This window comes from Pseudomonas sp. TWI923, from assembly GCF_039673365.1.
Lineage (GTDB): Bacteria > Pseudomonadota > Gammaproteobacteria > Pseudomonadales > Pseudomonadaceae > Aquipseudomonas > Aquipseudomonas sichuanensis.
The window spans coordinates 1-82,233 of sequence record NZ_JBDJLM010000015.1 but is presented as its reverse complement, the minus strand read 5'-3'; the positions used below and the strand labels follow the sequence as shown (position 1 = coordinate 82,233).

The window sequence follows — 82,233 nt, the reverse complement described above, 5'->3', positions numbered from 1 at the left end:
GGGGGGTCACGCCTGTTCCCCCGCCTTTTTTTTGTCCTGGTGGTTGGGGTATTGCCCCGCGATTGCCCTATTTGCATCCCCGCTGGAGCCCACATGTCTTCACTGTCCACCGCCTGGCACCACCGCCCCACCCACCGCAAGGTCTGGGGCCTGGCCGCGCCGATGATCCTGTCCAACATCTCGGTGCCGCTGGTGGCGCTGGTCGACAGCACGGTGATTGGCCACCTGCCCCATGCCCATCAGCTGGGCGCGGTGGCCGTCGGCGCCACGTTGTTCACCTTCATGGTCGGCCTGATGGGCTTCCTGCGCATGGGTTCCACCGGCTTCGCCGCCCAGGCCGCCGGCCGTGCCGACGGCGCCGCGCTGCGCCAGGTGCTGGTGCAAGGGCTGTTGCTGGCACTGGCGTTCGCCGGGCTGATCGGCCTGCTGGCCCTGCCCTTCAGCCAGTTGGCGCTCCAGGCGATACAGCCCAGCGCCGCCTTGCACGCGTCCACCGAAGCCTTCTTCCACACCCGCTTGTTCGGCCTGCCGGCAGCCCTGGCCAGCTACGCCCTGGTCGGCTGGTTCCTCGGCACCCAGAACGCCCGGGCACCGTTGGCGATCCTGCTGACCACCAACCTGCTCAACATCGCCCTGAACCTGTGGTTCGTGCTGGGCCTGGACTGGGGCGTGATCGGCTCGGCCCGGGCCTCGGTAATCGCCGAATGGAGCGGTGCGCTGCTGGGCCTGGCCCTCACCCGCCCGGCGCTGCGCGCCTACCCCGGGCACATTGCCTGGGCCGCGCTGCAACGCTGGCAGGCCTGGCGACCGCTGCTGGCGGTCAACCGCGATATCTTCCTGCGCAGCCTGGCACTGCAACTGGTGTTCCTGCTGCTGACCCTGCAGGGCGCGCGCCTGGGTGAGGCGACGGTGGCGGCCAATGCCCTGCTGCTCAACGGCCTTTTGCTCACCGCCTATGCGCTCGACGGCCTGGCCCATGCGGTGGAGGCCCTGTGCGGCCATGCCATTGGCGCGCGCGACCGCGACAGCCTGCGCCGCGCACTGGTGGTGGCCTGCGGCTGGTCGCTGATCGTCAGCCTGGGCTTTGCCGTGCTGTTCCTGCTGGGCGGGCATTTGTTCATCGACCTGCAAACCGATATCGCCAGCGTGCGTAAGGCGGGGTATCCGTACTTGCCGTATCTGGCGCTGCTGCCGTTGATCGCGGTGTGGAGTTACTTGCTCGATGGGTTGTTCATTGGCGCCACGCGGGCGCGGGAGATGCGCAATGCAATGCTGCTGTCGGTGCTGATCGCCCTGCCCTTTGCGCTGGGGTTGAGCGGGTTGGGCAACCATGGCTTGTGGCTGGCCTTTTTGCTGTTCATGGCGCTGCGGGCGGTGACACTGGGATGGGTGGGGTGGCGGATGCAGCAGAAGCGGCTTTGGATTCAGTGACGCCGGGGCCGCTTTGCGGCCCTTCGCGGGTGAACCCGCTCCCACAGGGCTGACTCGCAACCGTGGGAGCGGGTTTACCCGCGAAGGGCTGCAAAGCAGCCCCAATAGACCTCAAGAAGACAGGTACGAAGAGCGGGTCAGCCCCAGGCGCAAGGCATCCAGGAACTGGGTCCGCTCGCGCGCGCTGATCTTGGCGCTGGCGACCTTGTCGCGGTAGTGGGTCATCAACTCCTCCGGTGACAGGTGCACGTAGCGCAGCATGTCCTCGATGGTGTCGTGGGTCTCGATACCGGCGTGGTACACGCTGCCATCGGCATTCTGGTAGATGTTCACCGAGTCGGTGTCACCGAACAGGTTGTGCATGTCACCCAGGATTTCCTGATAGGCACCGACCAGGAACACGCCCAGCAGGTAGTCCTCGCCCTCCTTGACCGCATGCACCGGCATGCTGGTCTCGATGCTCTGCTCGTCGACGTACTGGTTGATCTTGCCGTCGGAGTCGCAGGTCAGATCCTGCAGCACCGCGCGGCGCAGCGGCTCTTCGTCCAGGCGGTGCAGCGGGATGATCGGCAGCACCTGGCCGATGGCCCAGGTGTCCGGCAGGCTCTGGAACACCGAGAAGTTGCAGATGTACTTGTCGGCCAGCTTGTCGTTCAGCTCGTCGAGCACCTGGCGGTGCGAGCGCTGGCGGGCCTTGAGCGAGTTGTGCAGGCGGCGGCACACGGCGAAGTAGCATTGCTCGGCCAGGGCTTTCTCGGCCAGGGTCAGCTTGCCGTCAGCGTACTGCGCAGCCACGTCACCCATGTAGTGGGTGGCGCGCCAGTAGGTCTCGGTGACCATCTCGATGTCGGTCGGGCCCAGCAGGTCGGCCAGCCACTGCACGGTCTCGGGCAGGCTTTCCTTGTTCTCGATCCGCGGCACTTCGTCGTTGTGGCTCTCGACGTCGGTCACCTGGATCACCAGCATGGCGTGGTGCGCGGTCAGCGAACGGCCACTCTCGGAGAAGATGTGCGGGTGCGGCAGGCCCTGCGCGTCGCAGAACTCCTTGAGCATCCCGACCACCACGCCGGCATAGTCGTCCATGTCGTAGTTGATCGAGCTTGCGTTGCGCGAGTGGGTGCCGTCGTAGTCGACGCCCAGGCCACCGCCGACGTCGATGTGATCCACCGGCAGGCCCAGGGCGCGCAGTTCGCCGTAGTAGCGGATCGCTTCCTTGAAACCGTGCTGGTAGTCGGCCAGGTTGGCAATCTGCGAGCCCATGTGGAAGTGCAGCAGGCGGATGCCCTGATCCAGCTTGGCGTCACGGAAGCGCTGCACCACCGAGATCAGCTGGGCGGCGGACAGGCCGAACTTGGACTTCTCGCCACCGGTGTCGGCCCACTTGCTCGACGCCAGCGACGACAGGCGCACGCGCAGGCCGACCTGCGGTTTCACCTTGAGCTCGGCGGCCTCTTCGATCACCAGGGCGACCTCGGATTCCTTCTCGATCACGATGAACACGTTGTGGCCGAGCTTCTGGCCCATCAGTGCCAGGCGAATGAACTCGCGGTCCTTGTAACCATTGCAGACGATGGTGCCGCCTTTCGGGGCCAGCGCCAGCACCGCCAGCAGCTCGGGCTTGGAGCCGGCTTCCAGGCCGATGGAGACGTTCTGCGTGGCGATGATGTTCTCGACCACCGCCTCCTGCTGGTTGACCTTGATCGGGTACAGCGCGGTGTACTGGCTCTGGTATTCCAGGCGCGCGATGTTGGCGTCGAATGCGCCGGTCAGCTGGCGCACGCGGTCCTGCAGGATGTCCGGGAAACGCACCAGCAGCGGCAGCGACAGCCCGCTCTGGCGCAGTTCATCGACTTGTTCGTACAGGTCGATCGGGGCGCTGCCCGGGCCGTTGGGGCGCACTTCGACGCGCCCGGCTTCATTGATGGCGAAATAACCCGCGCCCCAATGGCGGATGCCGTAAACACTGCGGCTGTCCGCCACGGTCCATTGGCTACCATCGTCTTTGCGTGTGCGTCGTACGGACATTCAAGTCCCCTATGGATAAGTCGAAGACACTGCCCCGCAAGGGGCGGGCGCAGTGTAGAAGCTGAAAATGACGATTCGTCCGTGCCCGCAGGTAGACCGCGCGCACAGAACCGAGTTTAGAAAGCCTTGGGCAAAAATCCCGTGACGGCCTCAGCCGCCGGACTTTTTCGCCTTGAAACCCTGCTTGATCAGCTCGCCGAGCAACAGCTCGACGTGGTCGCCCTGGATTTCGATGACCCCGTCCTTGAGCGCGCCGCCGGTGCCACAGCGGCGCTTGAGGGCGGTGGCGAGCTCCTTGAGCTGGTCCAGGGGCAGCGGCACACCGCTGATCGTGGTCACGGTCTTGCCACCGCGGCCTTTGCTTTCGCGGCGCACGCGGGCGATGCCGTCGCCTTCGGGGATGACCTGCTGGCTGCAGATGCAGGCGTCCACCGGTTTGCCACAGTCAGGGCAGTGCCGACCGGCATCGGTGGAGTAAACGAGACCGCCAAGGGCGGCGAAGGAAGAAGCTTTCTTGGTCACTTTTGTGCCTCTGTGCTGAGGACAAAAACTGGCCGACGGGAGCCGACCGCGAAGCCCCACTCTGGCAGGGGCGGCGCTACTGCCGCAAGGTTGTGCGGCAGCCCGAAAAGGGCGCGCAGTGTAACGATAAATCCGGCGCTTGCTAAGTACAGGATTGCGCCAATTTACGAATGTTTTGCGACCTCATCGCGGGGCAAGCCCGCTCCCACGCAATTGCACTTCATATCGTGGGAGCGGGCTTGCCCCGCGATCGGTCAGATCAGGCTAGCCTGGTACCGCTGCAACGCTGCCAGCGAGTCCGGGCAGTACGGTCGCTGCGCGCTTTCGGCCTGGGCCTGTTCGACAGGGATGAACCGCGCCTCGCTCACCTCTTCGGGCTGCAAGCGCAACGCCCCGTCCCACACCGCCGAAAACACCGCGCACCACAGCCGATTGCCCGGCTGGTCGAAGTAGAACTTCTCGTGGAAGCGCAACGTAACGCCGCTCACCCCCAGTTCTTCTTCCAGCTCCCGGGCCGCCGAGTCGGCATAGCTTTCCTCATGCCCGACCATACCGCCCGCCGCCACATCCCAATACCCGGGATACAGCGCCTTGCTCAGGGTACGCCGGTGCACGCACAAGTCGCCGGCACTGTTGAACAGCAGGATGAAGGTGCAGCGCCCGATCAGGCCGCGCTCACGCAGCTCGGCCCGCGGCAAGGCGCCGAGCGGCTGGTCGTGGTCATCCACCCAGGCCACCCGTTCGGCGTCGGAGGCCGCGCGGTGCGCGACCTCGGCAGGGCTGATGGGCATGTCAGCCCTGGGACAGCAGCTGGCGCAGGTCGATGACCGCGGCGTTGGCCCGGGAAATGTAGTTGGCCATTACCAGCGAGTGGTTGGCCCACATGCCGAAGCCGCTGCCGTTGAGCACCATCGGGCTCCACAGCGCTTCCTGGGACGCTTCCAGCTCACGGATGATCTGACGCACGCTGACCGTGGCGTTCTTCTTCGCCAGCACGTCGGCAAAGTCGACCTCGATGGCGCGCAGCAGGTGCGACAGCGCCCACGCCTGGCCACGGGCCTCGTAGAACACGTTGTCGATCTGCAGCCACGGGGTTTCGACCACTTCTTCATCGACCTGGGGCGCCTGGCCCGGGGCCACCGACTCGGTCTTCAGGGTGTTGTTGAGCTTGACCCGGCCAACGCTGGCCGACAGCCGTTGCGACAGCGAACCCAGGCGGGTCGCGACGTCACCCAGCCAGTTGTTGAGGTTGTCGGCGCGGGTATAGAAGATCGCGCCCTGGTCGCCCTTGGCCAGACGGTTCTGGTAGCGGCTGAGCGACTTGATGCCCTCTTCGAACTCCGACTCGCTCGACGGCAGGATCCAGCTCTTGTTGTCGAAGTTGAAGCGCGGCTCGGCCTTGGCCAGGTCGGCGTCTTCGGTTGACTGCGACTGCGAACGGGCGAAGTCCTTGCGCAAGGCGCGGGACAAGTCGCGGACCTGGACCAGCACGCCATATTCCCAGCTCGGCATGTTGTCCATCCACAGCCCGGGCGGGAAACGGTCGTTGGAGATGTAGCCACCCGGCTTGTCGAGCAGGGTGCCGGCAACGGTCTTGAGGGTTTCGACGGTGGTGTAGCCGATCACCATCTGCTGGCCGTTGCGCTCGGCGGCGGCCTGGGCGTTCTGCTGCACCGGGAACAGTGCCGGCTCCTCGCTCCAGTACCAACCCAGGCCCAGGCAGACCAGCAGGTACAGACCGATCAGGGTCCCCAAGGCGCGGCTCCAGAGGCCGCCAAGATAGCTACGGGTGGCCGAGCCACGGGCTTCAACCCGCTCGCGAGGCTCGGCTTTGGCCTCGCGGTTTTTCCAATCCAGCATGGCATTGTCCTTGATCAGTGGAGACGGTACAGGGCTTGGACCTCTGGTTGGCGCCAGGGTGCCACGGCAAGCCCGCGTGGCAGCACTATAAAGCAGACGCCGCCATTCGTATAAGCGACCAACGGGTCGACAACTGAATAATCGTCCCTGAACACTTTGTTGACCCTGGGCACTCGCTTGTCGGAAAAGCGGTGCTAGCATAGAGCCATCACTGAACCTGCACCTCCTCTACTAACAAGCAGTCAGGACATGACCCAGCCAGCCGACCCGAGCCACGAGCGCCTCAAGCAGCATTTTGCCCAGCGGGTCATCCACCAGGCCCGGCAGATCCTCGAAATCTGGCAGCGCCTGCAGCGTGGTGAATGGTCGAGCGCCGGCCTGGGCGAGCTGGGCGAAGCCAACCTGCGGCTGCAGCGCTACGCCGAGCGCTTCGAGCAACCCGAGCACGGCAGCCTGTCCACGGCTATCGGCCAGACGCTGCGCGCGATAGAAGCCAACAGCGCGCGGCTCAACTCCGAACTGATCGCCGAACTCAACCGTTTGATGCAACGCCTGTCGCGCACCGGCCTGCGCAAGGGCGACCAGCTCGACAACGTACCGCTGCCGCCCCTGCGCAAACCGGTGTACATCGTCCTGCAGGATCATGAGCGCGCCGAGCGCCTGGCCCAGCAACTGGAGTTCTTCGGCCTGACCGTGCAGGCGCTGTTCAGCGCCAACGCCTTCCAGGCGTCGATGAGCGAGCGCCTGCCGGCGGCCATCATCATGGACGTGGACTTCACCGGCCCCGGCGTCGGCCTGCAACTGGCGGCCCAGGCCCAGCAAGGGCTGGAGCAGCACATCCCGCTGCTGTTCTTCAGCCTGCACGAAACCGATACCCCCACCCGCCTGGCCGCCGTGCGCGCCGGCGGCCAGGAATTCCTCACCGGCACCCTGGAGGCTTCCAGCCTGCTGGAAAAAGTCGAACTGCTGACCAGCGCCACCCAGTACGACCCGTTCCGTGTGCTGGTGATCGACGATTCACGCGCCCAGGCCCTGCACACCGAGCGCCTGCTCAACAGCGCCGGGATCATCACCCGCACCCTCACCGAGCCGATCCGCACCATGAGCGAGCTGGCCGACTTCCAGCCCGACCTGATCATCCTCGACCTGTACATGCCCGCCTGCACCGGCCCGGAGCTGGCCAAGGTGATCCGCCACAACGACCGCTATGTCAGCGTGCCGATCATCTACCTGTCGGCCGAGGACGACCTGGACAAGCAGCTCGACGCCATGAGCGAGGGCGGCGACGACTTCCTCACCAAGCCGATCCGCTCGCGCCAGCTGATCACCACCGTGCGCAACCGCGCCGCCCGTGCCCGCCACCTCAAGGCGCGCATGGTCCGCGACAGCCTCACCGGGCTGTACAACCACACCCACATCCTGCAATTGCTCGAAGACTGCAGTTTCCGCGCCCGGCGCGAGGAGCAGCCGCTGTGCTTCGCCATGCTCGACATCGACCATTTCAAGAAGATCAACGACCGCCATGGCCACCCCATGGGCGACCGGGTGATCAAGAGCCTGGCGCTGTTCCTCAAGCAACGCCTGCGCAAGACCGACTTCATCGGCCGTTATGGCGGCGAGGAGTTCGCCATCGTCATGCCCAACACCGGGCTGGCTGCCGCGCACAAGGTGCTCGACGACATCCGCCGGCGCTTTGCCGAAATCCATTACCCGGCGCAGCCGCATGACCTGCAGTGCACCTTCAGCGGCGGCGTGGTGCAGCTGGATGACAGCCTCGATGCGCTGACCATGGCCAGCGCGGCGGATGAAGCGCTGTACCGGGCCAAGCATGCCGGGCGCAATTGCGTGGTGCGAGTCGATCCGTAACCTGCGCCACCGCTCTGTGTAGGAGCAACTGTCTTGTACTGCCTGCGTTTAACTCATCGCAGGCTGCGCCCCAACAGATACAACGCTTGGCGTCAAAGCGGCGCGTATCCTGTGGGAGCGGGTTTACCCGCGAACACCGGCAGAGCCGGTGCCATCCACCCCGATACCGGCACTGTGCCACTTATTTTTGACGCCAACCCCGCGTCGTCATCACCTCGTCATAAAACCGCAATAACTTCAGGCACCTACCTCCACTCCCCGCAGGAAGTCCGCGGCTATGCGCCTGAAGTGGCTGACCAATTTCAACACCCTGTTGCTGGTAACCGTGTGCATCGCCCTGGGCGCGACCCTGTGGTGGTCACAACGTGCGCTGGAGCGCCCCTATCAACTGATGGAACGCTACCTGGGCCTGTCGCAGCAGTTCCAGAACGACGCCGCGCGCAACACCCAGGCCTACCTGGCCAGCGGTGATGCCCTGCGCCACGCCGCCGCCGTGGAAGCCAACAAGCAACTGCAGGCCGCCCTGGCTGACTGGCCCGAGGACTTGTCGGGCGAACTGCGCCCGAGCCTCGACAGCCTGCAGGCCTTCACCGCCAACGAACTGCTGGCCGCCGGCAAGCTGGCCGGCGATCCCCAGGCCTTGCTGTTGCAGGCCGAGCGCGAGCTGGGGGCCAACCTTGAACAACTGGCAGGCTACGCCCGCGACAGCGGCAGCGCCGAGGCCAGTCGCTACCTTGCGCCGCTGATGGAGGCCACCCTGCACCTGGGCCGGCTGTCGCTGGCCCGCGACAAGCTGGTCAGCAGTGGCCGCGCGGAACTGGCCGATGAAGTGCAGCGCGAACTGCAACTGATCGCCGCCCAGGCCCAGACCCTCGACGGCCTGCCGCTGCTGGGGGTAACCCGCGCCGCCGAATCCAACGCCGACGACTTTGCCGCCATGATGGGCCTGGACGCGCAAACCAGCGCCCAGCAGGAAGACGTCGCGGTCGGCCTCAAGCGCGAGCTGCAAAGCCTGCTCAAGCGTTACCCCGCCGAGCTGCAACGCACCCGCGAGCAGATCGAGCGGCGCGCCGCCCTCGCCGCCAGCACTGGCGAGCGTCTTGACGCCGTGCAGCAGGCCATCGCCGGGCTCGAGCCACAGGTGCGCGCCCAACACGGCAAGATCGCCGGCGAAGTGCGGATCCTCCAGGGCCTGATGATCGGCCTGATCCTGCTCATCGCCCTGCTGATCGACACCCTGCAACGGCGCCTGGCAGGCACCCTGAGCAGCCTCGCGCCGGCCCTGTCGCGCTGGGCCGAGGGCGACTTCGCCCAAACCATCGAGCTGGGCAAGACCAACCGCGAGCTGCACGACATCCAGGAGTCGCTGAACCGCCTGCGCCAGTACCTGGTTGAGCTGGTGGGCACCATTCGCCACAACGCCGAGCAAGTGGCCGGCAGCAGCCACGCCCTGGCCGGCATGAGCAGCGCCTTGCACGACGGCGCCGAACGCCAGGCCGGCGACACCGCGCAGATCCGCGATGCCCTGGGCGAGCTGGAGGCGACCATCCAGCAGGTGGCCGGCGATGCCAGCGCCGCCGCCGAGGCCAGCCACCACGCCGGGCGTGCGGTGGAACAGGGCCAGACGGTGATCGGCCAGAGCCTGTCCGGGCTGCGTTCGCTGGTCGACGAGGTGCAGGGCAACGCCCGCATGATCGAACAACTGGCCGAGGAGTCGGCCACCATAGGCGGCGTGCTCACGGTGATTCGCGCGATTGCCGAACAGACCAACCTGCTGGCCCTCAACGCCGCCATCGAAGCCGCCCGGGCCGGTGAAATGGGCCGTGGGTTTGCCGTGGTCGCCGACGAAGTACGCTCGCTGGCCCAGCGCACCACCGGCGCCACCGGCGAGATCCAGGCGCTGATCGACCGCCTGCAGCAGGCCGCCCGCGACTCGGTGGACGGCATGCGCACCCAGCTGGAGCATGCCGAGGCCACCGCCAGCCAGGCGCAATCGGCCGATGGCGCGCTGGACCAGATCGTCAGCGCCATCCGCACCATTGCCGACACCGCGGTGCGGATTGCCGATGTGACCGCGCAACAGACCGGCGCGGTGAGCGAGATTCGCGGGCACAGTGAGCGGATTCACGAGCTGGGCGAGGACAACCTGCAGCGTATTGGTGAAGGGCGCGAGCAGGGCGAGCAGTTGCTCAAGCTGGGCGGGGAGTTGAATACGGCGGTGCGGGCGTTCCGGCTTTAAGATCGGCATGGCCTGGATGGCGAGGGCTCTGCCCTCGATCGCGACACAAGGCCGCTCCTACAGGAAACCGCGCCCCCCTGTAGGAGCGGCCTTGTGTCGCGATGGGTCGCGCAGCGGCCCCAATTCCCGCCAACTCCGCTATGATGCCCGCCAAGTTCCACCTTGCGAGTCCGCCATGCGCCGCCTGTTTTTCCTGCTGTTCCTGCTGCTGGCCAGCCCCGCCTTCGCCAGTGGCCTGCTCGACAACCGCCCCAGCGCCACCCTCGGCGCCGCCTCGCTGTCCAACAGCGCCGACTTCCTGCCGGTACACGAAGCCTTCAAGCTCAGCCTGGTGCAGGCCGACGCGCAAACCATCAAGCTGCGCTTCGTCGCCACCGACGGCTACTACCTGTACCGCCACCGCTTCCAGTTCCGCACCGAGCCTGCAGACATCGCGCTGGGCGCACCGAACATCCCCAAGGGCGAGGCCAAGCACGACGAGTTCTTCGGCGACGTCGAGGTGTATCACGGCGTACTGGACATCGAGCTGCCACGCACCGATCAACGCGCCTTCACCCTGCTGGTGGGCTACCAGGGCTGCGCCGACAAGGGCCTGTGCTACCCGCCGGAAACCGAACGGCTGAGCATTGAGGGCGAAGGCGGCGCGCTGCCGGCCACCGCTGAAACCGGCTGGAACTGGAAGTCCCTGGCGCTGTTCTTCCTCGCGGGCCTTGGCCTGACCTTCACTCCCTGCGTGCTGCCGATGCTGCCGATCCTGTCCGGGGTGGTGCTGCGCGGCCAGGTCGGCGGCCTGCGCGGCCTGTCGCTGTCGCTGGCGTATGTGCTGCCGATGGCGGCCAGTTTCGCCGTGCTGGGGGCGCTGATGGGCCTGTTCGGCGCCGGCCTCAACCTGCAGGCACGCCTGCAGTCGGCCTGGGTGCTGGTGCCGTTCGCAGGGTTCTTCGTGTTGTTCGCCCTGGCCATGTTCGGCCTGTTCGAGATCAAGCTGCCACAGGCGCTGGGTAACCGCCTGGAGAAGGTCGCCAACCACACCCGAGGCGGCTCGCTGCTGGGTGCGGCGGTGCTGGGCGTGCTGTCGAGCCTGCTGGTTTCACCCTGTGTTTCGGCGCCGTTGGCCGGTGCGCTGCTGTACATCAGCGCCAGCGGCGACGCCATGGGTGGCGCGCTGAAACTGTTCGCCCTGGGCCTGGGCATGGGCGCCCCGCTGCTGCTGGTGGCCACCGGCGGCGCGGCCTGGCTGCCGAAAAGCGGCCCGTGGATGAACACCGTCAAGAACGCCATTGGCGTACTGCTGCTGGGCCTGGCCATCGGCCTGCTCAGCCGCGTGTTGCCGGGTCCGCTGACCCTGCTGCTGGTCGGCCTGCTGGCCGCTGGCGTGGCGCTGTTCCTTGGCGCCCTGGAGTTCGTGGTCAAGTCACCGCGCCAACGCCTGGCGCAGTTGCTCGGCCTGGTACTGCTGGTGTACGCACTGGCCTGCTGGTACGGCGCCCTGAACGGCCAGGGCGACCCGCTGCGCCCGCTGCCAGCACCGCTCGCGGCCACTGTCCCAACGCAGGCCAAGGCCGATGCCTGGCAGACCCTCACCACCCCGGCCGCCCTCGACGCGGCCCTGGCCGAGGCCAAGGCCGCAGGCCAACCGGTGCTGCTCGACTGGTACGCCGACTGGTGCATCAGCTGCAAGGTGATCGAGCACGAAGTACTCAACGCCGAGCCTGTGCTCAAGCAATTGGGCGCGTTCCGCCTGCTGCGCTTCGACATCACCCAGAGCAACGCCGAACAGCGCGCCCTGCTCGATCGCTACCGCCTGTTCGGCCCGCCCGCGCTGATGTTCTTTGCGGCGAACGGCAGCGAAATGACCACTGATCGGGTGATTGGCGAGATAAACGCCGGCGATTTTGCGCAGGTTTTGGCGCGCGTGCGCGGCCAACTCGGTCTATAACTTCCCGCGACCGGTGAAAAAACCGGTAACAAGTGACCAGAGTTAATCATCTGGTCACATACTTTGCGCGAATCTCGGTCATCGTGCTGGCTATTGCCGGGAACTGGACACTCATCGCTGCTTGCGGCATAGTCGCCGCGCTATGTCGAATTGCCCTACAAAATCAAGGAATCGCAGATGGCAACCCTACTGGTGCTGCACGGCCCCAACCTGAACCTGCTCGGCACCCGCGAACCGGGCCACTATGGCGCAGCCACGCTGGCGCAGATCAATCAGGACCTGGAGCAGCGCGCCCGCGCCGCCGGCCACCATCTGCAATACCTGCAGAGCAATGCCGAATATGAATTGATCGACCGTATCCACGCCGCGCGTAACGAAGGCGTGGACTTCATCCTGATCAATCCGGCCGCTTTCACCCACACCAGCGTCGCATTACGTGACGCATTGCTCGCGGTGAGCATCCCATTCATCGAAGTGCACTTGTCCAACGTGCACAAACGCGAGCCGTTCCGTCATCACTCCTACTTCTCCGATGTTGCCGTAGGGGTGATCTGCGGCCTGGGCGCCACCGGTTACCGGCTGGCCCTGGAGTCTGCGCTGGAACACCTGGCTGCCAACGCACAGCCCTGATGACACAAGGCCTTGGCCCACCGGCCAAGGCTCAGATGAAACGTTTTCGACACGTTTTCAAATTAAGTCCCCGACCGAACCTTGGGAGTTGCTGATTAATGGATATCCGTAAAGTCAAAAAGCTGATCGAACTGCTGGAAGAGTCCGGCATCGACGAACTGGAGATCAAGGAAGGCGAAGAGTCCGTTCGCATCAGCCGTAACAGCAAGACTCCGGCCGCTCAACAGTACTACGCACCTGCTCCGGTAGCCGCGCCTGTCGCCGCCCCGGTTGCCGCTGCTGCTGCCCCGGCTGCCGAAGCCGCTGCTGGCGCCCCGGCCCTGAAAGGCACCGTGGTGCGCTCGCCGATGGTCGGCACCTTCTACCGCAAGCCTTCGCCGACCTCGCCGAACTACGCCGAAGTGGGCCAGACCGTGAAGAAGGGCGACACCCTGTGCATCGTCGAAGCCATGAAGATGATGAACCACATCGAATGCGAAATCGGCGGTGTGATCGACGCCATCCTGGTAGAAGACGGTCAGCCGGTTGAATACGACCAGCCGCTGTTCACCATCGTTTGAACCGCGGAGAGCCAACGATGTCTGGGAAGCTCGAAAAAGTCCTGATCGCCAACCGCGGGGAAATTGCCCTGCGGATCCTGCGTGCCTGTAAAGAGCTGGGTATCAAGACCGTCGCCGTCTACTCCAAGGCCGACAAGGAACTGATGCACCTGGGCCTGGCGGACGAGACGGTCTGCATCGGCCCGGCGCCGTCCAAGGAATCCTACCTGCACATCCCGGCGATCATCGCCGCTGCTGAAGTGACAGGCGCCACCGCTATCCACCCGGGTTACGGCTTCCTCGCGGAAAACGCCGACTTCGCCGAGCAGGTGGAAAACTCCGGCTACATCTTCATCGGCCCGAAAGCCGACACCATCCGCCTGATGGGCGACAAAGTGTCGGCCAAGGACGCCATGATCAAGTCGGGCGTGCCGACCGTTCCGGGCTCCGACGGCCCGCTGCCGGAAGACGAAGAAACCGCGCTGGCAATCGCCCGCGAGGTGGGTTACCCGGTGATCATCAAGGCCGCCGGTGGCGGTGGTGGTCGCGGCATGCGCGTGGTGCACAAGGAAGAAGACCTGATCGAATCGGCCAAGCTGACCCGCACCGAAGCCGGTGCTGCGTTCGGCAACCCGATGGTCTACCTGGAGAAGTTCCTGACCAACCCACGTCACGTGGAAGTGCAGGTACTGTCCGACGGCCAGGGTAACGCCGTGCACCTGGGCGACCGTGACTGCTCGCTGCAGCGCCGTCACCAGAAGGTTCTCGAAGAAGCGCCGGCCCCGGGCATCGACGAGCAGGCCCGCCAGGAAGTGTTCAAGCGTTGCGTCGACGCGTGCATCGAGATCGGCTACCGCGGTGCCGGTACCTTCGAGTTCCTGTACGAGAACGGCCGCTTCTACTTCATCGAGATGAACACCCGCGTCCAGGTCGAGCACCCGGTTTCGGAAATGGTCACCGGCATCGACATCGTCAAGGAGATGCTCAGCATCGCCGCTGGCAACAAGCTGTCGTTCCGCCAGGAAGACGTGGTGATCCGTGGTCACTCGCTGGAGTGCCGGATCAACGCCGAAGACCCGAAGAAGTTCATCCCGAGCCCAGGCACGGTCAAGCACTTCCATGCCCCGGGTGGCAACGGCGTTCGCGTCGATTCGCACCTGTACAGCGGTTATTCGGTTCCGCCGAACTACGACTCGCTGATCGGCAAGCTGATCACCTACGGCAAGGACCGCGACGAAGCCATGGCGCGCATGCGCAATGCCCTGGACGAGATCGTCGTCGACGGCATCAAGACCAACATCCCGCTGCACCGCGACCTGGTGCGTGATGAAGGTTTCTGCAAAGGCGGCGTCAACATCCACTACCTCGAGCACAAACTGGCCAACCAGGAGTGATCGCGTTAGCGAGATGAAAGAACCCCGGCCCCGTGCCGGGGTTTTTTATTGCCTGCCAGCGGTTCGCCGATCCCTGCAGGAGCGGCCTTGTGCCTTAGCCCTTCATCCTCGGCATCTCGATCCGGTGCTCATGCACGCGTCGATACAGGGTCGCCCGCGATATCCCCAGCGCCCGCGCCGCATCGGCCGGTTTCCAGCGATGACGGATCAGTGCATCCAGCAGCAACTGCCGTGCCGGGCAAGACGCGCCGCCTTCAGCCGAATCAACCGCGTCACCGCGCACCTCTTGCGGCAGGTCCTGCAATTGCAACTCCCCGCCCTCACTCACCGCACAGGCATAGCGCAACACCTGCCGCAGCTGGCGCAAATTGCCCGGCCAGCGATACACCAGCAATGCCTCCAGGGCCGCGTCCGCCAACAGCACCTCGACCCCGCAGGCCGCCGCCTCCTCGCCCAGCAACTGGTGGATCAACCCCAGCCGGTCATCGCGCTCGCGCAGCGGCGGCAATTCGAAACGGGCGTTGGCCAGGCGGAAGTACAGATCCTCACGGAAACGCCCCTCAGCGACCATCGCCGCCAGGTCACGGTGGGTGGCGCAGATCACCTGGATATCCACACGCTCGCGCCGCGCCGCGCCCAGCGGCGCCACCTCGCCTTCGGCCAGTACCCGCAGCAGGCGGGTCTGCAGGTGCAGCGGCATGTCGCCGATCTCGTCGAGGAACAGCGTGCCGCCATTGGCCTGCTGCAACAGGCCCTGCATGCCCTTGGCCGAGGCGCCGGTGAAGGCGCCGGCGACATAACCGAACAGTTCGCTCTCAATCAGGCTCTCGGGGATGGCCGCACAGTTGAGGGTGACGAAAGGCCCCTCGCGGCGCTGGCTCTGCTGGTGCAACTGGCGAGCGAACACCTCCTTGCCGGCGCCGGTTTCGCCCTGTACCAGCACCGCCAGGTTGCAGTCCTTGACCCGCGTGGCCAGGCGCAGGTGCTGTTCGATGCGCGCATCCTGCACCTGGCGCACGGGCTGAGCGCGCCCACGCCGTTGCGGCGCGCTGACCCGCCCATACAGCCCACCCCAGCCCGGCAGGCGCTGGGCCGAAGCGTCATGGGCGCGGCGCAACTGGTCCAGGTCGAACAACTCGCCGATATGCTCGGGCAACCGCCCGTCACGTTCCAGCAGACGCTGGCGGGCCAGGCTGTTGAGCGCCTGCAGGCGGCCATCGCTGTCCCAGGCCAGCAGGTAGTCCGGCTGGCTCTCGACGTAGCCCGGCGTGCCATGGGCGCGCATCACCCAATGGCCCTGCACGCTGTGCATGAAGAAGGCGTTCTCGATCTCCCGTGCGGTCTGCTCGACCAGTTGGCGGATCAGGTGCTGGCTGCGCCGGTCATCCGGCGATTGCAACGCCGACACGTCCACCACCCCAAGCAGCTCGCCGGCCGGGTCGAACACCGGCGCCGCGGTGCAGGTCAGGCCAATGAACGCGGCGCGAAAGTGATCGCGCTTGTGCACCGTGACCGGCGCCTTGCTGGTCAGCACCGCCGCCACCCCACAGGTGCCCTCCTCGCCTTCCGACCAACAGGTGCCCAGGTACAGCCCGGCCTTGCGGCAGTCGTTGCGGATCGTAGCCTCGACCCGGTAATCGATGGTGCGGCCCTGGGCATCGGTGAGCAGCACGCAGTAGTCGGCGCCACGCACCCGCTCATGCAGGCGTGCGACGGCATCACTGGCGATGCGCAGGAACAGTTCGGCGCGCTCGCGGCATTCGTTGAGCAGGCTTTGCGAAAGGATGCGCGGGCCCTGCTGGGAGGCAGGGTCGAGGCGGTACAGCTCCATGGAACGGCGCCACGAGTCGAGGATCAGCGGCGGTACCGGCGCCTGGGGCAGGCGTTCGGCGTTCTTCAGCACCCGACTGACGCAGTCGACATGGGCTTTGGAGTTCGCGGCAAGCATTGGGGCCCTCCGGTTCTCATTGTTCTTGTCGTTGTGCGGCCATTAAGCGCCAGCGCGGATACCCCGACAAGCGCTGTGTGATTGCCGGCCCACCTGAGACGCAGCGTCTCAGCGTCTCGCCCAGGCCCGCCCGGCCTGGCACCGGGCGTCTCGCCAAGGGCCTTCGCCAGCGCCCGTCAGCAGCGGCGCAAGCGCTCTGCTGCGGCACTCCCAGCGCCTTTGCAGAAACCTGGCACCGCGCTTGCTCCTGCCCTGGCAAACAACAATTCGAGGTGCGCCATGCCGCAACCCGCCGCTACCGTAGGGATCATCGCCAACCCTGCCTCCGGCCGTGACCTGCGCCGTCTGACCGCCAGCGCCGGGCTGTACTCCAGCACCGACAAGGCCTCGGCGATCCAGCGCCTGCTGGCTGCCTTCGGTGCCTGCGGTATCGCAGGGGTGCTGCTGCCCACCGACATGACCGGCATCGCCGCCGCCGTGCTCAAGGCCAGCCAGGGCCCCGGTGCCCGCGAGCAGCACTGGCCAGCCCTGCAACTGCTCGACCTGCCACTGACCCAGACCGTGGCCGACACCCGCCTGGCTGCCCGGCGCATGGTCGAGGCCGGCGTGGCGATGATCGCCGTGCTCGGCGGCGACGGTACCCACAAGGCGGTGGCCGCCGAGGCCGGCGACGTACCGCTGCTGACGCTGTCCACCGGCACCAACAACGCCTTCCCCGAACTGCGTGAAGCCACCAGCGCTGGGCTGGCCGGTGGCCTGCTGGCCAGCGGGCGCATCCCGCCGAGCCTCGGCCTGCGCCGCAACAAACGGCTGCTGGTGAAGGTGCCCGAGCAGGGCCTGTGCGAGTGGGCGCTGGTCGAGGTCGCCGTGTCGCCGCAGCCTTTCATCGGCGCCCGCGCCCTGAGCCGCAGCGATGACCTGGCCGAGGTCTTTGCCTGCTTCGCCGAACCCCACGCCATCGGCCTGTCCGCCCTGTGCGGGCTGTGGCAGCCGGTCTCGCGCCAGGACCCGCACGGCGCCTGGGTACGCCTTGACGCCAGTGCCGACCAGGCCCTGCTCGCACCACTGGCCCCAGGCCTGCTGCAAGGCTGCGGGATCAGCGCCAGCGGCACGCTCATGCCCGGCATCCCTCAGCGCCTGAGCCTGGCCAGCGGCACCCTGGCCCTGGACGGCGAGCGCGAGATCGAGTTCGCCGCCCACGACACCCCGACCATCACCCTCGACGCCCAGGGCCCGCTGACCGTGGACGTCGAAGCCGTGCTCGCGCATGCCGCCCGCCATCACCTGCTGGCGGTCCCGCGCGGCCACCGGCTGCACCCTGCAACCCCGTGTTGAGACAACCCTGGAGAACAACAAGATGTCCAATCAGCTCAGTTCGCAACAGCTGCTGCATGCCTATGAAGTGATGCGCACCATCCGCGCCTTCGAAGAACGCCTGCACGTGGAGTTCGCCACCGGCGAGATCCCTGGCTTCGTCCACCTGTATGCCGGCGAAGAAGCCTCCGCCGCCGGGGTCATGGCCCACCTGCGCGACAGCGACTGCATCGCCTCCACCCACCGTGGCCATGGCCACTGCATCGCCAAGGGCGTCGACGTGTACGGGATGATGGCCGAGATCTACGGCAAGAAGACCGGCGTGTGCGGCGGCAAGGGCGGCTCGATGCACATCGCCGACCTGGAGAAAGGCATGCTCGGTGCCAATGGCATTGTCGGTGCCGGCGCGCCCCTGGTGGCCGGCGCCGCCCTGGCGGCCAAGCTCAAGGGCCGCGACGATGTATCGATCGCCTTCTTCGGCGATGGCGCCTCCAACGAGGGTGCCGTGTTCGAGGCGATGAACCTGGCCTCGATCATGAACCTGCCGTGCATCTTCGTCGCCGAGAACAACGGCTACGCCGAGGCCACCGCCTCGACCTGGTCGGTGGCCTGCGACCATATCGCCGACCGCGCCGCCGGCTTCGGCATGCCGGGCGTGACCATCGACGGCTTCGACTTCTTCGCCGTGCACGAAGCCGCCGGCGCCGCCATCGAACGCGCCCGCGCAGGCCAGGGGCCGTCGCTGATCGAGGTCAAGCTCAGCCGCTACTACGGCCATTTCGAAGGCGACGCCCAGACCTACCGCGCCCCGGACGAGGTGAAGAACCTGCGCGAGCAGCGCGACTGCCTGCTGCAGTTTCGCAACAAGACCACCCGCGCCGGCCTGCTCAGCCCGGAACAGCTCGACGCCATCGACGCCCGTGTCGCCGACCTGATCGAGGACGCCGTGCAGCGCGCCAAGTCCGACCCCAAGCCACAGCCCGCCGACCTGCTCACCGACGTCTACGTCAGCTACCCCTGAGCCCGGATTACAAGAACAAGAAGGAGCACCACCATGGCAAGAAAGATCAGCTACCAGCAGGCCATCAACGAAGCGCTGGCCCAGGAAATGCGTCGTGACAGCACGGTGTTCATCATCGGCGAGGACGTCGCCGGCGGCGCCGGTGCACCCGGCGAGGACGATGCCTGGGGCGGCGTGCTCGGCGTCACCAAGGGCCTGTACCACCAGTTCCCCGGCCGCGTGCTCGATGCACCGCTGTCGGAGATCGGCTATGTCGGGGCGGCCGTGGGCGCCGCCACCCAGGGCCTGCGACCGGTGTGCGAACTGATGTTCGTCGACTTCGCCGGCTGCTGCCTGGACCAGATCCTCAACCAGGCCGCCAAGTTCCGCTACATGTTCGGCGGCAAGGCGGTCACCCCGCTGGTGATGCGCACCATGTACGGCGCCGGCCTGCGCGCCGCCGCCCAGCACTCGCAGATGCTCACCTCGCTATGGACCCATATCCCCGGCCTGAAGGTGGTGTGCCCGGCTACGCCGTACGACGCCAAGGGCCTGCTGATCCAGGCGATCCGCGACAACGATCCGGTGATCTTCTGCGAGCACAAGCTGCTGTACAGCATGCAGGGCGAGGTGCCGGAAGAGGTCTACACGGTGCCGTTCGGCGAGGCCAACTTCGTCCGCGACGGCGACGACATCACTCTGGTGACCTACGGGCGCATGGTCCATGTGGCGCTGGAGGCGGCCAACAACCTGGCGCGCCAGGGCATCGACTGCGAAGTGCTGGACCTGCGCACCACCAGCCCATTGGATGAAGACAGCATCCTGGAAAGCGTCGAGAAGACCGGGCGCCTGGTGGTGATCGACGAAGCCAACCCACGCTGCTCGATGGCCACCGATATCAGTGCACTGGTGGCACAGAAAGCGTTCGGCGCCCTCAAGGGCCCGATCGAGATGGTCACCGCGCCGCACACCCCGGTGCCGTTCTCCGACGCCCTGGAAGACCTGTACATCCCCGATGCGGCGAAGGTCGAGGCCGCCGTGCGCAAAGTGATCGAAGCTGCAAGGAGCGCCGCATGAGCCAGATCCACACACTGACCATGCCCAAGTGGGGCCTGTCGATGACCGAGGGCCGGGTGGACACCTGGCTCAAGCAGCAAGGCGATGAAATCCACAAGGGCGACGAAGTGCTGGACGTCGAGACCGACAAGATCAGCAGCAGCGTCGAAGCCCCGTTCAGCGGCGTATTGCGCCGGCTGGTGGCGCAGCCCGACGAAACCCTGCCGGTGGGCGCGCTGCTGGCGGTGGTGGTCGAAGGTGAAGCCGAAGAAGCCGAGATCGACGCCGTGGTGCAGCGCTTCCAGGCCGAGTTCGTCGCCGAGGGCGGCGCCGAGCAGGCCCAGGGGCCGACGCCGCAGAAGGCCGAAGTGAACGGGCGCCTGCTGCGCTGGTTCGAGCTGGGCGAAGGCGGCACGCCGCTGGTGCTGGTGCACGGGTTCGGCGGCGACCTCAACAACTGGCTGTTCAACCACCCGGCATTGGCCGCCGAGCGGCGAGTCATCGCCCTCGACCTACCCGGCCATGGCGAGTCGGCCAAGGCCCTGCAACAGGGCGATCTGGATGAACTGAGCGACGCGGTGCTGGCCCTGCTCGACCACCTGGATATCCCCCGTGCGCACCTGGCCGGCCACTCCATGGGCGGCGCGGTCAGCCTCAACCTCGCCCGCCGGGCGCCCCAGCGCGTGGCCAGCCTGAGCCTGATCGCCAGCGCCGGGCTCGGCGAGGCCATCAATGGCCAGTACCTGCAAGGCTTCGTCGCCGCCGCCAACCGCAATGCGCTGAAGGGGCCGATGAGCCTGCTGTTCGCCGACCCGGGGCTGGTCACCCGGCAACTGCTCGAAGACATGCTCAAGTTCAAGCGCCTGGAGGGCGTCGACAGCGCACTGCAGCAACTGTCGGCTGCCCTGGCCGACGGCGACCGGCAGCGCCACGACCTGCGCGCCGTGCTCGGCCAGCACCCGGCGCTGGTGCTGTGGGGCGCCGCCGACGCGATCATCCCGGCCAGCCATGCAGATGGCCTGGACGCCGAAGTGCAGGTGATCCCGGCAGTCGGCCACATGGTGCAGATGGAAGCCGCCGAGCAGGTCAACCAGCAGTTGCTGGCCTTCCTGCGCAAGCACTGACCCTTTTACGTGAGCCTGGAGAACAACAATGAACGACCTGAGCCACACCCATATGCGCGCCGCCGTCTGGCATGGCCGCCACGATATCCGCGTCGAACAGGTGCCGCTGCCCGCCGACCCGCCGCCCGGCTGGGTGCAGATCAAGGTGGACTGGTGCGGCATCTGCGGCTCGGACCTGCACGAGTACGTCGCCGGCCCCGTGTTCATCCCGGTCGAGGCGCCGCACCCGCTGACCGGCATCCAGGGTCAGTGCATCCTCGGCCATGAGTTCTGCGGCGAGATCGTCCAGCTCGGGGACGGCGTGCAGGGCTACGCCGTGGGTGACCCGGTGGCGGCGGATGCCTGCCAGCACTGCGGCACTTGCTATTACTGCACCCACGGCCTGTACAACATCTGCGAGCAGCTGGCCTTCACCGGATTGATGAACAACGGCGCCTTCGCCGAGCGGGTCAACGTGCCGGCCAACCTGCTGTACAAGCTGCCCGAGGGCTTCCCGCGCGAGGCAGGGGCGCTGATCGAGCCGCTGGCGGTGGGCATGCACGCGGTGAAGAAGGCCGGCAGCCTGCTGGGGCAGAACGTGGTGGTGGTCGGTGCCGGCACCATCGGCCTGTGCACCATCATGTGCGCCAAGGCCGCCGGTGCGGCGCAGGTGATCGCCCTGGAAATGTCCTCGGCGCGCAAGGCCAAGGCGCTGGAAGTGGGAGCCAGCAGCGTGCTCGACCCCAGCCAGTGCGACGCCCTGGCCGAGATCCGCGCACTGACCGGCGGGCTGGGGGCCGATGTGAGTTTCGAGTGCATCGGCAACAAGCACACCGCCAAGCTGGCCATCGACACGATTCGCAAGGCCGGCAAGTGCGTACTGGTGGGCATTTTCGAAGAACCCAGCGAATTCAACTTCTTCGAACTGGTGGCCACCGAGAAACAGGTGCTCGGCGCGCTGGCCTACAACGGCGAGTTCGCCGACGTGATCGCCTTCATCAATGACGGGCGACTGGATATCCGGCCGCTGGTGACCGGGCGTATCGGGCTGGAGCAGATCGTCGAGCTGGGCTTCGAGGAGTTGGTCAACAACAAGGAGCACAACGTGAAGATCATCGTTTCGCCGGGCGCGTCGTGAGTGGTGAAAGGGCCCAGGCACCAATACCGATCGGTTAAGCGGCTTGCGGCCCTTTCGCTGGCAAGCCAGCTCCCACAGGGACAGCGCATGCCCTTGGGCCTCGCGCGTCCTTTGTAGGAGCGGCCTTGTGCCGCGAAAGGGCCGCGAAGCGGCCCCAGGATTTCAGCGTGAAAGCAGAAATCGCCGGGGCTGCTCTGCAGCCCTTTCGCGGCACAAGGCCGCTCCTACAGCGGACGTGCAAGCTCATAGAGTGGGGGCTGGCTTGCCAGCGACTGGCTGCGCAGCAGCGCCCAGCTACTACTGCCAGGCCAGCAGGAGCGAGGCTGCCTGGTCGGACCAAGCCTGCTGGTAAGCCTGGATATGCCCATGCAGGGCATCACCGGCATGACCTTGCTCCAGCAGTGTCTGCAGGTCCATCACATGATCGAACAGCACATCGCGCAGACGCTGAACATAGAGCGTCGAATCCACCAGATCGGCGGGGCGTCGCAACCAGTGGCGCCGCAGAGCGTCGTCATAGGCAGTGATGAAACGCACACTGACACTCTCGATCACGATTTCCACGCTTTCATGCTGGCTTTCCGGCACCTGCTCTCGCCATGGCTGCTCGGCGTCTGCCTCAGTCTCCGCAAACAACCCGCTGGCGCGCATGACCGAGGCCTGGTAAAGCGCCGACAGCAGCTCCGGGGTGAACGCCACTTCGGGCACCAGAAACTGGAATTCGACCGCAATCTGCTCTTCGATCACCGCCTGCAGCGACATTTGAGTGGCCAGACGCTCTTCGACGATTTCGCCCCATTGAGTCATCCGCGCGTGCAGTGTTTGGTTGGTCATTATCAGTACCTCACAGTGAATGTGCCTGCAGTCTGACGCTGACCAGAAACGGATCCGCGGTATCTATTGCTATGCCCCGCTCGCCACCTCACTCCCTTTTAGCGCCCGCCTGACGTAAACTGGCGCCCTTTCGCGCAGCCTCGGGCTGCCCCTGTCGATTTATCAAAGGTGCCCGCCATGCCCTGGCTGCAAGTACGCCTGGCCATCAGCCCGGAACAAGCCGAAACCTACGAAGACGCCCTGCTGGAAGTGGGTGCTGTGTCGGTGACCTTCATGGACGCCGAAGACCAGCCGATCTTCGAACCGGACCTCAACACCACCCCGCTGTGGTCGCATACCCACCTGCTGGCGCTGTTCGAGGCCGACACCCAGCCCGACGCGGTATTCGCCCACCTGACCCTGCTGACCGGCGCCGCACTGCCCGAGCACCAGGCCGAGGTGATCGAGGACCAGGACTGGGAACGCAGCTGGATGGACGGTTTCCAGCCCATGCGCTTCGGCCAGCGCCTGTGGATCGTACCGAGCTGGCACGAGGCCCCGGAAAAGGACGCGGTCAACCTGCTGCTCGACCCGGGCCTGGCGTTCGGCACCGGCACCCACCCGACCACTGCCCTGTGCCTGGAATGGCTCGACGGCCAACAGCTGCAAGGCACCCAGGTGCTGGACTTCGGCTGCGGCTCGGGCATCCTCGCCATCGCCGCGCTGCTGCTCGGCGCCCGTGAAGCGGTCGGCACCGACATCGACGTGCAGGCGCTGGAAGCCTCGCGCGACAATGCCCAGCGCAATGGCATCGCCGACGACAGGTTCCCCCTGTACCTGCCCGAGCACATGCCGGCCATGCAGGCCGACGTGCTGGTCGCCAACATCCTGGCCGGCCCGCTGGTGGCGCTGGCGCCGCAACTGTCCGGCCTGGTACGCCCCGGCGGCCTGCTGGCGCTGTCGGGCATCCTTGCCGAACAGGGTGAGGAAGTGGCCGCGGCCTACGCCGCCGACTTCGATCTGGACCCTATTGCCGTACGCGACGGCTGGGTACGGATCAGTGGTCGCCGCCGCTAACCGCGCCTAGACTCAACACCTGCACAGCCCCCCGGATCGCCGCATGACCGACAGTTTCGTCACCCAGTGCCCACATTGCCAGACCAGCTTTCGCGTCACCCATCACCAGTTGAGCGTGGCGCGTGGCGTGGTGCGCTGCGGCAACTGCCTGCAGGTGTTCAACGCCGCCAAGCAGTTGCTGGAGCAGAATCGCGCGGCGACGGGGCAGCCGGCAACTCCGGCCGCCGAGCCTGAGCAGGCGGCCGAGCCGGTCGTGGCACAGGTCGTGGCACCGGCCATAGAGCCGGTGCCGCCGGTCAAGCAGGACTGGGCCAGCACCGCCGAGGCGCTGGAAGACTTCGACCTCGATCAGGAGCTGGCTCGCCTGGAACGGCGTAGCCCCGGCGACCGGCGGGCCGCCACACCAGCACCCACCTTGCATGCCAGCCGTGACGAGCACGGCATCGACGAACACAGCGACGAGCCATTCGGCACCGCCACCGACGACCCTGTCGAGCCCCTGGCGCAGCACACCGAGGCGCCGGTACTGGTAGAACAGGAGCCGCTGGACCTGGTGCCGGCTGCCGACGAACGCACCGAACCGACCCTGGGCAGCGCCGAGCTCGACCTCGACGACGAACCGGCCGTCAGCCACCCAGCACAGCACGATGACCTCGATGCGCCGGTCGAACGCTTGACCAGCCGCGACGAGCCGCTCCCCGAGCCAGGCCTGTCGGCACTGGACGACGGCCTGCGCAGCGAACGCCTGTCGGCCCGCGATGCGGACGAACTGGACGAACAGCCCGACGAGCGTGTGGAGCCGAGCCTGGCGCTCAAACCCGAGCGCACGCGCAAGGAACCGCTGGTCGATGTGGTCGACGACCCCTTGCAACTGGGCTGGGAAAAGCCCGCCCCGAACTGGGGCAAGCGCCTGTTGTGGGGGCTGCTGACGCTGCTGGCGGCCGGTTTGCTGGCATTCCAGTACATCTGGTACCACTTCGACGAAATGGCTCGCCAGGACCAGTACCGCCCGTGGTTCCAGCAGCTGTGCCCGATGGTCGGCTGCCAGGTGCCGACCCGCGTCGACATTTCGCGGATCAAGAGCAGCAACCTGGTGGTGCGCAGCCACCCTGACTTCAAAGGCGCGCTGATCGTCGATGCGATCATCTACAACCGCGCCCCCTTCGCCCAACCTTTCCCGCTGCTGGAGCTGCGTTTCGCCGACCTCAATGGCCAGCTGATCGCCAGCCGACGCTTCAAGCCCAGCGAGTACCTGTCGGGGGAGCTGGCCGGCCGTGGCGAGATGCCCAGCCAGACACCGATCCACATCGCTCTGGACATCCTCGACCCGGGGCCCAAGGCGGTGAACTACAGCCTGAGCTTCCGCTCGCCGGAGTGATCCGGCCCTGCCCGGCGCCGGCTCACCGGCGCCAACCGGCTGTCCCAAACCCTTGGGCATAACGCCGCAACTGTTCAGATTTTATCCAGATTCATCTTTATCCGGTCATCGAGAGCGGGTATTATGCCCACCCTTTTTCGACTCCAATGATTCGGCCCCACAACAGGGAACACCTATGTCGGCGGTACGCATCGGCCCATACACACTGCACAACAACCTGATCCTTGCGCCAATGGCCGGGGTCACGGACCAACCTTTCCGTACGCTGTGCAAACGCCTGGGGGCGGGCATGGTGGTGTCGGAAATGGTGTCCAGCGACATGAGCCTGTGGAACAGCCGCAAGTCGAGCCTGCGCCGCATCCACGAAGGCGATCCCGAGCCGCGCTCGGTACAGATCGCCGGTGGTGACGCGCAGATGATGGCAGCCGCTGCACGGGCCAACGTCGAAGCTGGCGCCCAGATCATCGACATCAACATGGGTTGCCCGGCGAAAAAAGTCTGCAACAAGGCCGCCGGCTCTGCTTTATTGAGAGACGAAGCCCTGGTCAGCGAGATCCTCCACGCCGTGGTCGGCGCTGTCGAGGTGCCGGTGACCCTAAAGATCCGCACCGGCTGGGACCGGGCGAACAAGAACGGCCTGAACGTGGCGAAGATCGCCGAACAGGCCGGCATCCAGGCGCTGGCGGTACATGGCCGCACACGCGCCGACCTGTACACCGGTGACGCCGAGTACGACACCATCGCCGCGATCAAGCAGGCGGTGTCGATCCCGGTATTCGCCAACGGCGACATCACCTCGCCGGAAAAGGCCCGGGCGGTGCTGGACGCCACCGGGGTCGACGGCCTGCTGATCGGCCGTGCCGCCCAAGGGCGGCCGTGGATTTTCCGCGAGATCGAGCATTACCTGCGCACCGGCGAGCACCTGCCCGCCCCTGCGCTGGACGAAGTGGAACGCATTCTGCTGGAACACCTGGCCGCGTTGCATGCCTTCTACGGCGATGTGATGGGCGTGCGGATCGCCCGCAAGCACGTTGGCTGGTACCTGGCAACCCGACCTGGCGGCAAGGAGTTCCGCAGCCAGTTCAACGCTTTGCAAGACACACAAGCGCAGTGCGCCAACGTTCAGGCTTATTTCGCCGAACGTCGACAGAGCCTTGGGACAGAGGACGAACAAGGGGTGGCCGCATGACGATGATGACCGAGACAATTGTGAGTGGAACAACGCCCGTGAGCGATAACGCCAACCTCAAGCAGCACCTGAACACGCCGAGCGAGGAGGGCCAGACCCTGCGCGACAGCGTCGAGAAGGCGCTGCACAACTACTTCGCCCACCTGGAAGGCGCTACCGTCACGGACGTGTACAACCTGGTGCTCTCCGAAGTCGAGGCGCCCCTGCTCGAAAGCGTGATGAACTACGTCAAGGGCAACCAGACCAAGGCCAGCGAGATGCTCGGGCTCAACCGAGGCACGCTGCGCAAGAAACTCAAGCAGTACGATCTGTTGTAAGGCCAGAACCCCAACCAAAAAGGCGCTCGTAACGAGGCGCCTTTTTTGCTGACTCCACCGCGTTATGGAATCTGAAATGACCGACCAGACTACCCGCCTGCCGATCCGCCGCGCTTTGATCAGCGTCTCCGACAAGACCGGGATCCTCGAATTTGCCCGTGAGCTGCAACAGCTCGGTGTCGAGATCCTGTCCACCGGCGGCACCTACAAGCTGCTCAAGGACAACGGCGTCAACGCGGTGGAAGTGGCCGACTACACCGGCTTCGCCGAAATGATGGATGGCCGGGTCAAGACCCTGCATCCGAAGATCCACGGCGGCATCCTCGGCCGTCGCGGCACCGACGACGCCATCATGAACGAGCACGGCATCAAGCCGATCGACCTGGTCGCGGTCAACCTGTACCCGTTCGAAGCCACCATCAGCAAGCCGGGTTGCGACCTGCCGACTGCCATCGAGAACATCGACATCGGCGGCCCGACCATGGTCCGTTCGGCAGCCAAGAACCACAAAGACGTGGCCATCGTGGTCAACGCCAGCGACTACGCCGGTATCGTCGAAGGCCTGAAGGCCGGCGGCCTGACCTACGCCCAGCGCTTCGACCTGATGCTCAAGGCGTTCGAGCACACCGCCGCCTACGACGGCATGATCGCCAACTACATGGGCAGCATCGACCAGACCCAGGACACCCTGTCCACCGAAGGCCGCAGCGAGTTCCCGCGCACCTTCAACAGCCAGTTCGTCAAGGCCCAGGAAATGCGCTACGGCGAGAACCCGCACCAGAGCGCGGCGTTCTACGTTGAAGCGAAGAAAGGCGAAGCCAGCATCTCCAGCGCCATCCAGCTGCAAGGCAAGGAGCTGTCGTTCAACAACGTGGCCGACACCGACGCCGCGCTGGAATGCGTGAAGAGCTTCGTCAAGCCGGCCTGCGTCATCGTCAAGCACGCCAACCCGTGCGGCGTCGCGGTCGTGCCGGAAAACGAGGGCGGCATCCGCAAGGCCTACGACCTGGCCTACGCCACCGACACCGAATCGGCCTTCGGCGGCATCATCGCCTTCAACCGCGAGCTGGATGGCGAAACGGCGCAAGCCATCGTCGACCGCCAGTTCGTCGAAGTGATCATCGCCCCGAAAATCTCCCAGGCCGCACGCGACGTGGTGGCCGCCAAGCAGAACGTACGCCTGCTGGAGTGCGGCGAGTGGCCAGCCGAGCGTGCCGCCGGTTGGGACTTCAAGCGCGTCAACGGTGGCCTGCTGGTGCAGAGCCGCGATATCGGCATGATCACTGCCGATGACCTGAAGATCGTCACCAAGCGTGCGCCGACCGAACAGGAAGTCCACGACCTGGTGTTTGCCTGGAAAGTGGCCAAGTTCGTCAAGTCCAACGCCATCGTCTACGCCAAGCAGCGCCAGACCATCGGTGTCGGCGCCGGCCAGATGAGCCGCGTCAACTCGGCGCGTATCGCGGCGATCAAGGCCGAACATGCTGGCCTGCAGGTACAGGGTGCGGTCATGGCCTCGGATGCGTTCTTCCCGTTCCGTGACGGCATCGACAACGCGGCTAAAGTGGGTATCAGCGCGGTCATCCAGCCGGGTGGCTCGATGCGCGATGCCGAAGTCATCGCCGCTGCCGACGAAGCCGGTATCGCGATGGTGTTCACCGGCATGCGCCACTTCCGCCACTGACAGCAGCGGCAAGCTTCAAGCTGCAGGTTGTAAGCAAGAGCAGTCCACACCAGCCTTGGCTTGCAGCGACAGCCACTAGAATCCCCAGGCTGCATGCATTGAGTAGCAAAGCGCGATCCGCTTTTTCTTGATGCTTGCAGCTTGCAGCTTCTCCGAAGGAGTCTGTAATGAAAGTTTTGATCATCGGCAGCGGCGGCCGTGAGCACGCCCTGGCCTGGAAAGTCGCCCAGGACCCACGGGTCGAGAAAGTCTTCGTGGCGCCAGGCAACGCCGGCACCGCCACCGAAGCCAAGTGCGAAAACGTCGCCATCGACGTGACCGCCCTGGAGCAACTGGCCGACTTCGCCGAAAAGAACGTTGACCTGACCATCGTCGGCCCAGAGGCCCCGCTGGTCATCGGCGTGGTCGACCTGTTCCGCAGCCGCGGCCTGGACTGCTTCGGTCCGACCAAGGGCGCTGCCCAGCTGGAAGGCTCCAAGGCCTTCACCAAGGACTTCCTGGCCCGCCACAAGATCCCGACCGCCGACTACCAGAACTTCACCGAGATCGAGCCGGCCCTGGCTTATCTGCGTGAAAAAGGCGCACCGATCGTGATCAAGGCCGACGGCCTGGCCGCCGGTAAAGGCGTGATCGTCGCCATGACCCTGCAGGAAGCCGAAGACGCCGTGCGCGACATGCTCGCCGGCAATGCCTTCGGTGAAGCCGGTTCGCGCGTGGTAATCGAAGAGTTCCTCGACGGCGAGGAAGCCAGCTTCATCGTCATGGTCGACGGCCACAACGTGCTGCCGATGGCCACCAGCCAGGACCACAAGCGTGTCGGCGACCAGGACACCGGCCCGAACACCGGCGGCATGGGCGCTTACTCCCCGGCCCCGGTGGTCACCGCCGACGTGCACCAGCGCGTGATGGACCAGGTGATCTGGCCGACCGTGCGCGGCATGGCCGAGGAAGGCAACGTCTACACCGGCTTCCTCTACGCGGGCCTGATGATCGACAAGGCGGGCAACCCCAAGGTCATCGAATTCAACTGCCGCTTCGGCGACCCGGAAACTCAGCCAGTCATGCTGCGCCTGGAGTCGAGCCTGGTGCTGCTGGTCGAAGCCGCCTTCGCCAAGGCCCTGGACAAAGTCGAAGCGCAGTGGGACCCGCGCCCGAGCCTGGGCGTGGTACTGGCTGCCGGTGGCTACCCGGGTGACTACGCCAAGGGCGCTGCGATCAGCGGCCTGGACGCTGCCGCCAAGCTCGAAGGCAAGGTGTTCCATGCCGGTACCGCGCTGAAGGATGGCCAAGTGGTCAGCGCCGGTGGCCGCGTACTCTGCGCCACCGCCATGGGTGATACCGTCGAGGCCGCCCAGCAACAGGCCTACCGCCTGGCCAAAGAGGTCAAGTGGGAAGGCAGCTTCTACCGCAACGACATCGGCTACCGGGCCATTGCCCGCGAGCGCGGTGAACACCAGCAGTGATGCTGTAGCCCAGGGCCGTTGCGCACGGTCCTCGGCTCGTCGGCAAGGCCCCCGCGGGGCCTTGCCTTCGCCTTGGCGCGCCGCGCATAGTTGCTATCCGGCACATTAGCTAAGAAGGGATTTCGTCGTGCGTCGGCTTCGGATTGCCACAGCCCTGATCATCAGCCTGCTGACCCTGTTCTGCCTGCTCCCGGCTGCGGCCGAAGACGCCGGCGGCTGGTCGGTGCTGCTCGACGAACAGGCCAATCTGCAGCTTTCCGACGTACGCTCCGAGCGTTACCGCAACCAGTTCAGCCCCCTGCCGCTCGACGAACTAGACGCTGCCCTCCCCGACCAGGCCCTGTGGCTGCACTACCGCCTGGAACCCGGCGAGCAGGAGCAGTTGCTGCGCATCTTCGCCCCCGACCTGTCACGTATCGACCTCTACGCCCTCGAAGGCGGCAAGCTGCTGCGCCAGCTGCACCACGGGCGCCAGGGCGAGACCAGCACCCTGTCGATCAATGGCAGCGACCACGTGTTGCCACTGCCACGCAGCAGCCAGGCGGTGGATGTATACCTGCGGCTGGTGTCGGAACACCAGTTGCGCCCGGCCATCAGCCTGGAACCTGCCGCCGAGGCCGCATCCGACCAGCGCCAGCCGCTGCTGTTCGGCCTGCTGTTCGGTGGCCTGGTGATGCTGATTCTGCACAACCTGATCCGCTTCGCCTACAGCCGCTCCAGCACCACCCTGATCCTGGCGCTCTACCACGCCCTGATGCTGCTCAGCGCACTCATTCTGCTCAACCTCAGCGGCCCCTGGTGGCACCTGTGGTACAGCGCCCAGACCCCAGCCGCCTACCTGACCCTGATGCTGGCCGGGCTGTCCGGCCTCTACTTCACCCTGCACTTCTTCGCCCCCTGCAGCTCGACACGCATGAGCCGCCTGCTGCACGCAGAGATGCTGGTGGCCGCTGTCAGTGGCCTGGTGCTGCTGTTCGTCGACACCCTGCCGCTGAACCTGATGACCTACGCCCTGCTTGCCCTGGGTAGCCTGAGCATGCTGCTGGTCAGCAGCTATCACTGGTACAAGGGCTATGGCCCGGCGCGGCTGTTCGCCCTGGCCATGCTGGTGTACAACATTGGCGGCCTGGTGCTGCTACCGGCACTGCTCGGCCTTACGCGCACCCCCACACCCTGGCTGCTGTGCATCCTGATGGTGCTGACTGTGGTCAGCGGCCTGCTGCTCAACCTGGCCGTCAGCGAGCGCCTGCGGCGCATCAGCGAGGAGCGCTTCCGCGCCAGCCGAGCCCTGGCCGCCAGCGATGCCGAGATCAACGCCAAGGCCGAGTTCCTGGCCAAGATCAGTCACGAGATCCGTACCCCCATGAACGGCGTGCTGGGCATGACCGAGCTGCTGCTGGGCACGCCACTGTCGGTCAAGCAGCGCGACTACGTGCAGACCATCCACAGCGCCGGCAACGAACTGCTCACCCTGATCAACGAAATCCTCGACATCTCCAAGCTCGAATCGCGGCAGATCGAACTGGACGACGTGCAGTTCGACCTCAACGCCTTGATCGAAGACTGCCTGAACATCTTCCGGGCCAAGGCCGAGCAGCAGAACATCGAGCTGATCAGTTTCACCCAGCCACAGGTGCCACGGGTGGTCAGCGGCGACCCGACCCGCCTGCGCCAGGCCCTGTCGAGCCTGCTCGACAATGCGCTGAAGAACACTGAACAGGGCGAGATCCTGCTGGTGGTGGCGCTGGACCAGCGCGGCGACACCCCGCGCCTGCGCATTGCCGTGCAGGACAGCGGCGCACCCATGGCGCCGGCCGAGCGCGACGCCCTGCTGCAGGCCGAACTGCACAGCCGCCACTTCCTCTCCAGCAACAAGCTCGGCGGCCACCTCGGGCTGGTGATCGCCAAGCAGCTGATCGGCCTGATGCAGGGGGAGTTCGGCATCAAGACCAGCACCAGCATGGGCAACACACTGTGGCTGACGCTGCCGCTCGACCCGCACCGTCTGGAGCAACCGCCGACCGACCTCGACAGCCCGCTGCGCGACGCGCGGGTGCTGGTGGTCGACGACAACGACACCTGCCGCAAGGTCCTGGTGCAGCAATGCAGCGCCTGGGGCATGAACGTCAGCGCCGTGCCTTCCGGCAAGGAGGCGCTGGCCCTGCTGCGCACCAAGGCGCACCTGCGCGACTATTTCGACGTGGTGCTGCTCGACCAGAACATGCCCGGCATGACCGGCATGCAGCTGGCAGCGAAAATCAAGGAAGACCCAAGCCTGAACCACGACATCCTGGTGGTCATGCTCACCGGCATCAGCAATGCGCCGAGCAAGGTCATCGCCCGCAATGCCGGGGTCAAGCGCATCCTTGCCAAGCCCGTGGCCGGCTACACGCTCAAGACCACCCTGGCCGAAGAGCTGGCCCTGCGCGGCCGCGAACTGGCCGCACCGCCATTGCCACCGGGCATCCAGCAACCCCTGGACCTGCCGCACGACTTCCGCGTACTGGTGGCCGAGGACAACAGCATCTCGACCAAGGTCATCCGCGGCATGCTCGGCAAGCTCAACCTCGAACCGGACACCGCCAGCAATGGTGAAGAGGCCCTGCAGGCGATGAAAGCCAAGCGCTACGACCTGGTGCTGATGGACTGCGAAATGCCGGTGCTCGACGGTTTCTCCGCCACGCAACAGTTGCGAGCCTGGGAAACCGCCAACCAGCGCCCGCGCACCCCGGTGGTGGCGCTGACCGCGCACATCCTCGCCGAACACAAGGAACGCGCACGCCTGGCCGGCATGGACGGGCACATGGCCAAGCCGGTGGAGCTGTCGCAGTTGCGTGAGCTGATCCAGTTCTGGGCAGGGCAGCGCCAGGTGGTCACCGCGCCCCTGGAATGAGCCGGCACAAGCGGCGCAGCCCCCTGTAGGAGCGGCCTCGTGCCGCGAAAGGGCTGCAAAGCAGCCCCAGCGATTTCGCATGAAGACAAACATCCTGGGGCCGCTTCGCGCCCCTTTCGCGACACAAGGCCGCTCCTACAGGATCCGTGCTATACAGTTGCCACTCTACCCGCTGCGGACCACCCCCATGCTCCATGAGTTGTTCAGCGTCTACCTGAAAATGCTCGTGCTCTACAGCCCGTTCTTCGTGCTGTCGTGCTTCATCAGCCTGACCCGTGGCCATTCCAGCAAGGAGCGCAAGCAACTGGCCTGGCGCGTGGCCATCGCCACGCTCATCGCCAGTGTGCTGCTGTACCTGTTCGGGCGGGTGATCTTCGGCGTGTTCGGCATCACCGCCGACGCCTTCCGTATCGGCGCCGGTTCGGTGCTGTTCATCTCGGCGCTGGCCATGGCCCAGGGCAAGTCGGCGATCCAGACCGACAATGTGCAGCAGGACGTGACCATCGTGCCGCTGACCATCCCGCTGACCGTCGGCCCGGGCACCATCGGTGCGCTGTTGGTGATGGGGGTGGGCCAACCGCACTGGGACGACAAGCTGCTGGCCATCGTCAGTATCGCCCTGGCCAGCTTCACCGTCGGCCTGGTGCTGTACCTCTCGCACCGCATTGAACGCCTGCTCGGCGACCAGGGCCTGCAGATCGTCAGCCGGCTGATGGGCCTGTTCGTCTGCGCCCTGGCGGCGCAGATCATCTTCACCGGGATCAAGGGCTACATGCTGCCGTAACGCGCCTCAGCTCATCTTGCATAGCCTTGAGTCAGAACCCGGCGGATGCCGGGTGAGACTCGAAGGCTAAGCATGTGCCGTTCAGCTGGTCAGGCTTTCGCGGGGTACCAGCGCGGCGTGTAGACCCACTGGTTGCCGTCGGCACGGGGGAAGGTGCAGGTGGTCGACGAACCGACCAGCACCATGGTGCGCATATCGACCATCTCGGGCACCAGCTCACCCAGCGTCACCGTCCTGAGGGTCTGCCCCGGGCGCCCGATGTCACGCCCCAGCACCACCGGCGTGTGCGCCTGGCGATGGCGGCGCACCACTTCCAGTGCATGGCCCAGCTGATGCGGCCGCGACCTGGAAATCGGGTTGTAGAACGCCAGCACCAGGTCGGCCTGGGCCGCCAGGTCGAGGCGTTTTTCGATGATCGACCAGGGCTTGAGGTTGTCCGACAGCGACATCACGCAGAAGTCGTGGCCCAAGGGTGCCCCGGCTTGTGCGGCGGTGGCCAATGAGGCAGAGACGCCCGGCAGGATCTCAAGGTCAACCCGCTGCCAGGCCGGGTCACTGGATTCGTGCAGCGCCTCGAGCACCGCGGCAGCCATGGCGAACACACCCGGGTCGCCCGACGACACCACCACCACCGAGCGCCCTTGCGCCGCCAGCTCGAAGGCATGGCGGGCACGCTGCATCTCTTCGCGGTTGTCGGTGCAGTGCAGCACCTGGTCATCGCGGAATGGGCCGGCCATGCGCACGTAGGTTTCATAGCCCAGCACGTCCTGGGCCCGGGCCAGTTCGGCCTTGACCGCCGGCACCATCAACTCGGCGGCGCCAGGGCCCAGGCCGATCACGGCCAGGCGGCCACGACGGCGACCCAATTGCGCACTGTCGACCGGCATTGCAGCAACCGCCACAGCCAACCCGGCATGGGTTTCGACCCGTGCCTGCGGCAGTGTATCGGCCAGCATCTGCTCAAGGCTGCTGGCAGCAGGGGCGAAGCGCAGGGCAAGGTTCAGGCTTTGCGCAGCCTCGTGCAGAGCCGGCTCGGCCATGTCGGCTTCGCTTGCCAGCAGGCAGGCCAGCGCCGCTTCGGCGATACCCGCCGCCTGCAAGGCTTCACGCACCTGTCGGGCCAGGTCGGCGCCACCGGCCGCAACCGCCACCACCACGCAACGGGCATGGATCACCAGCTCATCGCGGTTGGCCGGGCGCGCAGCACTGCCCACATGGAGGGTGCGCTGCGCGTTGTCGCTGACCGGCAACTGGGCATGGTCGAGCCAGGGTGCATCGCCTTCGATACGCAGCGTTTCCCCGGCCAGCAGGTCGGAGACAAAACGCTTGCCCTGCTCCAGGTCCGCCAGGGCATAGCCCTCTGGCGGGTTGAGCAGGCAGGTGCCGAAACGCAGCTCACCGCTGGTGGTGATCGCGGCATTCACGCCCAGTGCCTCGGCGATTTCCCGGGCCATGACATTGACCCCGCCCAGCCCACCGAGCAACGGCACCACGGCGCTGCCGTCCTCGGCCACGGCCAGCACCGGCGGCTCTGTACCTTTCTCGTCGAGCAGCGGCGCCAGGCTGCGGATCACGATACCGGCCGCGCACAGTGCGATGATCGGGGTGTCCTGCCGATACAGGGCCCGCAGGGTGTCGCCGAATGCACTGTAGTAACTGTCAGCCCCCTCCACGCGCCCTTGCAGGCCATTGATCACGGCCTGTGGATAACATTGCTGAATGCGCTGCGCGGTCGCCAGGCTGCCGGGGCCGAGAATGACGATGGCCGGTGCGTTGTTCATCCCTGCCATTTTTCACCTGGCACGATGATCAGCGAGAAGTACGGCGAGGACTGTGGGTCCACCTCGTCCAGCGCGACGATTTTCTGGTTGGCCATGGTCGCACGCTCGACGTACAGCGCGCGGCCATCCATGCCCAGTTCGGTGAGCGCCTGGCGAACCTTGGGGAAGTTGCGCCCCAGCTTCATGATCACCGCCGCATCGGCATCGCCCAGGCGCCGCTTGAGCTCGTCGGCAGGCAGCACGCCGGAGAGCACGGTCAGGGTCTGGTTGCGATACACCAGTGGCGCGCCCAGTACCGAGGCACCGCCGAGCATCGAGCAGACGCCCGGGATCACCTGGGCCTCGTAGCGCGACGCCAGGCGGTCATGCAGGTACATGTAGGAGCCGTAGAAGAACGGGTCGCCCTCGCAGATCACCGCCACATCGCGGCCGGCGTCGAGGTGTTCGGCCACCTGCACACTGGCTTCGTCGTAGAAGTCGCTGATCACCTGCTCGTAGGACAGCGGCGCCGGCAGCGCTTCGGTGGTCACCGGGTACACCAGTGGCAGCAGGGTCTGCTCGGCCTGCAGGTGCGCCTCGATGATGCCGAAGGCATTGCCACGCTTGCCCTTGGCCACGAAGTACGCCACCACCGGCGCTTCACGCAGCAGGCGCAGGGCCTTGACCGTGATCAGTTCGGGGTCGCCAGGGCCCACGCCCAGGCCCAGCAGTCGTCCGCGTGGCTGCATCATTCCACCTCCGTGGCGAGGGCATTGACCGCGGCGGCGGCCATCGCGCTGCCGCCCAGGCGGCCCTGCATGATCACGAAGGGCACGCCGCGGCTGTCGGCGGCGAGCATGGCCTTGGACTCGGCTGCACCGACGAAGCCGACCGGGAAGCCAAGGATCAGCGCAGGCTTGGGTGCACCAGCATCGATCATTTCCAGCAGGTAGAACAACGCGGTCGGCGCGTTGCCGATCACCACCACGCTGCCTTCCAGGTGCGGGCGCCACAGCTCCAGGGCCACCGCCGAGCGGGTGTTGCCCTCGGCCTTGGCCAGCTCCGGCACGCTGGGGTCGCGCAGGGTGCAGATCACCGGGTTGTTCGCCGGCAGGCGCGCGCGGGTGATGCCTTCGGCGACCATGTGCGCGTCACACAGGATCGGCGCCCCCTTGGCCAGGGCTTCACGCCCAGCGGTGCCGGCACCCTCGGAGAACTGCAGGCCGTCGATGGCCTCGACCATGCCGCAGGCATGGATCACGCGCACGGCGAGCTTCTCCAGGTCGGCGGGAATGCGCTCGAGCCGGGCCTCCTCGCGAATGATGCGGAATGAATTGCGATAGATCTCCTGACCATCGCGGATGTAATCAATCATCAAGGTGCTCCGTCGGCAGGTCGAGCATGGCGCCTGCTTCTTCTGGGGTGAGGTTGGCGGCGCGCAGCCTGCCGAAACCCGGCAGGCGCGCATCGCGCAGGTAAAGGTCGTAGCGGCCCGGGGCGCAGGCCAGCAAGGTGGCCGGGGCGACATGGGCCACGGCGCAGGAACGGGGGCAGGCGGACAGGTGCACGCTGGCGGGGGCGCCATGCTGCAGCCGGGCGGCCAGGGCAACGGCGTCGGCCTTGGTGTCGGCCAAGCCCTTGGCACAGCCGCTGGAGCCGGTACAGGCGGTGACACGGGCCAGTGGCTGGTCAGGGGCGCAGAGCAGGCCCAGCGCCGCGAGCTGATCGCGAGCCTGGTCGATAGCGTTCTGGGCGACCGAAGTCAGCACCAGGCTCTGCCAGGGGCTCAGGCGCAGGCTGCCGTCACCCCACTGCCGAGCGATATGTGCAGCGCCACGCAGCATGGCCGGCGTCAGGCGCCCCAACGGCGGGGCCACGCCGAGGGCCAAGCCTTGACCTTGCGCCAACACGCCCAGCCAGGCGCCCGGTGCCTGGGTACGCCGCCAGCTCAATACGGCATCGTCGCGGCGGATCTCCAGCCCATCGATGAACTGCTCGACGCTGCAGGTCGCCAGCAACAGACGCATGCGCGACTGATCGGGCGTGGCCAGGTCGAGAAAGCGCGCAAGCACCGCCCTGACCAGCGCCAACCCCTGCTCCACCGGCACCGCGCCCACTGGCGGGTCGACCGGGCAGCCGGCCAGGCCGAACATCAGCCAGGTGCGCTGCTCCAGCCGTGCGGCGCACAGCCACAGATCATGGGGGTGTTCGAGCATCGCCAGCCCTTCACCGCCGTCGAGCTGCACGGCGAACTTGGCCGACAGCTCATGGAAGCGTGGTGTGCCTTCGAGCAGGTCGAGGATCTGCCCGGCCAAGGGCCGGGTGTCGAACAGCATGCTCGGGTCGAGCCCGGCCAGCGGACTGAGCATCAGGTTGCGCACATCGTCGCCGGCCGCCTCGCGCGGGCCAAGGCCTGCCGCCAGCAGGTACTCGACCAGCCCGTGGTGGTCGTTGCCGATGCCACGGATCTGCAGGTTGCCGCGGTTGGTCGCCTCGATCACGCCGCCAGCGAAGCGCTCGGCGGCGTCGGCCACGGCCTCGGCCTGGTCAGCCAGCAGCAGCCCGCCAGGCAGCTTGATCCGGCAGATGCCGCCATCGCGCGCGGCGACGACGCGCCACAACCCCGGGCAGGCCGAGGGACGAGGCGTAATGTTGGGGGGCTGGGCCTGCTTCAAAGGGGCATCCGGCAATCGTGAAGGTGCGCTTCAGTGTAGAAGGCGCGGTATTATGCCTGCTTTGTCCGGCGGCATGAAAAGCCGGTGGTCGAACGATGATTCCAGGGGGCTGCTGCGCAGCCCTTTCGCGGCGCAAGGCCGCTCCTACAGGGGACCGCGATAACCTGTAGGAGCGGCCTTGTGCCGCGAAAGGGGCGCACAGCGCCCCCATACGCTCTAAGAGGACACCATGGCCCCCTGGCTCACAGTAGTAGGCATCGGCGAAGACGGCTTCAGCGGCTTGGGCAAGCAGGCCCGACGCGCCCTGCTGGCGGCCACGCACATCGTCGGCAGCCCGCGCCAGCTGGCCCTGCTGCCCCACTGCGCGAGCGCCGAGCAGATCCACTGGCCCAGCCCGTTTTCGCTGGAGCCGGTGTTGGCCCTGCGCGGCCAGCCGGTGTGCGTGCTGGCCAGCGGCGACCCGATGTTCTATGGCGTCGGCGCCAGCCTGGCGCGCCAGTTGCCCAGCAGCGAGATGCAGGTGCTGCCAATGCCCTCCTCCTGCGCCCTCGCCGCCGCACGCCTGGGCTGGCCGTTGCAGGACGTGCAGGTGGTCTCGGTGGTCGCCCGCCCGCTGGCCGCGCTCAATGCCCACCTGTTCAGCGGCCTGCGCCTGTTGGTGCTGAGCAACGACCAACACAGCCCGGCCGCCATCGCCGCGCTGCTGCGTGAACGCGGCTTCGGCCCGAGCCGCTTGCAGGTATTCGAGCATCTCGGCGGGCCACTGGAGCGCCAACTGAGCGGCACGGCCGAAGACTGGCCGCACGCCGATATCGCCGCGCTGAACCTGGTGGCCATCGACTGCCAGGCCAGCGCCGATGCCCCTCGCCTGCCCCGCGTCGCCGGCCTGCCGGACAACGCCTTCCGTCATGACGGCCAACTGACCAAACGCGATGTGCGCGCCATCACCCTGGCCCGCCTGGCGCCGCAGCCCGGCGAACTGCTGTGGGACGTGGGCGCCGGCTGCGGCTCGATCGGCATCGAGTGGATGCGTGCCCACCCCAGCTGCCGCACCCTGGCTATCGAGGCCGACGAAGGCCGCCAGGGTTTCATCGAACACAACCGCGATGCCCTGGGCGTGCCCGGCCTGCAGCTGATTCGCGGCAAGGCCCCGCAGGCGCTTCAAGACCTGGAGCGCCCCGATGCGATCTTCATCGGCGGCGGCGTCACCGGCGAAGGCGTACTGGCGCTGTGCTGGGAGCGCCTGCGCCCTGGCGGGCGGCTGGTGGCCAATGCCGTGACCTTGCAGAGCGAAGTCGCCCTGGCGCAGTTCCGCGAACTGCATGGCGGCGAACTGACCCGTATCCATATCGCCCACACCCAGCCGTTGGGCAGTTTCGACACCTGGCGCCAGGCGCTGCCGATCACCCTGCTCGACGTGGTCAAGCCTCTCGATGCGTGAAGAAACCCGTGAACAACCCGCGCCCCTGCGCAGCGGCCTGACCACTGGCAGCTGCGCCACCGCCACCAGCCTTGCGGCAGCACGTCTGCTGCTGACCGGCCAGCACCATGATGCGGTGCACATCACCCTGCCCAAGGGCAAGGTGGTAGAGATGCGCCTGGAGTTCTGCCGCGCCTGCGCAGACGGCGCCGAGGCCGGCACGCTCAAGGATGCCGGCGACGATCCGGATGTCACCCATGGTGCGCTGCTCTACAGCCAGGTGCGCCTGCTCGCCGAACCCGGCATCCGTTTTGTCGCCGGGCAAGGCGTGGGTACCGTGACGCGCCCGGGCCTGGTACTGGGTGTTGGCGAGCCCGCGATCAACCCGGTGCCGCGGCGGATGATCAGCGAGCACTTGCAGCAACTGGCAAACGAATGTGCCTACGCTGGTGGTTTCGAAGTCACGGTCAATGTCCGCGACGGTGAAGCCCTGGCCCTGAAGACCATGAACCCGCGCCTGGGCATCCTCGGCGGGCTGTCGATCCTCGGCACCAGCGGCATCGTCCGGCCGTTCTCCTGCGCGGCCTATATCGCCTCGATCCACCAAGGCATCGATGTTGCCCACACCAACGGCTACACCCATATCGCCGCGTGCACCGGCAACGCCAGCGAAGACACCATGCGCCGGGTGTACGGCCTGCCCGAAATCGCCCTGATCGAGATGGGCGACTTCGTCGGCGCCGTGCTCAAGCACCTGCGCAAGGTGCCGGTGCCGCGCCTGAGCCTGTGCGGTGGCTTCGGCAAGATCAGCAAGCTGGCCGCCGGGCACATGGACCTGCACAGCCGCCATTCGAGCATCGACCTGCCCCAGCTGGCCGGCTGGGCTGCCGACATTGGCGCCGACGCAGCCTTGCAGACGGCCATCGTCGGCGCCAACACCAGTCAGCAGGCCCTCGCCCTGGCCCACGCCGCCGGTATCGCCCTGGGCGACGAAGTCTGCCGCCATGCGCTGACCTTCGCCCGCAGCGTGGTGCCGGCCCAGGTGCAGGTGGAGGTGTTCGCCATCGACCGCCAGGGCGGCATCGTCGGCAAGGCGGGCGTGCAATGAAGGGGCGCATCCTGCTGCTGGGCGGGGTGACCGAGGCCCTGGCCATCGCCCGCACACTTGGGCCGCAGCATGTCTACAGCCTCGCCGGCATCGGCCGCGTGCCCCAGGATTTGGCCTGCCAGGTTCGGGTCGGCGGCTACGGTGGCGCCGAGGGCCTGGCGCGTTACCTGGGTGAGGAAGGCATCGACCTGCTGGTTGATGCCACTCACCCCTATGCCGCGCAGATCAGCCAAAACGCCGCACAGGCTGCGGCCATGGCCGGCATTCCCTGTTGGGCGCTCAGGCGCCCGGCCTGGCAGGCGCAACCGGGGGACGACTGGCGCGAGGTGGCGGGCTGGGATGAGTTGATCGAGGCACTGGCGCCTTTCGAACGCCCGCTGTTCACCCTCGGGCGTGAGCCGTTGCAACATCTGGACGAGATTCCTTTGCATCAGTTCTGGACCCTGCGCGCCCTCGACGCTTGCCCAGGTAATGAGCGCTGCGAAGTGATCGGCGCGCGTGGGCCGTTCCGTATCGACGATGAGCGCGCGCTGTTCGAACGCCGGCAGATCGATGTGCTGGTGAGCAAGAACAGTGGCAGTGCGGCGACTGAGCCGAAGCTGGAAGTCGCGCGCGAACGGGGGGTGCCGGTGTTGGTGCTCAAGCGGCCGGTACTGCCGGAGGTGGAGCGGGTTTTCGAAGTTCCGAAAGAGCTACTTGAAGCGCTGGAAACACGCTGAAACTTGCCGGAATCCTTGGACATACATTGCCGCTTTGTGCTGCGAGGTTCATGAGGCATGTTTCCACCTTCAACAGCAGCGCATTCGGGATGATCACGTCAGGGCTGCAAGGTGCCCGCCTGAAATTTTTCAGCGCCTGTGAGATCGAGCGCCGCCCGCGCGGCGCATCGCTGGCAAGCCAGCTCCCACAGTTTGTTTCGGGCCAATGAGTCCTGTGAAAGTACCGCTGTCCGCCTTGGTGCATGTCTTGAGTCATGTGGAGCATCATTAGCGACCACGCCAATACCGCGTCGCCCCAACAAAGGCGGACCAGGTGATGGCACAGAAAAAACTGGCCCGAAACAGATGTGGGAGCTGGCTTGCCAGCGATGCGCCGCGCGGGCGGCGCTCGATCTCACAGGCGCAGCAAAAGTTGTGGCGAGCACCTGGCAGCCCTGACACAAACATCCTGAGAGTGCTAACCCTCAACAGTGGAGCAGCAGCCATGCCAGACCCAACCCAACTCCCCGAGCAATCAGAACTCTCCTACGCCGACTCTGGCTGGGATCGGTGGTTTGCTGCCGATACCGTAAGCGAGGACTACATCACCAACCGTGACCAACCTGCTGAACAGCACCCCCCGCGCGCGCTCAGTTCAGAGCAGCACGCAACAGATGGCCCTGTGCCTTGATCTTGCCGTAAAATCCCCTCCCCTCTACTGGAAGGCTCCACCCATATGGAAATGCAATGGTGGATCTGGCTCGTCTTCGGCGTGGCCCTGATCCTGCTGGAACTGGTGCTCCCCACCTTCTTCATTCTCTGGTTCGGCATCGGCGCCGTGCTGGTGTCGTTCATCGCGCTGCTCGCCCCGAGCCTGCAACTGGATATGCAAGGGCTGCTGTGGGTAGTGTTCTCGTCCATCACCACCGTGCTCTGGTTCAAAGTGTTCCGCCGCAAGAAAGCGGACGTGCGCTGGACCGCCGACAGCGTGATCGGCGAGGTCGGCCTGCTGACCGCCAGCGTCTCGCAATTCCAGAAAGGCCGCGTGCGCTTCCAGAAGCCGATCCTCGGCAACGAGGAATGGACCTGCGTCGCCGACAGCGACATCCCCGCCGGCGAGCGTGTGCGCCTGGCCGCCATCGAAGGCAATACCGCCCGAGTCACCCGGGCTTGAATCCGCACTAAAAGGAAGTTCGCAAACATGACCAGCCTCATCGTCGTCGCCACCCTCGCTGTATTCGTCCTGATCACCGTGTTCAAGGGGGTGCGCATCGTGCCTCAGGGCGAGGAATGGATCGTCGAACGCCTGGGCCGCTACCACAGCACTCTCAAGCCCGGCCTGAATATCGTCATCCCGTACATGGACGTGGTTGCCTACCGCCTGCCGACCAAGGACATCATCCTCGACGTGCAACAGCAGGAGATCATCACCAAGGACAACGCGGTGATCGTCGCCAACGCCCTGTGCTTCGCCAAGGTCGTCGACCCTCAGAAAGCGTCCTACGGTGTGCAGAACTTCTCGTTCGCCGTCACCAGCCTGACCATGACCTCGCTGCGCGCCATCGTCGGCGCCATGGACCTGGACGAAGCGCTGTCCAGCCGCGAGCAGATCAAGGCACGCCTGCGTGAGGCGATGTCCGAGCAGACCGAAGACTGGGGCGTGACCGTGCGCTCGGTGGAGATCCAGGACATCAAGCCATCGCCGAGCATGCAGACCGCCATGGAGCGCCAGGCCGCCGCCGAGCGTGAGCGTAAAGCCGATGTGACCCGCGCCGAAGGCAACAAGCAGGCCGCCATTCTGGAAGCCGAGGCGCGCTTGCAGGCCGCCAAGCTGGATGCCGAAGCCCAGGTCAACCTGGCCGAGGCCTCGGCACGGGCGATCACCCTGGTGAAGGAAGCGGTGGGCAGCGAGACGGTGCCGGCCATGTACCTGCTGGGTGAGCGCTACATCGGCGCGATGGAGAACTTGGCCGCCAGCGACAATTCGAAAGTCGTGGTGCTGCCTGCGGACCTGCAAGAGACCGTGCGCGGTTTGATGGGCCGCGCCAAGGCCTGACATCACCGGCCCTGCGGGAGCGGGGTTGTGGGAGCAGGGGTTGTGGGAGCGGGCTTGCCCCGCGATGGGGCCCGCCCGGGCAACATCATTCCCAGGTCTGGCCCCATCGCGGGGCAAGCCCGCTCCCACAATGCCCGCTCCCACGAACGTGCGGTGATCTGCCCCAGGTGCGGCACTTCACCGCACCCCGGCATTTTTACCTATACTCCGCCGTACAATAGCCCCCACGATTCCTGACCGGATCTCTCCATGCCCCCACGTCGGCACATCGCCTGGATAGCCTGCCTTGCAGTGCTGTTCAACCTGCTGGCCATGCCGCTGTCCTCTGCCGCGCCCAAGGGCCCGGCCGAGCAGCTGCTGTGGGGGGCTTTCTGTTCGAGCATGGCGAACAAGGCCAAAGTCGATGTACAGGCCCTGGCCAAGATCGACCTCGGGCCGCAAAGCGATGACAGCGCCAGCATGATGAACTGCTGGTGCTGCTCGGGCGCCGCGCCCTTGCTGGCCTTGCCCGGCTACCCGCCACAACTGCACAACCCGCCGTTGCTGCTGGCCGGGCACATCCCGTACCTCGCCGACTACCAGCCCACGCCGCGCCAGTTATGGCCCGCGCTCAATCCCCGTGCCTCTCCGCTGGCCTGATGTTCACTACGCTGTCCATCAGAACCTGAACAGACCGGAGATTCACCCATGCTCAAGCAAGCCCTTGTCCTGGCCGCCCTGTTGCTGCCCGGCGCCTATGCCAACGCCCATGAATACAAAGTGGGCGACCTGCACATCGCCCACCCTTGGTCGCTGGAATTGCCGCCGAACGCGCCCAACGTGGCGGCCTACTTTGTCGTGCACAACAACGGCAAGGCCGATGACCGCCTGCTCTCGGTGGACAGCCCCATCACCGATGATGCCCAACTGCACGAACACGTGATGAGCGCCGCCGGCGCCATGAAGATGCAACACGTGCAAAGCGTGGTGGTACCGGCCGGCAAGGATGTGGTGTTCGCCCCCAGCGCCTACCACGTGATGATCATGCAGCCCAAGGACCGCAGCCTGCTCACGGACGGCAAGCGCTTCCCGCTGACCTTGCACTTCGAAAAAGCCGGTGACGTCACCGTCGACGTCGCCGTGCAGAAGCAGCCACCGGCCGACCAGCCCGCGTCGCACGAACACGCACACTGATCAGCTGACAGGCGCTCACCATGAGCCTGCCGCGCAACAGCTCAACCCGCAGCACCCGCCCTGATCGCAGGCGCGTCGGTGGCGGCTGGCTGAGCCTGTTCGCCATGTGGATGATCTTCATCGGCCCACTGGTTTCCCAGTCGATGCCGATGGAGAACCACGCCGGCATGTCCATGCCGATGGACATGTCGATGCCGATGGACATGTCGATGGCCATGCCCATGGAGCATGGCCACGATCATCACCAGGGCCACGGCAACGATGGCCAGCTGCATGTGATGTGGGAAAAGTGCGGCTACTGCAGCCTGCTGTTCAACTGCCCCGCCCTGCCTCAGACCCTCAGCCCGCTTACAGCGGGCAGCGTACTCCCACCCGTCCACCTCGCCGTCGCCACGCGCCAGGGCCATGCCCGGCAGGCTGTATTCCCCGGCGCGCGCAGCCGCGCGCCACCCACCTCGATCGTCGTCTGAAACCACTTTTTTACTGCCCGAAGCCAGGAGGCTTCGCGCTGACTCACGACTGATCGACTGGAATCACTATGTCCGGCTGTACCCCTGTTTTTGCCCTTTCCCTGCGCGGGACCATCGCCCTGCTGTGCGGCTCCCTGCTCGCACCCCTGGCCGTGGCCGCCGAAACCGGCCACGAAGGCCACGCCCACGATGCTGCCGAGCTGAGCCCGACGGTGATCACCGCCATCGCCCCCAGCTCGCCACTGACCGTGGTCACCAACCCCAAGGACCCACGCCAGCCGGTGCCGGCCAGCGACGGCGCCGACTACCTCAAGACCATCCCCGGGTTCTCGGTGATCCGCGCTGGCGGCACCAACGGCGACCCGGTGCTGCGCGGCATGTTCGGCTCGCGTCTGAACATCCTCACCAACGGCGGCATGATGCTCGGCGCCTGCCCCGGCCGCATGGATGCGCCGACTTCGTATATCTCGCCGGAAACCTACGACCGCCTCACCGTGATCAAGGGCCCGCAAAGCGTGATCTGGGGCCCCGGTGGTTCCGCCGGCACCATCCTCTTCGAGCGTGAACCGGAAAAGTTCGGCGAGCTCGGCAGCCGGGTCAACGGCAGTGTGCTGGCCGGCTCCAATGGCCGCTTCGACAAGGTGCTCGACGCCGCCGCCGGCAACCAGCTGGGTTACGTGCGCTTCGTCGGCAACCAGTCGCATTCCGACGACTTCGATGACGGCAACGGCGACACCGTGCCCTCGCGCTGGGACAAGTGGAACGGTGATGCCACCGTCGGCTGGACCCCGGACGCCGACACCCTGCTGGAGCTGACTGCCGGCAAGGGCGACGGCGAGGCCCGTTCCGCCGGGCGCGGCATGGACGGCTCGCAGTTCAAGCGCGAAAGCCTCGGCCTGCGTTTTGAAAAGTCCAACCTCGGCGAGGTGCTCGACAAGGTCGAGGCGCAGGTCTACTACAACTACGCCGACCACGTGATGGACAACTACAGCCTGCGCACCCCGTCGGGCAGCGGCATGATGGGCATGCCCATGGTCAGCAACGTCGACCGCCGCACCATGGGCGCACGGATCAAGGCCACCTGGCGCTGGGCCGACGTGCAGTTGATCAGCGGCGTCGACGCGCAGACCAACGAGCACCGCCAGCGCGGCGGCATGGGCATCGACGCGCACAAGGGCAAACCCTGGACCAAGGACGCCGACTTCCACAACTACGGCGCCTTCGGCGAACTGACCTGGTACGCCACAGGTGTTGACCGCCTGATCACCGGCGCCCGCCTGGACCGCGCCTCGGCCCGCGACTTCCGCAAGGCCAGCCCGACCCAGGGCGACACCCGCGCCGACACCCTGCCCAGCGGCTTCGTGCGCTACGAGCACGACCTGGCGGCGATCCCCGCAACCACCTACATCGGCCTCGGCCATGCCCAGCGCTTCCCCGACTACTGGGAGCTGTTCTCGCCCAAGCTGGCCCCGGCCGGCTCGGCGAACGCCTTCGACGGCATCAAGCCGGAGAAAACCACCCAGCTCGACTTCGGCATCCAGTACCAGGGCGAACGCCTGGAGGCCTGGGCCTCGGGCTACGTCGGCCAGGTGCGCGACTACATCCTGTTCGACTACCGCCGCACCATGATGGGTGGCTACACCTCCCAGGCACAGAACATCGACGCCCGCATCATGGGCGGCGAACTGGGCGCGGCCTACAAGCTCACGGAAAACTGGAAGGCCGACGCCACCCTGGCCTACGCCTGGGGCAAGAACAGCAGCGACGGCAAGGCGCTGCCGCAGATGCCACCCCTGGAAAGCCGCCTGGGCCTGACCTACAGCCAGGACGCCTGGAGCGTCGGCACGCTGTGGCGGCTGGTGGCCGAGCAGAACCGCATCGCCGAGAACCAGGGCAACGTGGTGGGCAAGGACTACGGCAAGAGCGCCGGCTTCGGCGTGTTCTCGCTCAACGGCGCCTACAAGATCAACAACAACCTCAAGCTCAGCGCGGGCGTCGACAACCTGTTCGACAAGGCCTACGCCGAGCACCTGAACCTGGCAGGGAATGCCGGGTTCGGCTATCCGGCGAACTCGACGCAGCCGGTGAACGAGCCAGGCAGGACCTTCTGGACCAAGGTCGACTTCAGCTTCTGACAACAACAAACGGGCGCGGGGCCTGACCGCGCCCAACTCAGGTCTACGGGAGGCTCCCATGAGCAAACCAAACGTATCGTTCTACAACCTGGCCTGGCGCTGGCATTTCTATGCCGGGCTGTTCGTCGCGCCGTTCATGATCCTGCTGGCGATCACCGGGATCATCTACCTGTTCAAGCCACAGCTCGACCCGCTGATGTACCGCGACTTGATGGTGGTCGAGGCCGGCCACCACCGGCAAAGCGCCGACACCCTGCTGGCCAACGTGCGCCAGGCTTATCCACAGGGGCACGTGGGCCAGTACCTGCCGCCGCTGGACGCCGAGCGCAGCGCGCAGTTCGTGGTGCACGCCGGCGGGCGCGAACTCAATGTGTTCGTCGACCCGTACAGCGGCAAGGTGCTGGGCGAGCAGGACGGCAAGCAGAACCTGCAAGCCATCGCCCGCGCCCTGCATGGCGAGCTGATGGTCGGCACGGCCGGTGACCGGCTGGTGGAACTGGCGGCGGGCTGGGGCATTGTCCTGGTCGTGTCCGGCCTCTATTTGTGGTGGCCACGCGGGCGCAACAGCGGCGGGGTGCTGTGGCCACGCTTCAGCGCACGCGGCCGGGTGCTGTGGCGCGACCTGCACGCGGTCACCGGTTTCTGGGGCTCGGCCCTGTTGCTGCTGATGCTGATCAGCGGCATGACCTGGACCGGCCTGTGGGGCAAACAGTACGCCGACCTGTGGAACCGCTTCCCGGCGGCCATGTGGAACGACGTGCCGAAGTCGGACAAGCAGGCGGGCGAGCTGAACGACGCCCACCGCCAGACCGTGCCCTGGGCGCTGGAAAACACCCCGATGCCAGTGTCCGGCGCCCATGCCGAGCACGCCGGCCATCACATGGCCGACCAGGCGCCCGCCGCGCCGCAGGTCAGCCTGCAGCAGGTCGAGGATGTCGCCACCCTGCGCCAGGTCGCGCCGGGCTACAGCATCACCCTGCCAACCACGGCCGACGGCGTGTTCACCATCGCGGTGTTCGCCGACGACCCGCGCAACGACGCCACCCTGCATGTCGATCAGTACACCGGCAAGGTGCTGGCCGACGTGCGCTGGCAGGACTACAGCCCGGTGGCCCGCGCCACCGAGCTTGGCGTGATGCTGCACGAGGGCAAGATGTTCGGGCCGTTGAACCAGATCGTCATCCTGCTGGTGTGCCTGATGATCCTGCTGGGGTCGGTGAGCGGGCTGGTGATGTGGTGGAAGCGCAAGCCCACCAGTGGCCTGGGCGTGCCGCCGCTGCGCCACGACCTGCCGCGCTGGAAGACCGCCGTGGGGGTGATGGTGGTGCTGGGCGTGGCGTTCCCGCTGGTGGGGGTGTCGATGGTGGTGATGTGGGTCATCGATAATCTCGTGCTGCGCCGGCACAGGGCCATGGCTCAAGCCTGACTCCGCGCCGGCCCCTTCGCGGGTAAACCCGCTCCCACAGATTCAACTGCGTTCGGCGAACCTGTGGGAGCGGGTTTACCCGCGAAGAGGCCGGCAAAGGGCAACCATTGACCCTCGTCATGTAGTCATTCGATCTGCACCGCCAACATCGTGTCGATCTGTCGCGCCCCTATCTGGAACGGGCGTGTTAGCCTACCCGGCTACCTCTGACAAGAAGACTGACCCTCAATGGAATGCAGCCTATGACCCGGACCTCCTCCACCCCTGCTGAAGACCAGCACCTGCAACGCAACCTGACCAACCGTCACATCCAGCTCATCGCCATCGGCGGTGCCATCGGCACCGGCCTGTTCATGGGTTCGGGCAAGACCATCAGCCTGGCCGGCCCGTCGATCATCTTCGTCTACATGATCATCGGCTTCATGCTGTTCTTCGTCATGCGCGCCATGGGCGAACTGCTGCTGTCGAACCTCAACTACAAGTCGTTCATCGATTTCTCCGCCGACCTGCTCGGCCCCTGGGCCGGCTACTTCACCGGCTGGACCTACTGGTTCTGCTGGGTGGTCACCGGCATCGCCGACGTGGTGGCGATCGCTGCCTATACCCAGTTCTGGTTCCCCGACATGCCGCAGTGGATCCCCGCGCTCAGCTGCGTGGCGCTGTTGCTGTCGCTGAACCTGGTGACGGTGAAGCTGTTCGGCGAGATGGAGTTCTGGTTCGCCCTGATCAAGATCGTCGCCATCCTCGGCCTGGTGGTCACCGGCCTGTACATGGTCATCACCGGCTTCCAGTCGCCGGGCGGCGACACCGCAAGCCTGGCCAACCTGTGGAACGACGGCGGCATGTTCCCCCACGGCCTGATGGGCTTCTTCGCCGGCTTCCAGATTGCCGTGTTCGCCTTCGTCGGCATCGAGCTGGTGGGCACCACTGCCGCTGAAGCGAAAAACCCCGAGCGCACCCTGCCCCGGGCGATCAACTCGATCCCGATCCGCATCATCGTGTTCTATGTGCTGGCCCTGGTGGCGATCATGGCGGTCACGCCATGGCGCGACGTGGTGCCGGGCAAGAGCCCGTTCGTCGAGCTGTTCATGCTGGCCGGCCTGCCGGCGGCGGCGAGCATCATCAACTTCGTGGTGCTCACCTCGGCGGCCTCGTCGGCCAACAGCGGAGTGTTCTCCACCAGCCGCATGCTGTTCGGCCTGGCCCAGGAAGGCGATGCGCCCAAGGCCTTCGAGAAACTGTCGCGCCGTGCGGTGCCGGCCAATGGCTTGTACTTCTCCTGCGCCTGCCTGCTGCTGGGCGCGGTGCTGATCTACCTGGTGCCCGACGTGGTCGAGGCGTTCACCCTGGTGACCACGGTGTCGGCGGTGCTGTTCATGTTCGTCTGGACGCTGATCCTGCTGTCGTACCTGAGCTACCGGAAAAACCGTGCGGCGCTGCACGAAGCCTCGAACTACAAGATGCCCGGCGGGCGCTTCATGTGCTACGTGTGCCTGGTGTTCTTCGCCGGCATCCTGGTGCTGCTGAGCCTGCGTGACGACACCCGCCAGGCGCTGGTGGTGACGCCGATCTGGTTCGTGCTGCTGGCGGTGACTTATCAGTTCGTGCGCAGCAAGCGCCAGCCACGTGCGGCGGTGGGTGAAGCCTCTAACCGCTGATCCAGCCAGAGACCTGATTTCGCAAGCGCGCGGCGCTCACTGTGGGAGCGGGTTTACCCGCGAAGAAGGCAACGCGATGGATGGCACCGGCTTCGCCGGTGTTCGCGGCTAAAGCCGCTCCCACAGGTCCCTGCCAAATCAGTAAGTCATGTGCAGTCCTATAGGAGCGGCCTTGTGTCGCGAAAGGGCTGCAAAGCAGCCCCGGCGATTTTCAGCCTTGCTCAAACCCCACAAGCACGGCCTCGGCCAACGCCAACCCTTTCTCCAGCGAGTTCTCCGTAGCCGTCAGCAAACTGCGCAACGGCTCCCCGGCCTTCTCCAACGCTGCGGCATTGGTCTCATACGCCGCCTTCAACGCCGCCACGGCGCACACCAGCGCATCCTCGCTATCGACCCCGGCATGCACCGAAAGCATCGGGGCGTGGGCGTGATTGCAGGTGCCGAAATGGGAACAGGCGATAACGGGGCGGGGTTTGCAAATGGCGGGATTGACCCGCGATTCCGGGTTCATGGCTGCACCTCTCGCTGAGGGGCTTCGATGAGAGGTGCGCCAGCGACAGGCGCGAACGGTGGATCTGGAACGATCTTCTTGAGCATGGTGCTACTCCTTGCAGCCTTCTGAAGTGTTTCTCCGTGCCCACACGCCAATGTGGGTGGACGGAGCCGTGCGGGTTGGCGTTGCCGGTCAGAAGTTCCGGTGAGCCCGAAGGCTCCCACACACGGCTCCGCCCATAACGGGTGCAACCATGCAGGACACAACTATCGCAGGTGCGATGTGTCCGGTTCTGACAACGGGACGCCAATCCCGAACCGCAGAAACTACTGGGGTGCGGCACGGTACTCAAGTACCGCTTATGTGTCAAAAGTGTTCACGGCCCCAGGCCCCAATCCTGTGCAGGCCAATCCGGCAAGCACCATCCTGGACGCCCCAAACGCCCCGATTCGTCGCACAACCGCTCTATCACAAGCCTTCCGCCGCTCGGCACAGCCTTTGCAATCTCCGATCTGCCAGCACCACAACCTCACATCGGAGTGACCAAATGAAGCGACGCAGTCTGATCAAGGCCTTCACCCTCAGCGCATCGATCGCGGCAATGGGCCTGAGCTGGAGCATCCAGGCCGCCGAGACCATCAAGGTCGGCATCCTGCATTCGCTGTCGGGCACCATGGCGATTTCCGAGACCTCGCTCAAGGACATGGCGCTGATGACCATCGACGAGATCAACGCCAAGGGCGGGGTCAACGGCAAGCAGCTCGAAGCGGTGGTGGTGGACCCGGCGTCCAACTGGCCGCTGTTCGCCGAGAAGAGCCGCCAGTTGCTGACCCAGGACAAGGTCGCCGTGGTGTTCGGCTGCTGGACTTCGGTGTCGCGCAAATCCGTGCTGCCGGTGTTCGAAGAGCTCAACGGCCTGCTGTTCTACCCGGTGCAGTACGAGGGTGAAGAGATGTCGCCGAACGTGTTCTACACCGGCGCCGCGCCCAACCAGCAGGCGATCCCGGCGGTGGAATACCTGATGAGCGAAGACGGCGGCGGCGCCAAGCGCTTCTTCCTGCTGGGCACCGACTACGTGTACCCGCGCACCACCAACAAGATCCTGCGCGCCTACCTGCACAGCAAGGGCGTGGCCGACAAGGACATCGAAGAGGTCTACACCCCGTTCGGCCACGCCGATTACCAGACCATCGTCGCCAACATCAAGAAGTTCTCCGCCGGCGGCAAGACGGCGGTCGTCTCCACGGTCAACGGCGACTCCAACGTGCCGTTCTACAAAGAGCTGGCCAACCAAGGTTTGAAGGCCACCGAGGTGCCGGTGGTGGCCTTCTCGGTGGGAGAAGAGGAACTGCGCGGCATCGACACCAAGCCATTGGTGGGGCACTTGGCGGCGTGGAACTACTTCGAGTCGGTGGATAACCCGGTCAACCAGAAATTCGTCGCCGACTGGAAGGCCTACGCCAAAGCCAAGAACCTGCCGGGCGCCGACAAGGCGGTGACCAACGACCCGATGGAAGCCACCTACGTGGGCATCCACATGTGGGCGCAGGCCGCCGAGAAGGCCAAGTCCACGGACGTGGACAAAGTGCGCGAGGCGCTGGCCGGGCAGAGCTTCAAGGCGCCGTCGGGCTTCACCCTGACCATGGACAAGAGCAACCACCACCTGCACAAGCCGGTGATGATCGGCGAGATCCAGGATGACGGGCAGTTCAGCGTGGTGTGGCAGACCGAACAGCCGCTGCGGGCGCAGCCGTGGAGCCCGTTCATTCCGGGGAATGACAAGCGGCCTGACTATGCGGTGAAAGGTAACTGAGTGCATTGGGGCCGCTTTGCGGCCCTATCGCCGGCAAGCCGGCTCCCACAGGGATCGCGCCAGCCCTGAGCGCTTCACTGAACCTGTGGGAGCTGGCTTGCCAGCGATGAATCCACCGCCGATTTTCCAGGACTGCCCTTATGCTCAGATTCCTGCTCACCCTTCTGTTGCTGTTGCCCCTGGCAACACACGCCAGCGAGGGCGAATTCTTCCTCAGCGCCAAGCCCGCCGAACAGGCCAGCCTGCTCGAAACCTGGGCCGCACAACCCGATGCCGCACGCCTGCCGCTGCTGGAAAACCTGCGCCAAGGCCGCATCGCCGAAGGCGACACCCGCAAACTGCGCCTGAACAACCGCCTGCGCGGCCTGCTCGACAACACCCTGGCCAGCCACCAACTGCTCAGCGATCAGGCCGCGATCCGCCTGGCCGCCGCCCAGCAATTGCAAAAGTCCGCGCAACCGGCGCAGATGGCCTTCCTCGACCGCCGCTTCGCCGCCGAGCCGGACGCCGCCGTCCACGCCGCCCTGGGCCTGGCGCTGGCCAACCTGCAACTGGGCGCCAGCGAACCGGCCGTGCGCCTGGCCGCCGTGCGCCTGCTGGGCGAAACCGGCGACCCGCTGGCCCGCACCCGCCTCGAAGCGCTGCTGCAACCGGACGCCGAAACCGATGCCGCCGTGCGCACCGCCGCCGAAACCAGCCTGGCCCAGGTGCAACGCAAACTGCTGGTGGGCGAACTGCTGGGCCAGGCCTTCAGTGGCCTGTCGCTAGGCTCGATCCTGCTGCTGGCGGCCCTGGGCCTGGCGATCACCTTCGGCCTGCTCGGGGTGATCAACATGGCCCATGGCGAGATGCTGATGCTCGGCGCCTACAGCACCTACATGGTCCAGGTGCTGGTGCAGCGCTACGCGCCAGGGGCGATCGAGTTCTACCCGCTGATCGCCCTGCCGGTGGCCTTCGCCGTCAGTGCCGGGGTGGGCATGGCCCTGGAGCGCACGGTGATCCGTCACCTGTACGGCCGCCCGCTGGAAACCCTGCTGGCCACCTGGGGCATCAGCCTGATCCTGATCCAGGCCGTGCGCCTGATCTTCGGCGCGCAAAACGTCGAGGTGAGCAACCCGGCCTGGCTGTCCGGCGGCATTCAACTGCTGCCCAACCTGGTGCTGCCCTACAACCGCATCGTCATCATCGCCTTCGCCCTGGCCGTGGTGCTGCTCACCTGGCTGCTGCTCAACCGCACACGGCTGGGCCTGAACGTGCGCGCAGTGACCCAGAACCGCAACATGGCGGCCTGCTGCGGGGTGTCCACCGGGCGCGTCGACATGCTCGCCTTCGGCCTGGGCTCCGGTATCGCCGGGCTGGGCGGCGTGGCCCTGAGCCAGGTCGGCAACGTCGGGCCTGACCTGGGCCAGAGCTACATCATCGACTCGTTCCTGGTGGTGGTGCTCGGCGGTGTCGGGCAACTGGCCGGCAGCCTCTGGGCCGCCTTTGGCCTGGGCATCGCCAACAAGCTGCTGGAGCCGCAGATCGGTGCGGTGCTCGGCAAGATCCTCATCCTTGCGCTGATCATTCTGTTCATCCAGAAGCGCCCGCAAGGCCTGTTCGCCCTCAAGGGACGGGTAATCGACTGATGAACCAGCCACTGCTTGTCACTGCCGCACAAAAGGCCGGGCCGCGACTATCGCTGGCCCTCGGCGCCGCCGTGGTTCTGGTGTTGCTGGCCTTGCCGCTGCTGTCGCTGTTGCCCGACGGGCACGCGCTGCAGGTCTCGGCCTACACCCTGACCCTGGTGGGCAAGATCCTCTGCTACGCCATCGTCGCCCTGGCTCTGGACCTGGTGTGGGGCTACGCCGGGCTGCTGTCCCTGGGCCACGGGCTGTTCTTCGCCCTCGGCGGCTACGCCATGGGCATGTACCTGATGCGCCAGGCTGCCGGCGACGGCCTGCCGGGGTTCATGGCCTTCCTGTCGTGGAACGAGCTGCCCTGGTACTGGGCCGGCACCCAGCACTTCGCCTGGGCCCTGTGCCTGGTGGTGCTGGCGCCGGGGTTGCTGGCGCTGGTATTCGGCTGGTTCGCCTTCCGCTCGCGGATCAAGGGCGTGTACTTCTCGATCATGACCCAGGCCCTGACCTTCGCCGGCATGCTGCTGTTCTTTCGCAACGAGACCGGCTTTGGCGGCAACAACGGCTTCACCAACTTCCGCACCATCCTCGGCTTCGACATCACCTCGCAAGGCACTCGCGCGGTGCTGTTCCTGCTCACGGTCGGCCTGCTATTGGCCAGCCTGTACCTGTGCTGGCAGCTCACCCGCAGCAAGTTCGGCCGGCTGCTCACCGCGGTGCGCGATGCCGAGAACCGCTTGATGTTCTGCGGCTACGACCCGCGTGGCTTCAAGCTGCTGGTGTGGGTGCTCAGCGCCGTGCTGTGCGGCCTGGCCGGGGCGCTGTATGTGCCGCAGGTGGGCATCATCAACCCCAGCGAGATGTCGCCGACCAACTCCATCGAGGCGGCCGTGTGGGTGGCCCTGGGCGGGCGCGGCACGCTGATCGGGCCGCTGCTCGGCGCCGGGCTGGTCAATGGCATGAAGAGCTGGTTCACCGTGGCGTTCCCCGAGTACTGGCTGTTCTTCCTCGGCGCGCTGTTCATCGTCGTCACCCTGTACCTGCCCAAGGGCGTGGTCGGGCTTGTGAAGAAAAGGAGCCAGCCATGAGAGGCGTGCCCCCGGTGCATCCTGAATTCATGTTGGAACCGGTGTTCGATCAACTGGGCGCCGGCCGTGACGCCATCGGCCTGGGCCAGGCGCGCAAGGCCGGGCTCGATACCCGCCATGGCACGGTGCTGAGCCTGGAGGACATCAGCGTCAGCTTCGACGGCTTCAAGGCGCTCAACGGGCTGAACCTGTACATCGGCGTGGGCGAGCTGCGCTGCATCATCGGCCCCAACGGCGCGGGCAAGACCACGATGATGGACGTGATCACCGGCAAGACCCGCCCCGACAGCGGCAGCGCCTACTTTGGCGACACCCTCGATTTGACCCGCATGAGCGAATACCAGATCGCTCAGGCCGGGATCGGCCGCAAGTTCCAGAAGCCCACGGTGTTCGAGGCACTGACGGTGTTCGAGAACCTGGAGCTGGCCTTGAAGGCCGACAAGTCGGTGTGGGCCAGCCTGGCGGCGCGCTTGGGTGGCGAGCAGCGCCAGCGCATCGACGAGGTGCTGAGCACCTTGCGCCTGCTGCCATTGGCCCAGCGCCCGGCCGGATTGCTGTCCCACGGGCAGAAGCAGTTTCTGGAGATCGGCATGCTGCTGGTGCAGGAGCCGCAGTTGTTGCTGCTGGACGAGCCGGTGGCGGGCATGACCGACGCCGAGACCGAGTTCACCGCCGAGCTGTTCAGGTCGCTGGCGGGCAAGCATTCGCTGATGGTGGTGGAACACGACATGGGCTTCGTGGGCAGCATTGCCGACCATGTGACGGTGCTGCACCAGGGCAGTGTGCTGGCGGAGGGGTCGCTGGCGCAGGTGCAGGCGGATGAGCGGGTGGTCGAGGTGTATCTCGGGCGCTGATCGGGTTTTGATTTTTGTCTGCCTGCGCTGGCCTCTTCGCGGGTAAACCCGCTCCCACAGGATTTGCGCTGAACCTGTGGGAGCGGGTTTACCCGCGAAAGGGCCGGCATGGGCAATACGAATACTCCAGGAACAACACATGCTCAAAATCGACACCCTGCACCAATACTACGGCGGCAGCCACATCCTGCGCGGCCTGTCCTTCGAGGCCAAGGTCGGCGAAGTCACCTGCCTGCTGGGCCGCAACGGCGTGGGCAAGACCACCCTGCTGCGCTGCCTGATGGGCCTGCTGCCGGCCCGCGAGGGCCGCGTGGAATGGGAAGGCAAAGCAATCACCGCGCTCAAGCCGCAGCAACGGGTCCAGGCCGGCATCGCCTATGTGCCCCAGGGCCGCGAGATCTTCCCGCGCCTGACGGTGGAGGAAAACCTGCTGATGGGCCTGTCGCGCTTCCCCGCCCGCGAGGCACGGCAAGTACCGCCCTTCATCTACGAACTGTTCCCGGTGCTGGAGCAGATGAAACAGCGCCGTGGCGGCGACCTGTCCGGCGGCCAGCAGCAACAGCTGGCCATCGGCCGTGCGCTGGCCAGCCGCCCGCGCCTGCTGATCCTCGACGAACCGACCGAAGGCATCCAGCCCTCGGTGATCAAGGAAATCGGCGCGGTAATCCGCAAACTCGCCGACCGTGGCGATATGGCCATCCTGCTGGTGGAGCAGTTCTATGACTTCGCCGAGGAACTGGCCGACCAGTACCTGGTGATGGCCCGTGGCGAGATCGTCCAGCAGGGGCGCGGCGAAAACATGCAGGCCGAAGGTGTGCGTGGCCTGGTTACCATTTAATCTGCACAGACTTCCCTTGCGAGATGCCGTCATGAGTTACCCGCTGCGCGATGCCCTGGCAGAAGACCTGCCAGGCATCCTCGACATCTACAACGACGCCGTGCGCAACACCACGGCGATCTGGAACGAAACCCCGGTCGACCTGGCCAACCGCCAGGCCTGGTTCGAGGCCCGCGCGCAGCAGGGCTACCCGATCCTGGTGGCGGTGGATGAAACCGGGGTGCTGGGCTACGCCTCGTTCGGCGACTGGCGGCCCTTCGAAGGCTTCCGGCATACCGTCGAGCACTCGGTGTACATCCGTGGCGATCAGCGTGGCAAAGGCCTGGGGCCGATCCTGATGGCGGCGCTGATCGAACGAGCGCGGACGTGCGACAAACATGTGATGGTCGCCGCGATCGAGAGCGGCAACGCCGCGTCGATCCGCCTGCACCAGCGCCTGGGCTTCGCCATCACCGGGCAGATGGCCCAGGTGGGCGTGAAGTTCGGCCGCTGGCTGGACCTGACCTTCATGCAGCTGAATCTGGACGAAAACTCCCTTCCCCCCTCGAGGAGCTGAACCCGATGAACGCCGCCCACCTGCAACGCGTCACCCACGAAGGCCTGGCCTATTACCGCGAGGGCCTGGTGGCCCTGCTGCTGGATGCGGTGCGACAGGGTGCTTCGGTGGGCTTTCTGGCGGATATCGACGAGCAGCAGGCCAATGCCTATTTCGATGAGGTGAAGGCGCGCCTGGCCAGTGGCGAGCAACTTTTATGGGTGATCGCCCAGGGCCATGAGGTGCTGGCCAGCGTGCAGCTTGGCCTGTGCCTGAAGCCCAACGGGCTGAACCGGGCCGAGGTGCAGAAGCTGCTGGTGCATAGCGATGCGCGGCGGCGTGGGCTGGGGCAGCAACTGATGAATGCGCTGGAGGCCGATGCCCGGCGGATCAGGCGGGGGATGCTGTACCTGGACACCGAGGCCGGCTCCGGCGCGGAGGCGTTCTATCGGGCGCAGGGGTACAGCAAGGCGGGGGAGATCCCGGATTATGCCTGTGGGCCGGATGGGGTGTATCGGGCGACGGCGTTGTACTTCAAAGTCATCGCGACAACTTCGTGAAGCTGAGGGCGCTTTGCGCCCCTTTCGCGACACAAGGCCGCTCCTACAGGCGACCGCGATCCCTTGTAGGAGCGGCCTTGTGTCGCGAAAGGGCTGCGAAGCAGCCCCAGGATCTGACCGTCACATCTGGGTGAACCTGCCCAAGCGCTGGCGCAACATGCTGTTCTCGCTGCGCAACTGCTGCACCTCCTCCAGCAACTCCAGCGCCAGCGCCACCCCTTCCCACTCCAGTTCCAGTTCCTGATGCAGCTTCACCGCGCGTTTCAACGTAACCGGCGCGCGGTCATCGAACAGCCATTCGTCGGGCGTTCGCCCCGACGGTTCAACAATGCCGTGCTCGACGATCTCGATCACCCAGTCGGCCGTGACATCGGCCTCCTGGCACAGGGTACGCATGTCCAGTTGAACGATCAGGGTGCTGCTCATGGTCACTTACTCCATTGAGTCCTCGGATTGAACGCGGCTTTCTCGGAGAGCTGGGTCCACAGCTCGCGCGCGGCGGCGTCGGACTGGGCGGGCATTACCACTTTCAGCTGCGCATAGAGGTCGCCGCGCTCGCCCTGTTTGTTCAACAGGCCCATGCCCTTGACCCGCAGGCGCTGGCCGCTCTGGCTGTCGGGGCGGATGGTCAGGTTGATCTTGCCGGTCAGGGTCGGCACCGCCACCTTGGCGCCCAGCGCGGCCTCCCACGGGGCCAGCGGCACGGTGATGATCAGGTCATGGCCTTCGACATCGAACAGCGGGTGCGGGGCCATGCGCAGGGTCAGGAACAGGTCGCCGTTGGCGCCACCGCCCACGCCTGGCGCGCCCTGGCCCTTGAGGCGGATGCGCTCGCCATCGGTCACCCCGGCGGGGATCTTCACGTTCAGGGTCTTGGTGGTGAACCCGGTACGCTGCCCGGCGCCGTTGGTCTGCGGCACCTGGAAGCTGATCTGCTTGGATTCGTTGTTCAGGGTCTCTTCGAGGAAGACCGCCAGTTCCAGTTCCACGTCCTGCCCTCGTCTGCCGGTACTGCGCTGTTGCCGGCCGCCACCACCGAAGGGGTTGCCACCCCGGGCGCCGAAGATCGAACTGAAGAAGTCGGAGAAGTCGCCGCCCTCGAAACCGCCGCCGCCATTGCCGCCGCGGCTCTGCCAGCCAGGCGGGGCCTGGAACGGCCGGCCGTGCTGGCCGCCGTACTTGCGGATTTCGTCGAACTCGGCGCGCTTGTCCTTGTCGCCAAGCACTTCGTAGGCCTCGTTGGCCTCCTTGAATTTTTCCTCGGCGTCACGCTCCTTGCTGACGTCGGGGTGATACTTGCGCGCGAGCTTGCGGTACGCGGCCTTGATCGCCTTCTCGTCCGCGCTCGGTTCAACGCCGAGTATCTTGTAATAGTCTTTGAAGTCCATCTGTGGATCACCAATGTGAAAGTGCAGGTTGCAACTGAAGATAGGGGCCAAGCATAGCCTTTCAAGGTGCGCTTGGCTTTGCCTCACGGCAGACGACCGGTCTTGATTCTGTAGCCAACTGGCATACACTGCGCGGCCGTTTTGCCTCCGGAAGCTTTCCCCTCATGTCTGACGTATCCCCGGCCCGCGCCCTTGGCATCGATTTTGGCACCTCCAACTCCACGGTCGGCTGGCACCGCCCGGGCGTCGAGTCGCTGATCGCCCTGGAAGACGGCAAGATCACCCTGCCTTCGGTGGTCTTCTTCAACATCGAGGAACGTCGCCCGGTGTACGGCCGCCTGGCCCTGCACGAGTACCTGGAAGGCTACGAAGGCCGCCTGATGCGCTCGCTCAAGAGCCTGCTGGGTTCCAAGCTGATCAAGCACGACACCAGCGTGCTGGGCAGCGCCCTGCCCTTCAAGGACCTGCTGGGCATGTTCATCGGCGAGCTGAAAAAGCGTGGCGAAGCCGCCGCCGGCCGCGAGTTCGACCAGGTGGTGCTGGGCCGCCCGGTGTTCTTCGTCGATGAAGACCCCGCTGCCGACCAGGAGGCCGAGGACACCCTGGCCGAGGTGGCGCGCAAGATCGGGTTCAAGGACGTGTCGTTCCAGTACGAGCCGATCGCCGCGGCGTTCGACTACGAGTCGGGCATCAGCCGTGAAGAACTGGTGCTGATCGTCGATATCGGCGGCGGTACCTCGGACTTTACCCTGATCCGCCTGTCGCCCGAGCGTCACCTGGTGGACGAGCGCCAGGACGACATCCTCGCCACCGGCGGCGTGCACATCGGCGGTACCGACTTCGACAAGCAGTTGAGCCTGCAAGGCGTGATGCCGCTGTTCGGTTACGGCAGCCGGATGAAGAGCGGCGCACTGATGCCCACCAGCTACCACCTCAACCTGGCTACCTGGCACACCATCAACGCCCTGTACTCGCAGAAGTCGCAGCTGGCGCTGGGCAACATGCGCTACGACATCGAGGACACCCTGGGCATCGACCGCCTGTTCAAGCTGATCGAAGAGCGCGCCGGGCACTGGCTGGCGATGGAAGTGGAGGCCAGCAAGATCGAGCTGACCGAGCGCGACAGCCGTAGCGTGGACTTTGGCCGCATCGAACCGGGGCTCTGCGCCGAGCTGACCCGCGGGTTGTTCGAGGATGCCATCGATGGCTTGCTGGAGCGTGTGCGTGGCAGCGTGACCGAGCTGCTGGCCAGGGCCGGGGTGAATGAAAGCCAGGTGGACACGGTGTTCTTCACTGGCGGTTCCAGCGGCATCCCGGCACTGCGCAACAGCGTGGCGGCGATGCTGCCCAATGCGCGGCATGTGGAAGGCAATATCTTCGGCAGCATCGGTAGCGGGCTGGCGATCGAGGCGCGCAAGCGCTACGGGACAATCTGAACCTTTGCCTTCGCCTGTACTGGCCTCTTTGCGGGTAAACCCGCTCCCACAGGATTACCTATGCCTTGAAGGCAGCGGTGAACCTGTGGGAGCGGGTTTACCCGCGAAGAGGCCGGCACAGGTTCAAGCAATCCCTCAGACCAGCTCCATCCGCTTCAGCTCACTCTTCAGGTACGCATAGTAGATCGGCCCCGCCACCACCCCCGGCAGACCGAACGCGGCCTCGAACACCAGCATCGCCAGCAACAGCTCCCAGGCCTTGGCACTGATCTGCCCGCCGACGATCCGCGCGTTGAGGAAGTACTCGACCTTGTGGATCACGATCAGATAGCCCAGCGCCGCCGCCGCCACCCAGATCGACAGCGACATCCCGACGATGGTGATCAGGGTGTTGGACATCAGGTTACCGATTACCGGTAGCAGGCCGAGCAGGAAGGTCAGCACGATCAGCGTCTTGGTCAGCGGCAGGTGCACGCCGAACAGCGGCAGCACCACGGCCAGGAAGATGCCGGTGAACGCGGTGTTGAGCAGCGAGATCTTGATCTGCGCGAAGACAATGTTGCGAAACGCCTGCACCAGCAGGCTCAGGCGCTCGAACAAGGCCGCGGCCAGGGGCTTGCGCCGGGAAATGTCGGGGATGCGCTGCAAGGCGACGATGGCGCCGAGGATCATGCCGATCAGCAGCGTCACGAACATGTGCGCCATGCCCTTGCCCACCAGTTGCAGATCGCTCAGGTGGCTCTTGATCCAGTCGCCGATGGCCACCTTGAACTCGGCCGCGCTGGCCGGCAGGTAGGCTTCGATGAACGGCGGCAACTGGCCACGGGCGCGTTCGACCAGGGCCATGAACTTGTCCAGCGAGGCGCCGGGGTTCTCGGCTTCGTGCAGGAGGAAACTGAAGGCGCCGGCGAACAGCAGGGTCAGGGTGCTCACTACCAGCGTGCCCAGCAGGGCGACCGCCAGCCAGCGGGCGCGCTGCCCGGCGATCAGCGGCTGCAGGCGCGGGGTGAGCATGTTGACCAGTTCGAACACCAACAGCCCGGCCAGCAGGCTGGGGAGCAACTTCAGGGGCAATGCCAGCAACAGGCCGGCGATGACGATGACCAGGCTGGCAAGGGAGATCTGGCGGGGGGTGAAGGTCATACAGCCTCGACGGCAGACAGCGGAAAGTCCCGCAGTCTGCCAGCCTTCAATGCACAGGCATAGGCACAGGTCATTTCTTCTTCAGGCAGTCGCTCATGTAGGCCTTGCGCTCGTCGCCCTTGAGCGCCTTGGTGGTGGCGTCGGCGTTGCAGGTTTTCATCTTGTCCTGTTGGGTCTGCGGCACATCCTTCTTCAGGCAGGTGCTCATGAACGCCTTGCGCTCATCGCCCTTGAGCGCCTTGGTGGTGGCGTCGGCGTTGCAGGTCTTCATCTTTTCCTGTTGCGCGGTGGCGGCGAATCCTTGCCCGGCGATCAACATGCCCAACACCAGCAGTGGCACATGCAGCAGCTTCATGGAGTGGTCTCCTTGTCGGCGCGCCCGATGCGCGCTTGTCGAGCTGAGTGTAGACAAGAAATCTTACATCTCTGCCCGGGCCTGCCGCCGGTACTGCTCCGGCGTGCAGCCGGCCTGGCGCTGGAACATGGCGATGAACGCCGAGCCGCTGCTGTAGCCGAGGTCGAAGGCGATGGCCTGGATCGGCAGGCCGGCTTCCAGCGCCTCGATGGCCCGCAGAAAGCGCAGGCGCAGGCGCCACTCACCAAAGCTCATGCCCAGTTCGCGCAGGAAGTGCCGGGCCAGGGTGCGCTCACTGACATGCACCTGCGCGGCCCAGTCGGCCAGCGGGCGGTTGTCGCCGGGCTCGGCCTGCAGCCCGGCGAGTACCTGGCCCAGGCTGTCGCTGCGGGCGAACGGCAGGTAGCAGGTTTGCCTCGGCGCCTGGTGCAGTTGGTCGAGCAGCACCTGGACCAGGCGCTGGTCGCAGGCGTCCTGGGCCACCTTGAGGTCGCGCCGGGCGAAGTCGCCGAGGATCGCCTTGAGGATGTCGCTGACCACCAGGCTGCAGGGCTGGGCTGGCAGCTCGGCGCACAGGCTGCGGTCCAGGTACACCGAGCGGTAGACGATGGCCTGGGGGTTGTAGCAGCCGTGCTCGGTGCCCGGCGGCACCCACACGGCGTAGTGGGGAGGCGAGATGAAGCGCTGGCCTTCGACATCCAGGTGCATGACGCCGTGGGAGGCGTAGTTGAGCTGGCCCCAGGGGTGGCGATGGGGCGCGCTCTGGCTGCCGGCGCCGAATTCGTCGTAGCGGAAGTAGACCGGGGCGGGGAGCTGGTCGAATTGCGGGATGTCGAGGTACTGGCGGGGCATGTTGGCTGCTTCGCGGGGCGGGTTGTCTGGATGGGAGTATAGGCCTTACAACAGACAACCGATAATACCAGGCATCACACTCTCCCTGTGGGAGCGGGCTTGCCCCGCGATTGCGTCAGCCGCCGCGGTATCGTCATCCAGGCTGCCGCCATCGCGGGGCAAGCCCGCTCCCACAGGTGTTCACCGTTATCCGAGATGCCTCATGAACTACCTCTTCCCCCTCACCGCCATCCTCATCTGGGCCGGCAACACCGTGGTCACCAAGCTGTCCGCCGGGGCCATCTTCCCGGCCGAGATCGGCTTCTACCGCTGGCTGCTGGCCGGCCTGCTGTTCACCCCCTTCCTGCTGCCCCAGGTATGGCGCAACCGCGCGGCGATCCGCCCGCACCTGGGCAAGGTCTTCGTGCTGGGCGTGCTGGGCATGGCCATCTACCAGAGCCTGGCCTACTTCGCCGCTGGCATCACCAGCGCCACCAACATGGGCATCATCCTGTCGCTGATGCCGCTGATGTCGCTGGCCCTGTCCATCGCCTGGCTGGGCGAGCGCCTGAGCTACGGCGCCTTGCTCGGCGCGCTGGTGTCGTTCTTCGGCGTGCTCGAGGTGGTCTCGGCCGGCCAACCCTCAGCGCTGCTGCACCAGGGCCTGAACAGCGGCGACCTGATGATGCTGGTAGCCACCTTCGCCTATGCGCTGTACAGCTTCCTGCTGAAGAAATGGCAACTGCGCCTGCCGCCGATGCAGCTGCTGTACCTGCAAATCCTGGTGGCGATCCTGGTGCTGCTGCCGCTGTTCCTGCTGTCGCCCAAGACCGGGCTGAACGGCCATAACATTGGCCTGGTGGTGTATGCCTGCGTGCTGGCCTCGATGGTCGCGCCACGGGTGTGGATGCAGGCGGTGCACCGGCTGGGGCCGAGCCGGACCACGCTGTTCTTCAACCTGTTGCCGGTGGTGACGGCGGTGATCGCGGCTGTGGTGCTGGATGAACAGTTGGCCAGCTATCACCTGGTTGGCGGGTTGCTGACCCTGGTTGGGGTGCTGCTGGCTGAGCGCTGGACTACGCCGGTGCGTCGTTGACATGCCGGGGGAGCGCTACGCGCTCCCTTCGCGACACAAGGCCGCTCCTACAGAAGACGGCGATCACCTGTAGGAGCGGCCTTGTGTCGCGAAAGGGGCGCGTAGCGGCCCCAGGGATCTCAAGCCTTGCATAAGGCCGTCACAACCCCGCCGCCTTGAGCCGGGCGGCATGCTCGGTAAACAGCCGCACCGGCTCGGCGCCCTTGCCCACCGCGCCGAGCGACTGGTTGACGATGTCCAGGTGGTCGAGCGGATAGTCGTCACCGATCACCTGGCCCAGGTGCGAACTGAAGCGCCCAACCATGCCATCGCACTGGCCTTTCTCCCTGACGAAGCTGCGGGCGAACAGGCGGCAGAAACGGTTGCTGCCATCGAAGCGATTGCGGCCCTGGTCGGTGAGCCCAGGCTGCAGGGTGCCGGACCACGAGTAGTAACGCACCCCGTTCACCTCAGCCGGCCCTTCCCCGCCCCAGACCTCGGGCAGCCCCTGTGGATAAGCCTGGTTGAACAGCGCCACCCCGGCGCAGGTCAACGACTGATGCGAGGCATGCACGTCGATCGGCAGCGGGTCGCGGCGCCAGCCGGTCTCCAGCCACACCAGCAACACCGCCAGGCCATGCAGCACGCCCCTGAGGATGCGCCCCTGGGGTGAGTCGCCCGGTGCCGTGCGCGCCAGGTGGTCGGCCAGCTCCGAGCCATGGTTGGGCCCGGCCACCGAGGTCACCGAGGCTACCCGGTCAGGGCGCTTCGCCGCCGCATAGCGGGCACTCAGGGCGCCCTGGCTATGGCCGATCAGGTTGACCTTTTCGGCCCCCGTGCGCTGGCAGATGTCTTCGATGATGGCCAGCAGCTGTTCGCCGCGCACCTCGCTGCCATGCAAGGGCGAGACCTGCACCGGGAACACCTGCGCGCCACCCCGGCGCAAGGCCGGGACGATGCCGAACCAGTAGGGATAGAGCAGCAACCGCACAAACCCGAGCATGCCCGGCACCAGCACCAGTGGATAGCGTGTAGCCAACGCCTGCGTCATTGCCCCAGCTCCTTTCCATGGACGACCGGCCCACACTACAGCGCCGTTTGAGCCCTGCGCAATCGAACTCCTGGCGCGCCGCGCGGTTCCAAGCAGAACAGACCCTCGAGCAAGGAGCGGGACCATGTACAAGCAGACCCTGGCCATTCTTCTGGCAAGCGCCACCCTCGCCGCCTGCAGCAGCCGCCCGGAAAACCCGGTGGACTACGTGACCTACCGCGACCAGCCGCTGGTCAAGCAGGTGGAAAACGGCATGACCATGCAGAAGGTCATCGCCATCGGCGGCAGCCCGTCGAATGTCATCGACCTGCCCCATGGCGGCACCTGCAACGACTACATCCTCAACCGTGACGGCCACCAGCAGCCCTACTACGTGCGTTTTGACGCCACCGGGCATGTTGACGCCAAGGGCTTCAAGACCTGCAAGCAACGCCAGCAAGACAGCGACGCCGCCCACGGCGCATGACCACCCTGATGCTTACGGAGATGAACATGAGCGTTGAACTGACCGATGTGAAGACCCTGCGCGAACGTGCGCGCAAGCACGCTGAAAACGGCGCGGTGACCGAGGGTTACCAGGCCGACCGCGAGAAGATCCTGCGCCTGCTCAACGAGTCGCTGGCCACGGAGCTGGTGTGCGTGCTGCGTTACAAGCGCCACTACTTCATGGCCAGCGGCATCAAGGCCAGTGTCGCTGCGGCGGAATTCCTCGAGCATGCCACCCAGGAAGCCGAGCACGCCGACAAGCTGGCCGAGCGCATCGTGCAACTGGGCGGCGAGCCGGACTTCAACCCGGACAACCTGAGCAAGCATTCACATGCCCAGTACGTGGAGGGCAAGAACCTGAAGGAGATGGTGCTGGAAGACCTGGTGGCCGAGCGCATCGCCATCGACAGCTATCGCGAGATCATCCAGTTCATCGGCGACAGCGACCCGACCACACGGCGGATCTTCGAGGACATCCTGGCCCAGGAAGAAGAGCACGCGGACGATATGTCGGATCTGTTGCAAGGGTTGTGATCGATATCGCGGGGCAAGCCCGCTCCCACGAGTTGACCTGTGGGAGCGGCGGTGCGCCGATGCGACTTGCCCCGCGATGAGGCCCTACTGCTTGGCCTTTACCGCAGCCGGCGCCTTGCCGGCTTTCATCTGCTGCAACAGCGGCGTGCACTGGTTCGGCGCATCGCCACTGCTCGGCGCGATCAGCGCCAATAGCCCCGCCGCCGGCCCCACGACCACACCCAATGCCACCATCCCCGCGCCACGCAGCGCCAGCGGCACCGCCTGCACACCGGCATTGGGCTTGGCAAACGGCCCACGCACATACAACGGCGAACGCAGCGAGAACAGCCGCACGCCCTTGGATTCCGGGGTGATCTTCAGGTCCAGCTGCTCGCTGGCGAAGTTGGCCGTGCCGTTGATGTAGATGATCGCGTTCTCGGTATCGAAGACGAACAGGCGGGTAGTGGCCAGGCCATCCTTGATACCCACATCGGCCGCCGCGCAATTGATCTTCACGTCCTCGTCGCCGAACAGCTTGCCGATCACATAGTTGCCGACATTGAGCCCGGCGATCTCCATCAGGCTGCGGCTGATCGCGCCATCGTTGATCAGCAGGCGCAGGTCACCGTTGGAGGTGCCGAGCAACGCCGCCACTGAATTGCCGCTGCCGCGCAGGTCGGCATCGCCATTGAGTTCACCAAAGCTGGTCTGCATCGGCGCGAAGCTGGGGAACAGCTGCTTGAGCTTGAAGCCCCGGGCGGTGAGCTTGGCACGCCCTTGCAACGGCGTGCTGCGCCCGTCCAGGCTGATGTTGGAGTCGAGGTTGCCGCCGGCCACGCCGAAGCGCAGCGGCTCCAGGCGCAACAGGCCATCGTCGAGGATCACATGGGCGGCCAGGTCGTTGAACGGCAGCTGCTCGCTGTGGACGATGCGCTTGCCGGCGAACGAGACGTCGGCATCCATGGCCCGCCAGCGCTCGGTGCGGAACTCTTCCACCGGCAGCACCTTGCCCGCCGGCTGCTTGCTGGCGCCGCCACGGGCCTTCTGCTGGCTGTTGGAGTCGGCGCCGATCAGCGGTGCAAGGTCCTTGAACAGCAGCTGGTTCGACACCAGGTTGCCGGACAGTTTCGGCCGCGGCTGGCTGGCGACGAACGCCAGGTCGCCATGGATATCGCTGGCGCCGATCTTGCCGTTGAAGCCCTCGTAGCGGAACTGCGCACCGTCTGCTGCATGCAAATTGGCGTTGAGGTGGCCGTCGGTTTCATAAGCCGGGGTGTCCGGCAAGGTCACGCCGGTGAGCGGGTAGAGGTTGCCCAGGCTGCTGCCGGACAGCTTCAGGCGCAGGTCGAGGGCGCCCAGATTACGCGGATCGGTCAGGGTACCGGCCAGCGCCACCTGGGTGTCGCCGATGCGGGCGTCGGCCTGCAGCGGGAACGGTTGGCTGGCATCCTGCAGCGCCAACAGGCCACCGATCTTGCCGGTGGCCGTCACGGCCTGGCCTTTGTAGCGGCCCTGGGCCTTGAGGCCGAAGGCGTAGGCCTGGGCGTTGCCGGCTTTTTCGGCGCGGGCCTTGCCGACGATGTCGCTGAACGGGATCGGTTTGCCCAGCGGGTCGACCTGCACCTTCAGGCTGGTCTTGAGGGTCTGGTCGTCGAAGCTCACGTTGCCCTGGTCGAAGCCGATGGCGCCGATATCCAACACCCATCTCGACGGTGGTTGGTTGTCATCCTTGGGCCCGAAGTCGAAGGTCCAGTTGGCGCGGCCGTCGGCCAGCCGGGTGAGGCTGGCGCTGGGCTTGACCAGGTCGATGCGTGGGATGCTGATGCGCTGGACGATCAACGGCAGTGGCGCCAGGCGGAACTCGACCCGCTCGAGGCCGACCATGCGCGGCTCCTTGAGCCAGTCCGGGTTGCCCAGCGTGAGATCTTCGGCGGTGAAATGCGGCCAGGGCACGAAGGCGCGCCAGCCGCCTTCTTCCGGTGCGGTGCGCCAGTGCACGGCGAGGTTGCCGTTGATCGCGAAAGGCCGATGCAGCGCCTCGGACACCTTCTCGTTGAGCAGTGGCTTGACGCGGTTCCAGTCGAAGGTGGCGATCACCACCACCAGGATCGCCAGCAGCGTGGCCAGGGTGGCGAAGGTCCAGACAAGGATTCTGGCGGGGCGCGTCATTGCGGGGTTCTCCTGACTGCCGGGCACGAGGCGGGCATAACGATGGCACTTAAAATGTCGGACTGATGAAAACCCGCAGGGTTTAGTCCGGGTTGCCATGATAGCGAAGTTTTCCTGGCGCTTTTCTGCTCTATTGGTCTGCCGCGGGCCTTGGTGTTACTGCGAAATCGGCAGCGCACAATGCCGGCATCATCGTCGAAACCATTGATTCAGAGCCGTCGCGCCTGAGTATCAATAGCGTCGATTGTTACCATTACCCTGATGAACTTCTCTCTGGCGTTACGCGGCGTAGCATTGCCTCCGTAGCCACTTTTCAGCCCCCGAGAGGAGCACCGAATCATGAAACGCCATCTGCTGCTGAGCCTGACCCTGTCCGTACTTGCCGCCAACGCTTTCGCCCTGCCTGCTGAAGACCAGCACCTGAGCGCCGAATCGCGCTCCAGCGCAGCCACTGTTGCCCAGCCGCTGAACACCCTGGCTGAAGGTGGCGCCGAACGCCTGCAGGAACGTGCCGGTCGCGTTGCCGAAGGTGGTTCGGACCGTCTGATCGAACGTAATAACCGCGTCGCCGAAGGTGGCTCGGATCGCTTGATCGAACGTAATAACCGCGTCGCCGAAGGTGGCTCGGATCGTCTGCTCGAACGCAACAACCGCGTCGCCGAAGGTGGCTCGGATCGCTTGATCGAACGTAATAACCGCGTCGCCGAAGGTGGCTCGGACCGTCTGATCGAACGCAATAACCGCGTCGCCGAAGGTGGCTCGGATCGTCTGATCGAACGCAACAACCGCGTTGCCGAAGGTGGCTCGGATCGCCTCGTCGAACTCAGCCGTGTGAGCTGATCGCCATGGCCGAAAACAACAAACCGCCCCGCTGTATCTGCTCCCCACCTAGCCCGGTCCATTGACCGGGCTTTGTTTTTTTATCCAGAATGGCCGGCCTCACAGCCACAGAATCCCGTCCCATGCTGCCGCGTGCCGAACAGAAGCTACAGACCCGCCAGGCCCTGCTGGACGCCGCCTGCCAGCTCATGGAGAGCGGCCGTGGCTTTGGCAGCATCAGCCTGCGCGAAGTGGCCAAGGCTGCCGGCATCGTGCCCACTGGCTTCTATCGCCACTTCCCCGACATGGACACCCTGGGCCTGGCCCTGGTCGCCGAAATCGACACCACCTTCCGCCAGACCATTCGCCTGGTGCGGCACAACGAATTCGAGCTGGGCGGCATCACCGACGCCTCGGTGCGCATCTTCCTCGATGTGGTCAACGCCCACCGCGCCCAGTTCCTGTTCCTGGCCCGCGAACAGTACGGCGGTTCGCAAGCCGTACGTCAGGCCATCGCCCGCCTGCGCCAGGACATCAGCAGCGACCTGGCCACCGACCTTGCGCGCATGCCGCGCTGGCAGCACCTGGACGGCGCGGCCCTGGCGGTGATGGCCGACTTGGTGGTCAAGACCGTGTTCGCCACCCTGCCGGAGCTGATCGACAGCCCGGAGCCGGGCAACCCGCAGGTGATGACGGCGCAAGAGAAGATCACCCAGCAGCTGCGCTTCATCTTCGTGGGTGCGCGGCATTGGCAGGGGTTGGGGAATCCAGGCTGACCCCTTGCCTGTACCGGCCCCATCGCCGGCAAGCCGGCTCCCACAGGGAATCACTCGGACCTGTAGGAGCGGGCTTGCCCCGCGAAAGGGCCGGCACAGGCAACCCATACCCCCAGTTCTGCTACCATGGCGCCCTGCCCGACCGTCCATGAGCGCCAGCATGTCCGACCCCCGCCTTGCTTTGACCCGTTTTCAACAGCACTTCGCCGAACGCATCGTGCCGCTGTGGCAAGGCCCGGGCTGGAACGCCGAGCTAGCGCTCCCCTACGAAGCCCTGGACGCCCAACACCGCCCGCTGCCGGTGCAGCGCTACCGCGCCATGGCCTGCGCGCGCCAGCTGTACCTGTTCAGCAGCCGCATCGAACAACCGGGCGCGGCCGAACGCGCGGCGGCGCTGTTCCGCTCGCTGCAAAAGCACTTCCATGACGCCGAACACGGCGGCTGGTTCTACAGCATCGACGCCGAAGGCAAGCCGCTGGACCGGCGCAAGGATCTCTATACCCACGCCTTCATCGTCTTCGCCTGCGCCCATTACTGGGGCAAGGTCGGTGAAGGTCTGGTGGAAGCCACGCTCAATGGCGCCCTGGAAGTGGTTGCCGAGCAGTTCGCCCGTAACGATGGCCTGTACGAGGCCAGCCTGGGTGAGGACTGGTCGGACTTGGGCAGCGGCCCGTTGCAGAACCCACAGATGCACCTGGCCGAAGCTTTCCTGCAGGTGTTGGCCGTGCGCGAGGACGACGACGTACGCCAGTCGTTGCTGCAGCTGTGCGAAGCGCTGCAGGCGCAATTCGTCGAACCGCAACACGGCCTGATGCTGGAGAAACCGCGCGGGGCTGTGGATAACTGGTTCGAGCCTGGCCATCAGTTCGAATGGTTCTACCTGCTCGACAGCTCGCCGCTACTGCGCGGCACGCCGCTGCATGCCTCCATCAGCCGTGGGTTCGGCTACGCCGAACAGTGCGGGGTGAAGGATTCGGCGGTGCTGGCGATGCTGGATGTGGACGGCAAGGTGCTCGACGCCACCCAGCGGATCTGGGCCCAGGCGGAGTACCTGCGGGCGCTGGCACAGCGCTCGGCCAGCGATGAAAAATTGCTTGGGCAGCTGCAGGCCCTTCAAGGGCAGTTCCTGCATGACGGCGGCTGGCATGAGTGCCGGGATGGCAATGGCGCGGTCAGCCGGCATGACATGCCTTCGACCACGCCCTATCACTTGGCTACCTGCCTGGAAGGTTTGCAGCGCCTGGACTGACGCAATCGCGGGGCAAGTCGCAGCGGCGCACCGCCGCTCCCACAGCAAATCGACGTCACCTGTGGGAGCGGCGGTTCGCCGCTGCGATTTACCCGCGAACACCGGCGAAGCCGGTGCCATATACCGCAGTGCCTGATTCGCGGGTAAACCCGCTCCCACATGTACTGCGCGACAGCCGACTTGCCCCTGTCAATCGACTCAGGCCTTGGCCGAGCGGTCGATCGAGAACCCTGCCCAATCCTGGCTCACCGGCATCAGCTCGAGGCTGTTGATGTTGATGTGCGCCGGTTGGTTGAGGATCCAGAAGATGGTCTCGGCAATGTCCTGCGGCTGGATCGGCTCGGCGCCCGCATAGGTGGCGTCGTACTTGGCCTGGTCGCCGCCGAAGCGCACCAGCGAGAACTCGCTCTCGCACAGGCCTGGCTCGATGTTGCTCACCCGCACCCCGGTACCGCGCAAGTCGCAACGCAGGCTCAACGAGAACTGGCCGACGAACGCCTTGGTGCCGCCGTACACGTTGGCGCCTGGGTACGGGTAGTTGCCCGCCACCGAGCCGACGTTGAGGATCGACGCACCGCGGCCGTGGGCGATCAGGCGTGGCAGCAGCAGGCGGGTGGTGTACATCAGGCCCTTGATGTTGGTGTCGACCATGGTTTCCCAGTCATCCAGGCTGCAGTTCTGCGCGGCATCGACACCCAGCGCCAGGCCGGCGTTGTTGACCAGGCCCTGCAGTTTGTCGAAGGCCGGCGGCAGGCTGGCGATGGCCGCCTCCATGGCTTTGCGGTCACGCACATCGACCACCAGGGTGTGCACTTCGGTCTTGGCCGACAGCTCGGCGCGCAGGGCATCCAGGCGCTCCTGGCGACGACCGGTGAGGACCAGCTTCCAGCCGGCCTCGGCGAAACGGCGGGCGGTGGCCTCACCGAAACCGGAAGTCGCGCCAGTAATGAATACGGTGGATGTCATGCTCTTCTCCTTGACTGTGGATTACGTGCTGCCGGCTTCGCAGCATGCCCGGCGCACGCTCTGGCGACAACCGTTTCAATCCCTGGTCAAGAAATGATCAAAGCCTTGAAAGCCCCGTGCTAGATAGCCATGAGAGAGCTATGCGCACCTTACCCACAAGCCTTTCCCCACGGATTGGGGGCAACTCGTCGGTTGCGCGGAACCTTTTGTACGGCCGTGGTCCTGTGGAAATCTCTCACTGATGGCGCAACGCTTTCAACCATGCCGCCTGCGGCAGTCTGTCCAAGGTTTTTGCACAGAGTTACCCACAGATATCCGGCCCTTGTGGAAAGGTCGTCCCGCAGGCAAAAACACTCGTTGAATCAACCACAAAGCGTACATGATCAAAAAACGTACAAACCCTTGAAGGCATTGAGTTCAAAGGCCTGCAGCGAGGTGCCACCATGTTTTCCACAGGCGGTTCCACATAATCCGTGGAAAGTTTTGTACCTGTGGAAACAAGGGCTTGCGAGGGGGTTGTGGAGTGCTTCGAGAAAGATATGCGACAAGTTGTCCACATGCTGCGGCCGAGCATAAAACGCATCGCGGGGCAAGACTGCCACGCGCCGCGATCCCCTGTAGGAGCGGCCTTGTGTCGCGAAAGGGCCGCGAAGCGGCCCCGGCGATTTTGCATGATGCTGAGGTCTTGGGGCTGCTTCGCAGCCCGTTCGCGACACAAGGCCGCTCCTACAGAGACCGTGCTGGATCCTCAGTGCCCGCCCAGATAGGCGTTGCGCACCTCCTCGTTGACCAACAGCTCCTGCCCGGTACCGGTCATGCGGATCTGCCCGTTGACCATCACATAGGCACGGTCCGAGAGCTTCAGCGCATGGTTGGCGTTCTGCTCCACGAGGAAGATGGTCATCCCGCTCTGCGCCAGTTCGCGCAGGGTGGCGAAGATCTGCTTGACCACGATCGGCGCCAGCCCCAACGACGGTTCGTCGAGCAGCAGCAGCTTGGGCCGGCTCATCAGCGCCCGGGCGATGGCGAGCATCTGCTGCTCGCCGCCGGACATGGTCATCGCCCGCTGGTTTCGCCGCTCCTTGAGCCTGGGGAACAGCGTAAACATGCGCTGCATGTCCTCATCGGCATGTTTGTCGCCGATGGGGATGGTGCCCATCATCAGGTTCTCCTCGACGGTCATGTCGGGGAACACCCGACGCCCTTCGGGGGACTGGGCGATGCCGTTGGAGGCGATGTAGTGCGACGACTTGCGGGTGATGTCGGTGCCACGGTAGATGATCTGCCCGGAAGCCGCCCGGGGCTGGCCGAAGATCGACATCAACAAGGTCGACTTGCCCGCACCGTTGGCGCCGATGAGGCTTACCGTCTCGCCTTCGTTGATGTGCATCGAGACTTTCTTCAGGGCCTGGATCGGCCCGTAGAACACCTCGAGATCCTTAAGTTCGAGAATGGGTGCGGTCATACCAGTTCCTCTTCATCAGCACCCAGGTAGGCGGCGATCACCGTCGGGTTGTGGCGGATATCCTGCGGCGCGCCTTCGGCGATCACGTTGCCGTGGTCGAGCACGACGATGTGGTCGGAAATGCTCATGACCATGCCCATGTCGTGCTCGATCAGCACCACGGTGATGTCATGCTCGTCGCGCAGCACGCGGATCATGCGGCTGAGCGCCTCGGTTTCCTGCGGGTTGAGGCCGGCGGCCGGTTCGTCCAGGCAGATGATCTTGGGGCGCGTGCACATGGCCCGGGCGATCTCCAGACGACGTTGCTGGCCATAGGAAAGCTCACCGGCCAGGCGGTTGGCGCAGTCGACCAGGTCGACCACCTCCAGCCAGTAGAAGGCATGGTCCAGCGCCTCGCTCTCGGCCTGGCGGTAGCCCTTGGTGTTGAGCACCCCGGCCAGCAGGTTGCGGTTGACCCACATGTGCTGGGCCACCAGCAGGTTCTCCACCACTGACATTTCCTTGAACAGGCGGATATTCTGGAACGTACGCGCCAGCCCTGCCCGGTTGACCAGGTGGGTACCGCCGAACATCTTGTAGTACATGCGGTTGGCGAAACGCGCGGGGGACACGAAGTCGGTGGGCCGGAAACGCTCGCCCAGCAGCTGGATGACGTTGGTGGTGCTGCCGCGCACGTTCAGTTCGATGCGCCCGCCGCTGGCCTTGTAGAAGCCGGTCAGGCAGTTGAACACGGTGGTCTTGCCGGCGCCGTTGGGGCCGATCAAGGCGAAGATCTGGTTGCGCTTCACTTTCAGGCTGACATCGCTGAGCGCCTTGATACCGCCGAACTGCATCATCAGGTTGTCGACCGACAGAATGATTTCGTCGCTCATGGCGCCACTCCTTTACGCGGGACCACACCGGTACGGCTGATGCGGATCAGCCCCCGTGGTCGCCAGATCATCATCAGCACCATCAATACGCCGAACAGCAGCACGCGGTACTCGGAGAAGCTGCGCAGCAGCTCGGGGGCCACGGTCAGCACGAAGGCGGCGATCACCACGCCCACGGTCGAGCCCATGCCGCCGAGCACGACGATGGCGAGGATCAGCGCCGACTCGAAGAAGGTGAACGACGACGGGTTGACGAAGCCCTGGTAGGTGGCGAAGAACACGCCGGCAAGGCCTGCGGTAGAGGCACCGAGGGTAAAGGCGGAGAGCTTGACCAGCACGTGGTTCAGGCCCATCGAGCGGCAGGCGATCTCGTCTTCGCGCAGCGCCTCCCAGGCACGGCCGACCGGCATGCGGGTCAAGCGGTGCTTGATGTACAGCACGGCCAGCACTACCAGGAACAACACCGCGTAGATGAACACGAACTTGAGGTTGGCGTTGTATTCGAAGCCGAAGAACTCATGGATCGGCACCCCACCGTCCTTGGCTCGGCGACCGAACTCCAGGCCGAAGATGGTCGGCGATGGCGCCGGCATGCCGTTGGGGCCACCGGTGAACGACAGCCAGTTGTTCAGCACCAGGCGGATGATTTCACCAAAGCCCAGGGTCACGATCGCCAGGTAGTCGCCATGCATCCGCAACACCGGGAAACCAAGGATGCACCCCGCCAGCGCGGCGGCGATGGCCGCCAGCGGCAGCACGCTCCAGAAGCCCAGGCCCAGGTACTGGTAGCCGAGCGCCAGGCCGTAGGCGCCAATGGCGTAGAACGCCACGTAACCGAGGTCGAGCAGGCCGGCCAGGCCGACCACGATGTTCAGGCCCAGGCCCAGCAGCACGTAGATCAGGCCGAGGATGACCACGGTCAGCAGGTACTTGTTGGCGAAGACGGGGAACACGATGGCAATCACGATCAGCGCCGGAATGATGTAACGCAGGCGCGACTTGTAGTCCGGCGCCAGCACGTGCACGCCCGAACCACCACTGTCGAAGCCCTGGAGCATGCGCAGGCCGGTGGCGGTCTGCAGGAACAGGCTGAGCACGAAGCGCCCGACCATCACCCCGCCGACCAGCCAGGCCACGCGGGTCGGCTGGGCGTTGAAGGTGTAGCCGTCGAGTACCACGCCGACGACCGGGCCAAATACGATGAGGGCCAGCAGGCCGGCGACTATGGTCTCCAGCAGGCTGCGTTTGAGATCGAAACCTTTGTTTGCAACAGCAGGGGCAGTATTGGCAGCGGACATGTTCACACCTTAGCCACGAGCGGGCGACCCAGCAGGCCTTGGGGACGGAAGATGAGGATCATCACCAGCAGCGAGAAGCTGAACACGTCCTTGTAGTCGGAGTTGATCAGGCCGGAGAACAGCGACTCGGAAATTCCCAGGATGATCCCGCCAAGCATGGCGCCCGGGAGCGAGCCGATACCGCCAAGCACGGCAGCGGTGAATGCCTTGATGCCGATGATGAAGCCGGCATAGAAGTCGAAGGTGCCATAGTTCATGGTGATCAACACGCCCGCCAGTGCGGCCATCACCGCGCCGATGACGAACACGTAGGAGATCACCCGGTCGGTGTTGATACCCAGAATGGAAGCCATCTTGCGGTCTTGTTGCGTGGCCCGGCACATACGGCCGAGCTTGGTGTACTTGATCACGTAGGTGAGCAGGCCCATGCCGACGAACGCGGCGACCAGGATGAAGATCTTGGTGTAGGTCAGCTGTACGAAACCGCTGCCGACATCGATGCGCATGGCGCCTTCGAGCAGCGTGGGTACGCCCTGCTGGCGGGCGCCCTGGCTGATCTGTGCGTAGTTCTGCAGGATCAGCGAGATGCCGATGGCGCTGATCAGCGGTGCCAGGCGGGTGGAGTTGCGCAGGGGTTTGTAGGCGATGCGCTCGATGGTGAAGCCGTAGACGCCGGTGACGACGACGGTGAACAACAGCGTGCCGAGCATCAGCAAGGGGAACGACTCAATGCCGAAGTAGGCCAGCAATGCCAGGCTGATCGCCGCGAGGTACGCGGAAATCATGTACACCTCGCCGTGCGCGAAGTTGATCATGCCGATAATGCCATAGACCATTGTGTAGCCGATGGCGATCAGGCCATAGACCGACCCGAGGGTCAGGCCGTTGACCAGTTGCTGCAGGAAAATACCATCCATAACGCAATCTCACCTGATTGAGATTGCACGAGCGCCGACCACGGCGGGCCACGGATGAAGTGGCCGTTGCGGCGCAGAACCGTGCAGATCTACGAATAAAGACAGCTGCTGCGAGGGCGTTGGCCCGGGCTTGCAGGCCCGGGCCCCACCCTGGTTATTTTTGTTTTTCGAGCTGGTGGTACTTGCCGTCTTTATCCCACTGGTAGACCACGTAGTCGGACACGGTCAGGTCGCCCTTGCTGTCCCACTTCTTCTCGCCCATGACGGTCTTGACCGGGTTGGCCTTGAGCCACTTGGCGGCGTCTTCGCCCTTGTTCGACTTGGCGCCGTTGAAGCCGGCAGCCAGGGCCTGCAGCGAAGCGTAGGCGTACAGGGTGTAGCCTTCCGGCTCGGTGCCGTTCTTGCGGAACTCCTCGACCACCGCCTTGCTGTCGGGCAGCAGACGTGGGTCGGCGCCGAAGGTCATGTACACACCATCGACGTATTGGGCACCGCCAGCGGTGGTGACCAGTTCGTCGGTGACGATGCCGTCGTCGGACATGAACTTGACGTCCTTCAGGCCCTGCTCGCGCAGCTGGCGTACCAGCGGGCCGGCCTCTGGGTGCAGGCCACCGAAGTAGACGACGTCGGCACCGGCGGCGCGGATCTTGGTGACCACGGCGCTGAAGTCCTTCTCGCCGCGGGTCAGGCCTTCGTACAGCACCGGCGTGACGCCGCGCTTGATCAGCTGTGCCTTGGTCGCGTCGGCCAGCCCCTGGCCGTAGGTGTCCTTGTCGTGCAGCACCACGACTTTCTTGCCCTTGAGCACGTCGACGATGTAGTCGCCGGCGACGATGCCCTGCTGGTCGTCACGGCCACACATGCGGAACATCGCAGACAGGCCACGCTCGGTGACCTGCGGGTTGGTGGAGCCCGGGGTGATGGCGATCACGCCAGCCTCGTCATACACCTCGGAGGCGGGGATGGTGTTGGAGGAGCAGAAGTGGCCGACCACGCCGATCACCTTGTCCTGGTCCACCAGGCGGTTGGCCACGGCCACGGCCTGCTTGGGTTCACAGGCGTCATCACCTTTGACCAGAACGATCTTTTCGCCGTTCACCCCGCCGGCGGCGTTGATCTTGTCGGCTGCCGCCTGGGCACCTTTCATGTACTGCTCGCCAAACGCTGCGTTGGCACCGGTCATGGGGCCCGCAACACCGATCTTGACGTCGGCCTGAACATACGAAGAAACACCCAGTGCTGTGGCTACCGCCAGTGCCAGGAAACCTTTCTTGTAAAACGTCTGCGACATGAGGTGGTGCTCCTAGAGTTTTTTTTGGTTGGCACTACAACTTCATCAACCCTGTGCTCCGAGCAAGGGCCGTGCCATTGGTTTTGCATTCCGGGAAAACTCACTGTGCAGGGGGATAAGAGGCGACCGACGGCCTTTTCTTTATTGAGCGTGCAACCGTCTGCCGCAGGGTGAGCGCCACCCAAACGCCTAGACAAGGAGCAACCATCGAGTGCCATCATTGCAACCCTTGCAAGTGTTAACGTGCAACCGCCCTGTAACAGCCGACGTCACCGAACTGCACACCGCTGGTGCGCGACTGCTACAGGCAGCACCGTTTGAAGGCTAGCCGGTGCACGGAAAAACACCTGCTTTGCCTATGCAGGCCCTTTCGCGGGTAAACCCGCTCCCACAGGATGGCACCTGGCCTGTGGGAGCGGGTTTACCCGCGAAGGGGCCGGCATAGGCGCAACAACACCTCAAAGACTGGCACAATAGCCGCCATTGCCCGCTTTGGAGCTTCCCCCTGATGAGCGAGAGCGCATTCGCCGAGCGCATCGTGCACAACCTGCTCGACACCGATTTCTACAAGCTGACGATGATGCAGGGCGTGCTGCACAACTACCCGGACGCCGACGTCGAGTGGGAGTTTCGCTGCCGCAATGGCGAAGACCTGCGCCCCTACCTGGGCGAAATCCGCCACCAGCTGGAACTGCTCAGCGAGCTCACCCTGGATGATGGCCAGTTGGCCTTCCTCGAGCGCATCAGCTTTCTCAAGCCCGACTTCCTGCGTTTTCTGCGGCTGTTCCGCTTCAACCTGCGCTACGTGCGCTTAGGGATCGAAAATGACCAGCTGAGCCTGCGCCTGCGGGGCCCGTGGCTGCACGTGATCCTCTTCGAAATACCCCTGCTGGCGATCATCAGTGAAGTGCGCAACCGCCACCTGCACCCGCACATGCGCCTGGCCGAGGCGCGTGACCAGCTACACCGCAAGTTCGACTGGCTGCGCGCCCATGCCAGCGATGATGAACTGGCCGAACTGCAGGTGGCCGACTTCGGCACCCGCCGGCGCTTTTCCAGCCGGGTGCAGGCGGAAGTGGTGAGGGTGCTGCGCGATGATTTCCCGGCCCGTTTCGTCGGCACCAGCAACGTCGACCTGGCATGGAAACTGGATATCAAGCCGCTGGGCACCATGGCCCACGAATGGTTCATGGCCCACCAGCAACTCGGCCCACGGCTGATCGACAGCCAGAGCGCCGCGCTGGACTGTTGGGTACGTGAATACCGCGGGCTGCTGGGCATCGCCCTGACCGACTGCATCACCATGGATGCCTTCCTGAAGGATTTCGACCTGTACTTCGCCAAGCTGTTCGACGGCCTGCGCCACGACTCGGGCGAGCCGGTGGCCTGGGCCGAGAAAGCCATCGCCCATTACCAGAAGCTGGGCATCGACCCGATGACCAAGACCCTGGTGTTCTCCGATGGCCTGAACCTGACCCGTTCACTGGAAATCTTCCGTGCCCTGCGCGGTCGGATCAACGTCAGCTTTGGCATCGGCACCAACCTGACGTGCGACATCCCCGGTGTGGCGCCCATGAACATCGTGCTTAAAATGACCGACTGCAACGGCTCGCCAGTGGCGAAGATCTCCGACGAAGCCGCCAAGACCCAGTGCCGCGACCAGAACTTCGTCGCCTACCTGCGTCACGTATTCAAAATCCCCAGCAAGGAGTAACCCATGCAAGCCGTTCAGCAGGAGATTGCCCAGGCGCTCAAGGTGCAGCCCCCCTTCGCCGATACCGCCGCACTCGAGCAGGAAGTGGCCCGGCGCGTGGCGTTCATCAAGGATTGCCTGGCCAACGCCCAGCTCAAGACCCTGGTTCTGGGCATCAGCGGCGGCGTCGATTCGCTGACCGCCGCCCTGCTCGCCCAGCGCGCCGTCAACGAGTTGCGCGCCGAGACCGGCGACAAGGCCTACACCTTCATCGCCGTGCGCCTGCCGTACCAGGTGCAGCACGACGAGCACGACGCCCAGGCCTGCCTGGACGTGATCAAGGCCGACGAAGTGCACACTGTCGACATCGCCCCGGCGGTACGCGCCCTGGCCACTGAAGTGAAGGCACTGGAAGGTGGCTCGCCGAGCCTGGTGGACTTCGTCGTCGGCAATACCAAGGCGCGCATGCGCATGGTGGCGCAATACACCATCGCCGGCGCCCGCGCGGGCCTGGTGATCGGCACCGACCACGCCGCCGAGGCGGTGATGGGCTTCTTTACCAAGTTTGGTGATGGTGCCTGCGACCTGGCGCCGCTGAGCGGGCTGGTGAAGAACCAGGTGCGGGCGATTGCGCGCAGCTTTGGCGCGCCGGAATCGCTGGTGGAGAAAGTGCCGACCGCCGACCTGGAAGACCTGGAACCGGGCAAGCCGGACGAGGCGTCCCACGGCGTCACCTACCAGCAGATCGATGCCTTCCTGCATGGCCAGCCGGTCGATCAGGCGGCGTTCGACATCATCGTCGGCACCTACCGCAAGACCCAGCACAAGCGCGAACTGCCGTTCGCGCCTTGATCAGGCTGTAGAAAGACCTGTGGGAGCGGGCTTGCCCCGCGATGGCCTTGGTGGATTCACCATCGCCATCGCGGGGCAAGCCCGCTCCCACAAGGGTACTGCGTCAGGCTTCGATTACTTGACGACTACCTTGCCCTTCATCATCGAGATGTGGCCCGGGAAGGTGCAGAAGAAGCTGTAGTCGCCACCGGCTTCAAGCTTCGAGGTGTCGAACTTCACTTCAGTCTCTTTCTCTGGCGCGCCGATCATCGCGGTGTGGGCGATGATGTTGGCGTTATCCGCTTTCAGGTAGCCCTTGTCGATGCCCTGGCTCATGCCTTCGGTGGCGATCGCCTGCATGTCGGCAGTCTTGCTGATCACCAGGTTGTGGCCCATGACGTTCTTCGGCAGGCTGCCCGAATGGGTCAGCTTCACGGTGAACTCTTTGCAGCTCTTGTCGACGGTGAATTCTTTGCTGGTGTAGGACATCTGGTCAGTCGACTCGACAGTGACCGAGCATTCGGCTGCAAAGACAGAGGCGCTGGCGAGGGTCAGCAGGGATACCGCTACAGCTTTCGCAAACATCATGAATCTCCTTGGCAGGGTTTTATCAATTGCGAGACTGCCTGAAACCTTGCAACCCAGCCCTGATGTGGGTCAAGGGGTGTCAAGTGGCCAGCCAGTTGAATTGTTCAATGGATTGTATACAACCAATCAAAGAGCACATCATGCCCTCTTGATAGACGATGGGACAACCTTTCATTTAGGAGTAACTGAAATGTCCCTCTCAAGTTTCATGAACAGCCTGCTCGCCGCCTACGCCCAGGGCGCCACCGGCGCAGCCTGCGAATTCTCCCGCCCTGAGTGAATAGCCTTGGAAGTGTCAGGCTTGAGCCTTACCCTGTGCCCCCTGTGAAGGGAGACAAGCCATGCCTGTACGTTCCGTTTGTGTGTTCTGTGGCGCCAGTATCGGCGCCAACCCCGCCTACCGTGAAGCCGCCATCGCCCTGGGCCAGGCCATCGCCCGCCGGGGCCTGACGCTGGTCTATGGCGGCGGCGCGGTGGGCCTGATGGGCACCGTGGCCGACGCCGCGCTCGCCGCGGGCGGTGAAGTGGTCGGGATCATCCCCGAAAGCCTGATGAACGCCGAAATCGGCCACAAGGGCCTGACCCGCCTGGAGGTGGTGGACGGCATGCACGCGCGCAAGGCGCGCATGGCCGAACTCAGCGATGCCTTCATCGCCCTGCCGGGCGGGCTGGGGACGCTGGAGGAGCTGTTCGAGGTGTGGACCTGGGGGCAGCTGGGGTATCACGCCAAGCCGCTGGGCTTGCTGGATGTGAACGGGTTCTACGAGAAGCTGGGCGGGTTCCTCGACCATATCGTCGAGGAAGGCTTCGTACGGCCGCAGCACCGGGCGATGTTGCAGTTGGCGCAGCAGCCGGATGAGTTGCTGGACGGGATGGACCGGTTCGAATCACCGGTATTGCCGAAGTGGGTCGACAAGAAGCCTGATTGAAGGCTGAAATCCTGGGACCGCTTTGCGGTCCTTTCGCGACACAAGGCCGCTCCTACAGGCGAATGCGATCTCCGGTAGGAGCGGCCTTGTGTCGCGAAAGGACTGTGC

General features: G+C 65.4%; 73 protein-coding genes. 48 read left to right on the top strand and 25 right to left on the bottom strand.

Annotated features, from left to right (window positions below; genetic code table 11):
* The first annotated feature begins 93 nt into the window (after positions 1–93).
* Positions 94–1,431, top strand: coding sequence for an MATE family efflux transporter (locus ABE459_RS09340; protein WP_323830397.1), 1,338 nt, complete (start codon positions 94–96; stop codon positions 1,429–1,431).
* 111 nt (positions 1,432–1,542) lie between these two features.
* Here the strand turns inward: ABE459_RS09340 and speA are convergent, their stop codons facing one another.
* The 4 genes from speA to ABE459_RS09320 form a co-directional block, all read right to left on the bottom strand.
* Entirely contained in the window at positions 1,543–3,456 is a 1,914-nt protein-coding gene (gene speA, locus ABE459_RS09335; RefSeq protein ID WP_125465687.1) for an arginine decarboxylase, read from the bottom strand.
* Between the two features lie 150 nt (positions 3,457–3,606).
* Complete coding sequence (locus ABE459_RS09330) at positions 3,607–3,978, bottom strand: translation initiation factor Sui1 (RefSeq protein WP_125465688.1); 372 nt, start codon at positions 3,976–3,978, stop codon at positions 3,607–3,609.
* 254 nt (positions 3,979–4,232) lie between these two features.
* Positions 4,233–4,769: an NUDIX hydrolase gene (locus ABE459_RS09325; RefSeq protein ID WP_323830398.1), complete on the bottom strand. Its 537-nt coding sequence runs from the start codon at positions 4,767–4,769 to the stop codon at positions 4,233–4,235.
* Between the two features lies 1 nt (position 4,770).
* Positions 4,771–5,838, bottom strand: coding sequence for a DUF2333 family protein (locus ABE459_RS09320; RefSeq protein WP_125465690.1), 1,068 nt, complete (start codon positions 5,836–5,838; stop codon positions 4,771–4,773).
* 249 nt (positions 5,839–6,087) lie between these two features.
* Here ABE459_RS09320 and ABE459_RS09315 point away from each other — a divergent pair, with 249 nt between their 5' ends.
* The 6 genes from ABE459_RS09315 to accC all read left to right on the top strand — a co-directional run bounded on the left by ABE459_RS09315 (position 6,088) and on the right by accC (position 14,445).
* A complete protein-coding gene (locus tag ABE459_RS09315; protein ID WP_125465691.1) occupies positions 6,088–7,704 on the top strand; it encodes a PleD family two-component system response regulator in 1,617 nt (538 codons plus the stop codon).
* Positions 7,705–7,981: 277 nt separating this feature from the next.
* Complete coding sequence (locus ABE459_RS09310; protein WP_258705176.1) at positions 7,982–9,943, top strand: methyl-accepting chemotaxis protein; 1,962 nt, start codon at positions 7,982–7,984, stop codon at positions 9,941–9,943.
* A gap of 175 nt (positions 9,944–10,118) precedes the next feature.
* Positions 10,119–11,882 carry a protein-disulfide reductase DsbD gene (locus ABE459_RS09305; RefSeq protein ID WP_323830399.1) on the top strand — a complete coding sequence of 588 codons (1,764 nt, stop codon included), beginning with the start codon at positions 10,119–10,121 and terminating at the stop codon, positions 11,880–11,882.
* Between the two features lie 177 nt (positions 11,883–12,059).
* Positions 12,060–12,512, top strand: coding sequence for a type II 3-dehydroquinate dehydratase (gene aroQ / locus ABE459_RS09300; RefSeq protein ID WP_011535870.1), 453 nt, complete (start codon positions 12,060–12,062; stop codon positions 12,510–12,512).
* A gap of 98 nt (positions 12,513–12,610) precedes the next feature.
* A complete protein-coding gene (accB, locus tag ABE459_RS09295) occupies positions 12,611–13,072 on the top strand; it encodes an acetyl-CoA carboxylase biotin carboxyl carrier protein (protein WP_125465694.1) in 462 nt (153 codons plus the stop codon).
* A 17-nt stretch (positions 13,073–13,089) separates the two neighbouring features.
* Positions 13,090–14,445 carry an acetyl-CoA carboxylase biotin carboxylase subunit gene (gene accC / locus ABE459_RS09290; RefSeq protein WP_323830400.1) on the top strand — a complete coding sequence of 452 codons (1,356 nt, stop codon included), beginning with the start codon at positions 13,090–13,092 and terminating at the stop codon, positions 14,443–14,445.
* Positions 14,446–14,539: 94 nt separating this feature from the next.
* Here the strand turns inward: accC and ABE459_RS09285 are convergent, their stop codons facing one another.
* Entirely contained in the window at positions 14,540–16,393 is a 1,854-nt protein-coding gene (locus tag ABE459_RS09285; protein ID WP_323830401.1) for a sigma-54-dependent Fis family transcriptional regulator, read from the bottom strand.
* Positions 16,394–16,672: 279 nt separating this feature from the next.
* On the opposite strand from ABE459_RS09285, the gene ABE459_RS09280 reads away from it, so the two are divergent.
* The 5 genes from ABE459_RS09280 to ABE459_RS09260 are packed head-to-tail and all read left to right on the top strand — an operon-like array spanning position 16,673 to position 22,004.
* A complete protein-coding gene (locus ABE459_RS09280; protein ID WP_125465697.1) occupies positions 16,673–17,728 on the top strand; it encodes an NAD(+)/NADH kinase in 1,056 nt (351 codons plus the stop codon).
* 22 nt (positions 17,729–17,750) lie between these two features.
* The gene (locus ABE459_RS09275) at positions 17,751–18,728 is read left to right on the top strand and encodes a thiamine pyrophosphate-dependent dehydrogenase E1 component subunit alpha (protein ID WP_125860568.1); all 978 of its coding nucleotides are present in this window, start codon (positions 17,751–17,753) and stop codon (positions 18,726–18,728) included.
* Between the two features lie 33 nt (positions 18,729–18,761).
* Positions 18,762–19,784 carry an alpha-ketoacid dehydrogenase subunit beta gene (locus ABE459_RS09270; protein WP_125465699.1) on the top strand — a complete coding sequence of 341 codons (1,023 nt, stop codon included), beginning with the start codon at positions 18,762–18,764 and terminating at the stop codon, positions 19,782–19,784.
* On the top strand, positions 19,781–20,887 hold the full coding sequence (locus tag ABE459_RS09265; RefSeq protein ID WP_323830403.1) for an acetoin dehydrogenase dihydrolipoyllysine-residue acetyltransferase subunit: 1,107 nt from the start codon (positions 19,781–19,783) through the stop codon (positions 20,885–20,887). The genes ABE459_RS09270 and ABE459_RS09265 overlap by 4 nt, the downstream gene beginning before the upstream one ends.
* Before the next feature lie 52 nt (positions 20,888–20,939).
* On the top strand, positions 20,940–22,004 hold the full coding sequence (locus tag ABE459_RS09260; RefSeq protein WP_223277232.1) for a 2,3-butanediol dehydrogenase: 1,065 nt from the start codon (positions 20,940–20,942) through the stop codon (positions 22,002–22,004).
* Positions 22,005–22,301: 297 nt separating this feature from the next.
* Here ABE459_RS09260 and ABE459_RS09255 read toward each other — a convergent pair whose 3' ends face one another.
* Positions 22,302–22,838, bottom strand: coding sequence for a hypothetical protein (locus ABE459_RS09255; RefSeq protein WP_323830404.1), 537 nt, complete (start codon positions 22,836–22,838; stop codon positions 22,302–22,304).
* A gap of 177 nt (positions 22,839–23,015) precedes the next feature.
* On the opposite strand from ABE459_RS09255, the gene prmA reads away from it, so the two are divergent.
* The 8 genes from prmA to ABE459_RS09215 all read left to right on the top strand — a co-directional run bounded on the left by prmA (position 23,016) and on the right by ABE459_RS09215 (position 33,602).
* The gene (gene prmA / locus ABE459_RS09250; RefSeq protein WP_125465703.1) at positions 23,016–23,894 is read left to right on the top strand and encodes a 50S ribosomal protein L11 methyltransferase; all 879 of its coding nucleotides are present in this window, start codon (positions 23,016–23,018) and stop codon (positions 23,892–23,894) included.
* A gap of 43 nt (positions 23,895–23,937) precedes the next feature.
* Positions 23,938–25,272 carry a DUF3426 domain-containing protein gene (locus ABE459_RS09245; RefSeq protein ID WP_323830405.1) on the top strand — a complete coding sequence of 445 codons (1,335 nt, stop codon included), beginning with the start codon at positions 23,938–23,940 and terminating at the stop codon, positions 25,270–25,272.
* 175 nt (positions 25,273–25,447) lie between these two features.
* Positions 25,448–26,461 (top strand): tRNA dihydrouridine synthase DusB, encoded by a 1,014-nt coding sequence (gene dusB, locus ABE459_RS09240; protein WP_110992941.1) that lies wholly within the window; start codon positions 25,448–25,450, stop codon positions 26,459–26,461.
* Positions 26,458–26,778 carry a DNA-binding transcriptional regulator Fis gene (fis, locus tag ABE459_RS09235; RefSeq protein WP_125465705.1) on the top strand — a complete coding sequence of 107 codons (321 nt, stop codon included), beginning with the start codon at positions 26,458–26,460 and terminating at the stop codon, positions 26,776–26,778. The genes dusB and fis overlap by 4 nt, the downstream gene beginning before the upstream one ends.
* Before the next feature lie 76 nt (positions 26,779–26,854).
* Positions 26,855–28,462 (top strand): bifunctional phosphoribosylaminoimidazolecarboxamide formyltransferase/IMP cyclohydrolase, encoded by a 1,608-nt coding sequence (purH, locus tag ABE459_RS09230; RefSeq protein ID WP_110992942.1) that lies wholly within the window; start codon positions 26,855–26,857, stop codon positions 28,460–28,462.
* Between the two features lie 167 nt (positions 28,463–28,629).
* Entirely contained in the window at positions 28,630–29,925 is a 1,296-nt protein-coding gene (gene purD, locus ABE459_RS09225; protein ID WP_125860581.1) for a phosphoribosylamine--glycine ligase, read from the top strand.
* A gap of 127 nt (positions 29,926–30,052) precedes the next feature.
* Positions 30,053–32,818, top strand: coding sequence for a hybrid sensor histidine kinase/response regulator (locus tag ABE459_RS09220; RefSeq protein ID WP_125860583.1), 2,766 nt, complete (start codon positions 30,053–30,055; stop codon positions 32,816–32,818).
* A 187-nt stretch (positions 32,819–33,005) separates the two neighbouring features.
* Positions 33,006–33,602 carry a MarC family protein gene (locus ABE459_RS09215; RefSeq protein ID WP_110992945.1) on the top strand — a complete coding sequence of 199 codons (597 nt, stop codon included), beginning with the start codon at positions 33,006–33,008 and terminating at the stop codon, positions 33,600–33,602.
* A gap of 89 nt (positions 33,603–33,691) precedes the next feature.
* Here the strand turns inward: ABE459_RS09215 and cobJ are convergent, their stop codons facing one another.
* Genes cobJ through cobG form a run of 4 tightly spaced genes read right to left on the bottom strand, consistent with a single transcriptional unit; the run spans position 33,692 to position 38,052 of the window.
* The gene (cobJ, locus tag ABE459_RS09210; RefSeq protein ID WP_323830406.1) at positions 33,692–35,383 is read right to left on the bottom strand and encodes a precorrin-3B C(17)-methyltransferase; all 1,692 of its coding nucleotides are present in this window, start codon (positions 35,381–35,383) and stop codon (positions 33,692–33,694) included.
* Positions 35,380–36,114, bottom strand: a complete 735-nt coding sequence (locus ABE459_RS09205) for a precorrin-2 C(20)-methyltransferase (RefSeq protein ID WP_323830407.1) — start codon at positions 36,112–36,114, stop codon at positions 35,380–35,382. Before ABE459_RS09205 ends, cobJ begins: the two co-directional genes overlap by 4 nt.
* Positions 36,111–36,737 (bottom strand): precorrin-8X methylmutase, encoded by a 627-nt coding sequence (locus tag ABE459_RS09200; RefSeq protein WP_110992948.1) that lies wholly within the window; start codon positions 36,735–36,737, stop codon positions 36,111–36,113. Before ABE459_RS09200 ends, ABE459_RS09205 begins: the two co-directional genes overlap by 4 nt.
* Positions 36,730–38,052 (bottom strand): precorrin-3B synthase, encoded by a 1,323-nt coding sequence (cobG, locus tag ABE459_RS09195; protein ID WP_323830408.1) that lies wholly within the window; start codon positions 38,050–38,052, stop codon positions 36,730–36,732. The genes ABE459_RS09200 and cobG overlap by 8 nt, the downstream gene beginning before the upstream one ends.
* Positions 38,053–38,266: 214 nt before the next feature.
* Here cobG and cbiE point away from each other — a divergent pair, with 214 nt between their 5' ends.
* The 11 genes from cbiE (at position 38,267) to cycA (ending at position 50,181) form a co-directional block, all read left to right on the top strand.
* Positions 38,267–39,478 carry a precorrin-6y C5,15-methyltransferase (decarboxylating) subunit CbiE gene (gene cbiE, locus ABE459_RS09190; protein ID WP_346648016.1) on the top strand — a complete coding sequence of 404 codons (1,212 nt, stop codon included), beginning with the start codon at positions 38,267–38,269 and terminating at the stop codon, positions 39,476–39,478.
* A complete protein-coding gene (locus ABE459_RS09185) occupies positions 39,471–40,565 on the top strand; it encodes a cobalt-precorrin-5B (C(1))-methyltransferase (RefSeq protein ID WP_323830410.1) in 1,095 nt (364 codons plus the stop codon). Before cbiE ends, ABE459_RS09185 begins: the two co-directional genes overlap by 8 nt.
* The gene (locus tag ABE459_RS09180) at positions 40,562–41,284 is read left to right on the top strand and encodes a cobalt-precorrin-6A reductase (RefSeq protein ID WP_323830411.1); all 723 of its coding nucleotides are present in this window, start codon (positions 40,562–40,564) and stop codon (positions 41,282–41,284) included. The genes ABE459_RS09185 and ABE459_RS09180 overlap by 4 nt, the downstream gene beginning before the upstream one ends.
* A gap of 715 nt (positions 41,285–41,999) precedes the next feature.
* Entirely contained in the window at positions 42,000–42,437 is a 438-nt protein-coding gene (locus ABE459_RS09175; RefSeq protein WP_125465715.1) for an NfeD family protein, read from the top strand.
* 27 nt (positions 42,438–42,464) lie between these two features.
* The gene (locus tag ABE459_RS09170) at positions 42,465–43,319 is read left to right on the top strand and encodes an SPFH domain-containing protein (protein WP_125465716.1); all 855 of its coding nucleotides are present in this window, start codon (positions 42,465–42,467) and stop codon (positions 43,317–43,319) included.
* 249 nt (positions 43,320–43,568) lie between these two features.
* Complete coding sequence (locus tag ABE459_RS09165; RefSeq protein ID WP_323830412.1) at positions 43,569–43,958, top strand: DUF2946 domain-containing protein; 390 nt, start codon at positions 43,569–43,571, stop codon at positions 43,956–43,958.
* Between the two features lie 48 nt (positions 43,959–44,006).
* Positions 44,007–44,492, top strand: coding sequence for a copper chaperone PCu(A)C (locus ABE459_RS09160; protein WP_125465718.1), 486 nt, complete (start codon positions 44,007–44,009; stop codon positions 44,490–44,492).
* Between the two features lie 20 nt (positions 44,493–44,512).
* Positions 44,513–44,962, top strand: coding sequence for a DUF2946 domain-containing protein (locus ABE459_RS09155; RefSeq protein WP_323830413.1), 450 nt, complete (start codon positions 44,513–44,515; stop codon positions 44,960–44,962).
* Between the two features lie 68 nt (positions 44,963–45,030).
* Entirely contained in the window at positions 45,031–47,097 is a 2,067-nt protein-coding gene (locus ABE459_RS09150) for a TonB-dependent copper receptor (RefSeq protein WP_323830414.1), read from the top strand.
* Positions 47,098–47,155: 58 nt separating this feature from the next.
* Positions 47,156–48,523, top strand: coding sequence for a PepSY domain-containing protein (locus ABE459_RS09145; RefSeq protein ID WP_323830415.1), 1,368 nt, complete (start codon positions 47,156–47,158; stop codon positions 48,521–48,523).
* 242 nt (positions 48,524–48,765) lie between these two features.
* Positions 48,766–50,181, top strand: a complete 1,416-nt coding sequence (cycA, locus tag ABE459_RS09140; RefSeq protein WP_258705194.1) for a D-serine/D-alanine/glycine transporter — start codon at positions 48,766–48,768, stop codon at positions 50,179–50,181.
* Between the two features lie 211 nt (positions 50,182–50,392).
* Here cycA and ABE459_RS09135 read toward each other — a convergent pair whose 3' ends face one another.
* On the bottom strand, positions 50,393–50,692 hold the full coding sequence (locus tag ABE459_RS09135; protein WP_323830416.1) for a hypothetical protein: 300 nt from the start codon (positions 50,690–50,692) through the stop codon (positions 50,393–50,395).
* 529 nt (positions 50,693–51,221) lie between these two features.
* Here ABE459_RS09135 and urtA point away from each other — a divergent pair.
* From urtA to ABE459_RS09100, 7 genes are all read left to right on the top strand, one after another.
* Positions 51,222–52,487: an urea ABC transporter substrate-binding protein gene (gene urtA / locus ABE459_RS09130; RefSeq protein ID WP_323830417.1), complete on the top strand. Its 1,266-nt coding sequence runs from the start codon at positions 51,222–51,224 to the stop codon at positions 52,485–52,487.
* A gap of 140 nt (positions 52,488–52,627) precedes the next feature.
* Entirely contained in the window at positions 52,628–54,115 is a 1,488-nt protein-coding gene (gene urtB, locus ABE459_RS09125) for an urea ABC transporter permease subunit UrtB (protein WP_323830418.1), read from the top strand.
* Positions 54,115–55,194: an urea ABC transporter permease subunit UrtC gene (gene urtC, locus ABE459_RS09120; protein ID WP_323830419.1), complete on the top strand. Its 1,080-nt coding sequence runs from the start codon at positions 54,115–54,117 to the stop codon at positions 55,192–55,194. The genes urtB and urtC overlap by 1 nt, the downstream gene beginning before the upstream one ends.
* Entirely contained in the window at positions 55,191–56,048 is an 858-nt protein-coding gene (gene urtD, locus ABE459_RS09115; protein ID WP_125465726.1) for an urea ABC transporter ATP-binding protein UrtD, read from the top strand. Before urtC ends, urtD begins: the two co-directional genes overlap by 4 nt.
* Before the next feature lie 139 nt (positions 56,049–56,187).
* Positions 56,188–56,886 carry an urea ABC transporter ATP-binding subunit UrtE gene (gene urtE, locus ABE459_RS09110; protein WP_125860620.1) on the top strand — a complete coding sequence of 233 codons (699 nt, stop codon included), beginning with the start codon at positions 56,188–56,190 and terminating at the stop codon, positions 56,884–56,886.
* A gap of 31 nt (positions 56,887–56,917) precedes the next feature.
* Positions 56,918–57,442, top strand: coding sequence for a GNAT family N-acetyltransferase (locus ABE459_RS09105; RefSeq protein WP_323830420.1), 525 nt, complete (start codon positions 56,918–56,920; stop codon positions 57,440–57,442).
* A 5-nt stretch (positions 57,443–57,447) separates the two neighbouring features.
* Positions 57,448–57,981 carry a GNAT family N-acetyltransferase gene (locus ABE459_RS09100; protein WP_125465729.1) on the top strand — a complete coding sequence of 178 codons (534 nt, stop codon included), beginning with the start codon at positions 57,448–57,450 and terminating at the stop codon, positions 57,979–57,981.
* A gap of 120 nt (positions 57,982–58,101) precedes the next feature.
* Here ABE459_RS09100 and ABE459_RS09095 read toward each other — a convergent pair whose 3' ends face one another.
* Positions 58,102–58,407, bottom strand: coding sequence for a chaperone modulator CbpM (locus ABE459_RS09095; protein WP_110992969.1), 306 nt, complete (start codon positions 58,405–58,407; stop codon positions 58,102–58,104).
* Between the two features lie 2 nt (positions 58,408–58,409).
* Positions 58,410–59,369: a curved DNA-binding protein gene (gene cbpA, locus ABE459_RS09090; RefSeq protein WP_110992970.1), complete on the bottom strand. Its 960-nt coding sequence runs from the start codon at positions 59,367–59,369 to the stop codon at positions 58,410–58,412.
* A gap of 164 nt (positions 59,370–59,533) precedes the next feature.
* Between cbpA and ABE459_RS09085 the strand changes: the two genes are divergently transcribed.
* On the top strand, positions 59,534–60,805 hold the full coding sequence (locus ABE459_RS09085) for an Hsp70 family protein (protein WP_323830421.1): 1,272 nt from the start codon (positions 59,534–59,536) through the stop codon (positions 60,803–60,805).
* A gap of 135 nt (positions 60,806–60,940) precedes the next feature.
* Here ABE459_RS09085 and ABE459_RS09080 read toward each other — a convergent pair whose 3' ends face one another.
* The 3 genes from ABE459_RS09080 to ABE459_RS09070 all read right to left on the bottom strand — a co-directional run bounded on the left by ABE459_RS09080 (position 60,941) and on the right by ABE459_RS09070 (position 63,155).
* Complete coding sequence (locus ABE459_RS09080; RefSeq protein WP_125465731.1) at positions 60,941–61,948, bottom strand: hypothetical protein; 1,008 nt, start codon at positions 61,946–61,948, stop codon at positions 60,941–60,943.
* 70 nt (positions 61,949–62,018) lie between these two features.
* Positions 62,019–62,303, bottom strand: a complete 285-nt coding sequence (locus tag ABE459_RS09075; RefSeq protein WP_110992973.1) for a PsiF family protein — start codon at positions 62,301–62,303, stop codon at positions 62,019–62,021.
* A 63-nt stretch (positions 62,304–62,366) separates the two neighbouring features.
* On the bottom strand, positions 62,367–63,155 hold the full coding sequence (locus tag ABE459_RS09070) for a helix-turn-helix transcriptional regulator (RefSeq protein ID WP_323830422.1): 789 nt from the start codon (positions 63,153–63,155) through the stop codon (positions 62,367–62,369).
* A gap of 202 nt (positions 63,156–63,357) precedes the next feature.
* On the opposite strand from ABE459_RS09070, the gene ABE459_RS09065 reads away from it, so the two are divergent.
* Entirely contained in the window at positions 63,358–64,230 is an 873-nt protein-coding gene (locus tag ABE459_RS09065; protein ID WP_323830423.1) for a DMT family transporter, read from the top strand.
* A 139-nt stretch (positions 64,231–64,369) separates the two neighbouring features.
* Here the strand turns inward: ABE459_RS09065 and ABE459_RS09060 are convergent, their stop codons facing one another.
* Positions 64,370–65,260: a triacylglycerol lipase gene (locus ABE459_RS09060; protein WP_323830424.1), complete on the bottom strand. Its 891-nt coding sequence runs from the start codon at positions 65,258–65,260 to the stop codon at positions 64,370–64,372.
* 124 nt (positions 65,261–65,384) lie between these two features.
* Between ABE459_RS09060 and osmE the strand changes: the two genes are divergently transcribed.
* Complete coding sequence (gene osmE, locus ABE459_RS09055) at positions 65,385–65,726, top strand: osmotically-inducible lipoprotein OsmE (RefSeq protein WP_322359505.1); 342 nt, start codon at positions 65,385–65,387, stop codon at positions 65,724–65,726.
* 26 nt (positions 65,727–65,752) lie between these two features.
* On the top strand, positions 65,753–66,280 hold the full coding sequence (locus ABE459_RS09050) for a ferritin-like domain-containing protein (RefSeq protein WP_125465736.1): 528 nt from the start codon (positions 65,753–65,755) through the stop codon (positions 66,278–66,280).
* 84 nt (positions 66,281–66,364) lie between these two features.
* Here the strand turns inward: ABE459_RS09050 and ABE459_RS09045 are convergent, their stop codons facing one another.
* Entirely contained in the window at positions 66,365–68,431 is a 2,067-nt protein-coding gene (locus ABE459_RS09045) for an AsmA family protein (protein WP_323830425.1), read from the bottom strand.
* A 339-nt stretch (positions 68,432–68,770) separates the two neighbouring features.
* On the opposite strand from ABE459_RS09045, the gene ABE459_RS09040 reads away from it, so the two are divergent.
* The 3 genes from ABE459_RS09040 (at position 68,771) to ABE459_RS09030 (ending at position 71,275) form a co-directional block, all read left to right on the top strand.
* Positions 68,771–69,271 carry a phage infection protein gene (locus tag ABE459_RS09040; RefSeq protein WP_323830426.1) on the top strand — a complete coding sequence of 167 codons (501 nt, stop codon included), beginning with the start codon at positions 68,771–68,773 and terminating at the stop codon, positions 69,269–69,271.
* Positions 69,272–69,393: 122 nt separating this feature from the next.
* Positions 69,394–70,026 carry a TetR family transcriptional regulator gene (locus tag ABE459_RS09035; protein ID WP_125465739.1) on the top strand — a complete coding sequence of 211 codons (633 nt, stop codon included), beginning with the start codon at positions 69,394–69,396 and terminating at the stop codon, positions 70,024–70,026.
* Between the two features lie 160 nt (positions 70,027–70,186).
* Positions 70,187–71,275: an AGE family epimerase/isomerase gene (locus tag ABE459_RS09030; RefSeq protein WP_323830427.1), complete on the top strand. Its 1,089-nt coding sequence runs from the start codon at positions 70,187–70,189 to the stop codon at positions 71,273–71,275.
* Between the two features lie 198 nt (positions 71,276–71,473).
* Here the strand turns inward: ABE459_RS09030 and ABE459_RS09025 are convergent, their stop codons facing one another.
* The 6 genes from ABE459_RS09025 to ABE459_RS09000 form a co-directional block, all read right to left on the bottom strand.
* Positions 71,474–72,241, bottom strand: a complete 768-nt coding sequence (locus tag ABE459_RS09025; RefSeq protein ID WP_125465741.1) for an SDR family oxidoreductase — start codon at positions 72,239–72,241, stop codon at positions 71,474–71,476.
* A gap of 748 nt (positions 72,242–72,989) precedes the next feature.
* Entirely contained in the window at positions 72,990–73,706 is a 717-nt protein-coding gene (locus tag ABE459_RS09020) for an ABC transporter ATP-binding protein (protein ID WP_125465742.1), read from the bottom strand.
* Positions 73,703–74,578, bottom strand: coding sequence for an ATP-binding cassette domain-containing protein (locus ABE459_RS09015; RefSeq protein ID WP_125465743.1), 876 nt, complete (start codon positions 74,576–74,578; stop codon positions 73,703–73,705). Before ABE459_RS09015 ends, ABE459_RS09020 begins: the two co-directional genes overlap by 4 nt.
* Positions 74,575–75,876, bottom strand: coding sequence for a high-affinity branched-chain amino acid ABC transporter permease LivM (gene livM / locus ABE459_RS09010; protein WP_110992986.1), 1,302 nt, complete (start codon positions 75,874–75,876; stop codon positions 74,575–74,577). Before livM ends, ABE459_RS09015 begins: the two co-directional genes overlap by 4 nt.
* A 2-nt stretch (positions 75,877–75,878) precedes the next feature.
* A complete protein-coding gene (locus ABE459_RS09005; protein WP_110992987.1) occupies positions 75,879–76,793 on the bottom strand; it encodes a branched-chain amino acid ABC transporter permease LivH in 915 nt (304 codons plus the stop codon).
* A 154-nt stretch (positions 76,794–76,947) separates the two neighbouring features.
* Entirely contained in the window at positions 76,948–78,084 is a 1,137-nt protein-coding gene (locus tag ABE459_RS09000; protein ID WP_110992988.1) for a branched-chain amino acid ABC transporter substrate-binding protein, read from the bottom strand.
* Between the two features lie 508 nt (positions 78,085–78,592).
* Between ABE459_RS09000 and pncB the strand changes: the two genes are divergently transcribed.
* Together pncB and nadE are read left to right on the top strand one after the other, a co-directional pair.
* Positions 78,593–79,798 (top strand): nicotinate phosphoribosyltransferase, encoded by a 1,206-nt coding sequence (gene pncB, locus ABE459_RS08995; protein WP_110992989.1) that lies wholly within the window; start codon positions 78,593–78,595, stop codon positions 79,796–79,798.
* 3 nt (positions 79,799–79,801) lie between these two features.
* The gene (gene nadE / locus ABE459_RS08990; protein ID WP_323830428.1) at positions 79,802–80,629 is read left to right on the top strand and encodes an ammonia-dependent NAD(+) synthetase; all 828 of its coding nucleotides are present in this window, start codon (positions 79,802–79,804) and stop codon (positions 80,627–80,629) included.
* Between the two features lie 114 nt (positions 80,630–80,743).
* On the opposite strand, the gene azu is transcribed toward nadE, so the two are convergent.
* Entirely contained in the window at positions 80,744–81,193 is a 450-nt protein-coding gene (gene azu / locus ABE459_RS08985; RefSeq protein WP_110992991.1) for an azurin, read from the bottom strand.
* A gap of 344 nt (positions 81,194–81,537) precedes the next feature.
* On the opposite strand from azu, the gene ABE459_RS08980 reads away from it, so the two are divergent.
* Positions 81,538–82,125 (top strand): TIGR00730 family Rossman fold protein, encoded by a 588-nt coding sequence (locus tag ABE459_RS08980; protein WP_323830429.1) that lies wholly within the window; start codon positions 81,538–81,540, stop codon positions 82,123–82,125.
* The last annotated feature ends 108 nt before the right edge of the window (positions 82,126–82,233 follow it).

Bases quoted from the DNA above. Each gene is read 5' to 3' on its own strand.
- ABE459_RS09340 (WP_323830397.1), top strand. From the start codon at position 94: ATGTCTTCACTGTCCACCGCCTGGCACCACCGCCCCACCCACCGCAAG.
- speA (WP_125465687.1), bottom strand. From the start codon at position 3,456: ATGTCCGTACGACGCACACGCAAAGACGATGGTAGCCAATGGACCGTG.
- ABE459_RS09325 (WP_323830398.1), bottom strand. From the start codon at position 4,769: ATGCCCATCAGCCCTGCCGAGGTCGCGCACCGCGCGGCCTCCGACGCC.
- ABE459_RS09320 (WP_125465690.1), bottom strand. From the start codon at position 5,838: ATGCTGGATTGGAAAAACCGCGAGGCCAAAGCCGAGCCTCGCGAGCGG.
- ABE459_RS09315 (WP_125465691.1), top strand. From the start codon at position 6,088: ATGACCCAGCCAGCCGACCCGAGCCACGAGCGCCTCAAGCAGCATTTT.
- ABE459_RS09310 (WP_258705176.1), top strand. From the start codon at position 7,982: ATGCGCCTGAAGTGGCTGACCAATTTCAACACCCTGTTGCTGGTAACC.
- ABE459_RS09305 (WP_323830399.1), top strand. From the start codon at position 10,119: ATGCGCCGCCTGTTTTTCCTGCTGTTCCTGCTGCTGGCCAGCCCCGCC.
- aroQ (WP_011535870.1), top strand. From the start codon at position 12,060: ATGGCAACCCTACTGGTGCTGCACGGCCCCAACCTGAACCTGCTCGGC.
- accB (WP_125465694.1), top strand. From the start codon at position 12,611: ATGGATATCCGTAAAGTCAAAAAGCTGATCGAACTGCTGGAAGAGTCC.
- accC (WP_323830400.1), top strand. From the start codon at position 13,090: ATGTCTGGGAAGCTCGAAAAAGTCCTGATCGCCAACCGCGGGGAAATT.
- ABE459_RS09285 (WP_323830401.1), bottom strand. From the start codon at position 16,393: ATGCTTGCCGCGAACTCCAAAGCCCATGTCGACTGCGTCAGTCGGGTG.
- ABE459_RS09280 (WP_125465697.1), top strand. From the start codon at position 16,673: ATGCCGCAACCCGCCGCTACCGTAGGGATCATCGCCAACCCTGCCTCC.
- ABE459_RS09275 (WP_125860568.1), top strand. From the start codon at position 17,751: ATGTCCAATCAGCTCAGTTCGCAACAGCTGCTGCATGCCTATGAAGTG.
- ABE459_RS09270 (WP_125465699.1), top strand. From the start codon at position 18,762: ATGGCAAGAAAGATCAGCTACCAGCAGGCCATCAACGAAGCGCTGGCC.
- ABE459_RS09265 (WP_323830403.1), top strand. From the start codon at position 19,781: ATGAGCCAGATCCACACACTGACCATGCCCAAGTGGGGCCTGTCGATG.
- ABE459_RS09260 (WP_223277232.1), top strand. From the start codon at position 20,940: ATGCGCGCCGCCGTCTGGCATGGCCGCCACGATATCCGCGTCGAACAG.
- ABE459_RS09255 (WP_323830404.1), bottom strand. From the start codon at position 22,838: ATGACCAACCAAACACTGCACGCGCGGATGACTCAATGGGGCGAAATC.
- prmA (WP_125465703.1), top strand. From the start codon at position 23,016: ATGCCCTGGCTGCAAGTACGCCTGGCCATCAGCCCGGAACAAGCCGAA.
- ABE459_RS09245 (WP_323830405.1), top strand. From the start codon at position 23,938: ATGACCGACAGTTTCGTCACCCAGTGCCCACATTGCCAGACCAGCTTT.
- dusB (WP_110992941.1), top strand. From the start codon at position 25,448: ATGTCGGCGGTACGCATCGGCCCATACACACTGCACAACAACCTGATC.
- fis (WP_125465705.1), top strand. From the start codon at position 26,458: ATGACGATGATGACCGAGACAATTGTGAGTGGAACAACGCCCGTGAGC.
- purH (WP_110992942.1), top strand. From the start codon at position 26,855: ATGACCGACCAGACTACCCGCCTGCCGATCCGCCGCGCTTTGATCAGC.
- purD (WP_125860581.1), top strand. From the start codon at position 28,630: ATGAAAGTTTTGATCATCGGCAGCGGCGGCCGTGAGCACGCCCTGGCC.
- ABE459_RS09215 (WP_110992945.1), top strand. From the start codon at position 33,006: ATGCTCCATGAGTTGTTCAGCGTCTACCTGAAAATGCTCGTGCTCTAC.
- cobJ (WP_323830406.1), bottom strand. From the start codon at position 35,383: ATGAACAACGCACCGGCCATCGTCATTCTCGGCCCCGGCAGCCTGGCG.
- ABE459_RS09205 (WP_323830407.1), bottom strand. From the start codon at position 36,114: ATGATGCAGCCACGCGGACGACTGCTGGGCCTGGGCGTGGGCCCTGGC.
- ABE459_RS09200 (WP_110992948.1), bottom strand. From the start codon at position 36,737: ATGATTGATTACATCCGCGATGGTCAGGAGATCTATCGCAATTCATTC.
- cbiE (WP_346648016.1), top strand. From the start codon at position 38,267: ATGGCCCCCTGGCTCACAGTAGTAGGCATCGGCGAAGACGGCTTCAGC.
- ABE459_RS09185 (WP_323830410.1), top strand. From the start codon at position 39,471: ATGCGTGAAGAAACCCGTGAACAACCCGCGCCCCTGCGCAGCGGCCTG.
- ABE459_RS09180 (WP_323830411.1), top strand. From the start codon at position 40,562: ATGAAGGGGCGCATCCTGCTGCTGGGCGGGGTGACCGAGGCCCTGGCC.
- ABE459_RS09175 (WP_125465715.1), top strand. From the start codon at position 42,000: ATGGAAATGCAATGGTGGATCTGGCTCGTCTTCGGCGTGGCCCTGATC.
- ABE459_RS09170 (WP_125465716.1), top strand. From the start codon at position 42,465: ATGACCAGCCTCATCGTCGTCGCCACCCTCGCTGTATTCGTCCTGATC.
- ABE459_RS09165 (WP_323830412.1), top strand. From the start codon at position 43,569: ATGCCCCCACGTCGGCACATCGCCTGGATAGCCTGCCTTGCAGTGCTG.
- ABE459_RS09160 (WP_125465718.1), top strand. From the start codon at position 44,007: ATGCTCAAGCAAGCCCTTGTCCTGGCCGCCCTGTTGCTGCCCGGCGCC.
- ABE459_RS09155 (WP_323830413.1), top strand. From the start codon at position 44,513: ATGAGCCTGCCGCGCAACAGCTCAACCCGCAGCACCCGCCCTGATCGC.
- ABE459_RS09150 (WP_323830414.1), top strand. From the start codon at position 45,031: ATGTCCGGCTGTACCCCTGTTTTTGCCCTTTCCCTGCGCGGGACCATC.
- ABE459_RS09145 (WP_323830415.1), top strand. From the start codon at position 47,156: ATGAGCAAACCAAACGTATCGTTCTACAACCTGGCCTGGCGCTGGCAT.
- cycA (WP_258705194.1), top strand. From the start codon at position 48,766: ATGACCCGGACCTCCTCCACCCCTGCTGAAGACCAGCACCTGCAACGC.
- ABE459_RS09135 (WP_323830416.1), bottom strand. From the start codon at position 50,692: ATGAACCCGGAATCGCGGGTCAATCCCGCCATTTGCAAACCCCGCCCC.
- urtA (WP_323830417.1), top strand. From the start codon at position 51,222: ATGAAGCGACGCAGTCTGATCAAGGCCTTCACCCTCAGCGCATCGATC.
- urtB (WP_323830418.1), top strand. From the start codon at position 52,628: ATGCTCAGATTCCTGCTCACCCTTCTGTTGCTGTTGCCCCTGGCAACA.
- urtC (WP_323830419.1), top strand. From the start codon at position 54,115: ATGAACCAGCCACTGCTTGTCACTGCCGCACAAAAGGCCGGGCCGCGA.
- urtD (WP_125465726.1), top strand. From the start codon at position 55,191: ATGAGAGGCGTGCCCCCGGTGCATCCTGAATTCATGTTGGAACCGGTG.
- urtE (WP_125860620.1), top strand. From the start codon at position 56,188: ATGCTCAAAATCGACACCCTGCACCAATACTACGGCGGCAGCCACATC.
- ABE459_RS09105 (WP_323830420.1), top strand. From the start codon at position 56,918: ATGAGTTACCCGCTGCGCGATGCCCTGGCAGAAGACCTGCCAGGCATC.
- ABE459_RS09100 (WP_125465729.1), top strand. From the start codon at position 57,448: ATGAACGCCGCCCACCTGCAACGCGTCACCCACGAAGGCCTGGCCTAT.
- ABE459_RS09095 (WP_110992969.1), bottom strand. From the start codon at position 58,407: ATGAGCAGCACCCTGATCGTTCAACTGGACATGCGTACCCTGTGCCAG.
- cbpA (WP_110992970.1), bottom strand. From the start codon at position 59,369: ATGGACTTCAAAGACTATTACAAGATACTCGGCGTTGAACCGAGCGCG.
- ABE459_RS09085 (WP_323830421.1), top strand. From the start codon at position 59,534: ATGTCTGACGTATCCCCGGCCCGCGCCCTTGGCATCGATTTTGGCACC.
- ABE459_RS09080 (WP_125465731.1), bottom strand. From the start codon at position 61,948: ATGACCTTCACCCCCCGCCAGATCTCCCTTGCCAGCCTGGTCATCGTC.
- ABE459_RS09075 (WP_110992973.1), bottom strand. From the start codon at position 62,303: ATGAAGCTGCTGCATGTGCCACTGCTGGTGTTGGGCATGTTGATCGCC.
- ABE459_RS09070 (WP_323830422.1), bottom strand. From the start codon at position 63,155: ATGCCCCGCCAGTACCTCGACATCCCGCAATTCGACCAGCTCCCCGCC.
- ABE459_RS09065 (WP_323830423.1), top strand. From the start codon at position 63,358: ATGAACTACCTCTTCCCCCTCACCGCCATCCTCATCTGGGCCGGCAAC.
- ABE459_RS09060 (WP_323830424.1), bottom strand. From the start codon at position 65,260: ATGACGCAGGCGTTGGCTACACGCTATCCACTGGTGCTGGTGCCGGGC.
- osmE (WP_322359505.1), top strand. From the start codon at position 65,385: ATGTACAAGCAGACCCTGGCCATTCTTCTGGCAAGCGCCACCCTCGCC.
- ABE459_RS09050 (WP_125465736.1), top strand. From the start codon at position 65,753: ATGAGCGTTGAACTGACCGATGTGAAGACCCTGCGCGAACGTGCGCGC.
- ABE459_RS09045 (WP_323830425.1), bottom strand. From the start codon at position 68,431: ATGACGCGCCCCGCCAGAATCCTTGTCTGGACCTTCGCCACCCTGGCC.
- ABE459_RS09040 (WP_323830426.1), top strand. From the start codon at position 68,771: ATGAAACGCCATCTGCTGCTGAGCCTGACCCTGTCCGTACTTGCCGCC.
- ABE459_RS09035 (WP_125465739.1), top strand. From the start codon at position 69,394: ATGCTGCCGCGTGCCGAACAGAAGCTACAGACCCGCCAGGCCCTGCTG.
- ABE459_RS09030 (WP_323830427.1), top strand. From the start codon at position 70,187: ATGTCCGACCCCCGCCTTGCTTTGACCCGTTTTCAACAGCACTTCGCC.
- ABE459_RS09025 (WP_125465741.1), bottom strand. From the start codon at position 72,241: ATGACATCCACCGTATTCATTACTGGCGCGACTTCCGGTTTCGGTGAG.
- ABE459_RS09020 (WP_125465742.1), bottom strand. From the start codon at position 73,706: ATGACCGCACCCATTCTCGAACTTAAGGATCTCGAGGTGTTCTACGGG.
- ABE459_RS09015 (WP_125465743.1), bottom strand. From the start codon at position 74,578: ATGAGCGACGAAATCATTCTGTCGGTCGACAACCTGATGATGCAGTTC.
- livM (WP_110992986.1), bottom strand. From the start codon at position 75,876: ATGTCCGCTGCCAATACTGCCCCTGCTGTTGCAAACAAAGGTTTCGAT.
- ABE459_RS09005 (WP_110992987.1), bottom strand. From the start codon at position 76,793: ATGGATGGTATTTTCCTGCAGCAACTGGTCAACGGCCTGACCCTCGGG.
- ABE459_RS09000 (WP_110992988.1), bottom strand. From the start codon at position 78,084: ATGTCGCAGACGTTTTACAAGAAAGGTTTCCTGGCACTGGCGGTAGCC.
- pncB (WP_110992989.1), top strand. From the start codon at position 78,593: ATGAGCGAGAGCGCATTCGCCGAGCGCATCGTGCACAACCTGCTCGAC.
- nadE (WP_323830428.1), top strand. From the start codon at position 79,802: ATGCAAGCCGTTCAGCAGGAGATTGCCCAGGCGCTCAAGGTGCAGCCC.
- azu (WP_110992991.1), bottom strand. From the start codon at position 81,193: ATGTTTGCGAAAGCTGTAGCGGTATCCCTGCTGACCCTCGCCAGCGCC.
- ABE459_RS08980 (WP_323830429.1), top strand. From the start codon at position 81,538: ATGCCTGTACGTTCCGTTTGTGTGTTCTGTGGCGCCAGTATCGGCGCC.